This window comes from Pseudomonas sp. MS646 (genome assembly GCF_036693845.1).
In the GTDB taxonomy this organism is placed as follows: domain Bacteria; phylum Pseudomonadota; class Gammaproteobacteria; order Pseudomonadales; family Pseudomonadaceae; genus Aquipseudomonas; species Aquipseudomonas chlororaphis_E.
On sequence record NZ_CP144763.1, the window covers coordinates 3591677 to 3705335 of the forward strand.

Sequence of the window (113659 nt, forward strand, 5' to 3'; positions counted from 1 at the left end):
GCTGGCGGCACCCAGGGCCTGCTGGCTGAGGTGTGAAGTCGCCTGTTCGGTGGCAATCATCGATTCGGCGTTGCTGACGATCCGCGCCGCCGCATCGAGTTGCGACTGGACCTTGCCGGCCAGTTGCTTGACCGAATAGGCGACACCGGCGGCCGACAACGCGTTATGACTGGTGGTGTAGGACAAGTCGCGAGTCAGCTCGGACAGCCGGTCGGTCGCCGGCGCCTGGACCGTGGCCACCCGCGAGCGCAGGCGCGGCAACCAGACGATGAGCATCACCAACGGCAGGCCCAGGTACAGCGACCAGCCGCCCAGGGTCATGCCACACAACAGCAAGGTCAGGGCAAGGCTCTGCAAGGTCGGCGTCAGCCAGCGTGCCAGGCCTTTCGTCACCGGTACCGAGGCCGGCACCGCACCCGCCAGAGATCCTTCTGTCGCCATGTTCGTCACCCACGCTTATCGTTGTTATGAGCGCATTAAACGCCACTATGGGGCCATTATCCATGGTCCATTAGTCGCGGTTCTTGCATCAGGTCAACGGCAGGGAGGGTGAGATATTGAGCGAAGATCGCAACCTGCGGTGCGCGGTTGCGATCTTTCAAGAGGCGGGATCAGGCCTGGCGCTGGTGCTTGTCGATCTGCTCGTGGCGTTCCTGGGCTTCGATGCAGTACTTGGTGGTCGGGCTGATCAGCAGGCGCTTGAGGCCGATAGGCTCGCCGCTGTCGTCGCACCAGCCGAAGCTGTCATCGTTGATGCGGTCCAGGGCCTGCTCCAGTTGCGGCAGCATGCGCTGGTCACGGTCAATGGCGTTGACCAGCCAGGTGCGCTCTTCTTCTACGGAAGCAGCGTCGGCCGGGTCAGCCGGGGTGTCCAGGCTCTCAATGGCGATTCGGTTCTGTTCGATGCGCTCGTGGGTTTCGACTTTCATGTTCTGCAACAGCTTGGTGAAGAAAGCCAGCTGCTCGGCGTTCATGTAGTCATCCGCCGGCATGGCCAGCAACTTTTCCTTTGTCATTGATATCTCTATAAAAAAACGTGCATTAAGGCGAATTATGGAGCGTCCCGCAGCGCAGCTGCCACGCTCGTCAGGAAGGCGCCGTCTATTCCAAGCGCCACCCGGCACTCAATTTACGAGGGGCGGCAGTCTAAGGCCGAGTGGAGGCCTCAGCAACCGAAAACATAGGGAAAATGTCCGACAACCCCTGGAAATGTTCTCTGACACGCTTTCGGCGGTCATCGGAGTGCGTTTATAACAAGAAATTCGCTGCAATGGCTGTATTAAGAAGACAAATGGCAACGCCACGCGGGTCAGGCGTGGCGCTTTGTCGCATTACAAGGCTGTTTAACGCTTGAGTTTGCGTTTGTTGCGGTATTGGTCGATGACCACTGCCACCACAATGATCACCCCCTTGATGATGTCCTGGATGTAGGCGTCGACCCCGACAAAGGTGAACCCACTGGCCATCACCCCGAGAATCAGCGCCCCGATCACCGTCCCGGTGATGCGCCCTACCCCACCCGCCAGGCTGGTGCCACCGATCACTGCCGCCGCGATCGCGTCCAGTTCATAGGACATGCCCATGCCGGCCTGCCCGGTCGCCGCCCGCGCCGAGGCCACCACCCCGGCCAACCCTGCCAGCAGCCCGGCGATGCTGTAGACGATCACCAGGTGGCGCTTGACGTTGATGCCCGAGGTGCGCGCCGCCTGCATGTTGCCGCCGATGGCGTAGGTGTACTTGCCGTACTTGGTGTAACGCAGGGCGATGTGGAAGATCACCGCCACCACCAGGAAAATGATCACCGGCATCGCGCCATGGCCGATGGCCGTGTAGGAGTCCGACAACATGCTCACCGGCTGGCCTTCGGTGTAGTAGCGCGCCAGGCCACGGGCCGAGACCATCATGCCGAGGGTGGCAATGAACGGCGGGATGCCGGTGATGGCGATGATGCTGCCGTTGATTGCCCCGGCCAACAGCCCGACACCGAGCCCGGCCACCACCGGGATCCACGCCGGCAGGTCGGTCAGCGAGGGGAACACCGCCCGGGCGAAGTCCGACGTCTGGGCCAGGCTGGCGGCAATCATTGCCGACAGCGCCAGCACCGAGCCGGACGACAGGTCGATACCGGTGGTGATGATCACCTGGGTCACACCGATGGCCAGCAGGCCGATGATCGACACCTGCAGGATCATCAGCACCAGTCGCTGGGAGTTCATCAAAAAGCTCTGGTCACGCATGATCCAGCCGAACAGCTCGAACACCAGGCCGATGCCGATCAGCACCAGGAAGATGCTCAGTTCCGTCGGCAGGCGTCGGCGCGTCCTGGCCGGTGCGGCGGCGGGTTTGTTTTCCAGTATTGCGTTCATAGCCATTCACCTTTTTTTGTTCTTTGGCGAGGGGGTATTGCTTTTGGGTGTAGCCCCCTGAAAACGGGACCGCTTCGCGGCCCAGCGGGAGCAAGCTCCCTCGCCACAATTGCGCTCGACTTTGTGTTTTGAACGGGCTGCATCAGGACAGGCCCGACGCCAGTTGCATGACCCGTTCCTGACTCGCCTCGCTGCGGTCGAGGGTGCCCATCAGATCGCCTTCGTGCATCACCATGACCCGGTCGCTCATGCCCAGCACTTCCGGCAGCTCGGACGAAATCATGATCACCGCCATGCCTTCGCTGGCCAGATAGGCGATAAGCCGGTAGATCTCTGCCTTGGCGCCGACGTCGATGCCACGGGTCGGTTCGTCGAGAATCAGGATGCGTGGGTTGGTCATCAGCCAGCGGGCCAAGAGCGCCTTTTGCTGGTTGCCACCGGACAAGGTGTCGATGCACTGTTCCAGCGACGGCGTCTTGACCCGCAGCTTCTTGCACATGTCTTCGCACAGGGCGCGCAGGGCCTTCTGCTGGATGAAACCGTTGCCGACGTAATGGGGCAGCACGGCCATCTCCATGTTTTCCAGCACCGACAGGCACGGGAACAGGCCACTGAGCTTGCGATCCTCGGTCAACAGGGCGAAGCCTTTCTCGATGGCCATGTGCGGGTCGCTGATGCGCACCGGCTGGTCGTCCAGCAGGATTTCACCGCCCGTCGCCGGCGTGATGCCGAAAATCGCCTCGGCCACGTTGGTCCTGCCCGACCCCATCAACCCGGCGATGCCGAGGATCTCGCCGGCGTGCAGGTCGAAGGACACGCCCTTGAAAATACCGTCCAGGCTCAGGTCGCGCACCGACAGTACACGCTCGCCGATGGGTTTTTCCCGCACCGGGAACAACTGGCTCAGCTCACGCCCGACCATCATCGAGATCAGGCTGTCGCCGTCCATGCTGTCGGCCCGTTGCAGGCCGATGTAGGCGCCGTCGCGAAACACCGCCACTTCATCGGCGATGGCGAACACTTCATTCATTTTATGGGTGATGTAGATGATGCCCTTACCCTCGGCCTTGAGGTCGGCAATGATCGAGAACAGGTGGGCCACTTCCGTTTCGGTGATGGCCGACGTCGGCTCGTCCATGATCAGAACGTCCGAGTCATAGGACACGGCCTTGGCGATCTCGACCATCTGTCGCTCGGCGATGCTCAGGTTGCCCACTTGTTCCTCGGGGTCGAGGTTGATACGCAGGCGCTCCAGCAACCGGGCGGTGCAGCGATGCATCTCGCCATGGTCGATCATGTGCAGGCCGTTGAGTTGCTCGCGGCCGATCCAGATGTTCTCGGCGATGCTCATGTGCGGCATCAGGTTGAGTTCCTGGTGGATCATCGCGATCCCGGCCTGCAAGGCCGCCAGGGGTGTGTCGAACGTCACCGGCCTGCCCCGCAGGCGCAGTTCACCCGCGTCGGGCTGGTAAATGCCGGCGATGATTTTCATCAGGGTGGATTTGCCGGCGCCGTTCTCGCCCATCAGGGCCAACACGGAGCCTGGACGTACCCGCAGTTGCACATCGGACAGGGCCACCACGCCGGGAAAGCCTTTGCTGACATTGACGACTTCCAGCAGATACGGTTCGTCAGGTATTACGCCCGGCTGGACACTCATCGCCGGGGTGCTCGAAGCAGTCGCTGAAGCGAACATGATCAGGTACTCCCTCGGCAAGGTCGATGACGCGACCCTGCCTGCTTATTATTGTGGTGGAACCGCGGGGACGGCAGGCCTCACTTGAACTGGTCGACGTTTTCCGGGGTGATCAGGCGATAAGGCACCCACACGGCGGGTTCAACCGGCTGCTTCTTGACCATCTTCACCGCCGTGTCGATCGAGCCGTCGGCCTGCCCTTTGGCGTCCTGGAACACCGAGACAGCCATCTCGCCTTTCTTCACGGCGTTCAGGCCGTCCGGCGTGCCGTCGACCCCGGCGATCAGTACGCTGCCCTTCTCCTTGCCCGCACCCTTGAGGGCCATGGCGGCGCCAATGGCCATTTCGTCGTTGTTGGCGACCACCGCCTGGAATTCGCGGCCCTGGGTCAGCCAGTCATTGACCAGCGTCATGCCCTTGTCCCGCAGCCAGGTGCCCGTCTGCTCCTGCTCGATCTTGATGCCGGGGTACTTGGCCAGCACTTCCTTGACGCCCTTGGTGCGGTTGGTGGTGGAGTTGTTGGCGAGGTCACCGAGCAGGATCACGATGTTGCCCTTGCCGCCCATTTTTTCCGCCAGGTACTGCATCTGCATCCGCCCTGCCTCCAGGTCATCCGAAGCGACGGTGACCACGCCCGCCGGCAGCTTCAGATCGTCGGGGCGCCGGTTGACGTAGACCAGCGGAATGCCGGCGGCCACGGCGGCCTTGGTGATGCGCTGGGTCGCGGCGGTGTCCACCGGGTTGACGATGATGGCGTCGACCTTCTGGCTGATGAAGCTTTCCACCTGGCTCAGCTGCTTGACCACGTCACTGCGCGCATCTTCGAACTGCAGGCTGACGCCGTCCGGCAGGGATTTGGCTTTCTTGTCCATGGATTCACGCAGGTAGGTCAGCCAGGTGTCATCGAACTGGGACATGCTGACGCCGATCTTCAGGTCCGCCAGGGCTGCGCCGCTGGTGAGCATCAATGACAGGGCCAGCGAGGCGATACGAGTCTTGGTCTTCATGAACGGTCTTTCTCCACTTTTTTGTTGGTTTTATGGATAAGGCGTAGCGGATCAGGAGCGCGGCAAGCGCACGATGGGCGCGCCGGGGATGCAACAGACCACGGCGCCCTTGCGCTGGATGCACAGGGACCCGAAGAGGGATACGACAGAGGACAGGCTTGGCAAGTGAAACGCAGAGCGGCTGAAGGTTTTCATCGACGGTACCTGGCTGTGCTTCTTGTTTTTGTGAAGTCCCCTACCCGTTTAAGACTTGCTTGCTCGGATGGGAACCGGATGTCGGCAACCTGGAAATGACTTTATTGGAAAATATTTTCCATATCAACTTGTTTTAGAATTTTATTCGTTTTTTATTCCATGGCCCACGGGCGGGGACAGCGTCACCACCTGCCCCTGCTCGGCACTCTGCCGCGCAGCGTCCAGAATGCGCGTGGTCGCCAGGGCATCGCGGGCCTGCACCGGTAACGGCCCGCCCCCTTGCAGGGCACTTTGCAGGCGCTGGTAGAACGTCATCCAGCAACCGCGTTCCGAGGTCACCCGCTCCCGCTCGTTGCCGTGCTCGAACCAGCCCCAGCGCCGATGTTCCTCGGCGCCCCAGCGTTCGCCCGCGCTGGCCGGGCTCAATCCGGCCAGCGCCTGGGCCTCCTGGCCATCCAGGCCGTCGACCGTGTAGCAGCCGTGGGTGCCGCTGACCCGAAAGCGTGGGCGCGGGGCGTTTTGCAGGCAATGGCCGCTCAGGTGTGAAACGACCCCACCGACATGGGTCAGGGACATAAAGAAGCCATTGTCGAAAACCTGGCCGGGCGTTCGGTAATCCAGCTCGGCGTAGACTCGCGCCACCGACCCGAACAGTTGCAGTGCCTGGTCCACCAGATGGCTGCCGAGGTCGCGCAGGAATCCGCCGCCGCTGCCTTTACCCACCGACGAAGGCGAGTAACGCTCGACACTGGACTCGAAGCGCATGACCTGGCCGAGGGCACCGGAGGCCAGCAATTTGCGCAAGGTCAGAAAGTCCGAATCCCAGCGACGGTTCTGGTACACGCTCAACGGCACGTTGCCTCGCTCGGCCGCCACTACCAGCGCCTCGGCCTCGGCCGCGTCACGGGCAAACGGCTTGTCGCTGACCACCGCCACGCCGCGCTCGATGGCTTGCATCACCACCGCCGGACGACTGTCCAACGGCGTGGACACCACCACCGCGTCGACCCCCGCCGCCACCAATTGCTCAAGCGTGTCAAACGCGCGGGCGTTCGGGTAGTCGCCTGCCAGTTGCGCACGCCGCTCAGCCGAGCGCGTGACCACGCCGACAAACGTCGCCCCCGGCAAACTGCTGATCAACGGCGCATGAAAAAACCGCCCTCCCTTGCCGTAGCCGACCAGTCCGATTCGCATGAAACCCCCTTGAAAGTCATTGGATAAACATCGACCCTGTGGGAGCGGGCTTGCTCGCGAAGGCGTAGTGTCAGTCGACATCAATGTTGAATGTGCCGCCGTCTTCGCGAGCAAGCCCGCTCCCACAAGGATTGGGGTTAGCCGTAGAAACGCGGGCGCTCAGGCAATTCGATGGGAACGATCTGGCCGCTCTGCTGCGCCTGGATGCAGGCATCGGCCGCCACCGCCGCCGCGAAGCCGTCCCAGGCCGATGGCCCGCCCACCTGGCCGGCGCGCACGCCGTCGATGAAGGCTTGCAGTTCGACGTCGTAAGCGGCGATGAAGCGGTCCTTCCAGTCCATCAGGATCGCGTTGGACAACTTGGCCTCGCTGCGCAGTTGCACCTGGGACGGTTCCGGCAGCTTGGCGATGCCCGTCTCCCCCACCACTTCGCACTGGATGTCGTAGCCGTACTGGCAGTTGACGAACACTTCCACATCGATGCGGGTGCCCTTGACGGTTTCCAGCAGCACGATCTGCGGGTCACGCAGGTGGGCCAGGGCCTTGCTGGTCTTGCGCGGGAACACCACTTGCACCGAAACGTAGTCATCGGCCAACAGCCAGCGCAGCACATCCAGCTCGTGAATCAGCGTGTCGGTGATTGCCATGTCGGTCTTGTAGTTCTCGCCGACCCTGGGGTTGCGGTGGGCACAGTGGAGCATCAGCGGTTCGCCGATCTGACCGTTGTCGATCACCGCCTTGAGGGCCCGGTAGCCTTCGTCGTACGGCCGCATGAAGCCGACCTGTACCAGGCGTGTGCCGTGGGCCACCTCCGCGTCGACGATCCGGCGGCACCCTTGGGCGGTGACCGCCAGGGGCTTTTCGCAAAACACCGGTTTGCCGGCCGCAATCGCCGCCAGCACGTATTCCTCATGGCTCGGGCCCCAGGAAGTGACCAGGATCGCCTCGACATCCGGCGCCTTGATCAGGGCGTGCCCGTCCGGGTAGACCTCGGCGGTCAGGTTCAAATCCGCCACCACCTTCGCCGCCTGGGCAAGGTTGATGTCGGTCACCGCCACCACCTGGCTATTGAGCAACGTCTGGCTGCACCGCCGGATATGGTCCTGGCCAATGGCCCCAGTGCCAATGACGCCCAGTTTCAAAGACATGTGGAACTCCTTATTCGGTTGAGGCAGTTAATATTGGCGAGCTTCGGCCAATCGTTCATTGAGGGCTTTGGCGGCGGCGTCGGTGCGGGCGCTGGTGGACACTTGCGCCACGCCGACCCGCCACCAGGACAGGTAGCTGTGGATCATGGTCTTGGGCAGGACCTTGATGTCGATCAGGGTGGACACAGTCTGCAACCGTGCATCGGCCAGGGCCGCGTGCAGTTCGTCGAGGGTGCGGACCTTGTAGGTCTTGCAGCCGTAGGCCGCCGCGCTCATGGCGAAGTCCACCGGGACGAAACCGCCATTGAGCTTGCCGGTGTCCGGGTTACGGAAACGGAACTCGGTGGCGAAGCTGTCCATGCCGTTGCCCATCTGCAGGTTGTTGATGCAACCGAAGGTCATGTTGTCCAGCAACACCACGTTGATCTTGCGCCGCTCCTGGATCGAGGTGGCCAGCTCCGAATGCAGCATCATGTAGGAGCCATCGCCCACCAGCGCGTACACCTCTTTATCCGGCTCGGCGAGTTTCACCCCCAGCGCCGCATTCACCTCATAGCCCATGCACGAATAACCGTATTCGAGGTGATAGGTGTTCACCCCCTTGCTGCGCCAACTGCGCTGCAAGTCACCGGGCAAGCTGCCGGCGGCGGCGACGATGATCGCGTCATCGGCGAGGCTTTCGTTGAGGGTGCCCAGCACGCGACTCTGGGTCAGGCAGGAGCCGGTGAGTTCGATGAATTCGCGAAACACCGCCGGGTCCAGGTGATCGCGCACCTCCGGGACGAAATCCTCGACCTGGTAATCGGCCTGGTAGACCCGATCCACCTCGGCGTCCAACCGGGCCTTGGCGTCGGCGACTTGGCCGCCCCATTCGGCGCGATAGTCGCCGAGCACGCCGGCCAACGCCTCCAGGCCCACGCGCGCGTCGGCCAGCAACTGCACGCCGTCGAGCTTCACCGCATCGCACGGGCTGACGTTGAGGTTAAGGAATCGCACGCCCGGCTGGCGGAACAGCCATTTGGAGCCGGTGGTGAAATCGCTGTAGCGCGTGCCGATGCCGATGATCAGGTCCGCCTCCGCGGCCAGCAGGTTCGCCGCCAGGCAACCGGTTTCGCCCACACCTCCGACGTTCAGCGGATGGCTGGAGACCACCGCGCTCTTGCCGGCCTGGGTTTCGGCGAACGGAATCTGGAAGCGTTCGGCAAACGCCTGCAAGGCGGCATTGGCCCCGGAATAGCGCACGCCACCGCCGCAGATGATCAGCGGCCGACGCTTGCCCTTGAACAGCGCCAGGGCGTCGTCGAGCATCGCCTCGGTGGCCGGGCGACGGTCGATCCGGTGTACGCGCTTTTGCAGGAAGTAGTCTGGATAATCGTAGGCCTCGGCCTGCACGTCCTGGGGCAGCGCCAGGGTCACCGCGCCGGTCTCGGCCGGGTCGGTGAGCACGCGCATGGCCTGGATCGCGGCGCTCATCAGCTGCTCGGGGCGGTTGATGCGGTCCCAATATTTGCTCACGGCCTTGAACGCATCGTTGGTGCTGATGCTCAGGTCGTGGAACTGCTCGATCTGTTGCAGCACCGGGTCCGGCTGGCGGCTGGCATAGACGTCACCGGGCAACAGCAGCAATGGAATGCGATTGGCCGTGGCCGTGGCGGCAGCGGTCAGCATGTTCGCCGCGCCGGGGCCGACCGACGAGGTGCAGGCGTAGATCCTGCGCCGCAGGTGCTGCTTGGCGAACCCGATGGCGGCATGGGCCATGCCCTGCTCGTTACGGCCCTGGTGCACCACCAGGTCGCCGGCGTCCTGCTCCAGCGCCTGGCCCAGCCCCAGCACGTTGCCATGGCCGAAAATGGTAAACACTCCGGCGACGAATTTGCTCTGGACACCATCGACCTCGACGTACTGGTTATCGAGGAATTTCACCAGGGCCTGGGCCATGGTCAGTCGTGTTGTGGTCATGCTTGCACCTATCCTGGAATGCAAAAATCTGGCGGCTGGCGCAGAACCTTGTGGGAGCGAGCTTGCTCGCGAAAGCGGTGTACCAGGCGAACTCGAAGTTGAATGTGCCATTGCCTTCGCGAGCAAGCCCGCTCCCACATTTGGCTCTGCGTCAGGCCAACAATCGTGTCAGGCCTGCGGGTTCTGCAAATGGCTCATGCTCGCCCCCAGCGCCTGGCGGATGTCGGCCAATTCATGGATGCTCTCGGCGAAGGGCTCGAAGGACAGGTAGCCGTCATAGCCTCCGGCCCGCAACGCCTGGATCTGCGCGGCGTTGCCGAGAATGTCGGCTTCACCCACCAGCACCCGGTGGCCGTCGCGGATCGTCGCCAGCGGGGCCTGGGCGTCCTCGACGCCGGAGATGTGCACCAGGCCGGTCAGTTCGGGAAAGAACGCCTGCTCGCCCGCCAGGTGATGGTGGAAGGTGTCGTGCACCAGGCGGAACACATCCAGTCCGCCCACCGCCTCGATCGCCGCCACCGCCGTGCCCTTGCGCCGCAACGAACATTCTTCGAAACCCAGCGGCTCGATGAAACCGTAGATGCCGAAGGCCCGCAGGATCGGCGCCAGTTCACCCAACGCGGTGCGCAGGCCGGCCGCGCGTTGCGCTTCGCTGCGCGGATCGGCGCGATCGTTGAGCGGGCACATCACCAGCCCCTCAGCACCGCATTCGCGGGCGTAGTCGGCCAGCCGCACGGCTTGGGCACGGCGTTCGTCGTTCCACACATCGAAGGGGTACAGGGCATTGATCGACAACACCTTGATGCCGCGTGCCTCGCACAGCGCACGCACCTGGGCCGGCGGCATGCCGTCTTCGATCTCGACGCCCTCGAGGTCGTTGCGGATCTCGATGGCATCGGTCTTCAACGCCAGCGCCAGGTCGATGAAGGCCGGCAGCGACAGGCGCGGGGCGACCATTCGGTTCAGGGCAAAACGCAGGGGTTTGTTCATTGTTGTTATCCCTCCGGCATTCGTACGAGCAGGTTATTGGGCAGTCGGCATGCTGAACTCCGGGCCCTTGGCGATGCTGTCGGGCCAGCGTTGCATCACGCTCTTGTAGCGGCTGTAGAAGCGCAGCCCTTCTTCGCCATAGGCGTGGTGGTCGCCGAACAGCGAGCGCTTCCAGCCGCCAAACGAATGCCAGGCCATGGGCACCGGGATCGGCACGTTGATGCCGACCATGCCAACCTTGATGCTGCGGGCAAACGCCCGGGCGATGCCGCCGTCACGGGTGAAGCAGGACACCCCATTGCCGAACTCGTGGGCGTTGATCAGGGCGACCGCCGTGGCGAAATCCGGCACGCGCACGATGCCCAGCACCGGACCAAAGATCTCCTGCCGATAGATGCTCATCTCGGGGGTGACCTGGTCGAACAACGTCGCCCCGACAAAGAACCCCTGCTCGGCGCCGGGCACCTTGAAGCCTCGCCCGTCGACGATCAGGCGCGCGCCTTCGGCCACGCCCGAATCGATGAACCCCTCCACCTTGGCCTTGTGTTCGGCGGTGACCAGCGGCCCCATGTCGGTGCCCGGTTGCTGGCCGTTGCCGACCTTCAGTTGATCGATGCGCGGCAGCAGGCGGGCAATCAGTTCATCGCCCACGTCACCCACCGCCACGGCAATGGAAATGGCCATGCAGCGCTCGCCGGCCGAGCCGTAGGCGGCGCCAATCAGTGCATCGGCCGCCTGGTCGAGGTCAGCGTCGGGCATGACGATCATGTGGTTCTTCGCACCGCCCAGGGCCTGCACGCGCTTGCCGTTCGCCGTGCCCTGCTGGTGGATGTATTCGGCGATGGGCGTGGAGCCGACGAAGGAAACCGCCTCGATGTCCGGGTGCTGCAACAGCGCATCCACCGCCACCTTGTCGCCCTGGACGACGTTGAACACGCCGTCCGGCAAGCCGGCTTGTGTCAACAACCGGGCCATCAGCAGGCTGGCGGATGGGTCGCGTTCCGAGGGTTTGAGGATGAAGCAGTTACCGGCCACCAGCGCCAGCGGGATCATCCACAAGGGCACCATCACCGGGAAGTTGAACGGCGTGATGCCAGCGCAAACGCCCAGGGGCTGGCGCAGGTTCCAGTTATCGATGCCGCCACCGATGTTGTCGCTGAAATCGGTCTTGAGCAGGTTGGGCGCACCACAGGCGTACTCGACGATCTCGATGCCCCGGGTGACTTCGCCGTGGGCGTCGGACAGCACCTTGCCGTGTTCCCGGCTGATGATCGCGGCCAACTCGTCGTGATGGCGGTCGAGCAGTTCCTTGAACTTGAACATCACCCGCGAACGGCGCAGCGAGGACTGTTCGGACCACGCCGGGAACGCCGCCAGTGCCGAGGCCACTGCGGCCTCGACAGTGGCGGGTTCGGCCAGGGCGACCCGTGCCTGGACCGCACCGGTGGCCGGGTTGAAGACCGGGCTGAACCGCGTGGCATCGCGTTCCTGCACCTGTCCGTTGAGGTAATGGCCTACTACCGGGGCGTCGCTCATTGTTCCTGTTCTCCGTGGGGATGGTGCAATTCAGAGGTCCAGCAGCCAACTGTGCTGCGGGTCGTTGTGAAACTGCCAGACGCGCTTGGGCCCGGCCATGACGTTCAGGTAGTACGACTCGTACCCGTAGGGCACGCTGACCGGGTGATAGCCCTTGGGCACCACCACCAGGTCGCTGTTCTCCACGGCCATGGCCTGGTCGATGCTGCGGTCGTCGGTGTAGACCCGCTGGAACACGAAACCCTGGGCCGGATTGACCTGGTGGTAATAGGTTTCCTCCAGAAAGCTTTGATGCGGCAGGTCGTCGGTGTCGTGCTTGTGGGGCGGGTAGCTCGACGAGTGTCCCGATGGCGTGCGCACTTCCACCACCAGCAGCGAATGGGCCGGCTCGCTGTCCGGCAGGATGTCGCAGACGTAGCGGGTGTTGGCACCCTTGCCGCGCACGCTGCGCTTCATGCTGTCGGGGCGGATCAGCCGTGGAGCGTAGCGATCCCCGGCGGCCCCCGGCGCCGCACACACGGCGAGTTGCACGTCACTCAGGGCGGTGACCTGAGCCTGGCTGCCGGGCGGCAGGTACGCGGCGTAGGGTGACTTGTCCTCGAACACCGATTGGCGGTCGCCCAGGTTGTCCCAGTCGAACGCGCCCTGCCCTGGCGCCTCGCCCTTGAGGCTGATGCGACCGCTGAGCAGCACCAGGCACAGTTCCTTGTCATCGGCCGCCACCGCGAGGGTTTCGCCCAGGCTCAGGCGATAGGCGGCGAAGCCGACGTATTCCAGCTCGCCGGCGGGCAGCTCGACCATGGTCCGGCCGCTGGCGTGGCTCTTGATCAACAGGCTCATGACACACTCCTTTCCTGCAACAAGGCGCGCAGGGTCTCGTAGCCTTTTTTGGCGTAGGCGTAACTCGGCGCGACGGCGGGATCCTGCTCGGCTTCCACCACCAGCCAACCCTCGTAACGGGCAGCCAGCAACACGTCCAGCAACGCGGCAAAATCGATGTCGCCATCGCCCGGCACGGTGAAGGTGCCGTTGATGATGCAGTCGGGAAAGCTCCAGAGATGGTTGCGCGCCAACTGCACCACCGGCTTGCGCACGTCCTTGAAATGCACGTGGCAAATACGCTCGATGTGTTTGCGCAGCACCTGCAAGGGTTCGCCGCCGCCCATGTAGCAGTGGCCGGAATCGAACAACAGGCCCACCTCGCTGCCGGTCAGGACCATCAGCTTGTCGATGTCCGAGGGCGACTCGACGTAGGCGCCCATGTGGTGGTGATAGCCCAGGCGCACGCCCCTGGACAGGGTGAAGCGCGCCAGCTCGGTGAGTTTGTCGGCGTAGCGTTGCCAGGCGTCGTCGGTGTGAAAACGCGGCCGTTCGACCAGGGGAATCCGCTGGCCCTGGATCGAATCGGCCACTTCGCCGTACACCAGCACCGTGGCGCCGTTGTGCGCCAGCAACTCGACATGGCTGGCAATGGCGTCGATTTCCTCGGCTGCCGAACGCTGGGCCAGGCGACCGGAATACCAGCCGGAAACCAGGGCCAGGTCATAGGGCCGCAATACATCGCCAACGCCCTTGGCGTCCTTGGGAAACTTGCCGTTGAGCTCGAAGCCTTCGTAGCCGATGGCTTTGCCTTCGCTCAGCGCGGTGCTCAACGGCGTCTCACCGCCCAGGGAAGGCAGGTCGTCGTTGCTCCAGGAAATCGGGTTGATGCCAATTCGAATAGCGGGCATGGCTGCACCTTTTATTGTTTTCAAACTGAATGTCGAAAGCCATTTGTGAATACATAACTGTGGCGAGGGGATTTATCCCCGCTGGGCTGCGAAGCGGCCCCTCGAACGGCTGAATGTGGGCTGCCTGACACACCGAGTTGTAGGGTTTTGGGGCTGCTTCGCAGCCCAGCGGGGATAAATCCCCTCGCCACAAAAAAGCTCTTGCGCCGCTGTCACGCCCGTGCCGCCCGCCACGCCTCGATCAATTCCACGAACCGGTCTTGCACCTGCCGGATCAGCGTTTCATCGTCGATTTCCCCGGCCATCCACGCTCGGCTCGGTTCCTGGAAGATCGTGCGACCTACGGCGAACCCTCGGCAGGTGGTGCTCTGGCTGGCCTGGCGAAAACCATCGGCCAGCGCCGTGGCTGGGGCGTTGAGGCCCAGCAAAACCACGCCGCGGCAATACGGGTCGCGTTGCTGAATCAACTCGTCGAGCTGCTCCCACTCCTGCGCACTCTGGGCCTCGATCTTCCACCACGCCGGGTAGATGCCCAGGTTGTAGAGGCGCTTGAGGGCGCGGTACAGCACGTCGGGGTGCGGCGACGGATGATCCTTGGGCGGAATGACTTCCAGCAGCAATTCATGGCCGCTGACCTGAGAGGCCTTGTACAACCCCATCAACTGCGCTTCCTGTTCGAGGCGCAACAGCGGCTCGTCATCGGGGTGGAATTGCACCAGGCACTTGATGATCTGTTCCTGCGGCCAGGCGATCAGGTTGCTGCCGATGGAACGCCCATGTTCGAACGCCAGCGGGCGCGAACCCTGGACTTCCACCGGCCGCGCGACCCACCAACCGCGCCCGGTGGCCGCATTGAGCGAATCCTGGCCAAATCGCTGGTCAGCCAACAGGCCGACATCGGCCTCGACGCCCTGGCGTTGCAAATCGGCTTCGACCCGCTCCACCGCCTGGATGAACAGTTGCTTGAGCTGGCCGATGCTATTCAGGTCGCGGCCGCCCTTTTGCGCCAGTTCCACTAACTGTCCACGGTGGTCGAACGCGAAAATGAACAGTTGCTTCCAGGCTTTGCGCGGCACGCTGACCTGATGCAGGCGTTGCAGCACGGCGTCCTGGTCCGGCCGGGTGATCGGCACCGGGCTGCTGAACAGGTAGTCGAGCTCCGCCCGGGTCGGCATGGCCGGGGCGCAGGCATGGCGCGACACCACCAGGCCGCCGCAGGCATTGGCCAACTGGCAGCAACGCTCGTCACTGGCGTCCTCCAGCCAACCGGCGAGAAACCCCGATATGAAGGCGTCGCCGGCGCCCAGCACATTCAGGACTTCGACTCGAACGCCCGGGTAAATCGCGCCGTCTTCGAGCCGCGCCGGGATCGCCCCATGGATCACCGTGCAGCCCTGCGGGCCGAGCTTGACCACCAGGGTCGCCGCCGTCAGCGAACGCACGGTGCGCAGGGCCGTGAGCAAGTCTTCGCTGCCGCCAGCGATCAGAAACTCTTCCTCGGTGCCGACGATCAGGTCGAAACGCGGCAGGATGCCTTGCACGTGCCGGCTGACGTTCTGGTCGGCGACAAAACGGGTCTGCCCGTCGGCCTTGCCTGTCAGGCCCCAGAGCACCGGCCGATAGTCGATATCGAGGATGCGCTTGACCTGGTGCTTTTGCGCATAGTCCAGAGCCTGGATGCTGGCCTTATAGACGCCGTCGGTGGAGAAATGCGTGCCGGTGATCAGCAGGGTCTTGCTGGAGGCAATGTAAGACTCGTCGATGTCTTCGGCCCGCAGCGCCATGTCGGCGCAGTTTTCGCGGTAGAACACCAGGGGAAAGGTTTCACGGTCCTTGATCCCCAGCAGGACCATTGCTGTCAGGCGTTGCGGATCGGCCTTGATGCCGCTGACATCGCAGCCTTCGCGCGCCAGCGATTGCACCAGGAAACGACCCATGTGGTCGTCGCCCACCCGGCTCAGCATCGCCGACTTGAGCCCCAGGCGCGCCGTGCCGAACGCGATGTTGGCCGACGAGCCTCCCAGGTACTTGGCGAAACTGCTGACATCTTCCAGGCGTGCGCCGACTTGCTGCGCATAAAGGTCCACGCCCAGGCGTCCCAGGCAGATCACATCCAATTGACGCCCACTGGCAAAACGAGTCTGGCCCATGCTGGCTCCTGTTATTTTTATCAGCCTGCGCATGCCGCCGAAACCGGCGCCAACGCTCTTGGTGGGTGCAGACTAAAACGAGCCGCGGGCAATAATCAATAATTATTCTATATATTTTTTACGTGGAATATTTTTTCCAATACGCTATAGCCGAAGCGGACCAGACGCAGTGCATCGTTTCAGCAGCGGCGCCAACGTTGCCCTACCCATGATTTTCCCAGCGCCTACGCTGTAGACTGCGATCAGCCAACCTATTGTCGAGGGCCGTGTGTGACAGCCGCCCTATAAGAACAAAGCCAGAAGGATTTTCTATGACCCGCCCCGATGATCTGCCGGCACCGTCCGAGCGCGCGTCCGACGCCACGCTCCCGAGCCCTCCGATCAATGCCGAGCGTCTGCTGCAACTGATTACCGAGGAGTACGAAAGCCTGCCTCGCCAGCTCAAGCGCATTGCCAGCTACATGAGCCAGCAGAGCGACCGGATCATGGTCGACCGGATCAGCGACATCGCCCGCGAATGCGAAGTGCACCCCTCGGCCATCGTGCGCTTCTCCCAACGCTTCGGCTTCAGTGGCTTCAGTGAAATGCAGGCGCTGTTTCGCGAGGCGTACACCCACAAGACCACGCCGGTGCAGAACTACCAGCAACGCATCCGCAGCATGATCGCCAACAAGTCGCAGAAAGCCAGTGGCGGCGACCTGGCCCGCGAATGCGTCAACGCCACCCTGTCGGGCATCGAACGCCTGGGGCTGGAGCTCGACGACCAGGCCTTCGAAAAAGCCGTGGACCTGGTGGTCAACGCCGACAACATCTATGTGGTGGGCGTGCGCCGTTCGTTCGCGGTGGCCGACTACCTGGTCTACAACCTGCAACACACCAACAAGCGTATTCACCTGGTGTCCGGCCTGGGCGGCAGCTACCGCGAGCAGATGCGCAGCGTGCGGGCCAACGATCTGGTCATCGCCATCAGCTTCACGCCCTACGGCAAGGAAACCCAGCACTGCCTGCGCATCGCCCAGCACCACCAGGCCAAGACGCTGATCATCACCGACAGCAACCTGTCGCCCCTGGCCAAGCGGGCCAACGCGGTGTTGTTGGTGAACGAAGGCAGCTCGTTCGCCTTCCGCTCGTTGAGCGCCACGCTGTGCCTGTGCCAGGCGTTGTTCATTGCCGTGGCTTACCGGCTGGAGCTCAAGGTCGATGAGATCCATGAACAGGTCGGGTTCGAGGATTGACGTATCACCCACCGATAAATCGCTGAAGGAGAAGCCATGAAACTGATCGGCATGCTGGACTCGCCCTACGTACGCCGCACTGCCCTGTCCGCCAAATGCCTGGGCATTGTCCTGGAGCATGAATCGGTTTCGGTGTTCCGGCATTTCGAGCAGTTCCAGCGCATCAACCCGGTGGTCAAGGCGCCGACCCTGGTGCTGGACGATGGCAGCGTGCTGATGGATTCGACGTTGATCATCGATTACCTGCAAACCCTGGCAGCACCGGGAAAGCGCCTGATGCCAGACGATGCCGGGCAGCGGTTGCGGTCACTGCGCCTGATCGGGTTGGCGCTGGCGGCGTGTGAGAAATCGGTGCAGATCTACTACGAACGCAACCTGCGGCCCACAGACATCCAGCACGCGCCCTGGGTAGAGCGAGTGGAAGGCCAGCTCGCGGCTGCCTATGGGATGCTGGAACAGGAACTGCAGCGAGCGCCGCTGCCCACTGATGGCACGCTGGATCAGGCCGGTATCACGCTGGCAGTGGCCTGGAGCTTCACCAACCTGGTGGTGCCGGACCAGGTGGAGGGCCGGTCGTTTCCATTGATCAGCGCCTATACCGCCTATGCCGAAGGGCTGGAAGTGTTCATCGACACCCCGATGCAGTAGGCATCGGCGCCAGCATACCCGCGGTCATCGCGAGCAAGCTCGCTCCCACAGGGAATGCTTGGTATGTCGCACATTAAGCGTTCACCGCCGTCTCCTGTGTGGGAGCGAGCTTGCTCGCGAAGACGGTGGCACAGCCGGCAGCATCACCCACCGGTACACCGCTTTCGCGGGCAAGCCCGCTCCCACAGGAGATAGTGGATTTCACGCAAATGCTGGACATCCCCCGACGCTTTTGTGGGAGCGAGCTTGCTCGCGAAGACGGTGGCACAGCGAGCAGCATCGCCCACTGGTACACCGCTTTCGCGGGCAAGCCCGCTCCCACAGGAGATAGTGGATTTCACGCAAATGCTGGACATCCCCCGACGCTTGTGTGGGAGCGAGCTTGCTCGCGAAGACGGTGGCACAGCCGGCAGCATCACCCACCGGTACACCGCTTTCGCGGGCAAGCCCGCTCCCACAGGAGATAGTGGATTTCACGCAAATGCTGGACATCCCCCAACGCTTTTGTGGGAGCGAGCTTGCTCGCGAAGGCGGTGGCACAGCCGGCAGCATCACCCACTGGTACACCGCTTTCGCGGGCAAGCCCGCTCTCACAGGGGGCTTCACGCTGGTTCCATTGCCTTCGCCTGTTTGACCGGGGCGACCTCGAAGCGGTCTGCCAGGAACGGCGTGATGTCCAGCGGCAACGGTTCGTGGTTCACCAGTTTATCCAGCAGCACGCCGGTGATGGCCGAGGTGAGAATGCCGGTGCGGAAGTGGCCGCAGGCGTTGAGGTAGCCCTCTACCCCGCGCATCGGCCCCAGGATCGGCAACTCATCGGGCGAGCCTGGGCGCAGGCCGGCCCAGGTTCGCTTCAGGTTGATGTCGGCCAGTTGCGGAATGCAGCGCATCGCGCCTTGCACCAGTCCTTCGATTTCCGGGTAGGTGGTGGTCACGTCGAAGCCTTTGTCTTCGGTGGTGCTGCCGATGAGGATTTCGCCGTTGTCCTTCTGCGCCACATAACAGTCGCTGGTGGTCAGGCAGCCGTTGAGGATCTTCGGCATACGCTCGGTCAGCAGGATCTGCCCCTTGACCGGCTTGACCGGAATGCGCACGCCCGTGGCCTGCTCGCTCAGGTCCGCCGCCCAGGCACCGGCCGCGTTGATCAGGGTCCGGCACTGGAAAGTACCCGCCTCGGCGGTGTTCACCCCGGTGACCCGCGTGCCGCTGCGCAGCACCTCGATCACATTGGTATTGAAGAACAGGTCGACACCGTTCTGCCGCGCGCCTTCGGTGTAGGCGTCGGCCAGGCGGAACGGGCTGACCTGGTGATCGCACAGGAACTCCAGAGCGCCCTGGGCTTCATGGCTGACACTCGGTTCGGCCTCTCGCAGGGCCGCCTGGTCGAGCCAGCGCACCTGGTCCGCCAGGTGCGGGATGCAGGCGACGATGTGCTCGGCGTACGAGCGGTCTTCGTCGTCATAGATCACGAACTTGAGCCCGGTCTCCTCGAACTTGAAGTCCATGCCATGGTTCTCCATCAGCTCGCGGTGCAACTGGGGGTACAGCGCGTTGGACTGCAAGGCGAAATCGAAGAACGACTGCGGCAGGATGTGCGGCGTGCTGGCGTCCACCGCCACCGCGGCGCCCTGGGTCTGGCGCTTGCGGTTGGCCGACATCATCCGAAAGAAAATAACCCCGCAGCCCAGGCCCACCGACTCGCCGATGGCCCACAGGCCGCCCGCCGAGGCGCGGGTGGCGTTGCCGGGTCGCTTGGCATCGATCAGGGCGATCTTCAGGTGCTTGCGCTTGGACAGTTGATAGGCACAGGAGGCCCCGATCACACCGCCGCCGGCGATGACCACGTCATAGTCCTTGAGGTCTGGTTGCTTAGTCATGGTGGCTCTCCGTGCCAACGTCCTTGAACGCGGAAAAGGGAATCGGGTCGATCGGGAATCGCGGTCGCAGCCAACCCACATCGGCCCGCCCGGTGGCTTGACGCAGACGGTCGCTGCAATAGCCCACGCACATGCGCCCCTGGCAATCGCCCATGCTGACGCGGGTACGCATCTTCAGTCCGACCATGTCCTGCACACCCTGCTCCAGGGCGCGATCGATGTCGGCGCGGGTGGCGTGTTCGCAGCGGCAGATCACCGTGTCGGCCGCCGGCAAGGCAATTTGCCCGGCACCCCGCTGGGTGTAGCGATCCACGGCGGCGCGGAAGCGAATGATGCGATCGAGCTGTGCCTGGTAGCGCTCGCGCTGATCGAGGGCCGTGGCCGAATCCAGCACGTTGCGTTGCAGCAGGATCGACAGCGCGGCGATGCGAGCGCTGAGCATGGCGGCTTCACCGCCGCGAATCCCGCCCATGTCGCCGGCCAGATGGATGTGCGCCTCGCTGCTTTGTTGCCAGGCGTCGGCCACCGCCCGCAGGTAACCGTCTTCGCTGAAGCCGTGCTCCAGGCCCATCTGCTGGCTCAGTTGGGTGCGCGGGATGAACCCGTAGCCGACCGCCAGCGTCTGGGCCGGCACCTGTTCGGCGCGCGTCAGGTCCGGTGCCCAGTTGTCGGCATATGGCGCGACGGTCACGCTGCCCAGCTCACCTTCGCCATGGGCCTCCACCACGCCCCAGCCATAGTGCATGGGAATGCGCTTGAGCTTGAGGTAGGCCAGCATGCCCAGGCCATCGAGGAACAGTTGCGGCTTGTTCAACAAGGCCAGGCTTTCTTTGGCAATCCGGCCGAATGCACAGGCCTCATAGACCCCGGCCACGGCCACCCCCGCCGCGTGCAACTGGCAGGCCACTAGCGGCAGCAACGGCCCCGTCCCGGCGATCACCACCGGGCTCGGCGGCTTGACCACCCCGCTCTTGATCTGCAATTGCAGGCCACCCAACAGCATCACCCCCGGCAGGGTCCAGCCCGGGAACGGCACGCTGCGCTCATGGCAACCGGCCGCCAGGACCAGATGCGAATAGGCCACTTCCCGCAGGCGCTCCTCGGCATCGAGGACCATCAGCGCTCGAAAGCCTTCGGCGCCGATGACCCGGCAGTTTACGTGCACCTCGATCAGTTGCGCGTAACGTTGGAATTCCCCATGGAGTTTTTCCAGGGCTTCACTGTAGCGTGCCCCCAGGTAATCCAGCTGCACACCCTCGCGCAGCGGCCCGCGATAGACCACGCCACCGAGGCGCGGCGCCTCTTCGAGCAAGGTGCAGCGCACCCCGTGGCGGGCGAGCTCGATGGCCGCCGCCATACCCGCCGGCCCACCGCCGACAATCACTGGCCCCAGGCTCATGGCGCCTCCGATTCGGTGATGCGGTTGGCCCGGGTTTCGATCTGCATGCCCGGGCGCACCAGGGTCTGGCAGGCGCGCCGCTTGTGGCGCCCGTCGATCTTGACCAGGCAGCACTGGCACACGCCCATGCCACAATAGGCGCCGCTGAGTTGGTCGTGATCGTTGCGGGCCACCTGGCGCTGGCCCAGGGACTGGATGACGGTGAGGACGGTTTCGCCCTCGGCAGCGTTGACGGCCCGACCGTCCAGGCGCACCGTCATGTCGGCCCGGGCCAATGGCTGGATATCAAATTTTCGGCGTAGAAAGTCTTGAGGTTGCATCATGCAGCTCTTCCTTGAAGGTTCAGTGAGGACTAGGCTCCTTGCGGTACATCATCCAACGATTCATGTCCGTCCCCTGCTCGCGACAACGCGCCAAAACAGGGCAACGGACGCATCAGGATAATGCGCGCGAAATTTATGTTAGGGATTATTTGTGACCAAGTGTTGATCCAGGCCAGGGAATCCGGCCGCCGGGCTCATGAACTTTTTTTCAGAAAGCCGACAGGTTTTCTTTGGCAGAATGCTGCGCAATAGCGCGAATTTCTCAACACGGTACCGCCCATGAATCGCATCCTGACCATCGAAGACGACGCCGTGACCGCCCGTGAAATCGTTGCCGAACTGACCCGCAACGGCCTGGACGTCGACTGGGTCGACAATGGCCGCGAAGGCCTGGAACGCGCGGTGAGCGGCGACTATGACCTGATCACCCTCGATCGCATGTTGCCCGAGCTCGACGGCCTGGTGATCGTCACCACCCTGCGCACCATGGGCGTGGCCACGCCGATCCTGATGATCAGCGCCCTCTCCGACGTCGACGAGCGCGTGCGCGGCCTGCGGGCCGGTGGCGACGACTACCTGACCAAGCCCTTCGCCACCGACGAGATGGCCGCCCGGGTCGAGGTGCTGCTGCGGCGCAACAATGGCGCCCGGGAACCGGAAACCGTGCTGCGGGTGGCGGACCTGGAGCTGAACCTGATCAGCCGCGAAGCCAGCCGCAACGGGCAATTGCTCAGCCTGCTGCCCACCGAATACAAGTTGCTGGAGTTCCTGATGCGCAACTGCGGGCAGATCCTGTCGCGCATGATGATTTTCGAGGAAGTGTGGGGCTACCACTTCGACCCTGGCACCAATCTGATCGACGTCCACATCGGGCGCCTGCGCAAGAAAATCGACCCGCCGGGCCTGGAACCGCTGATTCGCACGGTGCGGGGTTCCGGCTATGTCATTGCTGAACCCCGCTAAGGGCTGGCGTTCCTCCAGCAGTCGCCTGCTGGCGCTGTACAGTGCGCTGTTCGTGCTGTGGAGCGCGATCCTGATGGGCGTGATGTATTACGAAGTGTTTGGCTACCTCGACAACCTGGCCAAGCACTCCTTGATGCAGCGCCAGCACCTGTTCGCCCGGATCCACGGCGATCAACTGGAAGACGCGCTGATGGCCAGCCTGACGCTGGACGAGCGTGGCGTCGACGCCTACGGTCTGTTCGACCCGCAACTGCGGCATTTGAGCGGGCCGATCATGCGCGTCCCCGCCGACCTGCCGCTGGACGGCAAAATCCACATGCTCGGCGGCTGCGTCGACTCCGACGATCCCAGCCTTCCTTCCGACAGTTGCGACGCGGTGGCGACCCGCGTGCAGGACGGGCGCTGGCTGATCCTAGCGCGGGACAACGGTTCGCTGTTCGCCGTGACGCGGATCATCCTGCATGCATTGTTCTGGGGCGTCTCGCTGACCATCCTGCCGGGCATTGCCGGCTGGCATTTGCTGCGGCGCCGGCCGCTGCAACGCATCCGCAAGCTGCAAGCCAGCGCCGAGGCCATCGTCGCCGGGGACCTGAAGCATCGCCTGCCGCTGTCGAGCCGGCGCGATGAACTGGACATGCTGGCGGCGATCGTCAACGCCATGCTCGATCGCATCGAACGCTTGATGAACGAGGTCAAGGGCGTGTGCGACAACATCGCCCACGACCTGCGCACACCGCTGACCCGCCTGCGGGCGCAGTTGTATCGCATCCAGCAGCAAGCCGCGGACGGCTCGCCCGAAGCGTTGCAGATGGACCAGGTGATCGCCGAGACCGACACCCTGATGGCGCGGTTTCGCGGCTTGTTGCGGATTTCCGAACTGGAAGACCAGCAGCGGCGTTCAGGCTTCGTGCGCCTCGATCCGTTGCAATTGTTGCAGGAGTTGCACGACTTCTACCTGCCACTGGCCGAGGAAGGCGAGTTGACGTTCACCTTGGAGGTCCCCGACACCCTGCCCCTGCTCACCGGCGACCGGGCCTTGTTGTTCGAGGCGGTGTCGAACCTGCTGAGCAACTCGATCAAGTTCACCCCGGCGGGCGGCACGGTGATCCTGCGTGGGGTCGATCAGGGCGACAGTACCCGCATCGAAGTGCTCGACTCCGGCCCCGGCATCCCTGAAGCCGAGCGCAAGGCGGTGTTCCGGCGCTTCTACCGCGCCGAAGGCAGCAGCCAGCACGGCGGTTTTGGCCTGGGTTTGTCGATTGTCGCGGCGATTGTCAACCTGCACGGGTTCACGCTGGACGTGGGCAGGAGCGAATATGGCGGGGCGCGGTTGCTGCTCGATTGTCGGGCGACGTTGTTGTAGCTGTAGCCGCCGCCTATCACCTGCAAACCGTGGCGAGGGCGCTTGCTCCCTCGCCACGGTGGGTGCAGTCAGAGTTTGTCGTCTCGATGCAACGGCGTGTTCTGCAACTCATAGCGCAGCTCGTCGATCAGCTTCGCCAGGCTTTCTTCGGAACGAACACTGTCCAGGCTCATGCCGCTGACCACGAGGTCTACCTCGCCACTGTCGCGGTGATAGAGGCGTACCGTGAGGGTGCCGTCGCCATTGAGGCTGCATTCGCAAGCGAGCGGCGAGAAGCTTTGTTCGAGGCGGGCGCGCAAAGGGGCCAATTGGGTCATGGGTTGCACCTCGGCATCAAGGTCGCAAGAGCGCGGTGGGAAAGTTCGGGTGGAGGACTTTTGCAGACATCCTGTCGATGGCACGGCTGTATCGTTTACTGCGCATTTAGGCGGTATTCCTTGATTGTTACGTAGGGGACGCGGCTTCACAAACATTGCCGCACTCTCCCAGCCTAGGGAGCCGGCATCCGCAGCAGAACCCGAATTTGCACCAACGCAGCCAGTGCATATGCACTGGCCATCAATGTGCCTTGTTGCGCCATTCGTTGGCGAACAAACCCCGCTCACGCGCCCAGACGATCGCCTCGCTGCGGCTATGGACATCCAGTTTGGAGTACAACGTCGCCACGTGATTGCGCACGGTATTGGGGGCCAGTTTCAGGCGTGCGGCGATTTCCTTGTCCGCCAGCCCCTGGCAGATCAGCCCCAGCACATCACGCTCGCGGGCCGTTAGCTCGGTGAACGACGCCGAGGACAATGGCGCGTTGATGCTCTTCACGTTGGCCAGTTTTTCGATCAGGGTGCGACTGAACCACGAAGCGTCTTTCATCACTTCCTCGATCGCCGCCACCAGTTCCAGCTCCGAGCGCTTGCGTTCGGTGATATTCATCAGCACCAGCAAGTAGCACGGCTTGTCCTGGATGACCACGGTGTCGGCCGCCACTTCACAGTCGATGCGCTCTCCCCCCTTCTTGTGCACCTTGACGTCGACACCGGAGACACTCGCGCTTTTTTCCAGCACGGCGAACAACGACGCACTGGCGTCCTTGTCGAGAAAGCCGATCTCTTCAACGGTCTTGCCCATCAACTCTTCGCTGGCATAACCGGTGGTGTTGACGAAAGCCTCGTTGACCTCCAGCAACAACTGCTCGGCCGTGCACACCAAGGTGGGCACCGGCGACAGGCGGAACGACTTGGCAAAGCGCTCCTCGCTCTGGCGCAGGGCGGTTTCGGCCTTGCGCCGGGGCTCCATGTCCATGAACGAAAACAACATGCAATCTTCGTCGTGCAGGTCCAGAGGCTGGCCGGCGACGATCACTTGCTTGCTGGTGCCATCGGGCAATTTCAACTCTGCCGCCATTTGCGGAATGGTCGCGCCCTGCCCCAGTCGCTCGACGGCCAGCTCACGCCGCTCGGCGGCTTCAAGGACGTCCAGCTCATACACCGAGCGCCCGATCACCTGCTCGCGGCTGTAGCCGGTCATTTCCAGGAAGCCCTGGTTGACCTTGATGTAGCGCAGGTCGCTGAGACGGCAGATCACTGCCGGCGCCGGGTTGGCGGCGAAGGTCCTTTCAAAGCGCTGCTCGGCGCTGGCCCAGTCGGTGGCGTCGCTGAGAATCAGCACCAGATACTCCGGCTCACCGCTGCGATCGGTCAGTACCATGCTGCGGATCCGGTGCACCCAGGTACGGTCTGGATCGGCCTCGGGCGTGACTTCCACCAGCACGTCGCTGAACTCATCGCCACGGGCCACCCGGGCAATGGGGTAGTTGTCTTCGGTGAGCGGGTGGTTGTTGCGGTAACGCAAGTTGAACCGCCGAGCGTACTCGTCGGCATTGGCGCCCAGTTCACTGATGTTCTTCACCCCGTGCATGGTCAATGCCGCGTCATTGGCCCAGGCAATGGTCTGGTCGACTTCGACCAGCATCACCCCGTCCGACAGGCCGGCGATGATCTGCAGCAATTGACGACGATTGGTATCGGTGTTCGGGACGTCTTGGTTCATCGGGTCTCCGTGTGATCAGCTCGCTTGGAAAATACGACCACTCGTCGCGCTGGCACGTTCCCTATCGGCATGGCTGAAATCCACGCCCATTGCCTGCGCGGGGTCGCGACCGGCAGTGCCTGGCCTGCTCGCGAAGAAGCCACCAACCCCACCCAAATCCCGCAAAACCTAACAGTTCTGCTAGTAGACGCCACCCCGCAAATCTCCGAGCCTGAGAGCATCGCCTGCCCCAGGAAGATCGCGCCATGCCCCCGTCATCAATGAAGGTCCTGTGCCGCTACCACTATGACCCTCTGGACCGCCTCAGCGGCCTGACACCGCTGCAAAGCCCAGGCGTGCAACGCTTCTATCAGAACGACGAACTGGTCAACGAAATTGAAAGCGAGGCCCAGCTGACGATTGTGCGCCATGGGGAACAGCCGCTGGCACAGCGGCTGAGTGTCATGGGTGTTAGCGAGACGGCGTTGCTGGCGACGGATCAACAGCGATCGCCGTTGACGGCTTTGACAGACGCGGATTTGCAGCGGATGGCTTATACCGCCTATGGACATCGTGCGGGGGAAAGTGGGCTGAGTTGTTTGTTGGGATTCAATGGTGAGCGGAGTGACTCGGTCACAGGGCATTATTTGTTGGGACAGGGGAATCGGGCTTTTAATCCGGTGTTGATGCGGTTTAACAGTCCGGATGAGTTGAGCCCCTTTGGGGAGGGTGGGATCAATGCGTATGCTTATTGTGGTGGGGATCCGGTTAATCGGTATGATCCGTCAGGGAACATTGCTTTTCATGTAATACAACGACTTAGATCCGCACTTCCACCAGCACAACAAGTCCCCTTGGACCTATCTATGCCTAGCGCGGCACTTGATTTAACTGTTTCTCGACATAATATCGCGCCATTATCCGCCTCGACTGATATTCTCAATCCTTCAGTTGCCCCAAGGACAAGTAGTGTGGCGGCAAATCTAGAGCCCGAAAAGCTGGGTAGACAACCTCTTTACCGAAATCCAAATCCAACTCCAGCTCAGCGACGACAACAGCGTTTTTACGATAGACGCGTACAAGATGCGCGGATGTGGGATCAATTTGTAAGAAACAATCCAGACACACCCATAGACGCTAAACCAAAATATCTAAGACGACTTGAATTCACTAACAAAAACCTGGAATTTTTCCGAAAGGGTGGAACTGTACGAGGTTCAAGAGGCCAAAAAATGACGGACTCAAACCTTACATCAGCAGTTGCGAAAGCTAAACTTGCAGTTAAGAGCGATGCTTTTCGAACAGCCAAACCAGAACTGTTTAGAAAGACTGAGCGGGCCAACAGGACAAACAGGAAAATTCGTCAGCGAACATGAACCGGTACGTTCCTCTATAGGCACTCAGAATTGAGTTCAAGACAGCCCTACAGTAAGTGACCAGGCCAGCGGACGCAGACGCTCTTTTGTGGCGAGGGAGCTTGCTCCCGCTCGGCTGCGCAGCAGTCGTAAAACGGACTGGCACAGCGTTTCAGGTACACCGCGTCAACTCATGTTGGGGCGGCTGCGCCGCCCAGCGGGAGCAAGCTCCCTCGCCACAAGGGGCTGCCAGAGCCCCTTGAAGGGTTTATTCGACTAATGTCTTAGACCAGTCATCGCATGACCACGCCATCTTCGAAGCTCCGCGATAGAGCCGTTGCCAGGCGCCCCTCCTGCACGCCCTTGTGCTGAAACCATTGACCCAGCCGTTCTTGAAGAAAGCGGCAATTGGATAATTCCGATCATGGCCAGTTGACAACGCTTAGCGCCGACCAATAATCTCCTGCATGTTGTACGACGACGTATGACAAATAAAAACAACAAAAAAATAGGGAGCCGTCATAGTGAGCACACGTGTCCGTTTTTCCCCCGACCACCGTTCGACCCGCCGTACCCTCCGCACTACCCGCCCCACCCTGATTTTGCTCGGTTGCAGCAGCCTGGCCGCATTTCTGCCTACCATGGCCAATGCCGAAGGTTTCGTCGACGATGCCAAGGCCACGCTGACCCTGCGCAACGCCTATTTCAACCGCAACTTCACCAACCCGAACAACGCCCAGGGCAAAGCCGAGGAATGGACCCAAAACTTCATCCTCGACGCCAAGTCCGGTTTCACCCAGGGCGTGGTCGGTTTCGGCGTGGACGTGCTGGGCCTGTACTCGGTCAAGCTCGACGGCGGTCGCGGCACGGCGGGTACGCAGTTGCTACCGGTGCATGACGACGGTCGTCCGGCCGATGATTTCGGGCGCCTGGGTGTGGCACTGAAAGCCAAGGTGTCGAAGACCGAATTGAAGGTCGGCGAATGGATGCCGGTGCTGCCGATCCTGCGCTCCGACGATGGCCGTTCCCTGCCGCAGACCTTCCGTGGCGGCCAGGTGACCTCCACCGAAATCAATGGCCTGAGCCTCTACGGGGGTCAGTTCCGCGGCAACAGCCCGCGCAACGACGCGAGCATGGAAGACATGTCGATGAACGGCCGCGGCGCCTTCACCTCCGACCGTTTCAACTTCGGCGGCGGCGAATACGCCTTCAATGAAAAGCGCACCCAGGTCGGGATTTGGTACGCCGAGCTGTCCGACATCTACCAGCAGCAGTATTTCAACCTGACCCACAGCCAGCCCATCGGCGACTGGACCCTGGGCGCCAACCTCGGCTACTTCATCGGCAAGGAAGACGGCAGCGCGCTGGCCGGTGACCTGGACAACAAAACCGCGTTCGCCATGCTCTCGGCCAAGTACGGCGGCAACACCTTTTACGTCGGCCTGCAGAAAGTCGGCGGCGATGACGCGTGGATGCGCGTCAACGGCACCAGCGGCGGCACCCTGGCCAACGACAGCTACAACTCCAGTTATGACAATGCCAAGGAAAAATCCTGGCAACTGCGCCACGACTTCAACTTCGCCGCCGTCGGCGTGCCGGGCCTGACCCTGATGAACCGCTACATCAGCGGCGACAATGTGCACACCGCCACCGTCGACGATGGCAAGGAATGGGGCCGCGAAACCGAACTGGCCTACACCGTGCAGAGCGGCGCGCTGAAAAGCCTCAACGTGAAATGGCGCAACTCGACGATGCGGCGGGATTTCAGCACCAATGAGTTCGATGAGAACCGCATTTTCATCAGCTACCCGATCAGCTTGTTGTAAGGCGGCTGCGGTGGGTCTGCTGATTCAGGTGGTGACGGTGCTACCGTCTTCGCGGGCAAGCCCGCTCCCACAAGGGATTTGTGCTGTACGTAAATTCCTGTGGCCGCTGAAGATCAGCGTGGGAGCGGGCTTGCTCGCGAAGGCATCGTCACATTCAACATCGATGCGGGCTGACCCAACGCTTTCGCGGGCAAGCCCGCTCCCACAGGGGATTTGTGCTGTACGTAAATTCCTGTGGCCGCTGAAGATCCCTGTGGGAGCGAGCTTGCTCGCGAAGGCATCGTCAAATTCAACATCGATGCAAGCTGACCCAACGCTTTCGCGGGCAAGCCCGCTCCCACAGGGGATTTGTGCTGTACGTAAATTCCTGTGGCCGCTGAAGATCAATGTGGGAGCGGGCTTGCTCGCGAAGGCATCGTCACATTCAACATCGATGCGGGCTGACCCAACGCTTTCGCGGGCAAGTTCGCTCCCACAGGGAAATGGCGGCGTAGATGGGTTCGGTCGTTACCACGGCAAGGACTTTTTCCAGCGGTCAAAACGGCAACCTATAACTGATACCTCTCACTGTTCGCTCAGGTAACTCCATGACTACCACACACATTCGTCATCCTTTCAATCGCCTGCTGTTGACCGGGGCCGCCGGCGGCCTGGGCAAGGTTCTGCGCGAACGCCTCAAGCCATTCGCCCGACACATTCGCCTGTCGGATATTGCCAACATGGCCCCGGCCATCGATGAAAGTGAAGAGGTGATGCTGTGCGACCTGTCCGACAAACAGGCCGTGCACCAGTTGGTGGAAGGCGTCGATGCGATCCTGCACTTTGGCGGCGTGTCGGTTGAACGGCCATTCGAAGAAATCCTCGGGGCCAACATCAGCGGTGTGTTCCACCTTTATGAAGCGGCCCGCAAGCACGGGGTCAAGCGGGTGATTTTCGCCAGCTCCAACCACGTGATCGGCTTCTACAAGCAGGACGAAGCCCTCGACGCCCTCTCCCCGCGTCGCCCGGACGGCTACTACGGTCTGTCCAAATCCTACGGCGAGGACATGGCCAGTTTCTACTTCGATCGCTACGGCATCGAGACCGTGAGCATCCGCATCGGCTCCTCGTTCAGCGAACCGCAGAACCGCCGGATGATGAGCACCTGGCTGAGCTTCGACGACCTGACCCAACTGATCGAATGCTCGCTCTACACCCCCGACGTCGGCCACACCGTGGTCTATGGCGTGTCGGCCAACCGCGACGTGTGGTGGGACAACAGCCACGCCGCGCACCTGGGCTACCAGCCCAAGGACAGTTCGGAAATCTTCCGCGCCAAGATCGAGGCACAGCCCATGCCGGCCGACGATGACCCGGCCATGGTCTACCAGGGCGGGGCCTTCGTCGCGGCCGGCCCGTTCGACGACTGATCCGACTGTTTTCATGGGATACGAATGCACAAGGGAAGCACCATGCAAGCCGAATTGATTGTCGATGCACGCAACGCCGTCGGGGAAAGCCCGGTGTGGGTGGCCGAGGAAAACGCCCTGTACTGGGTCGACATTCCCAGCGGCGGCCTGCAATGCTGGAACGCCGGGACCGGCCAGTTCAAGGGCTGGCAGGCCCCGGAAATGCTCGCCTGCCTCGCCCGGCATCAGGACGGTGGTTGGGTCGCGGGCATGGAAAGCGGATTCTTCCGCCTACACCCCCATGACGACGGCAGCCTGGACAGCGAACTGTGCGCCAGCGTCGAGCACAGCCGCCCCGACATGCGCCTGAACGATGGTCGCTGCGATCGCCAGGGACGCTTCTGGGCCGGCAGCATGGTGCTGAACATGGGCGCCAACGCCGAACAGGGCCGGCTGTACCGCTATGAGCGTGGGCAGCGCAGCCCGGTGGAGGCGCAGTTGAGCGGTTTCATCGTGCCCAACGGCCTGGGGTTCAGCCCGGACGGCCGCACGATGTACCTCTCGGATTCACACCCCCTGGTCCAGCGCATCTGGGCCTTCGACTATGACATCGACAGCGGCACGCCCTCCAACCGACGGCTGTTCGTCGACATGCAGCCGTTGCCCGGCCGCCCGGATGGCGCGGCAGTGGATGCAGACGGTTGCTACTGGATCTGCGCCAACGATGCCGGCCTGATCCATCGCTTCACTCCGGACGGCCGGCTCGACCGCTCGCTGTCCGTGCCGGTGAAGAAACCGACGATGTGCGCCTTTGGCGGCAGTCGCCTGGACACCTTGTTCGTCACCTCGATCCGCCCCGGTGACGACACCGACCCACAGTCCCTGGCCGGGGGCGTGTTCGCCCTCAACCCCGGCGTCAAGGGCCTGGCTGAACCGACTTTCGGAGGGTTGAACCACTCCGCGAGCTGACCTGCAGTGCCGCTTCACTGGATGAGCCCATAAAAAAAACAAGACTGGAGATGGACCATGAACTTCAAACGCACGCTTCTGATCGCAGCATTGCCCCTGGCCTTCCTGGCCCAGGCGGCGCACGCCCTGGAAATCAAGTTCGCCGATATCCACCCCGCCGGCTATCCCACCGTGGTCGCCGAGGAAAGCATGGGCAAGACGCTGACCAAGGAAACCAACGGCGAGCTGACCTTCAAGTACTTCCCGGGCGGTGTCCTCGGCTCGGAGAAGGAAGTCGTCGAGCAGGCCCAGGTCGGCGCGGTGCAGATGACCCGTGTCAGCCTCGGCATCGTCGGGCCGGTGGTGCCGGACGTGAACGTATTCAACATGCCGTTCATTTTTCGCGACCATGATCACATGCGCAAAGTGATCGACAGTGAAGTCGGCGACGCGATCCTCGACAAGATCACCCAATCCGAATTCGGCCTGGTGGCCCTGGCCTGGATGGACGGCGGCACGCGCAACCTCTACACCAAGAAGCCAGTGCGCAAGCTCGAAGACCTCAAGGGCATGAAGATTCGTGTGCAAGGCAACCCGATCTTCATCGACACCATCAATGCCATGGGCGGCAACGGCATCGCCATGGACACCGGCGAGATCTTCAGCGCCCTGCAGACCGGCGTCATCGACGGTGCGGAAAACAACCCGCCGACCCTGCTCGAGCACAACCACTACCAGAACGCCAAGTTCTATAGCCTGACCGGCCACCTGATCCTGCCCGAGCCGATCGTGATGTCGAAGATCACCTGGGAAAAACTCACGCCGCAGCAACAGGACCTGGTGAAGAAAGCCGCCAAGGCCGCCCAGGCCGAAGAGCGCGTGCTGTGGGACAAGAAGTCCATCGCCAGCGAGGAAAAACTCAAGGCCGCCGGCGTCGAGTTCATCACCGTCGACAAGAAACCCTTCTACGACGCCACCGCACCGATCCGGGCCAAATACGGCGCGCCGTATGCCGACCTGATCAAGCGTATCGAAGCCGTCCAGTAACGCCTCCCGCTCTGTATCCCTGAAGAAGGCCCGGCGCGCCTGATGTTCGAGGCGCGCCCGGTTACGGTGGAACCCGATGAAGAATTTGCTGCTGCGTATCAACGACAAGATCTACATGACGTGCATCTGGGTGGCCGGCCTTTCCGTTCTGGCGATCTCCCTGATGATCCCCTGGGGTGTATTCGCCCGCTATGTGCTGGGCACCGGTTCAAGCTGGCCGGAGCCGACGGCGATCCTGCTGATGATCGTGTTCACGTTCATCGGTGCCGCCGCCAGCTACCGCGCCGGCGCGCACATGGCCGTGGCCATGCTGACCGACCGCATGCCGCCCCAATGGCGGCGCGCCGCGTCGATTTTCTCGCAACTGCTGATGGCCCTGATCTGCCTGTTCATGACCATCTGGGGGACCAAGCTGTGCATGGCCACCTGGAACCAGTTCATGAGCGCCCTGCCCACCCTGCGGGTCGGCATCACCTACATGCCAGTTCCGGTGGGCGGTTTCCTGACGCTGATTTTCGTCTTGGAAAAACTCCTGCTCGGTGACCAGAGCAAACGGCGGGTCGTGCAGTTCGACCTGGTTGAAGAAAGTGAAGGGGCCGCTTAATGGACGCGCTTATCCTGCTGGGCAGTTTTATTGCATTGATCCTGATCGGCATGCCGGTGGCCTATGCCCTGGGCGCCGCGGCCCTGATCGGGGCGTGGTGGATCGACATTCCTTTCCAGGCCGTCATGATCCAGGTGGTCGGCGGGGTCAACAAATTCTCGCTGCTGGCGATCCCGTTCTTCGTGTTGGCCGGTGCGATCATGGCCGAAGGCGGCATGTCCCGCCGGCTGGTGGCCTGCGCCGGCGTGCTGGTGGGCTTCGTGCGTGGCGGCCTGTCGCTGGTGAACATCGTGGCGTCGACGTTCTTTGGCGCGATCTCCGGTTCGTCGGTGGCCGACACCGCGTCGGTGGGCTCGGTGCTGATTCCGGAAATGGAACGCAAGGGCTACCCGCGGGACTTCTCCACCGCCGTGACCGTCAGCGGTTCGGTCCAGGCCCTGCTGACCCCGCCCAGCCACAACTCGGTGCTCTACTCCCTGGCCGCTGGCGGCACGGTGTCGATCGCTTCGCTGTTCATGGCGGGCATCGTCCCGGGCTTGCTGATGAGCGCGTGCCTGATGGTGCTGTGCCTGATCTTCGCGAAAAAGCGCGATTACCCCAAGGGTGAAGTGATTCCCCTGCGCGAAGCACTGAAGATCGTCGGCGAAGCGCTGTGGGGCCTGATGGCGATGGTGATCATCCTGGGTGGCATCCTGTCGGGGGTCTTCACGGCCACCGAGTCGGCGGCCATTGCGGTGCTGTGGTCGTTCTTCGTCACCATGTTCATCTACCGCGACTACAAGTGGCGTGAACTGCCCAAGCTGATGCACCGCACCGTGCGCACCATTTCCATCGTGATGATCCTGATCGGCTTTGCCGCCAGTTTCGGCTACATCATGACGCTGATGCAGATCCCGGCGAAGATCACCACGATGTTCCTGACCCTGTCGGACAACCGCTACGTGATCCTGATGTGCATCAACGTGATGTTGCTGCTGCTGGGCACCGTGATGGACATGGCGCCGTTGATCCTGATTCTCACGCCCATCCTGATGCCCGTCATCCTGGGCATCGGCGTGGACCCGGTGCAGTTCGGCATGATCATGCTGGTGAACCTGGGCATCGGCCTGATCACCCCGCCGGTGGGGGCGGTGCTGTTCGTGGGCTCGGCGGTGGGCAAGGTCAGTATCGAAAGCACCGTCAAGGCGCTGCTGCCGTTCTATGCGGTGCTGTTCCTGGTGCTGATGCTGGTGACCTACGTGCCTGCGCTGTCGCTGTGGTTGCCGCATCTGGTGTTGTAACCCTCAGTCAATAAACAATCCCCTTGTGGCGAGGGGATAAATCCCCTCGCCACAACAGCGTTCGCATTAGAACTTCTGCTCAGCAGGCAAGATCATCATGACGCCCCCCCTATTGCACCTCAAAGACCAACTCACCCACCTCACCCTGGCCCCGCACCTGGGCGCCAGCCTCGTGGACTGGACCCTGCTCGGCAACGGCGCCCCGCTGCTACGCCCGAGTGCCCCCGACGCCGTGGAGAACGGCCTGCCCGGCAAGCTCGGCGGCTTCCCGCTGATCCCGTGGTCGAACCGTATCGCCCAAGGCGGTTTCGACTGCCCGTCCGGCTGGCTGGCCCTGGACGCCAACAGTGCCAACGACCCGTTTCCGATCCATGGCAGTGCCTGGCAGCAACCCTGGCAAGTGACCGAACACAGCGAACAGGAAGCGTTGCTGCAACTGGACAGCCGCACCCCGTTCGCCTACTGCGCCAGCCTGCGGATTCGCTTGGACGGCGGCCAGTTGCAAATCGCTTTGCACGTCACTCACCTGGCCGAACAGGCGGCGTGGCATGGGTTGGGCCTGCACCCGTACTTTCCGCGCACGACCGGTACACGCCTGCAAACCCGCGCCAGCGAAGTGTGGTTGTGCGACAGCACGAAAATGCCGACCGAACGCACGGACGTGCCGGCCGACTGGAACTTCCAGCAACCCCGCCCGCTGCCGGACACCCTGGTCGACAATGGCTTCGGAGGTTGGAACGGGCACTGCCTGATCCAGCAACCGGACTTGGGCTATGAACTGGAGTGCCGGGCCAGCGGCAGCGATTATTTCCTGCTCTACTGCCCGGTGGACCTGGGGTTCTTTTGCATCGAACCGGTCAGCCACCCGGTCAACGCCCACCACCTGCCAGGACGGCCGGGGTTGCGCTTGCTGGAGCAAGGGCAGTCGGTGGCGCTGGGGTTTTCGATGCAGTGCAGGCCGCTATAACCCCTCCTCGCCTGGACTGGGTTCTCACAAAAAAGCACATGCAGCTACGCCCGAACCCACATGTACACCGCCACCCCCAGGCAGATCGCGGCAAACCCCACTTGCAGCACCCGGGCCGGGACGCGAGCCGCCAGGCGCCGGCCCAGCACCATGCCAACGATGCTGGCCACGATGAACACCGCGCCGACCTGGTCGATACGCACCCCGGCATGAAAGGCCCCTACCACGCCGATCAGCGAAATCAGGCTGATGACCATCAGCGAGGTAGCGACGATCCCGCGCATCTGCACGTCGGTCAGTTGCTTGAACGCCGGCACGATGAGGAAACCGCCGCCCACGCCCAGCAGGCCGGACACCACGCCGGTCACCGCGCCGAGCGTTGCCAGCGTGGCGGTGCAGCGCGGGGTCCAGGCCAGGCGCCCGGTCTGGCGGTCGAGCATGCAATTCTTCTGGCCCCAACTGGCCGTGCCGTGGTCGCTTGGCCCGGACTGCGGGGTTTCCCGGCGCAACATGCGCGCCGCTACCAGCACCATCAGCAGGCTGAACAGGATCATCAGAATCTTTTCCGAGAGCTGATGGGCCAGGAAGATGCCCAGCGGCGAAAACACCGCCCCCAGCAGCGCGATCAGCAACGCCGCGCGATAACGCACCAGGCCATGGCGCAGGCCATCGATGGCGCCCACCGCCGCCGCACTGCCCACGGCGAACAACGCCACGGGCGCGGCTTGGGTCATGGTCAAGCCCAGCCCCAGCACCAACGCCGGAACCGCGAGGATCCCACCGCCCGCCCCCGTCAAACCCAGGACCAGGCCCATGGCCACGCCGAAAAAACTCGCCAGTAACATAAGTCTCTCTCACGCCGCGCGCACCTGTTGGCAGGTGCGATCGCATTTGCAGGACGCCGTGGCCCTCACTAAGCTGCGGACCATATGTTGTAAACCTTACGGGTTGCAACCGGTTCTTCCCCTACAGGTTCGCTGTCATGCCCGCGCAGATCCAAGGCTTTCTCGACCCCGCTTCCAAGACCTACACCTATGTCGTGTATGAGCACGACGGCGGGCAATGCGCAGTGGTCGATCCGGTACTCGACTACGATCCGGCTTCGGGGCGCAGCGCGACGACACAGGCCGACCGTATCGTCGCGTTCGTGGCCGAACACCGCTTGACCGTGCAATGGCTGCTGGAAACCCACGCCCATGCCGATCACCTGTCCGCCGCGCCCTATCTGCGCCGCGTATTGGGTGGCCGGATCGCCATCGGCCACGCCATCGACCGGGTCCAGCGGGTGTTCAAGACGCTGTTCAACCTCGAACCGCAATTTGCCGTGGACGGCTCGCAGTTCGACCACCTGTTCGCCGCCGACGAATCCTTCGCCATCGGCAACCTCAAGGCCACCGCCCTGCATGTGCCCGGCCATACCCCGGCGGACATGGCCTACCTGATCGATGGGGACATGATTCTGGTTGGGGACACGCTGTTCATGCCCGACGTCGGCACCGCTCGCTGCGACTTTCCTGGCGGCGACGCCCACCAACTCTACGCGTCGATCCGCAAGCTCCTGGCATTCCCCACCGGCGTGCGGCTCTACGTGTGCCACGACTACCCGCCAGAGCACCGCGAACCCCAGTGCATGAGCACCGTGGGCGAGCAGCGCCAACACAACATCCACATTCACGACGGCATCGACGAAGCCACGTTCGTGGCCATGCGCACCCAGCGCGACGGCACGCTGGGCATGCCGACGCTGTTGTTGCCTGCGGTGCAGGTGAACGTGCGGGCCGGGCATCTGCCGCCGGCCGAAGACAATGGCGTGACGTACCTGAAGATTCCGATCAATCAGCTGTAGCAGTATGGGGCTGCTGCGCAGCCCAGCGGGAGCAAGCTCCCTCGCCACAGGACGATGTTCGATCCGGTACCGGCCCGCCAGTTACCTTCCCCGTGGCGAGGGAGCTTGCTCCCGCTGGGCTGCGCAGCAGCCCCAATCTTCAGCTACCCAACGTCAACCCATTGGCCGGCAACGGCAACGCCGTCTTGTAGCGCACCTGCTTGAGGGCGAAGCTGGAGCGGATGTTCGCCACGCCCGGGACCTTGGTCAAAAAGTCCATCATGAAACGCTCCAGCGACTGGATCGTCGGCACCAGCACGCGGATCAGGTAGTCCGGGTCGCCCGCCATCAGGTAGCACTCCATCACCTCCGGCCGATCGGAAATCGCCTCCTCGAAGTGCTGCAGCGCCTCTTCCACCTGTTTCTCCAGGCTGACGTGGATGAACACGTTCACGTGCAGGCCCAGCAGGTCGGCGTCCAGCAACGTGACCTGCTCGCGGATCACCCCCAGCTCTTCCATGGCCCGCACCCGGTTGAAGCACGGCGTGGGCGAAAGATTGACCGAGCGGGCGAGATCGGCGTTGGTGATGCGGGCGTTCTCCTGAAGGCTGTTCAGAATGCCGATGTCGGTGCGATCCAATTTACGCATGAGACAAATAATCCTGTTTTTTATCGTTGTGCAGATTTTTTATCTGCAAATGATCTGAACAGCAAGCCAACAGAGAAAAATATTCTTCCTCGTCGAGCCTATGATTGTTGTAGGACAATTTCCCCGTACCACGGGGAATTCGTCAGCTAGCGCGCCCACTACAAGAAATTCACAAGATCGAGCGTAGAAAGCCATGAACCCAGCGTACGAACCGCTACGCCTGCACGTTCCCGAACCCTCGGGCCGTCCCGGCTGCAAGACCGACTTCTCCTACCTGCATCTGAGCGACGCCGGCACGGTGCGCAAACCGCCCATCGACGTGGAGCCGGCCGACACCATCGACCTGGCCCGCAGCCTGATCCGCGTGCTCGACGACCAGGGCAACGCCTTGGGTGAATGGGCCAAGGACATCCCCGTCGACATCCTGCGCAAAGGCATGCGTGCCATGCTCAAGACGCGGATCTACGACAACCGCATGGTGGTCGCCCAGCGTCAGAAAAAGATGTCGTTCTACATGCAGAGCCTTGGCGAGGAAGCCATCGGCAGCGCCCAGGCCCTGGCGTTGAACATCGACGACATGTGCTTCCCCACCTATCGTCAGCAAAGCATCCTGATGGCCCGCGACGTGCCGCTGGTCGACCTGATCTGCCAACTGCTGTCCAACGAGCGCGATCCTCTCAAGGGCCGGCAGTTGCCGATCATGTACTCGGTCAAGGACGCTGGTTTCTTCACCATTTCCGGTAACCTGGCCACGCAATTCATCCAAGGCGTGGGCTGGGGCATGGCCTCGGCGATCAAGGGCGACACCAAGATCGCCTCGGCCTGGATCGGTGACGGCGCCACCGCCGAATCGGACTTCCACACCGCCCTCACCTTCGCCCACGTCTACCGCGCACCGGTGATCCTCAACGTGGTCAACAACCAGTGGGCGATCTCCACCTTCCAGGCCATCGCCGGCGGTGAAGCCACGACCTTCGCCGGACGCGGCGTCGGTTGCGGCATCGCTTCGCTGCGGGTCGATGGCAACGACTTCATGGCCGTCTACGCCGCCTCGCGCTGGGCCGCCGAACGCGCCCGTCGCAACCTCGGCCCGGCGCTGATCGAATGGGTCACCTACCGCGCCGGCCCGCACTCCACCTCCGACGATCCTTCCAAGTACCGCCCCGCCGACGACTGGAGCCACTTCCCGCTGGGCGACCCGATTGCCCGCCTCAAGCAACACATGATCCGCGAGGGCGTCTGGTCGGAAGAGGAACACGCCGCCGTCAGCGCCGAGCTGGAAGCGCAGATCATCGCCGCCCAGAAAGAAGCCGAGCAGTACGGCACGCTCGCCGGCGGCCAGGTGCCGAGCGCCGCGACGATGTTCGAAGACGTCTACAAAGAGATGCCGGAGCACTTGAAGCGCCAGCGTCAGCAGTTTGGGATCTGACATGAACGATCACAACAACACTATTGCGCTGGATACCGCCATGACCACTACCACCATGACCATGATCCAGGCTTTGCGCTCGGCCATGGACGTGATGCTCGAACGCGACGACAACGTCGTGGTGTTCGGCCAGGACGTGGGCTACTTCGGCGGCGTGTTCCGCTGCACCGAAGGCCTGCAGAACAAGTACGGCACCTCACGGGTGTTCGACGCGCCGATTTCCGAAAGCGGCATCGTCGGCGTGGCGGTGGGCATGGGCGCCTACGGCTTGCGGCCCGTGGCTGAAATCCAGTTCGCCGACTACGTCTACCCGGCCTCGGACCAGATCATTTCCGAAGCGGCGCGCCTGCGCTATCGCTCGGCCGGCGAGTTCACCGCGCCGATGACCCTGCGCATGCCTTGCGGCGGTGGCATCTACGGCGGCCAGACCCACAGCCAGAGCATCGAGGCGATGTTCACCCAGGTCTGCGGGTTGCGCACGGTGATGCCATCGAACCCCTACGACGCCAAGGGCCTGCTGATCGCCTCCATTGAAAACGATGACCCGGTGATCTTCCTCGAACCCAAGCGCCTGTATAACGGCCCGTTCGACGGGCACCACGACCGCCCGGTAACGCCGTGGTCGAAACACCCCAGCGCGCAAGTCCCGGACGGTTACTACACCGTGCCGCTGGACGTGGCCGCCATCACCCGCCCCGGCAATGAGGTGACCATCCTCACCTACGGCACCACCGTGTACGTGTCCCAGGTGGCCGCCGAGGAAAGCGGCGTCGACGCCGAGGTCATCGACCTGCGCAGCCTGTGGCCGCTGGACCTGGAAACCATCGTCAAGTCGGTGAAAAAGACCGGCCGCTGCGTGATCGTCCACGAAGCCACCCGCACCTGCGGCTTCGGCGCCGAGCTGGTGTCGTTGGTCCAGGAACATTGCTTCCACTACCTGGAAGCGCCCATCGAGCGCGTCACCGGTTGGGATACGCCCTACCCGCATGCGCAGGAGTGGGCGTATTTCCCAGGGCCGTCCCGTGTGGGTGCGGCGTTGAAACGGGTCATGGAGGTCTGAATGGGCACGCACGTTATCAAGATGCCGGACATTGGCGAAGGCATCGCCGAAGTGGAACTGTCGGTGTGGCACGTCAAGGTCGGCGACCTGGTGGTCGAGGACCAGGTGCTGGCCGATGTCATGACCGACAAGGCCATGGTGGACATCCCCTCGCCGGTACACGGCCGGGTTATTGCCCTGGGCGGCGAGCCGGGCGAGGTCATGGCGGTGGGCAGCGAACTGATCCGCATTGAAGTGGAAGGCGCCGGCAACCTCAAGGAATCGGCACAGCCGGCCGCCGAGGTGCAGGCCGCGAAACCGGCGCCGGCGCCGCCCCCCGAGCCGGTGGCAGCCGCGCAACCGGCGACACAAAAGCCCGCCGCCCCGCGTCCGGCCGCCCAGGCACCGGTGGCCCGTGAACCCAATGAGCGTCCATTGGCATCCCCTGCGGTGCGCAAGCACGCCTTGGATTTGGGCATCCAGTTGCGCCTGGTCCAAGGCAGCGGCCCGGCCGGGCGGGTGCTGCACGAAGACCTGGAAGCGTACCTGGCCCAAGGTCCTTCGACGCAGGCCAAGGGCGGTTCCGGCTACGCCGAACGCCACGACGAGCAGCAGATCCCGGTGATCGGCATGCGTCGCAAGATCGCCCAGCGCATGCAGGAAGCGACCCAGCGCGCCGCCCATTTCAGCTACGTCGAGGAAGTCGACGTCACCGCCCTGGAAGAGCTGCGGGTGCACTTGAATGAAAAACACGGCGCCAGTCGCGGCAAGCTGACCCTGCTGCCATTCCTGTTACGGGCGCTGGTGGTGGCCCTGCGGGACTTCCCGCAGATGAACGCGCGCTACGACGACGAAGCCCAAGTCATCCATCGTTCTGGCGCGGTGCACGTTGGTGTGGCCACCCAGAGCGACGTCGGCCTGATGGTGCCGGTGGTGCGCCATGCCGAGGCCCGCAGCCTGTGGGACAGCGCGGCCGAGATCAGCCGCCTCGCCACGGCCGCCCGCAACGGCAAGGCCAGCCGCGATGAACTGTCTGGCTCGACCATCACCCTGACCAGCCTGGGCGCCCTCGGCGGCATCGTCAGCACGCCGGTGCTGAACCTGCCGGAAGTGGCCATCGTCGGCGTGAACAAGATCGTCGAGCGACCCATGGTCATCAAGGGCCAGATCGTCGTCCGCAAAATGATGAACCTCTCCAGTTCCTTCGATCACCGGGTGGTCGATGGCATGGACGCGGCGCAATTCATTCAGGCCCTGCGCGGCTTGCTCGAACAACCCGCCACCTTGTTCGTCGATTAATCATGGGAGCTGGCATGCAACAGACTTTGAACACCACCTTGCTGATCATCGGCGGCGGCCCTGGCGGTTATGTGGCGGCGATCCGTGCCGGGCAACTGGGCATCCCGACCATCCTGGTGGAAGGCCAGGCGCTGGGCGGAACCTGCCTGAACATCGGCTGCATCCCGTCCAAGGCGCTCATCCATGTGGCCGAGCAGTTTCACCAGACGCGGCACCACAGTCAGGGGTCGGCATTGGGCATCACGGTGTCGACGCCAAGCCTGGACATCGGCAAGAGCGTCGAATGGAAGGACGGCATCGTCGATCGCCTGACCACCGGCGTCGCGACGCTGCTCAAGAAGCACAAGGTCCAGGTCATCCAGGGCTGGGCCAAGGTCGTCGACGGCAAGACCGTCGAAGTCGGCGACACCCGCATCCAGTGCGAACACCTGCTGCTGGCCACCGGTTCGACCAGCGTCAACCTGCCGATGTTGCCGCTGGGCGGGCCGATCGTGTCCTCCACTGAAGCCCTCGCGCCGACCTCGGTGCCCAGGCACCTGGTGGTGGTCGGCGGCGGCTACATCGGCCTGGAGCTGGGCATCGCCTACCGCAAGCTCGGCGCCGAGGTCAGTGTGGTCGAAGCCCAGGAACGGATCCTGCCGGCCTACGACGGCGAACTGACCCAGCCGGTGCACGAGGTGCTCAAGCAACTGGGTGTGAAGCTGTACCTCAAGCACAGCGTCGAAGGGTTCGATGCACAGGCCAGCACGTTGCAAGTCCGTGACCCGGCTGGCGACAGCCTGAACCTTGAGACCGACCGGGTTCTGGTGGCCGTGGGGCGCAGGCCCAACACCCAAGGCTGGAACCTCGAAGCGCTGGATCTGGCGATGAACGGCGCCGCGGTAAAAATCGACCAGCGTTGCCAGACCAGCATGCGCAATGTCTGGGCCATCGGGGACCTGAGCGGTGAACCGATGCTCGCCCACCGGGCCATGGCCCAGGGCGAAATGGTCGCCGAACTGATCGCCGGTCGGCAGCGGGAATTCAACCCGGCGGCCATCGCCGCGGTGTGCTTCACCGACCCGGAGCTGGTGGTGGTGGGCAAAACACCGGACGAGGCCAAGGCGGCCGGGCTGGACTGCATCGTGTCCAGCTTCCCGTTCGCCGCCAACGGCCGGGCGATGACGCTGGAATCGAAAAGCGGTTTCGTGCGGGTCGTGGCGCGCCGGGACAACCACCTGATCGTCGGCTGGCAAGCCGTCGGCGTGGGCGTCTCGGAACTGGCCACCGCGTTCGGCCAGTCACTGGAAATGGGCGCGCGCCTGGAAGACATCGCCGGCACCATCCACGCCCACCCGACGCTGGGCGAGGCGGTGCAGGAAGCGGCGCTGCGGGCGTTGGGGCATGCGTTGCATGTGTGACCCCCCGAGGTTGATGAGCACCTGTGGCGAGGGGATTCATCCCCTCGCCACAGGGTTTGCGGAGCGCCAAACAGTCGGGTTTTCGCCCTTACAGGCTGCGAAACAACACCGGAATGAAGTATTGTTGTCCCCATCCAAAAAACGTCAGAAGCCTTGAACCGTTTCGACGGTTGTTAAGCAATAGAGGGTGTCATGGGTAACGAGAGCATCAATTGGGACAAACTGGGCTTTGACTACATCAAGACCGACAAGCGCTACCTGTCGCACTGGCGCGATGGCGCCTGGGACGCCGGCACCCTGACCGACGATAATGTGCTGCACATCAGCGAAGGCTCCACCGCCCTGCACTACGGCCAGCAATGCTTCGAGGGCCTGAAGGCCTATCGCTGCAAGGACGGCTCGATCAACCTGTTCCGCCCGGACCAGAACGCCGCCCGCATGCAGCGCAGTTGCGCCCGCCTGCTGATGCCGCACGTCGACACCGAACAGTTCGTCGAAGCCTGCAAGCAAGTGGTCCGCGCCAACGAACGCTTCATCCCGCCCTACGGCACCGGCGGCGCGCTGTACCTGCGCCCGTTCGTGATCGGCGTGGGTGACAACATCGGCGTGCGCACCGCGCCCGAGTTCATCTTCTCGATCTTCTGCATCCCGGTCGGCGCCTACTTCAAGGGCGGCCTGACCCCGCACAACTTCCTGATCTCCACCTTCGACCGCGCCGCCCCACAAGGCACCGGCGCGGCCAAGGTCGGTGGCAACTACGCCGCCAGCCTGATGCCGGGTTCCCAGGCCAAGAAGGCCAGCTTCGCCGACTGCATCTACCTCGATCCGCTGACCCACACCAAGATCGAGGAAGTCGGTTCGGCCAACTTCTTCGGCATCACCCACGACGGCAAATTCGTCACCCCCAACTCCCCATCGGTCCTGCCAGGCATCACTCGCCTGTCGCTGATCGAACTGGCCAAATCGCGCTTGGGGCTGGAAGTGATCGAAGGCGACGTGCTGATCGACAAGCTGTCGGACTTCAAGGAAGCCGGTGCCTGCGGTACCGCGGCGGTGATCACGCCGATCGGCGGCATCCACTACAAGGACAAGCTGCACGTGTTCCACAGCGAAACCGAAGTCGGCCCGATCACCCAGAAGCTCTACAAAGAGCTGACCGGCGTGCAGACCGGTGACGTCGAAGCGCCAGCGGGTTGGATCGTCAAGGTCTGATCCACTTGTGGCGAGGGAGCAAGCTCCCTCGCCACATGCCCAAGCCTTGCTTCAGCGCAGTTCCACGGTGGGCGCGAGCCTGCTCGCGACGGCATCGGCCGGTGCAACCGCTTGCTCGACATCCACGCCAAACCGCGCGGCCATTTCCTTGCGCCCGCTGGCGGTCAGCCCCAGTGCCCGGCTGTCCAGGTCCTGGAGCACCCATTTGCGCTTGATCGCCACTTGCAACAACGCCGCTCCCAAGGCGCCGCCCAGGTGCGGACGGCGCATGCTCCAGTCCAGGCAGGGGCAGGCGAACCGACGTCGTTGCGCGGCGAGCACCTGAACATCAATGCCCATCTCCGCGAATATTTGCTCGCCCGACTCGCTCAGCCCATAGCCCTGCCCTGCCTCCACCAGCCACCCGGCCTCAAGCAGGCGATCATGCAGCCGCACCGCCAGGGTGCCGGCCATGTGGTCGTAGCAGGTGCGGGCAAATTGCAGGCGATCCGGGGTGCGCGGGGTAAAGGTCGGCGCGGCGCTCTGGCCGATCACCATCAACGCTTCAAGGGCCTGGGCGACACGCTTGTCCGCCAGGCTGTAGTAACGATGACGCCCCTGCACATGCACGCGCACCAAGGCCAGGTCCTTGAGCTTCGCCAAGTGGGCACTGGCGGTGGAAGCACTGACGTCGGCAATGCTGGCCAGCTCGGTACTGGTCCGGGCGTGGCCGTCCATCAACGCACACAACATGCGGGTCCGGGCCGGCTCGGCAATGGCCGCAGCCACCTGGGAGACTCCCAGGTCATGCAGTTCCGCTTCCATATTTCGCTCCCTGACGAATAAAGCCATGCATCATCTGCAAAGAGTAGCAACACTTTCAACTGGAGGTTGCCGGCCCGCAGTCGACGCCGCTCAATCGTCCCGGGTCAGCACTTCCAGCAGCTCGATCTCGAAAACGAGGTTGGCGTTGGGCTTGATGTGCGCGCCCATGGAGCGCTCACCGTAGGCCAGGTGGGCCGGTACCCACAGCTTGCGCTTGCCGCCCACCTTCATGCCCATCAGCCCCACGTCCCAGCCCTTGATGACGCGACCGGTGCCGATCACGCACTGGAACGGCTTGCCACGGCTGTAGGACGAATCGAATTCAGTGCCGTCTTCGAGCGTACCGCGGTATTGGGTGGTGATCAGCGCGCCTTTGACTACGCTTTTGCCGTCGCCCTGTTGCAGGTCGGTGATGTGCAGTTCTTCGTTCATGGAGTCTGTCCGTGTTGTGTTTTTGTGGCGCAGGGATTATCCCCTGGCCACAGGTCCGTGTCCGTATCCATATGCAACTGTGGCGCATCGAGCGGGTCAGCAGTAGGGAACCGCTCAAGCCACTTCGGTTCACATGGGTATCGCCCTGCATTTCAGATAAGGATTTTCTGATGTTCGACTCTCGCCCGTTCTACGGTTTCATTCCTCCGTACATCCTCAATCGCATCATTGCCCACGGCTCCGAACAGCAACGTTCCAGCGCCCTTGGCACCCTGACCCACGTGCGCAGCCTGCGGCACAACCCCGGCCCGCCGGACCAGCCGCCCGCCGCGGCGAAACTGCCCAGGCCGGGCAAGGCCGGCCACCCGCAGCGCAGCGTGCACGACGCACAGAACACCATGGAACTGCCCGGCCAGCCGGTACGCCTGGAAGGCCAGCCGGCCAGCGGCGACCCGGCCGTGGACGAAGCCTACGATGCCCTCGGCGCCACCTACGATTTTTTCTGGAAAATCCTCGGCCGCGACTCCATCGACAACAAGGGCTTCGCCCTGGTGGGCAGCGTGCATTATGGACAAGGCTACGAAAACGCCTTCTGGAACGGCGCGCAAATGGTGTTCGGCGACGGTGACGGGGAAATTTTCCAGCGCTTCACCCGCTCCCTCGACGTGGTGGCCCACGAGCTGGCCCACGGCGTCACCGAAAGCGAAGCCGGGCTGGTCTACGCCAACCAGTCCGGTGCACTGAACGAGTCCATCTCCGATGTGTTCGGCGTGCTGGTCAAGCAGTACGTGCTGGAACAGACCGCCGACCAGGCCGACTGGTTGATCGGTGCCGACCTGCTCACCGACAAGATCAACGGCGATGGCCTGCGCAGCATGTCCAACCCCGGCACCGCCTACAACGACCCGCTGCTGGGCAAGGACCCACAACCGTCGCACATGCGTGAATTCGTCATTACCCGCGAGGACAACGGCGGCGTGCACATCAACTCCGGCATCCCCAACCGCGCCTTTTATCTGGTGGCGACCACGCTGGGCGGATTTGCCTGGGAAAAAGCCGGCCGGATCTGGTATGACACCTTGTGCGACAGAAAACTGGCCAACGACGCGTCCTTCAGCGACTTCGCCCGCCTGACCGTCGAGCATGCCCGCCAGCGCTTCGGTGCGCGGGAAGTGCAAGCGGTGCAAGACGGCTGGCGCCAGGTCGGCGTCGACCTGACACAGGAGCGTTGATGAAAACCCTTCCAGAGCTCGACGACAACGCCGTGGTACGGCTGTCACGCCAGGGTGGCGTGGCGGCCATCCATGCCCTGACCCGGCCACGGGAAATCGAATTCGCCCAATGCGACATCGACCAGCGCAGCCGCATCTGTTCGGTACTGGAGGGCTGCCTGCCGCTGGCCTCGCCCGCACCCGGGCGCGGCGACCAGCGCTTCTTCCAGATCGAGGTGCGTTACCGCACCAACGACCAGGACGATGAAATGGTGCTCAAGGTGCCCGAGGATCAGGCACCCGGCGAGCTGGTTCATCTGTGGGACAAAGGCGAATTGCTCTGATGGCCTAGCGCGTGGCGGGGGTGATCTTGAGGATCCGGCCAGACGCGATCACCACCATCACGTACTTGTCATTGATCTGCACCCATTGCGAACCCTCGTCGGGGGCTTCGAGGCCCTTCTCTTTCCAGTTCTTGATGGCTTTTTCCGGGCGCTGATACTCCGCCGGCGTCCGGTCGGCCTCCACCAGCCGGCGACCATTGTTGGGCGAGTGCTCCACCGCATCTCCGGTGGCTTGCGCCGCTTGCGCCACGGGGCCGAGGGCTCCGAGACCGGCGATCAGGACCAGGCTGGCGATCAGGGGGGATTTGCGCATAGAAAAGCTCCAGTTATTCGGGGTACTGGAACTGGGACTTCAACGGCGGCGAATCATTCCTTTTACTGTGAAGACAGGTGCCTGCCGCGCGCCCATTGTACAAGCGGGCAACTGTGGGAACGGGCTTGCCCGCGAAAGCGGTGGGCCAGCCAACATGATTGTCGTTTGACACGCCGCCTTCGCGAGCAAGCCGCCCCCACAGGATGACGACCGTGTGTCAGGCCATGGCGGCGCGTTTGACCTGGCGCAGGTCGTGCAAAAAGCGCTCGGCCGGGAGTGGATGGCCCAGCAGGTAACCTTGCAGGGAATCGCAACCCAACCGGGTCAGGAAGTCTTGCTGCAGGTCGGTCTCGACCCCTTCGGCAACGATCCGCAGCCCCAGGGCCTGGCCAAGGGCGACGATGGCGGAGACGATGGCCGCGTCATCGCTGTCGTGCTCCAGGTCGCGCACGAAGCCGCGGTCGATCTTCAGTTCATTGGCCGGCAGGCGCTTGAGGTACATCAGGCTCGAATAGCCGGTGCCGAAGTCATCGATGGACAAATCCACGCCCATGTCGGACAGCTGCTGCAGTACCGTCATGCTCGCATCCGCATCGCTCATGGCGGTGGTTTCAGTGATTTCCAGGGTCAGGCTGTTGGCCGCCAGGCAATGGGTTTCCAAGGCCTTGGCGACACTCTGCACCAACCCGGTGTGGCAGAACTGCAAGGCCGAGAGGTTCACCGCGATGCGCCAGTCGGTGTAGCCGAGCACGTACCATTCGCGCATCTGGCGGCAGGCTTCGTTGAGCACCCATTCGCCGATGGGGATGATCAGCCCGGTCTTTTCCGCCAGGTCGATGAACGTGGCGGGCATCAGCAGGCCCTGGGTCGGATGGGTCCAGCGCAACAACGCCTCGGCCCCCACCGGACGGCCGTTGGCGGCGTCGAACTTGGGTTGGTAATGCAGGCTGAACTGGCGCTGCTCGACGGCAATGCGCAAATCCTGCAACAACTGCAACTGCTTGCGGGCGTTGCTGTTCATCGACGCGTCGAAAAAGCTGTAGCCGTTCTTCCCCGCCCCCTTGGCGTGGTACATCGCCGCGTCGGCATTCATCAACAGCTCTTCGGCGCTGCTGCCGTTGCCGGGGTACACGGAAATGCCGACGCTGGCGGAGATCTGCAAATCGTGCTCGGCCACCCGAAACGTCTGGCCCACCAACCCGACCTGGCGGGCAGCCAGGCGCAAGGCGTCGTCCGGCTCGGCCAGTTGCACCAGCAGCACGAACTCATCACCGCCGATCCGCGCCAGGGTGTCCTGGCTGCGCAGATCCTCGCGCAGGCGCAGGGCCACGTCGCGCAGCAACAGATCGCCCATGTGGTGCCCGAAGGCATCGTTGACCGGCTTGAAGCCATCGAGGTCGATGAACATCAGGGCAAAGCAGCCGCCCTGCTCTTGCACCCGGTGCATGGCCTGGCCGATACGGTCGGCCAGCAACACCCGGTTGGGCAACCCGGTGAGCGGGTCGTGCAGGGCCAGTTGCGTCAGTTCGCGATTGGCCACGGTCAAGGATTGGGCCAGTTCGGCGGTGCGGGCCTCCAGGCGCGCATCGAGAATCGAGGTCAGCAAGGCGATGGCCAGCACCGCCAGGGTGGTGATCAGCACCACGTTGTCCAGGCCCTTGCCGCTCAGGCCGTCCAGGGCGCCGCAAAAGCTGCCGTCGCGAAACTGCGCCCCGGCCATGCCGGTGTAGTGCATGCCGACAATGGCGACGCCCATGATCACCGCGGCGCCGGCCCGGGCCAGGCGCACGTGAGGGGTGTTCTGGCGCAGGCGGAAGGCGATCCACAGGGCCGCCGCAGAAGCACCTACGGCAATCACCAGCGAGGCGCCGAACAGCGTGGGCTCGTAGTCGATGCCCGGCTGCATCCGCAGCGCCGCCATGCCGGTGTAATGCATGGCACTGATGCCGGCCCCCATGACCAGCGCGCCGAACGCCAGTTGACACGCCGGCAGGCGCGGCTGGCTGACCAGCCACAAGGCAAAGCCGCAGGACAAAATGGCGATCAGCAACGACAGCGCGGTGATGGAAGTGTCGTAGCCAAGCCGCACCGGCAAGGAGAACGCCAGCATGCCGATGAAGTGCATGGACCAGACGCCCACGCCCATGGCCAGTGCGCCGCCGGCCATCCACAGCTGCGCGGCGCGGCCCTGGGCGGTGGCGATACGCCCGGTCAGGTCGAGTGCGGTGTAGGAAGCCAGGACAGCAACGAACAGGGAAATGGAAACGAGCGCGGGGGAATACGTACCGATCAACATGGAGTGTTCTCGTAACGAAAGAGCCGGACTGCCTCCATGCCCGATTGTACGCCGCGATTGTACTCAATCGCGACGCAAGCAGGTATCAAAAAGCCATCACTCTTGGAGATTTGCGACGAAAGACATTCTGCTGCCAGACAAGCGGCGGTCAATCTAAATCTTGCCCCGCCAAAAAAGAAATGCGGGCTCGCTCCTACAGGTTGGCTACCTGGGGTCGCCTGAGCATACTAGGCGTCTCTTTTCCGGACAGTGAGCCCCCATGCCCTTCCTCGCCCGTACCCACCCGCGTCTGTCCAGCGCCATGGCCGTCGGCCTGGCAGTGGGCGTCCTGGCGCCTGCGGACAGCCTCATCAGCAAGGTCCTGATCGGCTGGAATGCCGGGGTCTGGACTTACCTGGTGCTGATGTTGTGGCTGACCGTACGTGCCAAGGCCCCCGACGTCAGGCGCATTGCCGAAATCGAAGATGAAAATGCCGGGCTGGTCTTGCTGATGGTCTGCATCGCCGCCTTGGCCAGCCTGGCCACCATCACCGTCGAACTGGCCGGCAGCCGCGACCTGCACGCCGCAGGCAAGCTGCTGCACTACGGCTTCACGGCCATGACGGTGATTGGCTCATGGTTGCTGATCGGCGTGATCTTCAGCGTCCACTATGCGCGGCTCTATTACACCTGGGAGGGCACCGAGCCGGCGCTGCGCTTTGCCGAAGGCCTGACCACGCCCAATTATTGGGATTTCCTGTATTTCTCCTTCACCATCGGGGTCGCGGTGCAGACGTCGGACGTGGGTGTCGCCACTCGCCAGTTGCGCAAGATCGTACTGGCGCAATCACTGATCGGGTTCGTATTCAACACGGCAATCTTGGGGTTTTCGATCAATATCGCGGCGGGGTTGTTCGGCTGAGGCTGAAGGGCCGCTGCGCACCCCAACAGGAGCACGCTCCCTCGCCCAGGGAACCACCTGGATCAGGACGATGGGGCGGGCAACCACAACCTGAACCGAGCCCCGCCCAGCGGTGAAGTCTCGACGGTCAAGGTGCCGCCCTGGGCTTGCAAGGCACGGCGGCTGATGGCCAGGCCTAGGCCGAACCCGCCGGTGGCGCGGTCGCGGCTGCGGTCCAGGCGGTAGAACGGCTCGAACACACGCTCACGCTCGTCATCCGGGATGCCGATGCCGTCATCGTCGACCCAGATCTCACAACCCTGGTCGCCCACCAACACACCGACCTGGATGTGCTTCTCGCAGTAACGCATCGCATTGCGCAGCAGGTTCTGCAAGGCCCTGGCGGTAAGGCGCGGGTCGAGTTCGAAGCGCTCCAGCGCTCCGTGCAGCAACACGTCGATCACCACGTCCGGGGCCGCCAGGTCTTCGTCGACACTGCCCAGGATGCTGTCGATGAATTCGTCCAGCGGCACTTCGACCCGCTCGGGCAAGCGTTCGGGGTTCTGCAGACGGCTGTAGGACAGCAGTTCCAGCACCAGTTCATCCAGCTCGCGAATGTGCGCCACCAACCCTTGCAGGCGCTCGCGACTGGCGGGCGGCAAATCCTCGGACAGCGCCAGGGCCAGGCCGAAGTCGAGCCGGGTCAGCGGCGTACGCAGTTCGTGGGACACCGCGTTGAGCAGGTCGCGCTGCTGGTTGAGCAGCTTCTCGATGTCACCGGCCATGGTGTCGAACACATGGGCCAGGCTGCCGATGTTCGAACTGGAGGCAATCTGCGTGCGCTCGCCCAAGTGGCCTTTGCCGAAACGCTCGGCGGTGCGCCTGAGGCGCTCCAGGTCACGCCAGTGCGGCCGCAGCCAAAGCAACAGGCACGCGAGCATGGTCGCGCCGATCAGCACGTTGATGCTCCAGTACAGCCAGTTGACGTCGGTCGGATCCGGCGGAACGATCATCTTGACCGCCATGCGCTCACCCAGCGGTGCCACCGCCAGGGTGCGCCAGGCCCAGTCACCGAGGCGCACGATGTTTTCGCCACGGCTGAGCTGCGCCCGCTCGGCTTCGCTGAAGCCCGGGTCATCGAGGCTCGCCAGTTCGATGCGCAGCGGCTCGAAGTCTTTGTCCATCTGCGCCGCCAGCGCCGGCCACTGCTCGCGGGGCACGGCGTGGAACTGCTTGACCATCAGGGTCTGCAAGCCTCGGGAATGGTCGAGGTTGTAGCTCACGAAGCGCTCATGGAACAGGCGGACCACCAGTTCCGGCATCAGGTAGATGGCCGCGCTGTAGGAGACGATGGTGACCAGGTACAGGCGAATCAGCAGTTTCCACATCGGCTCAGCATTCCCACTCGGAACGGCTGAACAGGTAGCCTTTGCCCCAGACGGTCTTGATCTTGCGAGCTTCGCCGGCGTTGTCGTCGAATTTGCGCCGCAGCTTGGAAATCGCCACGTCCACCGAGCGGTCGGTGCCGTTGAACTCGATGCCGCGCAGGCGTTGCAGGATCTGGTCGCGGCTCAGCACTTCGCCGGAATGCCGGGCCAGCACCACCAGCAGGTTGTACTCGCCGCTGGACAGCTCCACCGGCTGGCCGCGCCAGGTCACGGTGCGTTCGGACAGGTCGATGCACAGGTTGCCCATCAGAATGCGGTCGTTGGCCGTCTGCGGTTCGGCGAGGCTGCTGCGCCGCAGCAAGGTCCGCACCCGCGCCAGCAAGACCCGCGGCTCGCACGGTTTGGTGACGTAGTCGTCGGCGCCCATTTCCAGGCCCAGGACCTGGTCGTGACTGTCGTCCCGGGCGGTGAGCATCAGGATCGGCAAGGTCGCCGAATCGGCCCGCAGCAGGCGACACACCTGCAAGCCGTCCAGGCCCGGCAGCATCAGGTCGAGGATCACCAGGTCCGGCGGATTGACCCGCGCCCGCTCCCGCACGTGGTCGCCGCGGGCCAGCACGTTGACTTGATAGCCGTTGCGTTCCAGGTAACTGGCGATCAGCTCGGACAACGCGCAGTCGTCTTCGACCAGGAGGATGTTGGGCATGGGGTGTTCCAGAAAGTGCTGGGGTGCCTGGCAGGCCTTTATCTATCGCGAGCAAGCTCGCTTCCACAGGCGTTCGCATAATCATTGTGGGAGCGAGCTTGCTCGCGATGAGGCCCGGCAAGACACCGATGATCTCAAGTTGCCAAGGATATACGCCCTCGCCCAACCCGACGCAAAACCCTTACACAATTTCACACACCCCCAACAAAGCTTTACCAACGCCCAGGCTCGCCCGCCGTAGCATGGCATCGCTCATTATTGGGGATGCACCATGCCAAAGAATTCTTTCGCCACGCTGGGTCTGCTGCTCGGTGCGCTGTCGTTGAGCGCCTGCGACAGCGCCGCGCCGCCCACGGACGAAGCGCCGCTGCCCACCGTGGCCGTCGAAACCATCGAAGCCCGGCCACTGTCCATCAGCAGCGAATTGAGCGGACGCATTGCCGCGCCACGCACCGCCGAAGTGCGCGCACGGGTGCCTGGCGTGGTGTTGCAGCGGGTGTATCGCGAAGGCAGCGATGTGAAAAAAGGCGATGTGCTGTTTCGCATCGACCCGGCGCCGTTCAAGGCCGACCTGGACAGCGCCGAAGCGGCGTTGCGCAAGGCCGAGGCCAACGCCTTCCAGGCACGCCTGCAAGCGCAACGCTACGCGCGCCTGATCGAGGACAACGCCATCAGCGGCCAGGACTACGACAACGCCCGGGCCGCGGATCGCCAGAGCGCCGCCGATGTCGCCGCCAGTAAGGCCGCCCTGGAGCGGGCCCGGTTGAACCTCGGTTATGCCACGGTCACCGCGCCCATCGCCGGACGCATCGGCCGGGCGCTGGTAACCGAGGGTGCGCTGGTCGGCCAGAACGAAACCACGCCGCTGGCCCTCATCCAGCAGTTGGACCCGATCCACGCCGACCTCACCCAATCGACCCGCGAGCTCAATGAACTGCGCCGCGCCCTGCGCGCCGGCCAGTTGCAGCAGGTCGAGCCGGGCCAGGCCAAGGCTACGCTGGTCCAGGACGACGGCAGCCTGTACCCGCTGCCGGGCAAACTGTTGTTCGCCGACATCAGCGTCGACCCGGGCACCGGCCAGATCACCCTGCGCAGCGAATTCCCCAACCCCGACCTGGACCTGTTGCCGGGCAGCTTCGTGCGCGTGCGCCTGGAGCAGGCGGTCGATCGCCAGGGCATCAGCGTGCCGCAGCGGGCCATCCTGCGCGACAGCGCCGGCATCGCCCAGGTATTGCTGGTCGATGCCCAGCAGACCGTCAGCCTGCAACCGGTGACGCTGGGCGCCGTGCAGGATGACCGCTGGATCGTCACCCATGGCTTGAAGCCGGGCGACCGCATTGTCGTCGAAGGCCTGCAACACGCACGCCCCGGTGAAAAAGTCCGGGTCGATGACTCCCCTCTTCCACTTGCCCAGGTCCCTGGCCAGTAAGCAGGACGTTTGCCATGCCGCAGTTCTTTATCGACCGCCCGGTGTTCGCCTGGGTGGTGGCGTTGTTCATTCTGCTGGCCGGTGTGCTGGCAATCCCGCAGTTGCCGGTGGCGCAGTACCCCGACGTCGCGCCGCCGCAAATCGAAATCTACGCGGTGTACCCCGGTGCGTCGGCGCAAACCGTGGACCAGAGCGTGGTCAGCCTGATCGAGGAAGAGCTCAACGGCGCCGATCACCTGCTGTACTTCGGTTCCCAGAGCAGCCTGGGCAGCGCCACCATCACCGCGACGTTCCAGCCGGGCACCAACCCGGAGCTGGCCCAGGTCGATGTGCAGAACCGGCTCAAGACCGTGGAATCGCGCCTGCCCCAGGCCGTCACCCAGCAGGGCTTGCAGGTGGACAAGGTGTCGGCCGGTTTCCTGCTGCTGATCACGCTCACCTCCAACGACGGCAAGCTCGACGATGTGGCGCTCAGCGACTACCTGGCGCGCAACGTGATGAACGAGATCAAGCGTCTGGACGGCGTCGGCAAGGCGCAACTGTACGGCGCCGAGCGGGCGATGCGGATCTGGATCGACCCGCAGAAACTGCTCGCCTTCAACCTGACGCCGGCCGACGTCAATGCCGCCATCGTGGCGCAGAACGCCCAGGTGTCGGCGGGCAGCATCGGCGACCTGCCGGCACGCACCACCCAGGAGATGACCGCGACGGTACTGGTCAAGGGGCAGTTGTCGACGCCCGAAGAGTTCGCCGACATCGTACTCAAGGCCAACCCCGACGGCTCCACCGTGCGCATTGGCGACGTGGCGCGGGTGAAAGTCGGCAGCCAGGAATACCAGTTTTCCACGCGGCTCAATGGCAAGCCTTCCACCGCCGTTGGCGTACAACTGTCGCCGGGGGCCAATGCCCTCAACACCGCGACGCTGGTGCGCACGAAGATGGATGAGCTGTCGCGCTACTTCCCCGCGGGCGTCGAGTACAAGATCCCCTACGACACCTCGCCGTTCGTCAAGGTCTCGATCACCAAGGTGGTGTACACCCTGGGCGAGGCCATGCTGCTGGTGTTCGCCGTGATGTTCCTGTTCCTGCAGAACATCCGCTACACCCTGATCCCGACGCTGGTGGTGCCCGTGGCGCTGATGGGCACGTTCGCGACCATGCTCGCCCTGGGTTTTTCCATCAACGTGTTGACCATGTTCGGTATGGTCCTGGCGATCGGCATCCTGGTGGACGACGCCATCGTCGTGGTGGAGAACGTCGAGCGGATCATGGCCAGCGAAGGGCTGTCGCCCAAGGAAGCGACGCGCAAGGCGATGCGGCAGATCACCGGCGCGATCATCGGCATCACCCTGGTGCTGGTGGCGGTGTTCATTCCCATGGCGTTCATGCCCGGATCGGTGGGCGTGATCTACCGGCAATTCTCGCTGTCCATGGCGACCTCGATCCTGTTCTCGGCGTTCCTGGCCCTGAGCCTCACGCCGGCGCTGTGCGCGACCTTGCTCAAGCCCATCGACCAGGGCGAGCATCACGCCAAGGGCGGTTTCTTCGGCTGGTTCAATCGCCGCTTCGACCAATTGGGCGATCGCTACCAGGGCTGGGTCGCCTACGCACTCAAGCGCACCGGCCGCTACCTGCTGATCTACGGGGTGCTGCTGGTGGGCATGGGCCTGCTGTTCACGCGCCTGCCCTCCTCGTTCCTGCCGGTGGAGGACCAGGGCTACACCATCACCGACATCCAGTTGCCGCCCGGCGCGAGCAAGAACCGCACGGTGCAGGTGGTGGAGCAGATCGAAGCTCACAACGCCGGCGAGCCGGGCGTGAGCGACAGCACGGTGATCCTCGGTTTCAGTTTTTCCGGCAGCGGGCAGAATGCGGCCCTGGCGTTCACCACCCTGAAGGACTGGTCGCAGCGGGCACGCGACGATTCGGCCAGCTCGATTGCCGACCGAGCCAACCAGGCGTTCGGCGCGATCAAGGACGCCATGGCCTTTGCGGTGCTGCCGCCACCGGTGGATGGCCTGGGCACCTCCAGTGGCTTCGAGTTCCGCCTGCAGGATCGCGGCGGCCTCGGCCACGCCACGCTGATGCAGGCCCGCGACGAATTGCTCGCCGCGGCCGAGAAAAGCCCGGTGTTGATGAACGTGCGTGAAAGCGCCCTGGCCGAAGCGCCGCAGGTCCAACTGGAGGTCGACCGCAAGCAGGCCAATGCCCTGGGCGTTTCCTTCGCCGACGTGGGTAACGTGCTGTCCACGGCGGTGGGCTCGGCCTACGTCAATGACTTCCCCAACCAGGGGCGGATGCAGCGGGTGGTGGTCCAGGCACAAGGCGACCAGCGCGGCCAGGTGGCCGACCTGCTGAAGATCCATGTGCGCAACAACGCCGGGAAGATGGTGCCGCTGTCAGCGTTCGTCCAGGCCAGATGGACCCAGGGCCCGACACAATTGACCCGCTACAACGGCTACCCGGCCATCAGCATTTCCGGCGAACCGGCGCCCGGCCACAGCACCGGCGAAGCCATGGCCGAGATCGAGCGGCTGGTGGCCCAGGGGCCGACCGGCCTGGGGCAGGAATGGACCGGGCTGTCCCTGCAGGAACGCTTGTCCGGCAGCCAGGCGCCGCTGTTGCTCGGGCTGTCGTTGCTGGTGGTGTTCCTGTGCCTGGCGGCGCTGTACGAGAGTTGGTCGATCCCGACGTCGGTGCTGCTGGTGGTGCCACTGGGGGTGCTCGGCGCGGTGCTCGCGGTGTCGATGCGCGGCCTGCCCAACGATGTGTTCTTCAAGGTCGGGCTGGTGACCATCATCGGGTTGTCGGCGAAGAATGCGATCCTGATCATCGAGTTCGCCAAGAGCCTGTACGACCAGGGCCATGATCTGATCGACGCCACGCTCCAGGCGGCGCGCCTGCGCCTGCGACCGATCATCATGACCTCCCTGGCCTTCATCCTCGGCGTCGTGCCCCTGGCCATCGCCACCGGCGCCAGCTCGGCGAGCCAACAAGCCATCGGGACCGGGGTGATCGGCGGGATGATCACCGCGACCCTGGCGGTGGTGTTTGTCCCGGTGTTCTTTGTCGGGGTGATGAATCTGGTGCGCAAGCGTCCTGACAGCCACTGATCGGCCGGGGTGCGGCTTGCCTGGGATGGCGAGGCTGGATGGACGGCCGCCTTCGCGAGCAAGCTCGCTCCCACAAAGGGCCCCTCGGACACTTGGGAAACCTGTGGGAGCAAGCTTGCTCGCGAAAACGGTCGCGACGCACGGCGAGTCTCAGGCCCGCCGTGCTAGCAGCAGCCCCGCCGCACAGGCCGCGATGCGCTCGCAGGCCTGGGCCAGTTTCAGCTGGTCGACCACCAGCCCGATGCGGATATGCCCCGCCGCGCTGGGGCCGAAAGCCTCGCCGGCGAGCACCGAGACGCCATAGCCGTCCAGCAGGTGTTCGGCAAAGCCTTGGGCGTCGAGACCGGTCTGGCGGATGTCGACCATGACGAACATGCCGCCATCGGGTCGCACCGGCTTGAGGCCCGGACAGTCGCCAAGCATGGCGCACACCAGGTCGCGGCGCTGGCGATATTCTTCACGCATGTGCGCCACTTCAGGCAAATCTTCTTCGAGGGCCACCTGGGCCGCCCGCTGCACGAAATCCGGCAGGCCGAAGAGCATGCACAACGACAGGTTCGCCAAGTGTTCGGCCAGGGGCTCGGGCCCAAGGACCCAGCCAATGCGCCAACCGGTCATGGCATGGGATTTGGACAGGCTGTTGATGGTCGCCGTGCGTTCGGCCATGCCCGGCAGACTGGCCGGGCTGACGTGCTCACCTTCGTACAACAGGTCGCTGTAGACCTCGTCACTGATCAGCCACAGGTCATGCTCGATGCACAACTGCGCCAGTCCTCGCCAGGTCGCGAGCGGCAGGCTGGCGCCTGATGGGTTGTTGGGGCTGTTGAGCAGCATCGCCCGGGTCCGCCCGGTGATCAGGCCGGCCACATCGGCCGGTTCGACCCTGAACCCGTTCTCCGGGCGCACCGGCACCGGCACCACTGTCGCCCCGCAGGCACCGAACACCGCCTCGTAGGTGACATACATCGGCTCGGCGACGATCACCTCGTCGCCCGGGTCGAGCAGGCACTGCGCGACTGCATACACCGCGCACTGCGCACCGGGCAACACGGTGACATGCCCGGCGTCGACCGGCTGGCCGCAGCGCCGCTGGTGACGCCGGGCAATGCGGCTGCGCAAGGTGTACAGGCCACGGATGTCCGAGTAATGCGTATCCCCGGCCCGCAGGCTGCCCACCGCGGCATCGACGATGGCGCGCGGTGTGTCGAAATCCGGATCGCCCACCGACAACAGCAGCACGTCCATGCCCTGTTCGCGCATGGCCAGCGCCCGATCGTGAATGTGCCAGGCGGCGGCGCCATCGCCGGTGATGCGTTGGGTCAAGGCTGAAAAGCGCATGCATATCTCCTGATTGCGCGGTGTCCAGCCTCAACCCTATCTCAAATCACAAACCGCGCCACCATCGCGTTCAACGTCACCGCCAGGCGCGACAGTTCGTGGGACGCGTCGCTGGTCTGTTTCGCACCGCTGGCCGACTGGGTGGCAAGGTCGCGAATGTTGACCAGGTTGCGGTCCACTTCGCGGGACACCTGGGCCTGTTCCTCCGAAGCGCTGGCGATGACCAGGTTGCGCTCGTTGATCTGGTGGATCGATTGGGTGATCTGTTCCAGGGCCACGCCGGCGGCGCGGGCCATTTCCAGGGTGCTCTGGGTACGCTGGTTGCTTTGCTGCATCGACTGCACGGCCTCACCGGTGCCGTTCTGGATACCGGCGACCATTTTCTCGATTTCCTGGGTCGATTGTGCAGTGCGGTGGGCCAGAGCCCGGACCTCGTCGGCCACCACCGCGAAACCGCGTCCGGCCTCCCCGGCGCGGGCGGCTTCGATGGCGGCGTTGAGGGCCAGCAGGTTGGTCTGTTCGGCGATGGCGCGGATCACGTCCAGGACCTTGCCGATATCGCGCCCCTGCACCGCCAGGCCTTCGATCATCGCCGCGGTGCTTTGCACGTCGTGGGTCATGGTCTGGATCGCCTCGACGGTTTCCACCACCCGCGAGCGACCTTCCCGGGCCGCCTGGGTCGATTGGTTCGACGCCTCGGACGTGGACACCGCATTACGCGCGACCTCTTCCACTGCGGTGGTCATTTCGTTGACCGCCGTGGCGGCCTGTTCGATTTCATTGTGTTGCTGTTGCAGGCCACGGGAAGATTCCTGGGTCACCGCGCTCAACTCTTCGGCGGCGGCGCCCAACTGGGTGGCGGAGCCGGCGATCTGCTCGATGGTCTTGCGCAGGCTGGCTTGCATGTCGGCCAGGGCCTTGAGCAGCCGAGCGGGTTCGTCCTTGCCGTCGTCCGTGATCACCTGCACCAGATTCCCGCCGGCAATGACTCGCGCCGCCTCCAGCGCTCGGTTGAGCGGCAACACAATGCTGCGAGTCAACGCCAGCGCGAGCAGCACGGTGGCCAACGCAGCGACGAGCGACACGATGATGATGCCCGCCAGCGCGTTGTCAAAGTGCGCGCCCGCCTCGGCCGACGCCTCTACAGAGCCGGACACGTTGATCGCGATAAGCTTGTTGAGCTGCTCGCCCATCAGGTCGGTGCCTTCCTTGATTCGGCTATTGATCAGGGCGCGCAGCTCATCGACCTTGTTCTGTCGCGACAGGTCGAGCATTTCTTTCTGGGCTTGCAGGTAGTTGCCAAGGGTCACGGAAAAAGTCTTGTACAGCTCTTTTTCCTCGGCTTCGGCTGGCAACGCCGCGTAACTGGTGTCGGCCTTGTGCAGTTTCTCCACCAGCACACCGATGCGGGTTTCGGCCTCTGCCAGGCTGGCCGGCTCGCGGTTGACCAGGATACGGAACGACAGGATGCGCATGCGCAGCACGTTCTCCAGCACGTTGGCCAGGTACGCGACGCTGGGCACCTGGTTTTGCTCCATGTCCACCGAGGCCTGGCGGATCACCGACATGCGATTGGCGGCGAATAAGCCCAGGCCAATGACAAGCAGAGCAATGAAAGCGAAGCCAAGGAAGGCTCGGGGCGCGATGTTCAGGCTACGAAGGGACATGTAAAGACCTCGGGGCGATGGGGTCGAGCATCCATGCCAGTCAGTGTAGGGTGGGGTGCTGATGGGTACGCTTAACCCCTTTATCGGCTGGGCTGTAGGCTTTTTACAGGGGGATGTAAAAAAATATTTCAGGAACACTTATCGGCTGGCGACCTGCCACAGCCGGGCAATATCCCGGGCCCGCTCGCCCAGCAGGCGCGCCGCATCGGCACAGGCCTCTTGCAGCGTCATCGGGCCGCTGGCCAGGGCGAAGGCGGCATCGACACCGTGCTCATACAGCGCCGGGTAGCCCTCCCCCAACGTACCGGCGATGACCAGCACCGGCACGCCGTGCTGGCGGGCGATGCGGGCCACGCCGAAGGGCGTCTTGCCGCGCAGGGTCTGCGCGTCGAAACGGCCTTCGCCAGTGATCACCAAGTCAGCGCCCTGTACCGCAGCGGCCAGCCCCACCAGTTGGGCGACCACCTCCACGCCCGTGCGAAACCGCGCGCCCAGGAACGCCTTGGCGGCGAACCCGAGGCCGCCGGCGGCACCGCTACCCGGTTCGTCGCGCACATCCTTGTGCAGAGCCTGGGCACAGTGTTCGGCGAAGTGTCCCAGGGCTGCGTCTAGCCACTGCACTTGCTGGGCGGACGCACCTTTTTGCGGGCCGAAAATGGCGGAAGCCCCCTGGGGGCCGCACAGTGGGTTGTCGACGTCGGCGGCAATCTCGAAATCGACTTGGGCCAGGCGCGGGTCCAGTCCGCTGAGGTCGATGCGCGACAGGTTCGCCAGGGCCAGGCCGCCCGGCGCAAGCGCCTGGCCGCGTTCATCCAGCAACGCCACGCCCAGGGCTTGCATCGCACCGGCACCGCCGTCATTGGTAGCACTGCCGCCGATGGCCAGGATCACCCGCCCGGCCCCTTCATCCAGGGCGGCGCGAATCAGTTCGCCAGTGCCATAGGTGCTGCTGGAGCAGGCATCGCGCTGCCCCGGCGCGACCAATTGCAGGCCGCTGGCCTCGGCCATTTCGATGATCGCGGTGCGGCTCTCGGGCAACCAGCCCCAGCTTGCCTCGACCGCGCTACCCAACGGTCCCCGAACCCGGTTGCAGCGCCATTGTCCGTTGCAGGCCGCCAGCACCGACGCCACCGTCCCTTCCCCGCCGTCGGCCATCGGGCACTTGATCAACTGTGCAGCCGGCCAGACCTGGGCCAGCCCGGCGGCGATGGCGTCGGCGACGCCCTGGGCACTGAGGCTGTCCTTGAACGAGTCGGGGGCGATGACTATTTTCATATTATTCTCCGGTTCCGATGCCCAGCATGCTGCCAGCTGACCGCAACCGTGACGCCGGTCTGCCGCACAAAAGACAGGGGGGATTATTGTTCAATTTTACAAAGGGTGGGGTTGGTAAGGGGATGGTTGTTGGATGGGAGGGCCTCTTCGCGGGCAAGCCCGCTCCCACAGTTAATCAGCGTGAATACCGAATCCATGTACACCACAAATCAATTGTGGGAGCGGGCTTGCCCGCGAAGATGGCGGCACAGGCGACATAATTTCCCCAGTACAACCACCCTCGCGAGCACAGGGTTACAGCGGTGGGCTTTCGGTCTGCGGCAACAACTGCACCCCCAGGTACAACGCCAACATGCCATCCAGCCGCAACGGATCGACCCCACTGAGCTCGGCGATGCGTTCCATGCGGTAGCGCAAGCTGTTGCGGTGGATCCCCAGGGCCTCGGCGCAAGCCTGGCTCTGGCCGTCGTGTTCGCACCAGCTGCGCAAGGTCGTGAGCAACTGGCCGTTGCTGTCCTTGGCGATCACCTTGCGCAGCGGTGCCAGCAATTCGTCGAGGGCATCGTCGCTGCGATGACGCCAGAGCATCACCGGCAGGCGATAACGGGCAAGGCTCAGCAGCCGCAATTGCGGCAACACATCGCGACCGTAGGCCAGCAGGTCCGCGACCCGACGGTAGCACCGACGCAGTCCCGCCAGCCCTTCGGCCTGGCCACCCACCGCCACTCGCAAGATGCACCAGCCCAGCCCGTCGAGCTTGCCCAGCAGCCGCTCGTTTTCCACCGACGCGGTGACCGGCCGGCACCAGAGCAACGAGGACTTGGACGAGGTCAGGCACCAACTGTCCGGGTAGCGTGACATCAACCAGGCGCTCAACGTCTCGACGCTCTGCCCTGGCCCATGCTCCGGGCCCAGCTCGAACAGATACGGCACCCGTGACAGTTGCGGCTTGAGGCCCATCTGGCGGGCTTCGTCCAACAACCGCGGCGAATCCCCGGCGTCCCCCAGCAGCAAAGCCAGCAAGTCGTCACACCGTTGCCGGCGCCATTGCTGCTCGGCCTGCTGGTTGCGCTGGCCCACCAGCATCTCGGCGGTCATGCGTACCAGTTCGGCGTAGGTGCGCAACTGCTCGGGCTCGCCGGTGATGCCCAGCACGCCGATCAGGCGCTGATCGAGCATCAGCGGCAGGTTGATGCCTGGCTGCACGCCCTTGAGGTGCCTCGCCGTGTGCGCGTCGATTTCCACCACCCGGCCATTGGCCAGGACCAATTGCGCGCCCTCGTGGCGGGTATTGACGCGCCCGGGCTCACCGCTGCCGAGGATCAGGCCCTGGTTGTCCATGACATTGACGTTGTATGGCAGGATCGCCATCGCCCGGTCGACGATGTCCTGCGCCAGGTCATGATCCAGTTCGAACATGGGACGGTGTTCCTTGCAAGCGGCGTGGGTGAAGGTTTGGAGCGCAGGGCGCCAGGGCGATTGGTCAGGCGCACAGGGTCCTGCTCCAAACCCTGTGCTCAGGCACAAAGACACGGCCCCCGGGCTGGCCGAGACTCAAGGGCAGTCAACGTTACCCCTTGGCTCGTACAAATCATAATAAAGAGAGACCCGCCATGTCCCAGAGCGCAACGGCCCTCCTGGCTACGCACGACGAGAAAAACAGCGTCTACAAGCGCATCACCCTGCGCTTGATCCCCTTCATTTTCATCTGCTACCTGTTCAACTACCTCGACCGGGTCAACGTTGGCTTCGCCAAGTTGCAGATGCTCGATGCGCTGAAGTTCAGCGAAACCGTCTACGGCCTCGGTGCCGGGATCTTCTTCATCGGCTACGTCCTGTGCGGCGTACCCAGCAACCTGGCCCTGAGCAAGTTCGGCCCCCGGCGCTGGATCGCGCTGATGATGATCACCTGGGGCACGTTGTCGACCTGCCTGCTGTTCGTCACCACGCCCACCGGCTTCTACACCTTGCGGCTGTTCACCGGCGCGGCCGAAGCCGGGTTTTTCCCGGGTGTGGTGCTGTACCTCTCGCAGTGGTTCCCGACCTTCCGACGCGGCCGGATCATGGCGTTGTTCATGTCCGCCATTCCGGTGTCGGGCCTGTTGGGCAGCCCGTTTTCCGGCTGGATCCTCAACCACTTCGCCGCCGGCCAAGGTGGCCTGGCCGGCTGGCAGTGGATGTTCCTGCTGCAAGGCATCCCGACCGTGATCCTCGGTGCACTGGCGTTCTTTTTGCTCAGCGACACCTTCGTCAACGCCAAGTGGCTGACCGACCAGGAGCGCGCCGTGCTCACCGCCGACCATGCCCAGGACCTGGCGAACAAACCGAACACCAGCAGCGACTCCTTGCTGGCCGTGTTCAAGAACCCGGCGATCTGGGCCTTTGGCCTGGTGTACTTCTGCATCCAGAGCGGTGTGTATGCGATCAACTTCTGGCTGCCGTCAATCATCAAGAGCCTGGGTTTCAGCGATAACCTGGTGATCGGCTGGTTGAGCGCGATCCCCTATTTGCTGGCCGCGGTGTTCATGCTGCTGGTGGGCCGCTCGGCGGACCTGCGCAAGGAACGTCGCTGGCACCTGGTGGTGCCGATGCTGATGGGCGCGGCCGGGCTGCTGATCGCCGTCAACTTCGCTACCACGCCGGCCCTCGCCATCCTCGGCCTGTCCATCGCCACCATGGGCGCCCTCACCGGCCTGCCGATGTTCTGGCCGGTGCCTACCGCCCTGCTCAGCGCCGGCGCGGCGGCGGGCGGCCTGGCGCTGATCAACTCCATGGGCCAGATGGCCGGTTTCCTGAGCCCTTACCTGGTGGGTTGGGTCAAGGATGCCACCGGCTCCACCGATGCCGCGCTGTACGTGTTGGCCGGGGTGATCGTGGCCGGCAGCCTGCTGGCGTTGCGCATGACGCGTACGCTCAGGGCCTGAGCATTGCCTCTGTGGGAGCCGGCTTGCTCGCGAAAGCGGTGGATCAATGGCAGCTATGTCAACTGACACGCCCTCTTCGCGAACAAGCCTGCTCCCACAGTGAATGGGGGGGTGTTCGATAAATCTGTTTGATCCATGCGCCTGTTCTGGGGTTTGATTGGACCTTTCCCATGGATGAAGGATTTTGTCATGAGCTACCGCACGCTAGGCCATTCCGGGTTGCAGGTGTCCACACTGACCCTGGGCACCATGATGTTCGGCGAACAGACCAGCACCGAAGACTCGCTGCGGATCATCGACAAGGCCTGGGACCAGGGCATCAACTTCATCGACACGGCGGACGTCTACACCAACGGCCGCTCCGAAGAGATCGTCGGCGAGGCGATCGCCCGCCACCGCCACGAGTGGGTGCTCGCCACCAAGGTCGGCTTCGGCCCGGCAGACGGCGTGCCCAATCGCAGCGGCCTGAGCCGCAAGCATCTGTTCAACGGCATCGAGGCCAGCCTGAACCGCCTGGGCACCGACTACCTGGACATCTACTACCTGCACCGTGAAGACCACAACACCCCGCTGCACGTCACCGTCTCGGCCATCGGCGACCTGATTCGCCAGGGCAAGATCCGCTACTGGGGCCTGTCGAACTACCGCGGCTGGCGCATCGCCGAGGTGATCCGGATTGCCGACAGCCTGGGCATCGACCGACCGGTGATCAGCCAACCGCTGTACAACATCGTCAACCGCCAGGCGGAAACCGAGCAGATCACCGCCGCGCAGAACTACGGCCTCGGCGTAGTGCCCTTCAGCCCCCTCGCCCGTGGCGTGCTCAGCGGCAAGTACGCGCCGGACGCCGCGCCAGATGCCAACAGCCGCGCCGGTCGCCAGGACAAACGCATCCTGGAAACCGAGTGGCGGGTCGAGTCCCTGCGCATCGCCCAGCAGATCCAGCAGTACACCCAGGGGCGGGGCGTGGGCATCGTCGAGTTCGCCATCGCCTGGGTGCTGAACAACCGCGCGGTCACCTCGGCCATCGTCGGGCCTCGCACCGAAGCGCAATGGGACGCCTATGCCAAGGCGCAGGCGGTCAGGATCACGGCGGATGACGAAGCCTTCATCGATTCGCTGGTGACGCCGGGGCATGCCTCGACGCCAGGCTTCAACGACGTCGGGCATTTCGTGTCGGGGCGCGTACCGCTGACGTCATAGGCCTGCTACGCAACAAGCCCTTGCGGCGAGGGAGCGTGCTCCCGCTCGGCCGCGCAACGGACCCCACCGCTGCGCGGCCGGGCGGGAGCACGCTCCCTCGCCACAACAAGGGTCCGTCACACACGCCGCCACCCCGCTAACAAGAGGCCTCCGTGTCCAAAGGTATCGCTCTATCGGTCTCGGCGTCCGCGCTGTTCGCCGTCATGTACTACTACACCTCGCTGCTCACGCCACTGACCGGCGTGGAGATTTTTGGTTGGCGCATGTTGCTGACCATGCCCTGCATGACCGTGTTCATGCTGGTGGCACGGGAATGGAAACTGGTCACGGCGCTGCTGCGGCGCCTGGTCGACACCCCACGGCTGTTGATCGGGGCGATCGCGTCGTCGGCCCTGATGGGGGCGCAGTTGTGGCTGTTCATGTGGGCGCCGCTCAACGGCTACAGCCTGGATGTGTCGCTGGGGTACTTCCTGCTGCCGCTGTCGATGGTCCTGACCGGGCGCATCGTCTATGGCGAACGCCTGTCGTACCTGCAGAAAATCGCCGTGTTCTTCGCCACGCTCGGGGTGTTCAACGAGCTGTACCAGGCCGGTGGTTTTTCCTGGGCGACCTTGCTGGTGGTGATCGGCTATCCGATCTACTTCATCCTGCGAAAACGCATCAAGACCGACAACCTGGGTGGGCTCTGGCTGGACATGACGCTGATGCTGCCGGTGGCGCTCTGGTTCGTGCAGAGCGGCGAGCAAGGCTTCAACGTGTTCGACCAACACCCCTGGTTGTCGCTGCTGATCCCGGTGCTTGGGGTGATCAGCGCCTCGGCGCTGGTGTCCTACATCATTGCCAGCCGGCTGCTGCCGTTCAGCCTGTTCGGGCTGTTGAGCTACGTAGAGCCGGTACTGTTGCTGGGCGTCGCGCTGTTGCTGGGCGAGAGCATCAAGGCCGGCGAATGGCTGACCTACCTCTCGATCTGGATGGCCGTGGCAGTGCTGGTGTTCGAAGGCTTCAAGCACCTGACGCGACATCATCGGCGTAAAGCTTGAAGTATAAATAGGACCTCGTGGAAGCGAGCTTGCTCGCGATAGCGGTATGTCAGTCAACAGGCATTGAATGACGGGCCGCCATCGCGAGCAAGCTCGCGCCCACAACCGTGTGGCTCGCGGATTACTCCGTGGCCAACACCCCACGCCGCACCTGGTCACGCTCGATGGACTCGAACAGCGCCTTGAAGTTGCCCTCGCCGAAGCCATCATCGCCCTTGCGCTGGATGAATTCGAAGAACACCGGCCCCATCAGAGTTTCCGAAAAGATCTGCAGCAACAGGCGCTTGTCGCCCTGCTCGGACGCGCCGTCCAGCAGGATGCCCCGCGATTGCAGCGCCTCGACCGGCTCACCGTGGTTGGGCAGGCGGCCTTCGAGCATCTCGTAGTAGGTGTCTGGCGGCGCGGTCATGAAGCGCATGCCGATGGCCTTGAGCCGGTCCCAGGTCTTGACCAGGTCATCGGTCAGAAACGCCACGTGCTGGATGCCTTCGCCGTTGAACTGCATCAGGAACTCTTCGATCTGCCCAGCGCCCTTGGACGACTCTTCGTTCAGCGGGATGCGGATCATGCCGTCCGGGGCCGTCATGGCCTTGGAGGTCAGGCCGGTGTACTCGCCCTTGATGTCGAAGTAGCGGATCTCGCGGAAGTTGAACAGCTTCTCGTAGAAGCCGGCCCAATAAGCCATGCGCCCGCGATACACGTTGTGGGTCAGGTGGTCGATGATCTTCAGGCCGGCGCCCACCGGATTGCGGTCGACGCCTTCGAGGAACACGAAGTCGATGTCATAGATCGAGCTGCCTTCGCCGAAACGGTCGATCAGGTACAGCGGCGCACCGCCAATGCCCTTGATCGCCGGCAGGTTCAACTCCATCGGGCCGGTCTCGATGTGGATCGGCTGGGCGCCGAGCGACAGGGCCCGCTTGTACGCCTGCTGCGAATCCTTGACCCGGAACGCCATGCCGCACACCGACGGGCCATGCTCGGCCGCGAAGTACGACGCCACGCTGTGGGGTTCATTGTTGAGGATCAGGTTGATCGCGCCCTGGCGATACAGGTGCACGTCCTTGGACCGGTGGGTCGCCACCTTGGTGAAGCCCATGATCTCGAAGATCGGCTCCAGGGTGTTGGGGGTCGGTGATGCGAACTCGATGAACTCAAAGCCCATCAGGCCCATTGGGTTTTCGTATAGATCTGCCATGTCGGCGCCTCATCATGCTTATCAATTAACAAACGTTAGTTGCCAGTCATGCGAGGGCACGCGGTGGCGCGCAGGAAATGCCGCGAACGCTGCGGGCGAGGAAATCGCCGTAGATCAGTTGAAACCCAAGTATCTTCATTGTCGACCCAAGGCTTTTGCGGGCGAGGCTTCTGCTGCCAGAAGACGTTATTCTTATATGCGTAAATCGATTCTACACAGCGTAACCAGATTTGTCCGCCTTCCGTATCAAATCGCCTTTTTCCTCGACCGCGCAAGGGGTTTGTTGCACAGGAAAATGCCGCCCAGGATCAACCCGCCGCCCAGGCTCATCATGGCGGTGAACCGTTCGTCCAGCAGCAGTGCTCCGAGCAGCACCGCCGTCAGCGGATTGAGGGCGATGAACACCCCGGAACGGGTCGCACCAATCCGCCGGATGCCGTCGTACCAGGCAATGTAGGCCAGGGCCGAGCCCAACACGCCCAGGTACAACAGGCTCAACCACTGCTTCAGGTCCAGCGCGCGCAGGGTGTCGAGGCGAACCTCCCCGCCGATGGCGCAGGCCAGCCACAGCATCAACGTGCCCAGCAGAATCGACCAGGTCACGGTTTGCAGCGGCCCCAGGCGCTCATTCAGGTCCCTGGAAAACAGCGAATAGATGCCCCACCCCAGCACACAGCCAAAAATCAGCCCGTCGCCCAGCCAGCTTTGCGTCGCCCCCTGTAACAGGGCAGGGTCACGGCTCACAATCACCAGCCCCGCCCCACCGATGCACAGCACGATGCCCGCGACTTTCAGCGCCCCAAGGCGCTCCTTGAACAGGCCCCAGGACGCCAACCCGATCACCGCCGGGTTCAGGGCGACGATCAACGAGGCCCGCGATGCGCTGATGGACTGCAAGCCGTAGAAGAAACACAGGTTGTAGAAGAAGATGCCAAAAAAGCCCAGCGCGGCCAATTGCAGCCCTTGCTTGAAGCTGGGCCTGGCCAGGGGAATCCGCGCCAAGGCGAGAAACGACAGCAGCGCGAGGCTGGCGAGCAGGAAACGCAAGCTGGCCGCGAACAGCGGCGCCAATGCATCAGAGAGGATCCGGCCAGCCACGAACGTGCCGCCCCAGATCATGGTGACCATGGCGAGCTTGAAGTAGACCGGCAGGTCGGAGGGGGTTGAGACGGTTTGTTCCAACGCGTTCATGGTTCACCTGGAGGTCAATCGAACCGTGTCGAGGGGCGCTTGCTTCCTCACCACGGTATCGGACGGGGCTGGGATGCCGTATTGTTTGCCTCATGCCTGATCATCGTAAAATGAGCATTCACTCATGACCCTCACCCAACTGGAAATCTTCTCCGTGGTCGCCGAGCTGAGGGGGTTTACCGCTGCGGCTACCCGCCTGGGCATCAGCCAGTCGGCGGTATCCCACGCCATCAAGGCGCTGGAGCAGGAGTTGGGGGTGGAACTGCTCCGACGTCACCAGGCCCAGGTGGAGCTCAGCGACATCGGCCAGCAGTTACTGGCGCGGGCACGGGCCATGCTCGGGTTGGCCAACACATTGCGCCAGGAAGCCGCCGATGCCCGGGGCATGCGCCGTGGCACGCTGCGCATCGGCTCGTTCGGGCCGACGTCGTCCATGAAACTGCTGCCCGCCCTCCTGCGGCGCTACCGCGCCTTGCATCCGGGGATCGAAGTGCATATCGACGAAGGCCCGGACCGCCAGGTCATTCAATGGCTGGACGAGCGGCGGATCGACGTCGGCTTCGTGGTGCTTCCCGAAGACCGCTTCGACACCGTTCAATTGCTGGAAGACCAGATGGTCGCGCTGCTGCCCACGCAGCATCCCTTGGCCGCCCATGCCAGCCTGAGCCTCAAGGATTTGTGCAACGACCCGTTCGTGCTCACCGAGGCTGGCTCGTCGGAACTGGTCATGCGGCTGTTCAATGCCGCCCGGCTCACGCCGAACGTGCGCTTTCGCTGCTCGCAATTGCTCAGCACCCTGGACGTGGTACGACGGGGCGAAGCGCTGAGCGTGGTGTCCGAAGGCTCGCTGCCGGCGAGCGGAAACCCGGGTTTTGTCGCTCGCCCCCTGGCACCGCCGATCCCCCGCCAGATTGGCCTGGCGGTCCTGGACAGTCGCCAGGCGTCACCGGCCACCCTGGCGTTCATCGAACTGGCGAGGCAATCATTGCGCGGTCCGCGCGGGCAACTTCCACAACCTTAACTACTTGCAATTGATTAGCCATCAAGACTACTTGAAGCACCCGGCATAAGGCTAACTGCCCACCGTCGAGACATTGACGCCAGCGTTTCATTCATAAATACCGGCGCTATTGTTACATGGAGAAAAAGTTACGATTTACACTTTCGGGATTAACTACTACAATTTTTTTACCTGTGCTAGATAGCAGGAGAGTCATTTATCACCGAGTCGCTTCAAGCGCTTGGCTTGTGGCTTTGTTTGCGGTTGATATCAGCCAAACATTCTGATTGGAGTAACGATTTTGTCCAGACTCGCTGAATTTCGTGCAGCCGAAAAGGCCCTTCAAGAACAGCTCAAGCAGCTGGAATCACTGAAGAACGACGCCGGGCTCAAGAAAGAAATCGAATTCGAAGAAAAGCTCCAGGGACTGATGAAAACCTACGGCAAGAGCCTGCGCGACATCGTCGCGATCCTCGACCCGAACCCGTCCAAGGCCAGCCTGCAATCGAACAAACCCACCAAGACCCGCCGTGCGCGAGTGGTGAAGGTCTACCAGAACCCGCACACGGGCGAACTGATCGAGACCAAGGGCGGCAACCACCGCGGCCTGAAAGCCTGGAAAGAACAGTATGGCGCGGCCACTGTCGATTCCTGGTTGCGTGGCTGACAGCAAACGGCCTGCAAAAAAGCCCTGAATCATTCAGGGCTTTTTTATGGAGCACACTTTTGTTTAACACCGGCACATTGCGCTGAACGCCTTATAGTTTCAGGCTGTTTCGTACCGACTGCACTTCATCCTGGCTTTCAACAAATACCTGTGCCTGTCCCGCATAGGACAGCACATAAGCCTTACCCCCATTTAGTGCCGCAACGAGAGCCTGGGACAATACGTGTCGTCCGTTCTGGGTGATGGTGCAAGTGGTTTCCAATGCTGTTACTCCACCCAACATGGCGGCATGGATCTTATTGCAGACACTTTGGTAACCGCCCTGGAAAAAATCCTTCTGGATGGACTTGCGCATTTCCAGCAACACGCCTTGCAAGTTGACCTGATGATCAAGCTCGACGGGGGTCGTGGTCAGTTCCATAACCATCACTGCATTGCCGGCCGAATCGTTTTTAGTGGCTCGCTGGCGCAGGGTGCCCACTGCTGCCGGAGCATCGGTGGCGGCGGGCAGCGGTTCGACGACCCAGCCCTGGGGCCACGCCACCTGCGGCTCGTCCGCCTGGACGCCGGTGCCCGCAACGGTGGCAATGAGCAGGACAAACAGCGAAAGGAACGGTCGAATCATTGCGTTGGCACTCAAGGACGAAGCGTAAAGTCTGAAGCCCGCCGCCGGACCAGGCAATAGCCACGCGCGGTTTGGCGATGCCGCGCCCCTTGCGTATCATGGGCACGCCTGCAAGGAAGCCGTTTTACGCAAGCCCAGGAACCGTCGCGGCCTGCTGCGACGGCGTTTGCCCCACTTATTTTCCGGAGGGCCCATGAGCCTGCACGAACTCGATACTTTCCCTGGCGTCACCGCCCAACCGGACGCCGCCACGGCCCAATTCGTCTTCAACCACACCATGCTGCGAGTCAAGGACATCACCAAGTCCCTGGACTTCTACACCCGTGTGCTGGGTTTTTCCCTGGTGGAAAAACGCGACTTCCCGGAGGCCGAATTCAGCCTGTACTTCCTGGCCCTGGTGGACAAGAAACAGATCCCGGCAGATGCCGCGGCGCGCACCGAATGGATGAAGTCGATCCCTGGCATCCTCGAACTGACCCACAACCATGGCACCGAAAACGACCCGGCGTTCGCCTACCACAATGGCAACACCGACCCTCGCGGGTTCGGCCATATCTGCATCTCGGTGCCGGACGTCGTCGCGGCTTGCGAGCGTTTTGAAGCACTGGGCTGCGACTTCCAGAAGCGCCTGAGCGATGGTCGCATGAAAAGCCTCGCGTTCATCAAGGACCCGGATGGCTACTGGGTCGAAATCATCCAGCCGGCGCCGCTGTGAACCTCACCACCGCTCCCACTGGGTGATGCATGATCCAAAACAAAACCCCATGGGCCAGGCCCATGGGGTTTTGTTTTTTCCAGCGACAACCTACGCCGGCGCAGAGGTACGGATCAGGTGGTCGAAGGCACTCAGCGAGGCCTTGGCGCCCTCGCCCACCGCGATCACGATCTGCTTGTACGGCACGGTGGTCACATCACCGGCGGCGAACACGCCCGGGATCGAGGTTTCCCCTCGGGCATCGACGATGATCTCGCCACGCGGGGACAGCTCCACAGTGCCTTTGAGCCAGTCGGTGTTAGGCAACAGGCCGATCTGCACGAAGATCCCTTCCAGCGCCACGTCCCGCACGTCACCACTTGGACGATCTTTGTAGCGCAGGCCGTTGACCTTCTGGCCGTCGCCCGTCACTTCAGTGGTCTGGGCGTTGGTGATCACGGTCACGTTCGGCAGGCTGTGCAGTTTACGCTGCAACACCGCGTCGGCCCGCAATTGCACATCGAACTCCAGCAAGGTGACGTGGGCGACGATACCGGCCAGGTCGATGGCCGCTTCGACACCGGAGTTACCGCCGCCGATCACCGCCACACGCTTGCCCTTGAACAGCGGACCGTCGCAATGCGGGCAGTACGCCACGCCCTTGTTGCGGTACTGCTGCTCGCCCGGCACGTTCATTTCGCGCCAGCGGGCACCGGTCGCCAGGATCACCGTCTTGGCCTTGAGGCTCGCGCCACTGGCGAACCTGACTTCGTGCAGCGCGCCGTCCTGCCCCGGCACCAGCGCCTCGGCGCGTTGCAGGTTCATGATGTCCACGTCGTATTGCTTGACGTGCTCCTCCAGGGCGACCGCCAGTTTCGGCCCTTCGGTTTCCTGGACCGAGATGAAATTCTCGATCGCCATGGTGTCGAGCACCTGGCCGCCGAAGCGCTCGGCCGCCACACCCGTGCGGATGCCTTTGCGAGCCGCGTAGATCGCCGCCGAAGCGCCAGCCGGCCCACCGCCGACCACCAATACATCGAAAGCGTCCTTGGCGCTGATTTTCTCAGCCTGGCGTTCGATGCCGCTGGTGTCGATCTTGGCCAGGATTTCTTCCAGGCCCATGCGGCCCTGGCCGAAGTTCACGCCGTTGAGGTACACGCTCGGCACGGCCATGATCTGACGCTCATCAACCTCAGCCTGGAACAGCGCACCGTCGATGGCCACGTGGCGGATATTCGGGTTCAGCACCGCCATCAGGTTCAGCGCCTGGACCACGTCCGGGCAGTTCTGGCACGACAGCGAGAAATACGTCTCGAAGTTGAATTCGCCCTTGAGTGCGCGAATCTGTTCGATGACTTCAGCACTGGCCTTCGACGGGTGGCCGCCGACTTGCAGCAAGGCCAGTACCAGCGAAGTGAATTCATGGCCCATGGGGATACCGGCAAAGCGCAGGCTGATCTCGGCTCCCGGGCGATTCAACGAGAACGATGGCTTGCGCGCATCGGTGCCGTTGTCGAGCAAGGTAATCTTGTCGGAAAGACTGGCAACGTCTTTGAGTAAGGCGAGCATTTCCCGGGATTTCGCACCGTCGTCGAGGGATGCGACGATCTCGATCGGCTGGGTGACCCGTTCCAGGTATGACTTCAACTGAGCTTTAAGATTGGCGTCCAACATACGGGCGATTTCCATGTTTTGAATTCAGAAAAAACAACGCCCGAGCGAATCTCGCCCGGGCGTTTTTGGGGGCGAAGCGGCTTACTTAGATCAAGAGCTGGTTCGCCCTCGGATGATGCATGGACTTAGATCTTGCCGACCAGGTCCAGGGACGGAGCCAGGGTGGCCTCGCCTTCTTTCCACTTGGCTGGGCAGACTTCGCCTGGGTGAGCGGCAACGTACTGGGCAGCCTTGATCTTGCGCAGCAGCTCGGAAGCGTCACGGCCTACGCCGCCGTCGTTGATTTCAACGATCTTGATCTGGCCTTCAGGGTTGATCACGAAGGTACCGCGGTCAGCCAGGCCAGCTTCTTCGATCAGCACGTCGAAGTTGCGGGAGATGGCCAGGGTCGGGTCGCCGATCATGGTGTACTGGATCTTGCCGATGGCTGGCGAGGTGTTGTGCCAGGCTGCGTGGGCAAAGTGAGTGTCGGTGGACACGCTGTAGATCTCGACGCCCAGTTTCTGGAACTCGGCGTAGTTGTCGGCCAGGTCTTCCAGTTCGGTTGGGCAAACGAAGGTGAAGTCGGCTGGGTAGAAAAATACGACAGACCACTTGCCTTTCAGGTCAGCGTCCGAGACTTCAACGAATGCGCCGTTTTTGAAGGCGGTAGCTTTGAACGGTTTAACTTGGCTGTTGATGATAGGCATCGATGTTTCTCCGTCAGGGTTGAAAAGTTGATGGAGAGAATCTTACCCACTCATTCCCGGCCTGGCTCATTGGCAAAGCTCATGCGAATGATTGGTTTTGGCTATCAGGAAACGCTATAGATAGAAGAAATCTGTGGGCGACGGCGAAGGCTGCGATCCGACGTGCTTGCACGAAAGATCGCAGCCTTGTTGGCGCATCAGGCGGTGGGCGTACGCAGGGTAACGAACTCTTCGGCGGCCGTCGGATGCACGCCAATGGTTTCGTCAAAATCACGCTTGGTGGCGCCGGCCTTGAGCGCGATGGCCAGGCCCTGGACGATCTCGCCAGCATCCGGGCCGACCATGTGGCAGCCCAGCACCTTGTCGGTGTGGGCATCGACCACCAGTTTCATCAGGGTGCGTTCCTGACAGTCGGTCAGGGTCAGCTTCATCGGCCGGAAACGGCTTTCGAAAATCTGCACCGGGTGGCCTGCCTCTCGGGCCTGTTCCTCGGTCAGGCCCACCGTGCCGATGTTCGGCAGGCTGAACACGGCCGTGGGGATCATCCGGTAGTCCACCCGGCGATACTGCTCAGGCTTGAACAGCCGCCGCGCCACGGCCATGCCCTCGGCCAGGGCGACCGGCGTGAGCTGGACGCGACCGATCACATCGCCAATGGCCAGAATCGAAGGCTCGGCGGTTTCGTACTGTTCGTTCACCTGCACAAAGCCTTTGTCGTCCAGGGTCACGCCGGTGTTTTCCAGGCCGAGGTTGTCGAGCATCGGACGTCGACCGGTGGCGTAGAACACGCAATCGGTGAGCAAGGTACGACCGTCCTTGAGCGTGACCTTGAGGCTGCCGTCATCCAGCTTGTCGATGCGCTCGATATCGGCGTTGAACTGCAGGTCCAGGCCGCGGCGCGTCAGCTCTTCGGCCAGGTGCTTGCGCACCGCGCCGTCAAAGCCGCGCAGGAACAGCTCGCCGCGATAGAGCAGCGACGCTTGCGCGCCCATGCCATGGAAAATCCCGGCGAACTCCACCGCAATGTAGCCACCGCCGACCACGATGACCCGCTTGGGCAGTTCCTTGAGGAAGAAGGCCTCGTTGGAACTGATGGCATGCTCGCGCCCCGGAATGTCCGGGATCATCGGCCAGCCGCCCGTGGCAATCAGGATGTGCCTGGCGGTGTAGCGCTGGCCATTGATCTCGACTTCATTGGGCCCGGTCAGCCGTGCATGGCCTTCGTGCAGCACCACGCCGCTGTTGACCAGCAAATTGCGGTAGATGCCGTTCAGACGGCTGATTTCGCGGTTCTTGTTGGCGATCAACGTGGCCCAATCGAAGTTTGCCTCGCCGGCGGTCCAGCCATAGGCCGAAGCCTGTTCGAAGTCCTCGGCAAAGTGTGCGCCGTAGACCAGCAGCTTCTTCGGCACACAGCCGACGTTCACACAGGTCCCGCCCAGGTAACGGCTTTCCGCCACGGCCACCTTGGCGCCAAAACCGGCGGCGAACCGCGCGGCCCGCACCCCACCGGAACCGGCGCCAATCACGTACAAGTCAAAATCGTAGGCCATTTTCTATCTCCTTCGGCAGGCCATCAGCATACCTGCTGTTTCCAGAGAGGTCAGCGTTGCGTTGGGCATGGGAACGCAAAATGAAAAAGCCCATGTGAACGGCGATTTACCGTGGCGAGGGAGCTTGCTCCCGCTGGGCTGCGTAGCGGCCCTGTCTTTGTGGGCGCTGCGCACCCAAGCGGGAGCAAGCTCCCTCGCCACGGGTTTATCCCAAGGCGAATATCGGCGCAAAAAAAAAACGCCCCGAACCAGTCGGGGCGTTTTTTCAAGGCGTGGCGCAGGCGATCAGTAAGCCTTGCCCGTCTTGTAGAAGTTCTCGAAGCAGAAGTTGGTCGCGTCGATGTAGCCTTCGGCGCCGCCGCAGTCGAAACGCTTGCCCTTGAACTTGTAGGCCATGACGCAGCCGTTCTGGGCCTGCTTCATCAGGGCGTCGGTGATCTGGATTTCGCCGCCCTTGCCTGGCTCGGTCTGTTCGATCAGGTCGAAGATGTCCGGGGTCAGGATGTAGCGGCCGATGATCGCCAGGTTCGACGGGGCGTCTTCTGGCTTTGGTTTTTCAACCATGCTGTGTACGCGGTAGATGTCGTCGCGGATCATTTCGCCGGCGATGACGCCGTACTTGTTGGTTTCCTGCGGGTCGACTTCCTGGATTGCAACGATGGAGCAGCGGAACTGCTTGTACAGCTTGACCATCTGGGTCAGCACGCCGTCGCCTTCGAGGTTGACGCACAAGTCGTCCGCCAGGACCACGGCGAACGGTTCGTCACCGATCAGCGGGCGACCGGTCAGGATCGCGTGGCCCAGGCCTTTCATTTCGGTCTGGCGGGTGTAGGAGAACGAGCACTCGTCCAGCAGTTTGCGGATACCGACCAGGTACTTCTCCTTGTCGGTGCCCTTGATCTGGTTTTCCAGCTCGTAGCTGATGTCGAAATGGTCTTCCAGCGCGCGCTTGCCACGGCCAGTCACGATGGAGATTTCCGTCAGGCCCGCATCGAGGGCCTCTTCGACGCCGTACTGGATCAGTGGCTTGTTCACCACCGGCAGCATTTCTTTAGGCATGGCTTTAGTCGCTGGCAGGAAGCGAGTACCGTAACCGGCTGCTGGGAACAAGCATTTCTTGATCATATAAGTCCTTGAAAAGGCGGTGTGTACGAGTTTCGGCGCAGTCTAATCAGGCGGCGGGAACCTTACAATGCCCACGCTGGCCAACCGATGCCATCATAGAGAAATAAAAAACGGCGGATAGTTCAATCGTCTTTCATTTCGATGGCTGCGGGGCTCCACTCTACGCTCATGAGCCCTGTTTGCGAGCATTTGACGTATCATGGCGACCTTGATCCCGCCAATGAGGCAGCTAGATGTCGGCAACAAGAAACGCAAACGGTTATTCGGTCAGCCAGGGCAAGGACGGCCAATGGTGGATTATCAACTACCACGGTGAACAGGTCGCCGGCCCCTTGCCGACCAAGACGATGGGCGTGGAAGTGGCCGCAGTGTTCCAGGACGAGCGCCCTGCTCCTGCGGCCAAAGAGCGTGAGAGCGCCCCGGCCCGCCCTCGCCGCAAGAAATAAGCAGCCCAGCCTCAAGTAGATGCCTACCGGGCATCGAACGAGGCTGGTTTAGCTGTACCGAAATGGCCATTCGCTATAACCTCGCGACTGCCCTTTCCCTCTCGATGACGATCCCGATGAAAACACTTCTGGCGCTGTTTACAGTCCTGGCCCTGGCGGGCTGTGCCTCGGCGGAAAAAACCTACCTCGCCAACGGCGAGCAAGGCCTTAGCATCGACTGCTCGGGCGAAGCCAATTCCTGGGCCACATGCTATGAAAAAGCCGATGCTTCGTGCGCGGGCACCGGTTACCGCATCGTCGGCACCGATGGCACACCACAGGCAAAGGAAAGCGAAAAGACCCTGGGGGTCGACGTCGGTAACTACACCAGCCGCAGTGTCGTGGTGGTGTGTAAGTAACTCAGCCGGAAATACAGGCGTTGGCCGCGTCCTGCACATCGCCAGGACGCACCGGCACGTTGGACATGCTTTCGTGCAACTTGATGCTGCTGCCGCTGGAACGCTCGTCGATGTCGAACACCGCGGCCGGCAGGGACGACAGCTTGCCAGGAACGATCAGGCGCATGCCGTTCTTGTGCGGTTCCATCTGCAACGGGCCACGGCTGTTGGCCAGGTGGTCGGCAACGCACTTGGCGTATTCGTGGGGTTTCTTGCCGGAGATGACGCTCATGGTGGGCGGCGTCTGGTTGATGTCCGATACGGACGCACATCCACCCAAGGCCAATGCCAACACCCACACGCTGCGCTTCATATGTTTCCTCCGATAAAGATCGTCGGACAGTGCAAACGCTGTTTTTCTCCAGCGCCCACCGTCTTTTTTTGCGCTTCCTGCAATAAATGACCAAAGCCTGGGACGCGGGCCGGATATTACCCCTTGAGGCTGATAAACTGCACACCATTGTCCTTGCTATCGTTTGATTTTGTAGAAAAAGCCCTTCTGGAGGCGCCCATGAAATTCATCCACCAGCGCGAGCACCTGAACGAAGACGACATCGTCGTCATCGAATGCTCCCAAATGTGCAACATCCGGCTGATGAACGACGCCAACTTCCGCAGCTTCAAGAACGGCGGCCGGCACACCTACCACGGCGGTGCGTTCGATACCTTCCCGGCTCGGATTACCGCCCCGAGCACCGGTTTCTGGAACATTACCATCGACACCGTCAGCCGCCGGGCCATCAGCGTCACGCGCAAGCCGACCCTGACCCACAAGATCAAGATCATCCGGCGCTCCAGCTCCAAGCTGAGCTGAGCTGAGCTGAGCTGAAGCATCCTCCACCTTCATGACAGGCAAAACCGTGGCCCAGACGACCAAATACGTCATCAAGTACAAGCTCAACGACGAACGTCGTTTCGAATTCGCGCAACTGGAAACCGGCACCCAAGAAGAAGCCCTGGCCGCTCTGCAGGCGCTGCACGGCAAGACCGACGATGTGATCACCGACGTCAAGGTCAGCAAGGCGCTGTAGGCACCTGTGCAGTTAGTGGTCCAGGAGAGAGGTGTGGCGAGGATTGTCAACGCAAGATCCGGGGTGGCGGGCGATGGAACGCTCGGCAAACTGGCCCATCCTACGCGTTCAGGTTGGTCATCATGCACCCTCTCCCCCCTTCGCTCGCCCACTCCCTCGCCGCAATCGACTGGCCAACCCTGACAGACAGCCTCGATCAGGACGGCAGCGCTGTCGTGCGCAATCTGTTATCCGTAACGCAATGCCGACAACTCAGCGACTTGTACGCGCAGCCCGCGCTGTTCCGCTCCCGGGTGATCATGGCCCGTCACGGGTTCGGCCGCGGCGAATACCAGTATTTCCGTTACCCGCTGCCCGACATCGTCCAGCCACTGCGCGAATCGTTGTACCCGCTGCTGGTGCCGCTGGCGAACCGCTGGAATGAACACATGGGCCTGACGGTGCGCTACCCCACCACCCACGGCGACTTCATCCAGCGCTGCCATGCCGCCGGGCAGCAGCGCCCTACACCGCTGTTATTGCAATACGACCCCCAGGACTACAACTGCCTGCACCAGGATCTGTACGGCGAGCACGTGTTCCCGTTGCAAGTGGCGATCCTGCTGTCGGAGCCGGGCCGCGACTTCACCGGCGGTGAGTTCGTCCTGACCGAACAGCGCCCGCGCCAACAGTCACGGCCCCAGGTCGTCGATCTGAAACAGGGCGATGCACTGGTGTTTGCCGTGCACCAGCGACCGGTCCAGGGCGTTCGCGGGTATTATCGGGTGAACATGCGCCATGGCGTCAGCCGCGTGCACAGCGGCCGCCGCCACACCTTGGGAATCATCTTTCATGATGCGCAGTAACGACACGCCGGTCACCCTGGACCTGTTCGCGGACCAGGCCCCCACCACGTCCGGGCGGACCGAGCCGATCGGCCAGCAATCGTTCGTGTTGCGCGGGTTCGCCCTGCCATGGCTGGAGCGTCTGCTGCCCGCACTGGAAAAGGTATTGCAGGCTGCGCCCTTCCGGCAGATGGTCACTCCCGGTGGCTTTACCATGTCGGTGGCCTTGACCAGTTGCGGTGCCTTGGGTTGGACCACCGACCGCAGGGGCTATCGCTACACCGCCCACGACCCGCAGAGCGGCCAGCCCTGGCCCGAGATGCCGGGGGTGTTCCGCGAGCTGGCCCAAGCGGCCGCCCGCCACGCCCAGTTCGAAGGCTTCGAGCCGGACGCCTGCCTGATCAACCGCTACGTACCCGGCGCGCGGATGTCCTTGCACCAGGACAAGGACGAACGAGCCCTCGATGCACCCATCGTCTCGGTCTCCCTGGGCTTGCCGGCGGTGTTTCAGTTCGGCGGGTTCGAGCGTGGCGACAAGTGCCAGCGCATCGCCCTGCTCCATGGCGACATCGTGGTCTGGGGCGGCGTCGACCGGTTGCGCTATCACGGCGTGCTGGCGCTCAAGGAAGGCCTGCATCCGGCCCTGGGCGCCCAGCGGATCAACCTGACCTTCCGCACCGCCGGTTGAGGGTGCAGAATTCGACCGCAAGACCCGGAGTGCCGTCGCCTCGCAGGCTCGCTACTGTAGGCAAAACGGGCCAATGGACAGAACGACCATGAACAGCACTTCGAAACACCTCGCCGCCGAACAGGATCCACGCTGGGCCGCCGTGCTCGCCCGCGACCCTCGTGCCGATGGGCAATTCGTCTATGGCGTGAAGACCACCGGGATCTATTGCCACCCCAGCAGCCTGTCGCGCCGGCCCAACCCGCGCAACGTCGAGTTCTTCGACACCGCGCAACAGGCCGAGGCCGCGGGCTACCGTCCGAGCAAGCGCACCGCTCGGGACCAGACCCAGGTCGCCGCCCAGCACGCCGCGCGCATCGCCGGCGCGTGCCGGCAGATCGAGACGGCCGAGACGCTGCCGAGCCTGAGCGAACTGGCGCAGCACGCGGGCCTGAGCCCATTTCATTTTCATCGAGTCTTCAAGGCGGTCACCGGCCTGACGCCCAAGGCGTATGCCGCCGCTCACCGCTCACGCAAGCTGCGTGAACGCCTGGCCGACGGCAGCAGCGTCACCGACGCGCTGTACGACGCCGGGTTCAATTCCAACAGCCGCTTCTATGAGGCGGCCGACAAACTCCTCGGCATGAAACCCACCGACTACCGCGCCGCCGGCCAGAACACCGACATTCGCTTTGCCGTCGGCCAATGCTCCCTTGGCGCGATCCTGGTGGCACAGAGCGAGCGTGGCGTGTGCGCGATCCTCCTGGGCGATGACCCGGATGCCCTGGTGCGGGACCTGCAAGACAAATTCCGCCGCGCCAACCTCATCGGCGCCGACCGGGCGTTCGAGCAGTTGATCGCCCAGGTCGTGGGCTTCGTCGAAGCGCCGGCGCTGGGCCTGGACCTGCCCCTGGACCTGCGCGGCACGGCGTTCCAGGAGCGGGTCTGGCAAGCCCTGCGGGACATTCCACCCGGCAGCACCGCCAGCTACGCCGAGATCGCCCAGCGCATCGGCCTGCCCAAGGCCGTGCGGGCGGTGGCCCAGGCCTGCGGTGCCAACAGCCTGGCGGTGGCGATCCCTTGCCACCGGGTGGTGCGCAGCGACGGCAACCTGTCGGGCTATCGCTGGGGCGTGGAGCGCAAGCGTCAGTTGCTGGCGCGCGAACGCTCGTCGGGGGATTGAACGCCGATGTAGATCGCCACCGATTCAGGACCGCTGTAGACCTCGAAATCGGTGGTGAAACGGCGTACCGCTTGCGGGTTGTCGGCGAAATACGCCCAGATCAGGCCCCAGGTCTGGATCACGCAATCGGGCATCGGCCCCTTGGCCGAGAACACCAGGTAATCCCCGCCCTCGATGTCCACGGCGGGGTAGCCGGCGCTCGTCGCATCGACCTGCACGCCCGCCGTCACATCGAAGTGGCCAGTGGCGTCGGACTCATAGTTGGAATACACGCCGTAGACGAACGACTCCGACTGCCTGGCCGGGATCGCGTCGAACAAGCCTTCGGTGAAGAACCGCTGCCACATCGGGCCGATCCTGGCGGTGTCGGGCTGCTGCTCGTCGGCGTTGCGGGTGCGCACCTGCAGGCCGGCGACGCTGAAGGGTTCGACAGTCTTGAGTTTTACGTCCATGCCTCGGGCTCCTTGAAAGTGAACCTGCATGGTAACCCGCTCGCCATCGGGATCAAGCGCCAGGGCCGGATTGAAAAACTCGACTGGCCCTGGCCCGCTCACACCTGTTAAAACCGCTGTTTCCTTCTGCCGTCGGAGACCCGCACCATGAGCCAGTGGCCAGACACTCGCATCCTTGACCTGCTCGGTATCGAGCTGCCGATCATCCAGGGGCCACTGGCCGGGGTTACCGGGCCGGCCATGGTGGTCGCCACTTGCAATGCCGGCGGCCTGGGCTCGATGCCGGCGGCGATGCTCGACGTCGAGCAACTGCGCCAGGCGCTGACGACCATCGGCGAACAGACCGACAAGCCGTTCAACGTGAATTTCTTCTGCCACCAGCCGCCGGCGTTCGATGCACAACGCGCCGAGGCCTGGAAGCAGCGGCTCAAGCCCTACTACCAGGAACTGGGCGCCGATTTCGACGCGCCGACGCCGGTGTCCAACCGCACGCCATTCGACGACGCGGCCTGCCGCGTGCTGGAGCAGATGCGGCCCAAGGTGGTCAGCTTCCACTTCGGCCTGCCGGAAAAATCCCTGTTGGCGCGGGTCAAAGCCACCGGCGCGAAAATCCTCTCTTCGGCCACCACCGTCGAAGAGGCGGTCTGGCTGGAACAGCAAGGTTGCGACGCGATCATCGCCATGGGCTACGAGGCCGGCGGCCATCGCGGCATGTTCCTCAGCGATGACCTCAACACCCAGGTTGGCCTGTTCGCCTTGCTGCCGCAGGTGGTGGACGCGGTCAAGGTGCCGGTGATCGCCACCGGTGGCATTGGCGATGCGCGTGGGATCGTCGCGGCGTTTGCCCTGGGCGCCTCGGCGGTGCAACTGGGCAGCGCCTACCTGTTCACGCCGGAGGCCAAGGTCAGCCCATCCCATCACCGCGCATTGCGTACGGCCAAGGAAAGCCAGACCGCCGTGACCAACCTGTTCACCGGCCGCCCGGCCCGGGGCATCGTCAATCGGGTGATGCGCGAAGTGGGCCCGATGAGCCTGCTGGCCCCGGCCTTCCCCCTCGCTGGTGGCGCACTGATGCCGCTGCGCGCCAAGGATGAGGCCGATTTCAGCAACCTCTGGGCCGGCCAGGCGTTTCCCTTGGGCCGCGAATTGCCAGCGGGCGAACTGACCCGGCGGCTGGCCGACGAGACGCTGGCGCGGCTCCACGGCCCGGGTCGCGTCTTGGGTTGAGCGTCGCCGGGTAGAGCTGCTTCGCGAGCGAGCTCGCTCCCACAAGGGACCGGTTGAATCCAACACCCTCCCTGTGGGAGCGAGCTTGCTCGCGAAAGCTGCGCCGCCGCTTACGAACCTGTCGCAAAAAGTCGCATTCCGTTTGTCGGGCATTCGCTATATATTTCCGTATACAGCGAACTCACCCCACCCCTTGGAGTCTTCAATGCGTCCCACCCCTTTACTGCCGTTGTTGCTGAGCACCTTCCTGGCCGTCGGCACCGTCCAGGCCGATGAAGTACAAGTGGCGGTCGCCGCCAACTTCACCGCGCCGATCCAGGCCATGGCCGCCGACTTCGAAAAAGACACCGGCCACAAACTGGTGGCGGCCTATGGCGCAACCGGCCAGTTCTACACGCAGATCAAGAACGGCGCGCCGTTCGAAGTCTTTCTTGCCGCCGACGACACCACCCCGGCCAAGCTCGAAAGCGAAGGCGATACCGTCAAGGGCTCGCGCTTCACCTACGCCATCGGCACCCTGGCGCTGTGGTCGGCCAAGGACGGCTACGTCGACGCCAAGGGCCAGGTGCTCAAGGACAACGCGTTCCAACACCTGTCGATCGCCAACCCGAAAGCTGCGCCCTACGGGCTGGCTGCCACCCAGGTGCTGGACAAGCTGGGGCTGACCGCCCAGGTCAAGGGCAAGATCGTCGAAGGCCAGAACATCACCCAGGCCTATCAGTTCGTCTCCACCGGCAACGCCGAACTCGGCTTCGTGGCCTTGTCGCAGATCTACAAGGATGGCAAGGTGACCGGCGGTTCGGCGTGGATCGTCCCAGCCGAGTTGCACGACCCGATCAAACAGGACGCCGTAATCCTCAGCAAGGGCCGGGATAACCCCGCCGCCGCCGCGCTGGTGGATTACCTCAAGGGTCCGAAAGCCGCTGCCATCATCCAAGCCTACGGTTACCAACGCTAAATGCCACTGACCACCGCCGACTTCGCCGCCATCTGGTTGACCCTGAAACTGGCGTCGTTGACCACGGTGATCCTGTTGCTCGTCGGTACACCCATTGCCCTGTGGTTGTCACGGACACAGTCCTGGCTGCGCGGGCCGGTGGGTGCGGTGGTGGCACTGCCGTTGGTGCTGCCGCCCACGGTAATCGGCTTCTACCTGCTGCTGGCGCTGGGGCCCAACGGTTGGATCGGCCAGTTCACCCAGGCCCTCGGGCTGGGCACCCTCACCTTCAGTTTCACCGGGCTGGTCATCGGCTCGGTGATCTATTCCATGCCGTTCGTGGTGCAGCCGTTGCAAAACGCCTTTGCCGCCATCGGCAGCCGCCCCCTGGAAGTCGCCGCCACGCTGCGGGCCGGGCCCTGGGACACGTTTTTCAGCGTCATCCTGCCGCTGGCCCGGCCCGGGTTCGTGACCGCCGCGATCCTCGGCTTCGCCCACACCGTCGGCGAGTTCGGCGTGGTGCTGATGATCGGCGGCAACATTCCCGAGAAGACCCGAGTGGTCTCGGTGCAGATCTACGACCATGTCGAGGCCCTGGAATATGCCCAGGCCCACTGGCTGGCCGCGGCCATGCTGGTGTTTTCATTCGTGGTGCTGCTGGCGCTGTACTCCAGCCGCCGCAGCCGTGCCGGTTGGAGCTGATCGATGATCCACGCGCGTTTTCAGCTCGATCGCGGGGACTTTTCCCTCGACCTGGATGTGCAACTGCCAGGCCGTGGCGTGACTGCGCTGTATGGCCAATCCGGCTCCGGCAAGACCACCTGCCTGCGCTGCATCGCCGGTTTGGAGCGACCGGCACAGGGGTTCATCGAGGTCAACGGCGAGGTCTGGCAAGACGCCGCACGCCGGGTGTTCGTGCCGCCTCATCGACGAGCCCTGGGCTACGTGTTCCAGGAAGCCAGCCTGTTCCCCCACCTGTCGGTGCGGCACAACCTGGCGTTCGGCCTCAAGCGCATCGCCCCCGGCCAGCGCCGCGTGGTGATGGAACAGGCAACCGAGCTGCTGGGCATCGGTCACTTGCTCGATCGCCAGCCACACAACCTGTCCGGCGGTGAACGCCAGCGGGTCGGCATTGCCCGCGCCCTGCTGACCAGCCCGCAACTGTTGCTGATGGATGAGCCGCTGGCGTCCCTCGACACCCGCCGCAAGAACGAGATCCTGCCGTACCTGCAACGGCTGCACGATGAGCTGGACATTCCGGTGCTCTACGTCAGCCACTCCCAGGACGAAGTGGCGCGCCTGGCCGACCATATCGTCCTGCTCGAGGCCGGTCGCGCCCTGGCCAGCGGACCGATCGGCGAAACCCTGGCCCGCCTCGACCTGCCGCTGGCCCTGGGCGATGACGCCGGCGTGATGATCCAGGGCAAGGTCAGCGGCTATGACCCGGCTTATCAACTGCTGACGCTGAACCTGCCCGACAGCCAGTTGAACATCCGCGTGACCCACACGCCGCTGGGGCTGGGGCAACCGTTGCGGTTCAAGGTTCAGGCGCGGGACGTCAGCCTCAGTTTGGCGAACGATGCCCAGACCAGCATCCTCAATCGTCTGCCGGTCACGGTGGTCAGTGAGTTGGCCGCTGATAATGCCGCTCATGTGCTGATTCGCGTGGAGGCGGGTGGGACGCCGCTGCTGGCGCGTATCACGCGTTATTCCCGTGATCAGTTGAAGTTGCATCCGGGGCAGGCGCTCTGGGCGCAGATCAAGGCCGTGGCGGTGCTGGCTTAGGTCGCCGATCTACCATGGGAGCCCGCCTGCTGGCGAAGACGGCGGCACATTCAACCTCGATTCCAGCCGCCCCTCCGCTTTCGCGAGCAAGCTCGCTCCCACCAGGGTGACCGGCAGCTTCAGAAACTTGGCACGACCGCTCGGGCCCGCGGTCCATCCTCCATAGGCCACCGGATTTGCTGCCAAGGATTTTTTCATGCCCGACACCCTGTCCCCGGATGCCCTGCCGCCCGACCTGCATTACGTCGACGACACGGCGCCCGGCATCACCCGCAAGATGTTGCGGGGCAAATTCTGTTATTTCGACCCCGCGGGCCAACGCATTACCGACGCGGCCGAGATCCAGCGCATCAATGCCCTCGTGGTGCCGCCGGCCTACACCGATGTGTGGATCTGCACCGACCCGCGCGGACACCTCCAGGCCACCGGCCTCGATGCCCGTGGCCGCAAGCAGTACCGCTACCATCCGCGCTGGCGTGAAGTGCGCGACGCAGACAAATATTCGCGGATGCTGGAGTTCGGGCGTGCCCTGCCCCGCCTGCGCAAGCGCCTGGAGGAAATCCTGGCCCAGCCCGGCTTCAGCCGCGACAAAGTCCTGGCGACGGTGATCACCTTGCTGGACGTGACCTTGATCCGGGTCGGTAATCCCCAGTACGCCCGCGAAAACCGCTCCTACGGCCTGACCACCCTGCGCAACAAGCATGTCGAGGTCAACGGCAGCGCCATCGCTTTCCAGTTCCGAGGCAAGAGCGGCGTCGAGCATCAGATCACCGTGAAAGACCGGCGCCTGGCGCGGATCATCAAGCGCTGCCAGGAAATCCCCGGGCAAAACCTTTTCCAGTACCTCGATGAAGACGGCGAGCGCCACACCGTCAGCTCATCGGACATCAATGCTTACCTCAAATCGCTCACTGGTGCCGATTTCACCGCCAAGGACTACCGCACCTGGGCCGGCAGCGCGGCGGCCCTGGCCGGGCTGCGGGCCTTGCATTGGGAAACCGAGACCGAAGCGAAAAAACACGTTGCCGAAATGGTCAAGCAGGTCGCCCGGCAACTGGGCAACACGCCCAGCGTCTGTCGCAAATGCTACATTCACCCTGCGGTGCTGGAAGGTTTCCTGCTCGGCACACTGAAGGAACTGCCCAAGCCTCGGGTGCGTAAGGGCCTGAGCATAGAAGAAGCCGGGCTGACGATGTTTCTGAAGCGGGTGGCGCAAGCCACGCAAGCCTGCGAGGCGAAGTTCGGGTACTGACGGTCACGAACGACGGCTCGTCCATCAGGAACATCCGGCCGAGGCTGAACTCCCAACACTGTGCGCTCGCGCAACACCACACGCGTGAAATCGACAGGAGTCTCCGATGTCCGAACACATTGTCCATTTTCATTGCCAGATCGATCAGGGGACCACCGAGCGCTTCCGCGACAATTGCCTGGAAGCCATCGAGAAAGGCGCGGACTCGCTGATGCTCAATCTGTCCACGGTGGGCGGCAGCACCAACTTCGGGTTTACCTTGTACACCTTCATCAAGTCCTTGCCGGTGCCGGTGCGTGCGGTGAACGCCGGCAATATCGAGTCGATGGGCATCGTCATGTACCTGGCCGCCAGCGACCGCACCACCACGCCCCATTCACGCTTTCTGATCCATCCCATGAACTGGTATTTCGGGCAGAAATCGGTGGATCACTCGCGCTTGCGCGAATACCTGTCCAGCCTGGACAACGACGTGGCGCGGTACGTGGAAATCTACGTCAAGGAAACCGCCGGGGCCGCCACCCAGTTGGATATCTTCAAGTGCCTGTGCAACGAGGAGCGGGTCATCCCGGCAGAGAACTCCCTGGCTTTCGGCATCGCCCATCGGGTCGAGCAGGTGGTGTTCCCGGCGGACGCCAGGCATTGGAAAGTCAGCGGCGGCGAAGATTAAGCGCGCGGCATCATTCAACATGATAGTGCCGTCGTTACTGATAAAAACCCTCAATCTCCAACAACAACGAAACGAAGCGGAAAAATAACACCTTAATTAAAAAAGTACGACCACTCGTCGCCAGCACAACGCTTTTTTTAAACTTACTCCGCCGCTGGCCTTTCACATTTAATGCGAGGCACGTTGCTCGCTTTAAACCACACTGAGGATTCTCGAAATGGCTAACAGCGGAAACAAAAACCCAGGCAACTTCGCAAATGATCGTGATAAAGCATCTGAAGCCGGTAAGAAAGGCGGACAGGCGTCGGGCGGCAACAACACCAACGACCGTCAGAAAGGCTCTGGCGCCGGCAGCAAAGGCAACGAACGCGGCCAAGGCGGCGGTGGCAGGAAGTCGTAACCCCTGAAGATCCGCTGGGGCGCAGCCTGGCTGCGCCCTGGTGCCGGGCAATCAAACACATGAGCGCTGCGCGGTTTTATCGTCAACTTCAAACAGAACAATACCGCCACCGCGTTTAAACAATGCCGAATAACTATTCTTATGACAAACCGTCCCTTATGACAAACCGTCATAGCGCCCCCGTTATTCATGCGCTGGTACGCCCGCCGGCCCCTTGATTTGAAATACCTGTCCTCTTTGCCAGGCATCCGCGCCCTTATCTATCGCCGGAGTCTTTATACCGGCGCGTGCCGCTTTCCTGGCATCGCTGTCCACGTTCATCCGACTGTCCCGTTCACGCACAAGTTGCGGGTCGATCTGGCCATCGGCGGTAAACCCCATCATCAATTGCGGCACGCCATAAGGCAGGGCCTGGCCCGATTCGGTGTGCCAGGTATGCCAGGTCTTTCCGTAGGTGCCGATCAGGTTTTCCATCAGGCGGGTTTCGGCCACCTGGGGAATCCCGGGCGCGATCAACTGCCCGGACTTCACCTCATGCACGTGGCTATGCCAGAGCTGCTTTTCAGCGGCCGGCAACCCTTCGAACAAACGCTTGCTGATGATGTATTCCACCCCCATCAACTTGGCACCGGACGTATTGCCATCGAAGATCGCACACTGGAACACTTCCTCGTTCAGCGCCGAGCAGTAGTGATGCGCCTCCATTTGCCCGGACATCCGGCCGTTGTAGAAGTGGAAGCCGTCGAGGTAGGTGTCGAGCGCCCGCAGCGCAGGTTTGTCCTGCATCAGCCCCGCCCCCACTTCCAGCGCCGCGGTGGTCGGCGTTTTCGCCACTCCCGGCGCGCTCACTGGCGAGTCGGTGTTACCGCCCGCGCAGCCGGTCAAGCCGACCACTGCTGCGCACAGCACTGCCCACGTTGAATAAACGCTTTTACCTGGCATGTCGTTTCTCCTGTCCATGACAGGACATGAGAATGACGCTCGGTCACGCCGGTTTGATTTTCCTGGCGACCAACCGACGGGCGGGCCCCCTCGACCCAGTGCCTGCCTCCGGTCCGATCAACGCCCGCCCGGCACGCGTTTAACCGCGTCGATCCAGGCCGGATCCAGGCGGGGTTGTTCACCCTCCAGGCCCAGCGCCTGCATCTTCGCCAGGTGGTCATCGGCTTCGCGGGCCAAAGAGCCCTGGTCGCTGGAGTTGGCGTCCAACTGATACATCTGGGCCAGACCCAGGTGGTAGAACCGCAGCAGTTTCATCGCCGCCGGGTCCTCGGCCTGCACGCCGGCCTTCACCTGGTGCATGACATTGGTAACACTCATCAGGCTGCGCTTGAGCTGCCAGCCGTACACCGCCGCAGCCATCCACGGCTGCGACCAGAAGTACCCGCGCAGCAATGCGACCATCGCCAGCACCGCGACAATCACGCCCCCCAGATTGAAGCGCAGGTTGTCGCCTCCGGGCGTACCGAAGAACATCACGGCCAGGCTGGAGAGCAACATCGCCAGCGCCAGGAACGTCACGGCCAGGATGAAGGTGCTGCGTCGGGTCTGCTGCCGGTAGATCCCGGCGTCCCACGGTTTGATCTCGAACATCGCGGGGCAATTTCCTTGTATGGCATGAAAAGAGTCGCGCATTATCGCCTGCCCGGTCGATTTAGCTATGCTGGGGCGCATTGTGTGCGGCAACCGATCCGAAGGATCCGGATCAAAGCCCATGGCGATACCGCAAGGATCGTGCGATCTTTGCCCGTGGACGTATTTTTCAAGATGCCGCCTCTGTGTGCACGGCATCGTTTTCAAGGAACGCTGAATGACTCAAAGACATGTAATCAATGCCTCGGTGAGCCCAAAGGGCAGCCTGGAGACCTTGTCCCAGCGCGAAGTCCAGCAACTGAGTGAAGCCGGTTCCGGCAGTATCTACACCCTCTTCCGCCAGTGCGCCCTGGCTATCCTCAATACCGGCGCCCATGTCGACAACGCCAAGACCATCCTCGAAGCCTACAAGGACTTCGAGATCCGTATTCACCAGCAGGACCGTGGCGTGCGCCTGGAGCTGCTGAACGCACCGGCCGATGCCTTCGTCGACGGTGAAATGATCGCCAGCACCCGGGAAATGCTGTTCAGCGCCCTGCGCGACATCGTCTACACCGAAAACGAACTGGACAGCCAGCGCATCGACCTCAGCTCGTCCCAGGGCATCAGCGACTACGTCTTCCACCTGCTGCGCAACGCCCGCACCTTGCGCCCTGGCGTGGAGCCGAAAATCGTCGTGTGCTGGGGCGGGCACTCGATCAACACCGAAGAGTACAAGTACACCAAGAAAGTCGGCCACGAGTTGGGCCTGCGCAGCCTGGACATCTGCACCGGCTGCGGTCCGGGCGTGATGAAGGGCCCGATGAAAGGCGCCACCATTGCCCACGCCAAGCAGCGCATCCATGGTGGCCGCTACCTGGGCCTGACCGAGCCGGGCATCATCGCCGCCGAGGCGCCGAACCCGATCGTCAATGAGCTGGTGATCCTGCCGGACATCGAGAAGCGCCTGGAAGCCTTCGTGCGCGTCGGCCACGGCATCATCATTTTCCCGGGCGGTGCCGGCACCGCGGAAGAGTTCCTCTACCTGCTGGGCATCCTGATGCACCCGTCCAACCAGGACCTGCCCTTCCCGGTGATCCTCACCGGGCCGAAAAGCGCGGCGCCGTACCTCGACCAGTTGCACGCCTTTGTCGGCGCGACCCTGGGCGAGGCGGCGCAGAAGCATTACCAGATCATCATCGACGACCCGGCCGAAGTGGCGCGGCAGATGACCCAGGGCCTCAAGGAGGTCAAGCAGTTCCGCCGCGAGCGCAACGACGCGTTCCACTTCAATTGGCTGCTGAAGATCGACGAAGGCTTCCAGCGCCCGTTCGACCCGACCCACGCCAACATGGCCAGTCTGGGCCTGAGCCGCGACTTGCCGCCCCACGAACTGGCCGCCAACCTGCGCCGGGCGTTCTCGGGCATCGTGGCGGGTAACGTCAAGGACAAGGGCATTCGCCTGATCGAGGAACACGGGCCGTACGAGATCCACGGCGACCCCGCCATCATGGAACCCCTCGACCGCCTGCTCCAGGCCTTCGTCGCCCAGCACCGCATGAAACTGCCCGGCGGCGCGGCGTATGTCCCGTGCTATCGCGTGGTGACCTGACGGGTTTGCCCTAGGCTATGTACGAAATAGCCTGAAACTTGGTTATGCGGCGTTAAAAACCGGCTCGGAATGCTCATTGACAACCAGTCAAGTCGAGCGCGACCCCGGTCGTTCCTCGCCGGTTTTTGCCTTGCCTAACCTGCGTTTCAAACTGTTTCGTACACAACCTAGGGGGGGTGAGGTTGCTTTCGAAAGCGCTAGCCCCACCCTCCTCTCACTTCACGCTGACGGCGCCACCGTCACGTCAGCCTGCCCACTGGCGGCCAATGCGGCGTGGACAAAGCCTTCGGCTTTCTTACGCTCGATGAAATCCCGGACGTAGGCCGCTGCGGCTTCGCAGCGACGTGGCACGGCCATCGCCTGCCGGATGGACGTGAACGCGCCGTCGAGGACCCGGTACCGTGGGTTGCGCGCCGCGACCTGCTCCAAGGGCTGGCGTACGCCGGCCGCCGCATCCAGGCCCTGTTCAACATACAGATCCACCGCGCCCGCGGATGTCGGTGCGCGCTCAAGCTGCGCATGCTCCAGCGTCCGGGAAAGGAACAGATCGTAGGCCGCGCCCTTGCCGACGGCCAACCGCAGGCCCGGCCGGTCCAGGTCTTCCACCTGCCGGTAAGGCGAGTCCGCAGCCACCAGGTATGTCCCTTCGATGATCACGTAGGGTTCGCTGAACGCAATCTGCTCCTCACGCACCGGCTCGATCGCCAGGAAGGCGACGTTCCATACCCCCTCCTCCAGTGCCGCGAAGACCTTGCCGGCCGCATCGAACGTGATCATCTCCAGGCGTACGCCGAGTTCCTCGGCCAGCGCCCGTGCCAGGGCGACCGACACCCCTTGGGGCGATCCATCCCCAGCCTTTTGCGCCAGCACCGGATTGCCAAAGTTGATGGCTGCCCGCAGCAGGCCTTGCGGCGCCAACTGATCGATTACTGCTTGGCTGATAACACTCATTGCTTGCTCCTGGTTCAGTGAAAGCCTTGCCTGGACAAGGCGTCAGTCTCAATGGGCCTGGCGCCCCAAGGCCGCCCCGGCGTCGGGCGCTGGCCGGTTGGTCACCCGCATGAACAGCGTCATCAGGAAGCCAATAAGCAACAACGCGCTGAGGAACAACAAACCATTGGCGGCGCTGTGGCTGGTGCCCTTGACCAGGCCGATCAGTGACGGCCCGACGAAGCCGCCAAGGTTGCCGATGGAGTTGATCACCGCAATGGACACCGCCGCCGTGGCGCGGTCCAGGAACAGCGTCGGCAAGGCCCAGAACGGCGATTTGAAACTGTAGAGCCCGGACAGCGCAATGCAGATCATCGCCATGGCCAGGAATGGATTGCCCAGCACCGCCGCACCGACCAGGCCCAGCGCGGCCATCAACAATGGAAGGGCCGAATGCAGCTTGCGTTCATTGCGCAGATCCGAATGCCGCGACCAGAGAATCATCGCCGCCGTGGCGACGATGTACGGCAGCATTGCGATCAGGCCAATCTGCGTATGGGTCAGTGACTCGGAAAAGCCCTTGATGATCTGTGGCATCCAGTAGCCGACGCCGAGGCTGCCGCACTGGTAGACAAAATAGATGAACGCCAGGTACAGGACCTTGGGGTGGGTCATGGTCTTGTAGACGCCCAGGCTCTTGACGTCCTTGCGGCTCAGGCGATCGCGCTCCAACTCGGCGATCAACCATTGCTGCTCCTCAGGCTTCAACCATTTGGCCTGTTCGGGGCGGTCCGTCAGGTAGAAGAAGCAGGCAACACCGAGGAACACCGCGGGAATGCCTTCCAGGAACAGCATCCAGCGCCACCCGCTCCAGTCGAACCAGCTGACGTTGTCCATGATCCAAGTGCTCATGGGCGCGCCGATGATGTAGCTCACCGGGATCGCCGCTGTGAACAGCGCCACCGTGGTGGCCAGTTCCTTGGCGCGAAACCAGAAGGTCAGGTAGACGATGATGCCCGGGAAAAAACCGGCCTCGGCCACACCGAGGAAAAAACGCAGGATGTAGAGCTGGTTGGCGGTCTGCGCGAACGCGGTCAGGGCGGCGATGCAACCCCAGGTCACCAGGATGCGGGCGATCCAGACCCTGGCGCCGAACTTGTTCAACATCACGTTGCTCGGCACTTCGAACAGGAAGTAGCCGATGAAGAAGATCCCCGAAATGAAACCGAAGGCCTCGCTGGACAGGGCGAGCTCCTTGTTCATTTGCAGGGCGGCATAGCCGATGTTGGCACGGTCGAGATAGGAGACGATGTAGAGCAGGAAAACGAAAGGGATGATTCGCAGGGTAACCTTGCGAACGATCGCGGCTTCATCAGGATTGTTATTGTTCATGGCGACCTCGTTGAAGCAGGCGGTAACCTGCTGGTGTCATTGCAGGGTGTGGATCAGAACGCTCAGGGCGAGAAGACCATGCAGACAGGGCTGCCCGTCGAAATCGAAAACCCTGTCCTGGCAAGGCCACCCGTGTCCGGGTCCACGGCCATCGAGACAAGGGTGTCGCTGTCTTCGTTGAGTGCGAAAAGAAACTGCCCATTGGGTGTGAGCGCGAAGAAACGGGGCGTCTTGCCGTCGGTGGGCGTGAATTGCACCGGGCTCAACAAACCGCTGTCCGGATCGATGGCAAACACCGCCACGCTGTCGTAACCCCGGTTGGAGGCGTAGAGAAAACGGCCGCTGCGATCCACTTCGACTTCCGACGCCCGGCTGTTGCCGGTGAAGGTCGCAGGCAACGACGGCAGGTTCTGAAGCGCTGCCAGTGCCCCCGTCCGAGCGTCGAAGCGATAGGTGGTGACGGTGCTGTCCAGCTCGTTGATCACGTAGGCAAACGGCGCGTGGGGGTGAAACGCCAGATGCCGCGGCCCGGCCCCCTCGCGAGTCGCCACGAAGGGTTGGGCGGCCGGGTACAACTGGCCCGCGTCGAATCGAAAGCTGAACACCCGATCCAGGCCTTTGTCCGGCACCAGCACGAACTGGCCGGTGTGGTCGAAGACATTGAAATGCGGCTTGGAGAACGGCTGCTCGACCCGATGCGGGCCAATCGGCCCTTCCAGTTCGAGCAGTTGGTTGACCGCCCCGAGCGCCCCGTCCTCTTCCACGTTCAGCACTGCCAGCGAGCCGGTAAGGTGATTCGACACCACCAGGAATCGCTCGCCAGGGTCCAGCGCCAGGTGCACCGGGTTCTGGCCTTCGCAGCCCTGCCGGTTGAGGAAGGTCAGCCTGCCAGTCGTCTTGTCGATGCTGAAGGCGCTCACGCCGCTCTGGTCCCCGTGAACGGTGTAGAGCCGGTCACCGGCCTTGTTCAAGGCCAGGAAAGACGGGTTCACCAGCGCCTTGACCACTTGGACAAGCGCCAGCGTGCCCTGCTCCTGGTCCACTTTGTAGACACTGATGCCCTCGCCGCGAGCGTTGCGCTCGCGCGTGGTTCTTGATCCAACATAGGCAAACATAGGGGGCATTCTCCGGGTATCAGACGACGGGCCGCTGCGTGCGCTGGACCACCTTGCGGATCACGAACGGCAGCACACCGCCGTTGACCAGGTAGCGAATCTCCTGGAGGGAGTCGATACGCACGTTCAGCGACACCTGCAACGACTCGCCGTTGGCCCGCTGCATCACCATGCTCACGGGGTTGTCGCCCACATCGAGGTCATCCAGGCCGAAAAAGTCGAAGCGCTCGTCGCCCTGCAATGCCAGATCGTCGACCGACTGCCCGGGCATGAATTGCAGGGGGATGACCCCCATGCCGATCAGGTTGCTGCGGTGGATACGCTCGATGCTCCGAGCCACGACGGCCTTCACCCCCAGCAGGGCCTGGGCCTTGGCCGCCCAGTCGCGGCTGGAGCCGGCGCCATAGTTGATGCCGGCGAACACCAGCATGGGCGTGTGCTGGCTGGCATAGCTCTGGGCAGCCTCGAACAACGGCAGGCACTGGGTGTGGTCGGCGCTCCAGGCCCAGGCCCCCAGGCCCGGATGGCTGTCGCCCAACAGGCGATTCTTCACGGCCTTGTTGGTGAACGCGCCACGCAGCATCACCTCGTGGTTGCTGCGACGCGTGGAATACTGGTTCAGGTCCTCGGGGTGTTCGCCACGCTCCAGCAACCATTGGCCGGCCAGGCTATCGGCGGGAATCGAGTAGGCCGGCGAAATGTGGTCGGTGGTGACGTTGTCGCCCAACACCAGCAAGGTGCGCGCCGCGCGGATGGCCAGGCTGGACTTCGGCTCGGCGCTGATATCGGCCAGGTATTGCGGGCGGCGCAGGTAAGTCGAATCCGGGCTCCACGGGAACTGCACGCTCCCTTCCGCCGACAACGACTGCCAATGATGCGTGCCGTCCCACACCTTGGCCAGGCGTTGCTGGAAGAACTCAGGCTTGACCACCTTGACCACTTGCGCGGCAATCTCGGCATCCGACGGCATCAGGTCACGCAGGTACACCGGGCTGCCCTCGCGGTCCGTGGCCAGCGCCTGGGATTCCAGGTCGATATCGATGGTGCCGGCGATGGCGTAGGCCACGCACAGGGCCGGGGACGCCAGGTAGCCGGCAGGCACCTTGGGGTTGACCCGACCCTCGAAGTTGCGGTTACCCGACAACACCACGACACCCTTCAGGCCCTGGTCGGCAAACTGCTCGACCTGCGTCTGCAGGGACCCCGAGTTGCCGATGCAGGTCATGCAACCAAAGCCGGCAAGGTCAAAGCCCAGCGCGCGGAAATCTTCCAGCAGATCGGCATCCGCCAGGTAGTCGGCCACCACCCTGGAGCCCGGGGACAGCGACGTCTTGACCCAAGGTTTGCGGTGCAGGCCCAACTGGCGCGCCTTGCGCGCCAACAGACCGGCCTGGATCATCTGCGACGGGTTTGCGGTGTTGGTGCAACTGGTGATCGCGGACATGACCACCGCGCCATGGGTGATCGGCTCCTTGAAGGAAGGCTCGAAGAACGTCTGCTCGACCGGCCCGGCAATCAGGTTGGCGCCCCCCATGACTTCGTTGCGAAACGACGCCGCGGCATCGGACAGTTTTCGCCGCTGGTGCGGCTGGTGAGGTCCGGCCACGCTCGGCTCGATACTGTCGAGGTCCAACTCGATCCATTCATCGAACCGGGGTTCGGGCAACTCGTCGCGGCGCCACAACGGTTGGGCGCGCATGTAGCCCACGACACGGTTGCACAAAGACTCGGAACGACCGCTGAGTTTCAAGTACGCCAGCGTCTCGTCGTCGAACGGGAAGAACACCACCGTGGCGCCGTACTCAGGTGCCATGTTCGAGACCGTGCCGCGAGCGGCCCAACTCAACGAAGACAACCCAGGGCCAGTGAACTCGACGAACTTGCCGACCACCGAGCGCTTGCGCAAGATCTCGGCCACATGCAGCGACAGGTCGGTGGCGGTGACACCGGGGCGCAGGGCGTTGGTCACGCGGATGCCCACCACTTTCGGGAAACTGATCGGCACCGGCTCGCCGACCATCGCGGCCTGCCCTTCCAGGCCGCCCACGCCCCAACCCAGCACGCCAATCGCGTTGATCATCGGCGTATGGCTGTCGGTGGCGACCATGTCGTCCGGGTGCAGCAGACGCTGGCCGTCTTCGCTGCGACTTTCCCAGACCACCTGCGCCAGCGCTTCCATGTTCATCTGATGGATGATGCCGGTGCCAGGGGGAATCACCCCGAAGTTGTCCAGGCTCTTCTGCGCCCACTTGATGAAGCGGTAACGCTCACTGTTGCGTCGGAAGTCGATGTCCAGGTTCTGCTCGACGGCATCGGCCTCGGCGTAATGCTCGACGATCACCGAATGGTCGATCGTCAGGACGGCAGGGATCAACGGGTTCATCGCTTGCGGATCGCCGCCCAGCTCGGCCACCACATCGCGCATCCCGGCGAAATCCGCCAGCGCCGGCAGGCATGTGGTGTCGTGGAACATCAGCCGGTTTGGCTGGAAAGGCACCTCGCAATCAGGGCCCTCGCCAATGGCACGCGCCATGACCGAGGGCAGCGCTTGAGGGGAACAGCGCGCGACGTTCTCCAGCAGGATGCGTATCGAATAAGGCAGCTTCGATAGCTGCTGGGGTGAGAACATCTTGTTCAAATCGATGTAGGCATAGGGTGTGCCATCGATCTGCAGATGATTGATGAAGTCGCGGGCAGTCTCGGTCATGCTCTATCGCTCAGGCTTTTTTATAAGGTCGCGGGGCTCGGGTTAACCAGTCGTTACCGCTGATCAACCGATAGTAGGAGCAACCCCTGCGGGTGAAAATTGATCAATTGCCACGTCAGCGTTCTCTATCGGAGAACGCTCTGGTGTCGTGGCGATGACTCAGGTGTTCGATCAAGGCTTTGAGGGTGGGTGAAGCGGTGTCGTATTTCTTGCAGACCAGCAACAGCGAACGGCGCGCCCAAGGTTCATCCAGGGTCACGGCCTTGAGCCTGTGGCTGCGCAGGTATTGGTTGATCACGCTGCGTGGCAGCACGGCGAGCCCCAGGCCCGTCGACACCATGCGGCACATGCAGTCGAAGCTGCTGATACGGATCCTGAGCTTGAGCGCCCTGCCCAGCTTTTGCGCCTCGTCGGTCAGCAGCGTGTGCATCGAGCTTTCCAGGTGCGGCCCGACAAACTCATGGGCCAGGACCTGCTTGAAACGCACCGACTCGCGGGCCGCCAACGGGTGGCCTCCCGGCACGACCAGGGTCAGTTCATCATCGCGATAAGGCAGGGTTTCCAGGCCCTGGGCCGGCGTCTGGGCCGCGATGATGCCCAGGTCGGCACGACCATCGGCCACGGCCCGGATGACCGCCGACCCCACCCGTTCCTCGATGTCGAACTTGATCTGCGGATAGAGCGCCACGAAACGCGACACGTCGTCCGGCAGGAACTGGGAGAGCGCCGAGGTGATGGCATGGATACGGACATGGCCCTTGACGCCGGTGGCGTAGTCGCCCAGTTCATGGTCCAGTTGCTCAAGGGTCTGCTTGACCTGGCGGGCATAGAACAGCAGCGATTGTCCCGCCGGCGTGAGGTCCACGCCCCGTGCGTTACGTATCAACAGCGAGGAGCCCACCTGAGCTTCGAGCTCGGAAATGCGCTTGCTGATCGCCGACACCGCCAGGTGCCGGCGCCGGGCCGCATGGGTCAGGTTGCGCTCTTCGGCGACGGTGATGAAAAGGTCCAGGCTGGTAATGTCGTATCGCACCCGTTGATTCCTGGTGGAGAGGCTGGCGTGAGTGCCTTGCGGTCGTTGATCCATCGGGCTGGCGAGCCCGCATGCCTACTAGACGTCAGTCTAAATTGCTTTGCAAGGCAACAAAGTACAATTTTATGAAAAATCGGATAACTTAACGCCTGCGATGGCTCCCATCGGCTGAAATCTCCAAGCAGATTTCATATTGGCGTACCAAAATGCAATACTTGCGAAATACCTTTCCGGTCCAGCGAGGCCGAAGCAAGGTCAACCTTCCCTCAATGCCTTGAGTAACGACAGACATGGCTTCAAGCGCCCTGGTGCAACGAATCGCCGCACAGATCCGGCAGAAAATCCAGACCGGAGAATTGGCCACGGGCGATCATCTCAGCGCGCAGAAAGTGGCCGACCAGTTCAACGTCTCGCGTTCGCCTGCCCGCGAGGCCCTGGTGCTGCTGGCGGACCAATCGGCCCTCGAACAACGGCCCAATCGTGGTTTCTTCGTCCTCGACGCCCTCGCCCCCGTGGCAAATATCCACGATGAAGGGGTCCCGTTGGAGGAGCCAGAAGCCTATTACCGCCTCTCCGAGGATTGGCTGAACAACGCCATTCCCGCAGAAGTGACCGAACACATGCTGCGCACGCGCTACGACCTGACAAAAGCCCAGGTCGTCGACGTGCTCAACCGTGCCGCGAACGTCGGCTGGGTGACGCCGAAACCCGGTTACGGCTGGCGCTTGCTGGATGTGGCGAAGACCCCGGAAAGCCTCGAACAGATCTACAAGGTGCGCTCGCTGATCGAACCCGCGGCGCTGCTGGAACAGACTTACCAGCCTGATGCCAGCAAACTTCTGCAATTGAAGAAAGAGCAGCAGAGCCTGCTCGACGGCGGCATCGAGACCCTGCCCGCCGACGTGCTGCTCAAAAGCGGCATTCGCTTCCATGAAGCGTTCATCCAGCTCTCGGGCAACCCGCTCTACCACATGATCCTGGTGCAGATGAACAACATGCGGCGGCTGATCGAATACCGCTCGATGATCGACCGCAACCGCTTCTACAAACAGTGCGCCGAACACATCCAGATGATCGAGCGAGTGGAACAGGGTGACAACGTCGAGGCGGCGCGCCTGATGAGCCAGCACCTGAGCGGCTCGTTGGCGGAAAAATCCCCCATCCTGGCGCGGCGTGCATCATCAACCGACGCCCCAGGCCCACTCGACCCCGAGCACGGCGCTGTCACGGCCACCGAGGAACACCCACGATGAGTCATCACGAGCAACAACTGCGCGAAGAAATCTGCACCGTTGGCGCAAGCCTGTATGCCCGCGGCTATGCCGTTGGCAGCGCCGGCAATATCAGTGCGCGCCTGGAAGATGGCTGGCTGATCACCCCGACGGACGCTTGCCTGGGCCGGCTGGAGCCCGCGCAGATCGCCAAAGTCAGCCGGGTCGGCAGTTGGGTCTCCGGCAGCAAGCCGTCCAAGACCTTGGCGCTGCACCGGCAGGTGTACGACCGCAATCCAACCGTCAACGGCGTCGTGCACACCCATTCGACCGCGCTCGTGGCGCTGACCCTGGCAGGCGTCTGGCACGACGACGACATCCTCCCGCCCTTGACGCCCTATCAAGTGATGAAGGTCGGGCACATTCCCCTGATCGCCTATCAACGGCCGGGCTCGCCCGAGGTCGCCGCGCAAGTGGCGCTATGGGCACAGCGTGTGCGGGGCGTGATGCTGGAGCGCCTTGGCCCGGTGGTGTGGGAAAGTTCGGTATCGAAGGCCAGCTTCGCGCTGGAGGAGCTGGAGGAGACGGCAAAGCTCTGGCTGATGAGCGACCCCAAGCCGGCACCGCTGGACGAGCGCGCGATCGAGGAGTTGCGCAGCGTTTTCGCCGCCAACTGGTGACGCCGGCGCCCTCGCGCCCCGGATGCAACAGTGCCTGCCGGGGCCGCGCCGTGGTTTTCCGGCCTCACATGCGGCGATTGCGCAGATACTTCAGCCATGCGCCATGGATCGGCTCGGCACAGAGCATCACCACGACAAGCCGCATGATCTGCATCGCGGTCACCACCCCCACGGCCAGGTTCAATGCTTCGGCGGTCAGGTACATTTCCGTGCTGCTGCCCGGCATCATCCCGAGGGCCAGCGTCATCAGCGGGACATGAAGCCAAAGCCCGATGAGCGCCGCCAGCCCCACGGTCGACATGATCATGATCACCGTGAACACCGACACCTTGAGCAGGAAGGCCGGAGAGGAGCGGAAGAACTGCCGGTCGAAGTAACCGCCCAGGGCGCAGCCAATCATCAACTGCCCATAGTGACTGAGCTCCACCGGCAATGCGGTTTGCACGTTGCAGGCAGCCGTGACCACGGCACAGCAGGCCATGGGGCCGAACATCCAGGGGTTGGGCAACCGGCAGCGCTTCCAGATGACGGCCGTGAGCGCCCCGCCTGCCAGGAGCGGCAGCAACCAATGCCAGTCACTTGGCAGGCGCGCGGGAACCACCGAGGGTGAGACCTGAGCGGTGAAGAACATCGCCGGCGGCACGCACAGGACGATCAGCACCAGGCGCATGCTGTGCGCAGCGGCGATCTGGCTGACGTTGGCCTTGTGCCGGATGCCGGCCTGGATCATCTCGGAGAAGTTCGCCGGCATGAACGCGAAGAATGCAGTGGTCAGGTCCATGCCCCTGCGCTGCATGAAGGCGATGCCCAGCAGTGCCAGCAGCATCGTCAGGACCGCCGCGGACGCCATCATCACGAAATGCCCGAGGATCTGCTCCAGCACCGCCGGTGTGAAATGCAGGCCGATGGAGGTAGCGATCATCCATTGGCCTGACAGGCGGCCATAGGGTATTTCCCCCAGGGGCCCACCCAGGCAACGCACCAGGATGACCGCCAGCATCGAGCCAATGATCCAGGGCAGCGGCCAATGGAAGACGCTGGCCAGCCAGGCGCCCGCCGCACCGACGACCGGGGTCGCCCACCACCGCCCCAGTGAGGTGAACAACGCCCTAAGGCGCACAGGCCAACGCCTTCTCGAAGAAATCGACCGAGCCGAAATTGCCCGACTTGAGTGCCAGCGCCAGCGGATCGTCTCGCAGGCCGAGGGTCCAGGGCACACCGGGGTCGATCGTGATGCCGATTCTCAGGGCCTTGATCCCGAGCGCCTTGACGACCGCCCCAGACGTTTCGCCACCCGCCACCACCAATTTACGCACGCCCAGGTTGTAGAGCCCCACGGCGATGGCGGACAAGGCCTCTTCCACGAGTTGGCCGGCGGCTTCAACGCCAAGTGCCTGTTGGGCACGGTTCACCGAATCGGCAGCAGCGCTGGCGTAGATCAAGACCGGCCCGGCCGCGAGCAGGCCCTGGGCCCATTCGAGGGCGGCGCGCACCAAGTCCTGCCCATTGGCCAACTGCAACGGATCAATGGCGAAGCTTGGCCTCTCCTTGCGCCAATGCTCGACCTGCCCGTTGGTTGCCAACGAACAACTGCCCGACACCACCGCACCGAACCCTTCGAGCACGGGCAGCACCGAGGCAGCTTGAGCTTCACCGAGTAAACCGGCGCGCCGGAAATTGCCGGGCAAGCCCCGGGCCACGCCGGAGCCCCCCGTGATCAGCGGATGGTGGGCCAGCGCCGTGCCAATCGCATGCAGATGCTCATCTTCGATGGCATCGACGATGGCGTAGCCGAAACCCTGGGCCTGGAGAGACTGCAAGCGAGCTGAGATAGCGTCCGCGCCTTGCCTGACGACCCCGTGCGCAACCAACCCCACCGCCCTGCCCGTCTGCTGTTGCAGCACGCGCACCAGGTTGGCGTCGGTCATGGGCGTCAGCGGATGATTGCGCATGCCTGACTCGCTTAACAGCACATCGCCGACAAACAAGTGCCCTTGGAACAGGGTGCGCTGGTTCTCCGGAAACGCCGGGCACGCCACGACGAACGACACGCCCAGAGCCTGCGCCAAGGCGTCGGCGACAGGGCCGATGTTGCCCTGGGGAGTGGAGTCGAAGGTCGAGCAGTATTTGAAGAAAAACTGCCGACATTGCGCCCCGCGCAGCCACTGCAACGCTTGCAATGACTGGCTGACGGCGGCCTCGCTGGCAATGGTCCGGCTTTTCAGGGCGATCACGACCGCATCGATGTCCGCCGGCAGGGGCCCCTGTGGAATGCCGATCACCAGCAACGTTCGCATCCCGCCGCTCACCAGGGTACTGGCCAGGTCCGTTGCGCCGGTGAAATCATCGGCGATGCAACCCAGTAGTAATTGACTCACTGTTCGCTCCTCGGGCCCGGTCTCGCCTGAAGTGGGTGCGGGACCAGGCCGATGTAGTTATCCGACAGCCGCCGGCCGCCATGGCCGATGCGGCGTCCTCGCCGCTCAGCCCAGGATGAGGTTCGCGACCGCGTTGCCGAAGGCCTGGGTCCCGAAGGCGCCGCCAAGGTCAGGGGTGCGCTGGCGAGGGTCCTCCAGCACGGCATCGACCGCCTTGTCGATTGCCTGCGCGGCGTCGATCAAGGCCGGCCGACCGTGGTGCTCGCCCATCCACGCCAGCAACATGCCGACGGAAAGGATCATCGACACCGGATTGGCCTTGTCCTGGCCGGCGATGTCCGGTGCCGAGCCATGTTGGGCCTGGGCACAGCAATGGTGATCGCTGGCCATCATCGAGCCCGCAAGCCCGAGGCTGCCGGACAACTCGCTGGCCAGGTCGCTGAGGATATCGCCATAGAAATTCGTCGCGACCAGCACGTCGAAACGCTCCGGGTTGCGCACCAGGTGAGCGGTCGAGGCGTCGACCAGCAAGTCGTCGAGGACAACCTGCGGAAATTCCCTGGCCACGTCCCGAACGCACTCCAGGAAGAGGCCGTCGGTCATGTGGAAACTGTTGGCCTTATGGATGGCGGTGACTTTCTTCCCGCGCTTCATGGCCAGTTCGAACGCCCGGCGAGCGATGCGCTCACTGCAGTGGCGGGTGATCTTGCGCGTGGACAGGGCCATGTCCGGCGTCGGCATCACCTCACCCCAGCCACGGCTCATGTTGCGATCCGGGTAGAACCCCTCGGTGGCCTCGCGCATGATCACCAGGTCCATCACCTTGCCTTCCTTCATGTTCGAGGCCAGGAACGGTCGGGTACGGGCTGGCCGGACGTTGGCATAGAGGTCCAGGCCGATCCGGAAGCCGGCCGACACATTCCGCCCGCCCTTTTCAGGCGCCGGGTAATCCGCATGGGATTGGGTGCCGAGGATGATGCCGTCGTAGCCCTTGGCCTTTTCCAGCACTTCTTCGCGCAGGGTGGTGCCGTATTTGCTCAAGCTGGCAAAGCCGACATCGTCATAGTCGAATGTCAGCCCGAGGCCGAGCTTCTGATTGGCTGCTTTGAGAACCGACATCGAAGACTCGATGATTTCCGGACCGATACCATCACCAGGAAGTACCAAAATGCGCATCGCTAACCCCTTACCTTTTTATTGAGCGGATGTGTTTGCCGGGACTGAAACGACCTTTTATGTACATCGTCACTACAACGTACAATTTTGAACGAAGACCGGAGCACTGCTCAAGGGCCCCGCCAAGGCCATGAACCCGGACGCTATCGCCTTCGCAGGTCGACAGATTGCATTTTATTGCATGAATATACAATTTGCGCAATGCTTGAGTCCCACGAGCGTCCGATGTCGCATTGGCAAGCTGGCCGGACGCAAAACGGGGGCGACAGGCGTGCAGAGACGACTTAACGGCGGGCGGAAACCTCAAGGCTGCGCTGGTGCTCCAGCTCGTCCCTGGCTTCTTTTTCAGTTTTTTGCCGGCCGACGACATCGAGGTGGTTGCGCAAAAAATCCGCAGCCGCTTCACGCTGCCCACTTTCGATCAAGTCCAGGAGTTGGATGTGCTCCTTACACTGGTTGATCAACCGAGGCCGATCCACGTTGGCCTTGTAGGCCATGAAGCGACGCAACTGGTTCTGGCGGCGGATGGCTTCAAGAAAGAATGCGTTGCCCGAACAACGGACGATCAGCTCGTGCAACTGTGCACCGATCTGGAACAACTGCGAGCGCGACAGCTTGAAGATGTCGCCGTCGAGCAATTGCTGCTGCGCCGTGCGCGCCTTGGCGAAGGCCACCTTGTCTACCACGTAGCCGGGTTCGAGCAAGGCCGCAGGCTCGATGGCCATGCGAAAGCGGTAGCTCTGGATATGGGCCTTGGAGTCGTGCAGGAAACTATTGATCTCCCAGCCCTGCCCGGGCTTGCGCTCGACCATGGCTTCGTTGGCCAGGCGACTGAGCACCTTCAGCAGTTGCCCACGAGGCACTGCGTACTTGCGCATCAGCTCGGCTTCGAAAAACGTCGTGGGAATATCGCCACGGAGCACGTCGTCGACCACCCGCAGGTAGAAGTCTTCGAACGGATCGACCTCCAACGGCAACTTGCCGCTGTCGATACCCCGCGCGTCAGCGGTCAGGAAGTACCCGCGGTTGGGCTCCTTGACGGCCAGGCCAAGCTCGGCGAGCAAGGCGAATCCACGGCGTATCGGCGAGCGGGAAACCCCCAGCTCCTTGGCGAAAGATTCTTCGCGCAGGGGGTCACCGGCACGCATCGACCGGGCGCGGGCCATGTCGATGATCTTGGGCGCCAGTTGCTCCGCCAGGTCTTTCTTTATCTTGACCTTGACCCTGGACAGATCGCCCGCGGGTGGTTCAAGAGTCGGTTCTGCTGAATTCATGGCTATCAGTGATCAAAGAAGGTTAGGGTCGATACGCAGAGTGGACGCTGTCGCCACAGGCCAGGCCTTGCGAAAAAATAACACACAATCACACCACTACGACCCGGGGAACACATGACTGCACCGCTGATTTTTCTGATCCACGCCACTGCCGTCTCCATTGCGCCGATCAGTGACGCCTTCGCGCGCCTGTGGCCTGAAGCCAGGCTGGCCAACCTGCTGGAGGACTCGTTGTCCCGCGATCTGGCTGCTGCGGGCGAACTCACGCCGGCCTTGACCGAGCGCTTCGTGAAGCTGGCGAGCTACGCTTCGGCGTCGGGCGCCGACGGCATCCTGTTCACGTGTTCGGCGTTTGGTGATGCCATCGACCAGTGCAAACGTGCGCTGAGTATCCCGGTGCTCAAGCCGAACGAAGCCATGATCGAAGAAGCGCTGCGCAGGACCGGCAAGCTGGCCTTGTTGGCGACGTTTCCCCAGGCCATCACGTCGATGGTCGAGGAATTCGAACAGCATGCAAGCCAGCAGGGTCGGGAGCTGGCGTTGGCCACCTACGTCTGCGACAACGCCTTCGATGAGCTGCGTCGCGGCAATCAGGCGTGCCATGACCAACTGATCAGCGAACGGGCCAGCGACATCACAGGCAGCGACCTGCTGTGCTTTGCGCAGTTTTCCATGACCAGCGCTGCGGTGGCCGCCAGCAAGGCCAGCGGGCTCGAAGTGCTGACCACGCCTGACAGCGCGGTACTGAAGCTTCGGCACCTGCTGCACGCCTGAGGCCGGGACGAATAAACGGCAGGAAAATCAACAGGATCAGGTCGACTGCCGCCCTCGGCTACCCCTCGCACGGATAGCCGAGCACCCACCGTTCGTAAAAAAAGACGCCTGTTTTTTGGCAAATTGTACTGCGTTAGCTTGCAAAACAATTTGCAGTGGAGTCTATTAGCGGCCAGTGGCCCTTCATCGCCACCGGCACTACTCCCCACAAGAAAACACAACAGGAGTTAACGCATGAGCAAAAAAATCGCCTTTGTCACCGCTGGCATGGGAACACTGGGCACCGCTGTCTGCCAGCGATTGGCAAAAGACGGGTTTACCGTCGTCGCGGGATGCGGCCCGAACTCTCCGTTGAAAAATGCCTGGCTGGCCCAGCAGAAAGCGCTGGGGTTTTCCTTCATCGCCTCCGAAGGCAACGTGGCCGACTGGGATTCCTGCCGCCGGGCCTTCGAGGAGATCAAGCGCCAATACGGCCCGGTCGAAGTTCTGGTCAACAATGCCGGCACCGCTCGAAACGTGGTGTTCCACGACATGCAGCCCAACGATTGGGCCGCCGTGATCGATACCAATCTCAATTCGCTCTTCAACGTGACCAAGCAGGTCATCGATGCAATGGTCGAGCGAGGCTGGGGACGGGTGATCAACATTTCCTCGGTCAACGCCCAGTTGGGCCAGGTCGGCCAGGTCAACTACTCCACCGCCAAATCGGCGATCCGCGGGTTCACCCGGGCCTTGGCGCGGGAAGTCGGGCCGCGCGGGGTGACGGTGAACACCGTGTCTCCGGGATACATTGCCACCGACAAGCTCAAGTCCATCACCACCGCCGAGGTCATGGACCGGATCATCCAGGACATCCCTTCCCGTCGCCTCGGCACCGCCCAGGAGATCGCCTCCATGTGCGCCTGGCTCGCGTCCGATGAATCCGGCTACGCCAACGGCGCCGATTTCTCCCTGAACGGCGGCCTGCATATGAGTTGAGCCATCCTGGGCCCTCGACGAGCCATGCCCGCTTGGCAGATTCCAATCCTTCGGGAACCTTGATGCGCACCACGCGCAGATCCCATAAAAATAATTGTACTTTACGTCAAGGTGATACAAATGCTCTCACTACTCGGCTACGGCATGATCGTGACCTTCATGGCCCTGATCATGACCAAGCGGTTGTCACCCTTGGTTGCCATGACCACAGTGCCGATCGTATTCGCGCTGATCGCCGGTTTCGGCCCGGAGATGGGCGACATGATGATCGAGGGGCTGCGCAAGGTCGCACCGACGGCGATCATGGTGATGTTCGCGATCCTCTATTTCGGGGTCATGTTCGATACCGGTCTGTTCGATCCCATCATTCGCAAGTTCATTACGCTGATCAACGGCGACCCGATGAAGGCGGTCCTGTTCGCCACCTTGCTCGCGGGCATGGTGTCGCTGGACGGCGATGGCTCAACGACGTACATGATCACCATCACCGCGATGCTGCCGTTGTTCAAGCGCCTGCGCATGGACCCCTTGTGCCTGACGTGCGTGGTCATCCTGGCGGCGAGCGTGACCAACCTCCTGCCTTGGGGCGGCCCGTTGGCACGGGCGGCCGCGTCCCTGCAGGTCGACACCTCGGACCTGTTCCTGCCGCTGATCCCGGTGATGGTCGTGGCCTTCCTGGGCGTCATGGCACTGGCCTGTTTCATCGGCATTCGCGAACGCCAACGCCTGGGCAAGCTGCGGCTTTCGGCCGGCGCGGCGGCCACCCTTTTCGAGGATGATGGCGATGAAGGCTTGCCTTCGATGTCCGAGGAGAACGCCGAACTGCGCCGGCCAAAGTTGTTCTGGCTGAACGCCGGGCTGACCATCGCCTTGATGACGGGCCTGGTCACGGAAGTGCTGCCGCTGTCCATCCTGTTCATGGTCGCGTTCTCGATAGCCCTGGTGATCAACTACCCGCACATGCATGACCAGCGCCGACGAATTTCCGCCCACGCGCCAACGGCCTTGAACCAGATCGCGATCTTCCTCGCCGCCGGCATCCTGGCCGGCATCCTGTCGGGCACGGGCATGGTCAACGCAATGTCGGCCAGCTTCCTGGCGATGCTGCCAGAGACCTGGGGCCCGTACATGGCGCCGATCACCGCGCTGGCGAGTATCCCGGGCACGTTCTTCATGTCCAACGACGCGTTCTACTACGGCGTGCTTCCGGTGCTGGCCAAGGCGGCCGCGGTGTACGGCATCTCCCCCGCGGAAATCGGCCGCGCATCGCTGGTAGGTCAACCGGTGCACCTGCTCAGCCCGCTGGTCGCCTCCACCTACCTGTTGTGCGGGCTGGCGGGCGTGGAGTTCAGCGACCACCAGAAGTACACCCTCAAATGGGCGTTCGCGCTGAGCTTCCTGCTTCTAGGCGTGTGCCTGGTCATGGGGCTGTTCCCGCTCCAGGCAGGTGCTTGAGCCCCCCTCAAGCCGCCGATCCGTTGCACGTTCCAGTGACGGGCATTGCGGGGCATTCGTGCCTCGGGATGCCCGTCACGTTTATCCGCGCAGGCCCCAGGCTGGCGCATCAAGACCTCGTCGAACGCATCCGGCGGTGCCCGGATCCATCACTTGCGAAAGGGACATTTCTCATGCGCTTACGCCACCTCTCCATTGCCACTCGTGAACGCTCCCTCGACATGGCGGTTGCCCGCCCACGCCACTGCAACGCAGTTCAACACGCTGCTCGGCCAACTGGGCGACGCAAGCTGTATCGACGCCAGTGCCCTGGAGCGCTTCGACACGTCAACCCTGGCCCTGCTGCTGGAGGCGCGCCGACGTGCCAGGCATCGCGCCGAGCCCTTCAGGGTGACGAATGCGCCGCCGCGGCTGCTGGCCTTGGCACGGCTGCACGGCGTCGAAGCCCTACTGTTTGCCGAGCCCCCGATCTAGCTCATCGCAACGAAACGTTTCGGCACTCAACCCATACCGACTCATCTTGTTGTACAGCCCGCCCCGGGACACATTCAGTTGCCGGGCGGCGAGGCGGATGTTGCCTCGGGTTTCCTTGAGGGCCGCGACGATCGCGTTCATTTCGTGGGCGTCGAGCCCCATCGCCGGCGAGCGCTCAGTCGCGCTGCCGGGCAGTGACGGCCGGCCACGCTGCTGGAGTTCCAAGGGCAGGTCATCCGCCTGGATCAACTCGCCGACCGCCAGGTTGGTGGCTCGCTCGATGATGTTTTCCAGCTCCCGCACATTGCCTGGCCAGTGATAGGCAGACAGCACATCCAGCGCCTGCGGCGAGATGCCTCGCACCGCCTTGCGCAGTGAACGGGCGCAGCGGCCGAGGAAATGCTGCGCCAGCAACGGCACATCCTCGCGACGCATGCGCAGCGGCGGCACCGTCAGGTTCAGCACATTGAGCCGGTAGTAAAGGTCTTCGCGAAACGCGCCATCGGCCACGGCTTGGCTGAGGTTGCGGTGGGTGGCGGCGATGATGCGTACGTTCACCCGCTGGGATTTCTTCGCCCCCACCCGGGTGACCTCGCCTTCCTGCAAGACCCGCAACAGGCTGACCTGGGCACCGAATGACATGTCACCGATTTCGTCGAGAAAGATCGTGCCGCCATCGGCCAACTCGAACTTGCCGGCCGAGCCGCCGCGCGCCGAACCGGTGAAGGCGCCTTCGACATGCCCGAACAACTCGCTCTGCACCAGGTCCCGCGGGATCGCCCCGCAGTTGACCGCCACGAACGGGCCGCCGCGCCGCTCGCTGGCGTTGTGGATCGCCTGGGCGAACAGTTCCTTGCCGGTGCCGCTTTCACCAAGGATCAACGTGGTCGAGTCGCTGCGACTGGCGATGCGCCCCAGGTGCAGCGCGTCCTGGATCGCCCGGGAACTGCCCTGGATGGTGTCGAAGGTGTAGCTGGCCTGGGTGCCGATGAGCCGTCGCGTGATGTCCCGGATGCGCCGGTTCTCGCGCAGCGAAACGATGCGGCCGCCCTGCTCCAGCGCACACACCGACACCAGGCACGCCAGGTGACTGCGGTCATGCAGTTCGAACGTGCAATCCAGGTCTCGCAGCCCTTCTCCGCCACGCAGCAACATTTTGTCGCTCAGCTCGCTCTGGCCCAGGCGTTGGAACGGCTGGCCCAGCAGGTCGCGTCCGACGCCAAACAGCTGTCGCGCGTAGCCGTTGATGGCCCTGATGCAGCCGCGCTCGTCCAGCACGACCAAGCCTTCGTTGAGCACTTCAAGCACCGTCTGTTGCTCCTCCAGCAACGCCTGGAGTGCCATCTGTCGCGAGACGGCTTCAGCGGCGGCCTGGACGGTGCCCAGCGTATGGAAGTGAAACCAGCCCGGCTCTGCCGTCAGGGTCAGGATGGCCAGTGTCCGGCCCTGCGGGTCACGGATCGGGGCGGCGGCACAATGCATGCGCCGTCGACGCAGGCCAGTGCCGAAGTTCTCTTCGGCCAGCACGTAGACCAGGCGGTCTTCCGCCAGCGCCAGGCCGGTGCAATTGGTGCCTTGCACCGATTCCAGCAGGCGGCTGCCCACCGGCGTGAGGTCGAGGCCGCAGAAGTACAGCGTGGTCCCTTGGGCATCGGTCAGGTTGATGTGCCCCCTGGGGTTGTAGGCCAGCAATCCGCCCATGACCTCGGCGGCCACCGCAATCATCGCCCGGTGGGCGGCCAGCGTCGCGGTCAGCACGGCCGGCTCGACGAAGCGGTACACGCCATCCTCGGGATCGAGACCGGCCTCGACGCTGCGCAGCCAGGAGTTCCAGATCACCTGCCGGACCCCGGCGGGGCGCTCGACGCGTCCCGCCAGGCACGCCAGCCAGGCCCGTTCCAACTCGGGGATCGGCCCGTCACTCAACGACGCCGGACCGAGGGAAGTGATGTAGTCGAGGTCTTGCTCGCTGACAGCGATGGGCGCCGGTAGCACAGGCTTCTCCAATGTTCATTTTTTAGACATGTCCAGTATAGGCATGTCATTAGATTTAACACTTTTTCCATCAACTCAAAAATAAATCGTTATTTATCAATTGCTTATTAACTGGCACAGGGCTTGCTCTTTCTCAGCACAGTGCAACCACTGGCTCATAACAACAAGGAAGCCCGTTTCATGAACACATCCAAGATCATTCGCCTCGGCCTCATCGGTGCCGGTCGCATGGGCAGCTTTCACGGCCTGACGGCCGCCCGCCACATTCCCGGTGCCTGCCTGGCGGCCATCGCCGACCCGACGCCTGGCCAAGCCGCCCGCCTGGCTGCACAACTGGACGTGACGCGGGTCTATACCGACCCCCAGCAGTTGCTTGACGACCCCGAGATCGACGGCGTGTTGATCGCCGCTCCGGCCCGCAGCCACGCCGAGCTGGTCATCAACGCCGCCCGTGCCGGTAAGCATGTGTTCTGCGAAAAACCCATGGCCATCACCCTTGACGAAGCCGACCGCGCCATCGCCGTCGCAGCCAATGCCCGGGTCACCCTGCAAGTGGGTTTCAACCGCCGCTTCGCCAAGAGCTTTCGCACCGCCCACCTGGACGTGGCCGCCGGCCGCATCGGCACCCCACAACTGCTGCGCTCGCTGACTCGCGACCCGGCGTTGAACAACCCGGCCAACTCGCCACAGTGGGTCATCTTCCTGGAAACCCTGATCCACGATTTCGACACCTTGCGCTACCTCAATCCCGGCGCCGAAGTGGTCGAGGTCTTCGTGATGGCCGATGCCCTGATCGCCCCGGCATTCAAAAGCAAGGGGTTGCTCGACACCGCCACGGTGACCCTGCGTTTCGACAATGGCGCCATCGCCACCGCCGAGGCGAACTTCCAGGCCGTGTATGGCTACGATGTCCGGGGCGAGGTGTTCGGCAGCGCCGGCATGTTGACCATGGGTGGCGTGCACGATGGCGACCTGGTGCGCTACCTGGCCGATGGCATCCAGGCCGACACACAGCGCCTGGACACCGACCTGCTGCGCGATGCCTACGTGGCCGAGCTCAACCACTTCGTCGACTGCCTGCGCAGCGGTGCCAAACCGCTGGCCAGCGGCGAAGACGCCCGGGCCGCGCTGGCCATTGCCCGTGCGTGCATCGAGTCGTTCCAGCAAGGCCAGCCGGTGCGCGTGCAAGGAGGCCGGCCATGAGCTTTACCCCCTTCAAGCTGGCGGTCAGCGCCGAAATGGTCTTCCTCGACCGGCCCTTCATCGAACGGGTCGAACGGATTCATGCGCTGGGCTTCAGTGCTGAAATCTGGGACTGGACCCAAAAGGACATCGCCGCCCTGGTTGCCACCGGCGCCGACTTCACGTCGATGACCGGCTACATCGAGGGCAACCTGACCGATCCGCAGGGCATCCAGCAATTGCTCGACAGCGCGCGCGAATCCCTGGCCGTCGCCGCCCGATTGAACTGCCCAAGCCTGAACCTGCACGGCACGGGCCTGGGCGACCAAGGCCTGCCCGTCAAACCGGTGGCCCTCACCACCGGTCGCATGTGGCTGAGCGCTTGCAAGACCCTGGAAAAAATCGCCCGCCTGGGCGAAGACGCCGGCCGGGTCTTCCTGCTGGAAAACCTCAACACCGAGGTGGACCACCCCGGCACGCCGTTCGCACGCGCCGACGATACCCTGGCGTTGATCGAGGCCGTGGGCAGCCCTCACCTCAAGATGAACCTGGACCTCTATCATGCGCAGATCGGCGAAGGAAACCTGATCGAGCTGATCCAGCGCGCCGGCAGCGCCATCGGTGAAATCCAGGTCGCGGATGTGCCGGGGCGCAGGGAACCGGGCACGGGTGAAATCCACTACCCGGCCATTGCCAAGGCCTTGTTCGGCATCGGCTATACCGGTGTCGTCGGCCTGGAGGGCTGGGCCAGCGGTGACAGCGACATGGCCCTTGAACGCTTCCGACAAGCCTTCACACTGGACTGAGGACGACGCGGCGCCTCTGGGCCACGGGTCCAAGCGCCGCCGACCGCCACGCCTGATCGACTCATAACAACAAAAGGAACACCCTCATGCGTCGCTGCACTTTGTTTTTTGCCACGCTGCTACTCGTCTTCAGCCAATGGGCCAACGCCAGCTATCGCATCGGCGTCAGCATCGCCCGGGTTGACGATAACTTCATGACCTATGTGCGCAGCGGCCTGGAAGACGCCGCCCGGAAAGACAATGTCCAGGTCCAGTTCGAGGACGCCCAGGGCGATGTCGTGCGCCAGCTCAATCAGGTCCAGGGCTTCATCAACCAGAAGGTCGATGCGGTCATCGTCCTGCCCGTGGACACCGCCGCCACCACCAACATGACCCGCGCCGCCGTCGAGGCGAAGGTGCCGCTGGTCTACGTCAACCGGCACCCGGACGAGCGCTCCCTGCCCAAGGGCGTGGTCACCGTGGCCTCGAACGACATCGAGGCCGGCCAGTTGCAAATGCGCTATCTGGCGGAAAAACTCAAAGGCAAAGGCACCCTCGCGATCATCATGGGCGACCTCGCGCAGAACGCCACGCACGACCGCACCGAAGGGGTCAAGCAGGTGCTCAAGGACTATCCCGCAATTACCATCGTCGAACAGCAAAGTGCCGAGTGGCAGCGGGCCAAGGGCATGGACCTGACCAGCAACTGGCTGCTGGCCGGTGCCTCTTTCGACGCCATCGTCGCCAACAACGACGAAATGGCCATCGGCGCGGCCA

Annotated in this window: 104 protein-coding genes (2 of these 104 cut by a window edge); 53 read left to right on the forward strand and 51 right to left on the reverse strand. The window is 63.2% G+C overall.

The window, feature by feature from the left end; genetic code table 11:
* From V3H56_RS15665 to iolC, 13 genes are all read right to left on the reverse strand, one after another.
* A protein-coding gene (locus V3H56_RS15665; RefSeq protein ID WP_047738869.1) for a methyl-accepting chemotaxis protein crosses the window boundary here: on the reverse strand, nucleotides 1-441 show its 5' end (the start). Its footprint begins 1164 nt before the window's first position; only the first 441 of its 1605 coding nucleotides appear in the window; its start codon is at nucleotides 439-441; its stop codon lies off the left edge, out of view.
* Between the two features lie 170 nt (nucleotides 442-611).
* Nucleotides 612-1016 (reverse strand): TraR/DksA C4-type zinc finger protein, encoded by a 405-nt coding sequence (locus tag V3H56_RS15670; RefSeq protein WP_003202859.1) that lies wholly within the window; start codon nucleotides 1014-1016, stop codon nucleotides 612-614.
* Nucleotides 1017-1343: 327 nt separating this feature from the next.
* A complete protein-coding gene (locus V3H56_RS15675; RefSeq protein WP_072396170.1) occupies nucleotides 1344-2366 on the reverse strand; it encodes an ABC transporter permease in 1023 nt (340 codons plus the stop codon).
* Nucleotides 2367-2508: 142 nt separating this feature from the next.
* Nucleotides 2509-4062: a sugar ABC transporter ATP-binding protein gene (locus V3H56_RS15680; RefSeq protein WP_042731370.1), complete on the reverse strand. Its 1554-nt coding sequence runs from the start codon at nucleotides 4060-4062 to the stop codon at nucleotides 2509-2511.
* An 80-nt stretch (nucleotides 4063-4142) separates the two neighbouring features.
* Nucleotides 4143-5069 (reverse strand): sugar ABC transporter substrate-binding protein, encoded by a 927-nt coding sequence (locus tag V3H56_RS15685; RefSeq protein WP_042731371.1) that lies wholly within the window; start codon nucleotides 5067-5069, stop codon nucleotides 4143-4145.
* Between the two features lie 336 nt (nucleotides 5070-5405).
* Nucleotides 5406-6458 carry a Gfo/Idh/MocA family oxidoreductase gene (locus tag V3H56_RS15690; protein ID WP_338473574.1) on the reverse strand — a complete coding sequence of 351 codons (1053 nt, stop codon included), beginning with the start codon at nucleotides 6456-6458 and terminating at the stop codon, nucleotides 5406-5408.
* A gap of 137 nt (nucleotides 6459-6595) precedes the next feature.
* On the reverse strand, nucleotides 6596-7606 hold the full coding sequence (locus V3H56_RS15695) for a Gfo/Idh/MocA family oxidoreductase (RefSeq protein ID WP_047738874.1): 1011 nt from the start codon (nucleotides 7604-7606) through the stop codon (nucleotides 6596-6598).
* Between the two features lie 27 nt (nucleotides 7607-7633).
* Nucleotides 7634-9565, reverse strand: a complete 1932-nt coding sequence (gene iolD, locus V3H56_RS15700; protein ID WP_212802671.1) for a 3D-(3,5/4)-trihydroxycyclohexane-1,2-dione acylhydrolase (decyclizing) — start codon at nucleotides 9563-9565, stop codon at nucleotides 7634-7636.
* 168 nt (nucleotides 9566-9733) lie between these two features.
* Nucleotides 9734-10555: a TIM barrel protein gene (locus V3H56_RS15705; protein WP_338473575.1), complete on the reverse strand. Its 822-nt coding sequence runs from the start codon at nucleotides 10553-10555 to the stop codon at nucleotides 9734-9736.
* Nucleotides 10556-10588: 33 nt separating this feature from the next.
* A complete protein-coding gene (locus tag V3H56_RS15710; RefSeq protein ID WP_047738879.1) occupies nucleotides 10589-12091 on the reverse strand; it encodes a CoA-acylating methylmalonate-semialdehyde dehydrogenase in 1503 nt (500 codons plus the stop codon).
* 30 nt (nucleotides 12092-12121) lie between these two features.
* Nucleotides 12122-12931 carry a 5-deoxy-glucuronate isomerase gene (iolB, locus tag V3H56_RS15715; protein WP_042732354.1) on the reverse strand — a complete coding sequence of 270 codons (810 nt, stop codon included), beginning with the start codon at nucleotides 12929-12931 and terminating at the stop codon, nucleotides 12122-12124.
* Complete coding sequence (gene iolE, locus V3H56_RS15720; protein WP_338473576.1) at nucleotides 12928-13821, reverse strand: myo-inosose-2 dehydratase; 894 nt, start codon at nucleotides 13819-13821, stop codon at nucleotides 12928-12930. Before iolE ends, iolB begins: the two co-directional genes overlap by 4 nt.
* 212 nt (nucleotides 13822-14033) lie before the next feature.
* On the reverse strand, nucleotides 14034-15971 hold the full coding sequence (gene iolC, locus V3H56_RS15725; protein WP_338473577.1) for a 5-dehydro-2-deoxygluconokinase: 1938 nt from the start codon (nucleotides 15969-15971) through the stop codon (nucleotides 14034-14036).
* A 311-nt stretch (nucleotides 15972-16282) separates the two neighbouring features.
* On the opposite strand from iolC, the gene V3H56_RS15730 reads away from it, so the two are divergent.
* On the forward strand, nucleotides 16283-17206 hold the full coding sequence (locus V3H56_RS15730) for a MurR/RpiR family transcriptional regulator (protein WP_042732351.1): 924 nt from the start codon (nucleotides 16283-16285) through the stop codon (nucleotides 17204-17206).
* Nucleotides 17207-17242: 36 nt separating this feature from the next.
* A complete protein-coding gene (locus tag V3H56_RS15735) occupies nucleotides 17243-17854 on the forward strand; it encodes a glutathione S-transferase (RefSeq protein WP_338473578.1) in 612 nt (203 codons plus the stop codon).
* Nucleotides 17855-18456: 602 nt separating this feature from the next.
* Here the strand turns inward: V3H56_RS15735 and hcnC are convergent.
* Genes hcnC through hcnA form a run of 3 tightly spaced genes read right to left on the reverse strand, consistent with a single transcriptional unit; the run spans nucleotide 18457 to nucleotide 21450 of the window.
* Nucleotides 18457-19731: a cyanide-forming glycine dehydrogenase subunit HcnC gene (gene hcnC / locus V3H56_RS15740; protein ID WP_338473579.1), complete on the reverse strand. Its 1275-nt coding sequence runs from the start codon at nucleotides 19729-19731 to the stop codon at nucleotides 18457-18459.
* Nucleotides 19724-21130 (reverse strand): cyanide-forming glycine dehydrogenase subunit HcnB, encoded by a 1407-nt coding sequence (hcnB, locus tag V3H56_RS15745; RefSeq protein WP_338473580.1) that lies wholly within the window; start codon nucleotides 21128-21130, stop codon nucleotides 19724-19726. The genes hcnC and hcnB overlap by 8 nt, the downstream gene beginning before the upstream one ends.
* Nucleotides 21127-21450, reverse strand: a complete 324-nt coding sequence (gene hcnA / locus V3H56_RS15750) for a cyanide-forming glycine dehydrogenase subunit HcnA (RefSeq protein ID WP_042732931.1) — start codon at nucleotides 21448-21450, stop codon at nucleotides 21127-21129. The genes hcnB and hcnA overlap by 4 nt, the downstream gene beginning before the upstream one ends.
* A 282-nt stretch (nucleotides 21451-21732) precedes the next feature.
* Here hcnA and V3H56_RS15755 point away from each other — a divergent pair, with 282 nt between their 5' ends.
* Nucleotides 21733-22416: a response regulator transcription factor gene (locus V3H56_RS15755; RefSeq protein WP_042732930.1), complete on the forward strand. Its 684-nt coding sequence runs from the start codon at nucleotides 21733-21735 to the stop codon at nucleotides 22414-22416.
* Entirely contained in the window at nucleotides 22394-23779 is a 1386-nt protein-coding gene (locus V3H56_RS15760) for a HAMP domain-containing sensor histidine kinase (RefSeq protein WP_047738884.1), read from the forward strand. Before V3H56_RS15755 ends, V3H56_RS15760 begins: the two co-directional genes overlap by 23 nt.
* 68 nt (nucleotides 23780-23847) lie before the next feature.
* On the opposite strand, the gene V3H56_RS15765 is transcribed toward V3H56_RS15760, so the two are convergent.
* Together V3H56_RS15765 and V3H56_RS15770 are read right to left on the reverse strand one after the other, a co-directional pair.
* On the reverse strand, nucleotides 23848-24096 hold the full coding sequence (locus tag V3H56_RS15765) for a DUF1652 domain-containing protein (RefSeq protein ID WP_042732515.1): 249 nt from the start codon (nucleotides 24094-24096) through the stop codon (nucleotides 23848-23850).
* Nucleotides 24097-24337: 241 nt separating this feature from the next.
* The gene (locus V3H56_RS15770) at nucleotides 24338-25822 is read right to left on the reverse strand and encodes a helix-turn-helix transcriptional regulator (protein WP_053145451.1); all 1485 of its coding nucleotides are present in this window, start codon (nucleotides 25820-25822) and stop codon (nucleotides 24338-24340) included.
* A gap of 245 nt (nucleotides 25823-26067) precedes the next feature.
* On the opposite strand from V3H56_RS15770, the gene V3H56_RS15775 reads away from it, so the two are divergent.
* The 8 genes from V3H56_RS15775 (at nucleotide 26068) to V3H56_RS15810 (ending at nucleotide 35216) form a co-directional block, all read left to right on the forward strand.
* The gene (locus V3H56_RS15775; protein WP_338473581.1) at nucleotides 26068-27177 is read left to right on the forward strand and encodes an RHS repeat-associated core domain-containing protein; all 1110 of its coding nucleotides are present in this window, start codon (nucleotides 26068-26070) and stop codon (nucleotides 27175-27177) included.
* Between the two features lie 575 nt (nucleotides 27178-27752).
* Nucleotides 27753-28982, forward strand: coding sequence for an OprD family porin (locus tag V3H56_RS15780; protein ID WP_338474786.1), 1230 nt, complete (start codon nucleotides 27753-27755; stop codon nucleotides 28980-28982).
* Nucleotides 28983-29569: 587 nt separating this feature from the next.
* On the forward strand, nucleotides 29570-30391 hold the full coding sequence (locus tag V3H56_RS15785; protein WP_338473582.1) for an NAD(P)-dependent oxidoreductase: 822 nt from the start codon (nucleotides 29570-29572) through the stop codon (nucleotides 30389-30391).
* Nucleotides 30392-30433: 42 nt separating this feature from the next.
* Nucleotides 30434-31339, forward strand: a complete 906-nt coding sequence (locus V3H56_RS15790; protein ID WP_338473583.1) for an SMP-30/gluconolactonase/LRE family protein — start codon at nucleotides 30434-30436, stop codon at nucleotides 31337-31339.
* A gap of 57 nt (nucleotides 31340-31396) precedes the next feature.
* The gene (locus V3H56_RS15795; RefSeq protein ID WP_338473584.1) at nucleotides 31397-32365 is read left to right on the forward strand and encodes a TRAP transporter substrate-binding protein; all 969 of its coding nucleotides are present in this window, start codon (nucleotides 31397-31399) and stop codon (nucleotides 32363-32365) included.
* Nucleotides 32366-32441: 76 nt separating this feature from the next.
* Nucleotides 32442-32969 (forward strand): TRAP transporter small permease, encoded by a 528-nt coding sequence (locus V3H56_RS15800; RefSeq protein ID WP_338473585.1) that lies wholly within the window; start codon nucleotides 32442-32444, stop codon nucleotides 32967-32969.
* On the forward strand, nucleotides 32969-34249 hold the full coding sequence (locus V3H56_RS15805) for a TRAP transporter large permease (protein WP_338473586.1): 1281 nt from the start codon (nucleotides 32969-32971) through the stop codon (nucleotides 34247-34249). The genes V3H56_RS15800 and V3H56_RS15805 overlap by 1 nt, the downstream gene beginning before the upstream one ends.
* 97 nt (nucleotides 34250-34346) lie before the next feature.
* Nucleotides 34347-35216 carry an aldose 1-epimerase gene (locus tag V3H56_RS15810; protein ID WP_338473587.1) on the forward strand — a complete coding sequence of 290 codons (870 nt, stop codon included), beginning with the start codon at nucleotides 34347-34349 and terminating at the stop codon, nucleotides 35214-35216.
* A gap of 44 nt (nucleotides 35217-35260) precedes the next feature.
* Here the strand turns inward: V3H56_RS15810 and V3H56_RS15815 are convergent, their stop codons facing one another.
* Nucleotides 35261-36061, reverse strand: a complete 801-nt coding sequence (locus V3H56_RS15815; protein WP_338473588.1) for a sulfite exporter TauE/SafE family protein — start codon at nucleotides 36059-36061, stop codon at nucleotides 35261-35263.
* Between the two features lie 137 nt (nucleotides 36062-36198).
* Here V3H56_RS15815 and V3H56_RS15820 point away from each other — a divergent pair, with 137 nt between their 5' ends.
* The gene (locus V3H56_RS15820) at nucleotides 36199-37062 is read left to right on the forward strand and encodes an MBL fold metallo-hydrolase (RefSeq protein ID WP_338473589.1); all 864 of its coding nucleotides are present in this window, start codon (nucleotides 36199-36201) and stop codon (nucleotides 37060-37062) included.
* A 139-nt stretch (nucleotides 37063-37201) separates the two neighbouring features.
* Here the strand turns inward: V3H56_RS15820 and bkdR are convergent, their stop codons facing one another.
* Entirely contained in the window at nucleotides 37202-37690 is a 489-nt protein-coding gene (gene bkdR, locus V3H56_RS15825; RefSeq protein ID WP_042730813.1) for a Bkd operon transcriptional regulator BkdR, read from the reverse strand.
* 193 nt (nucleotides 37691-37883) lie between these two features.
* On the opposite strand from bkdR, the gene V3H56_RS15830 reads away from it, so the two are divergent.
* From V3H56_RS15830 to V3H56_RS15850, 5 genes are all read left to right on the forward strand, one after another.
* Nucleotides 37884-39119 (forward strand): 3-methyl-2-oxobutanoate dehydrogenase (2-methylpropanoyl-transferring) subunit alpha, encoded by a 1236-nt coding sequence (locus tag V3H56_RS15830; protein WP_338473590.1) that lies wholly within the window; start codon nucleotides 37884-37886, stop codon nucleotides 39117-39119.
* Between the two features lies 1 nt (nucleotide 39120).
* Nucleotides 39121-40179: an alpha-ketoacid dehydrogenase subunit beta gene (locus tag V3H56_RS15835; RefSeq protein ID WP_042730815.1), complete on the forward strand. Its 1059-nt coding sequence runs from the start codon at nucleotides 39121-39123 to the stop codon at nucleotides 40177-40179.
* Entirely contained in the window at nucleotides 40180-41457 is a 1278-nt protein-coding gene (locus V3H56_RS15840) for a dihydrolipoamide acetyltransferase family protein (RefSeq protein ID WP_338473591.1), read from the forward strand.
* 14 nt (nucleotides 41458-41471) lie between these two features.
* Nucleotides 41472-42857, forward strand: a complete 1386-nt coding sequence (gene lpdA, locus V3H56_RS15845) for a dihydrolipoyl dehydrogenase (protein ID WP_338473592.1) — start codon at nucleotides 41472-41474, stop codon at nucleotides 42855-42857.
* A 192-nt stretch (nucleotides 42858-43049) separates the two neighbouring features.
* The gene (locus V3H56_RS15850; protein WP_047738892.1) at nucleotides 43050-44069 is read left to right on the forward strand and encodes a branched-chain amino acid aminotransferase; all 1020 of its coding nucleotides are present in this window, start codon (nucleotides 43050-43052) and stop codon (nucleotides 44067-44069) included.
* 51 nt (nucleotides 44070-44120) lie between these two features.
* Here the strand turns inward: V3H56_RS15850 and V3H56_RS15855 are convergent, their stop codons facing one another.
* Both V3H56_RS15855 and V3H56_RS15860 read right to left on the reverse strand, forming a co-directional pair.
* Nucleotides 44121-44873, reverse strand: coding sequence for a metalloregulator ArsR/SmtB family transcription factor (locus V3H56_RS15855; protein ID WP_053143648.1), 753 nt, complete (start codon nucleotides 44871-44873; stop codon nucleotides 44121-44123).
* Nucleotides 44874-44963: 90 nt separating this feature from the next.
* The gene (locus V3H56_RS15860; RefSeq protein WP_042729414.1) at nucleotides 44964-45305 is read right to left on the reverse strand and encodes an FKBP-type peptidyl-prolyl cis-trans isomerase; all 342 of its coding nucleotides are present in this window, start codon (nucleotides 45303-45305) and stop codon (nucleotides 44964-44966) included.
* A 170-nt stretch (nucleotides 45306-45475) separates the two neighbouring features.
* Between V3H56_RS15860 and V3H56_RS15865 the strand changes: the two genes are divergently transcribed.
* Together V3H56_RS15865 and V3H56_RS15870 are read left to right on the forward strand one after the other, a co-directional pair.
* Nucleotides 45476-46537 carry a M4 family metallopeptidase gene (locus V3H56_RS15865; RefSeq protein ID WP_338473593.1) on the forward strand — a complete coding sequence of 354 codons (1062 nt, stop codon included), beginning with the start codon at nucleotides 45476-45478 and terminating at the stop codon, nucleotides 46535-46537.
* The gene (locus V3H56_RS15870) at nucleotides 46537-46860 is read left to right on the forward strand and encodes a protealysin inhibitor emfourin (RefSeq protein WP_047738894.1); all 324 of its coding nucleotides are present in this window, start codon (nucleotides 46537-46539) and stop codon (nucleotides 46858-46860) included. Before V3H56_RS15865 ends, V3H56_RS15870 begins: the two co-directional genes overlap by 1 nt.
* 4 nt (nucleotides 46861-46864) lie before the next feature.
* Here the strand turns inward: V3H56_RS15870 and V3H56_RS15875 are convergent, their stop codons facing one another.
* Nucleotides 46865-47173, reverse strand: coding sequence for an RcnB family protein (locus V3H56_RS15875; protein ID WP_042729411.1), 309 nt, complete (start codon nucleotides 47171-47173; stop codon nucleotides 46865-46867).
* 217 nt (nucleotides 47174-47390) lie between these two features.
* On the reverse strand, nucleotides 47391-49469 hold the full coding sequence (locus tag V3H56_RS15880; RefSeq protein WP_042729410.1) for an EAL domain-containing protein: 2079 nt from the start codon (nucleotides 49467-49469) through the stop codon (nucleotides 47391-47393).
* 259 nt (nucleotides 49470-49728) lie between these two features.
* Here V3H56_RS15880 and V3H56_RS15885 point away from each other — a divergent pair, with 259 nt between their 5' ends.
* Complete coding sequence (locus V3H56_RS15885; protein WP_042729409.1) at nucleotides 49729-50370, forward strand: DUF1345 domain-containing protein; 642 nt, start codon at nucleotides 49729-49731, stop codon at nucleotides 50368-50370.
* Nucleotides 50371-50432: 62 nt separating this feature from the next.
* Here V3H56_RS15885 and V3H56_RS15890 read toward each other — a convergent pair whose 3' ends face one another.
* Together V3H56_RS15890 and V3H56_RS15895 are read right to left on the reverse strand one after the other, a co-directional pair.
* The gene (locus tag V3H56_RS15890) at nucleotides 50433-51737 is read right to left on the reverse strand and encodes an ATP-binding protein (protein WP_042729408.1); all 1305 of its coding nucleotides are present in this window, start codon (nucleotides 51735-51737) and stop codon (nucleotides 50433-50435) included.
* Between the two features lie 4 nt (nucleotides 51738-51741).
* A complete protein-coding gene (locus V3H56_RS15895; protein WP_042729407.1) occupies nucleotides 51742-52443 on the reverse strand; it encodes a response regulator transcription factor in 702 nt (233 codons plus the stop codon).
* A 271-nt stretch (nucleotides 52444-52714) separates the two neighbouring features.
* Between V3H56_RS15895 and V3H56_RS15900 the strand changes: the two genes are divergently transcribed.
* Together V3H56_RS15900 and V3H56_RS15905 are read left to right on the forward strand one after the other, a co-directional pair.
* The gene (locus V3H56_RS15900) at nucleotides 52715-53872 is read left to right on the forward strand and encodes an efflux RND transporter periplasmic adaptor subunit (RefSeq protein ID WP_338473594.1); all 1158 of its coding nucleotides are present in this window, start codon (nucleotides 52715-52717) and stop codon (nucleotides 53870-53872) included.
* 14 nt (nucleotides 53873-53886) lie between these two features.
* Entirely contained in the window at nucleotides 53887-56985 is a 3099-nt protein-coding gene (locus V3H56_RS15905; protein ID WP_338473595.1) for an efflux RND transporter permease subunit, read from the forward strand.
* A gap of 150 nt (nucleotides 56986-57135) precedes the next feature.
* Here V3H56_RS15905 and V3H56_RS15910 read toward each other — a convergent pair whose 3' ends face one another.
* The 4 genes from V3H56_RS15910 to V3H56_RS15925 all read right to left on the reverse strand — a co-directional run bounded on the left by V3H56_RS15910 (nucleotide 57136) and on the right by V3H56_RS15925 (nucleotide 62684).
* Nucleotides 57136-58323, reverse strand: a complete 1188-nt coding sequence (locus V3H56_RS15910; RefSeq protein WP_338473596.1) for an aminotransferase class I/II-fold pyridoxal phosphate-dependent enzyme — start codon at nucleotides 58321-58323, stop codon at nucleotides 57136-57138.
* A 41-nt stretch (nucleotides 58324-58364) separates the two neighbouring features.
* Nucleotides 58365-59990, reverse strand: a complete 1626-nt coding sequence (locus V3H56_RS15915) for a methyl-accepting chemotaxis protein (protein WP_042729403.1) — start codon at nucleotides 59988-59990, stop codon at nucleotides 58365-58367.
* Between the two features lie 138 nt (nucleotides 59991-60128).
* Nucleotides 60129-61265, reverse strand: a complete 1137-nt coding sequence (locus V3H56_RS15920) for a glycerate kinase (RefSeq protein WP_338473597.1) — start codon at nucleotides 61263-61265, stop codon at nucleotides 60129-60131.
* 294 nt (nucleotides 61266-61559) lie between these two features.
* A complete protein-coding gene (locus V3H56_RS15925) occupies nucleotides 61560-62684 on the reverse strand; it encodes a sugar diacid recognition domain-containing protein (RefSeq protein ID WP_212802686.1) in 1125 nt (374 codons plus the stop codon).
* A 194-nt stretch (nucleotides 62685-62878) separates the two neighbouring features.
* Here V3H56_RS15925 and V3H56_RS15930 point away from each other — a divergent pair, with 194 nt between their 5' ends.
* From V3H56_RS15930 to rarD, 3 genes are all read left to right on the forward strand, one after another.
* Nucleotides 62879-64189 (forward strand): MFS transporter, encoded by a 1311-nt coding sequence (locus V3H56_RS15930; RefSeq protein WP_338473598.1) that lies wholly within the window; start codon nucleotides 62879-62881, stop codon nucleotides 64187-64189.
* 189 nt (nucleotides 64190-64378) lie between these two features.
* Nucleotides 64379-65392, forward strand: coding sequence for an aldo/keto reductase (locus V3H56_RS15935; protein WP_042729399.1), 1014 nt, complete (start codon nucleotides 64379-64381; stop codon nucleotides 65390-65392).
* 152 nt (nucleotides 65393-65544) lie between these two features.
* A complete protein-coding gene (rarD, locus tag V3H56_RS15940; RefSeq protein ID WP_042729398.1) occupies nucleotides 65545-66432 on the forward strand; it encodes an EamA family transporter RarD in 888 nt (295 codons plus the stop codon).
* Between the two features lie 121 nt (nucleotides 66433-66553).
* Here rarD and hppD read toward each other — a convergent pair whose 3' ends face one another.
* Both hppD and V3H56_RS15950 read right to left on the reverse strand, forming a co-directional pair.
* Entirely contained in the window at nucleotides 66554-67630 is a 1077-nt protein-coding gene (gene hppD / locus V3H56_RS15945; RefSeq protein ID WP_042729397.1) for a 4-hydroxyphenylpyruvate dioxygenase, read from the reverse strand.
* A 246-nt stretch (nucleotides 67631-67876) separates the two neighbouring features.
* Nucleotides 67877-68821, reverse strand: coding sequence for a DMT family transporter (locus V3H56_RS15950; RefSeq protein WP_047738898.1), 945 nt, complete (start codon nucleotides 68819-68821; stop codon nucleotides 67877-67879).
* 124 nt (nucleotides 68822-68945) lie between these two features.
* Here V3H56_RS15950 and V3H56_RS15955 point away from each other — a divergent pair, with 124 nt between their 5' ends.
* On the forward strand, nucleotides 68946-69842 hold the full coding sequence (locus tag V3H56_RS15955; RefSeq protein ID WP_338473599.1) for a LysR family transcriptional regulator: 897 nt from the start codon (nucleotides 68946-68948) through the stop codon (nucleotides 69840-69842).
* Nucleotides 69843-70122: 280 nt separating this feature from the next.
* On the forward strand, nucleotides 70123-70488 hold the full coding sequence (locus V3H56_RS15960; RefSeq protein ID WP_042731978.1) for a histone-like nucleoid-structuring protein, MvaT/MvaU family: 366 nt from the start codon (nucleotides 70123-70125) through the stop codon (nucleotides 70486-70488).
* Between the two features lie 91 nt (nucleotides 70489-70579).
* Here V3H56_RS15960 and V3H56_RS15965 read toward each other — a convergent pair whose 3' ends face one another.
* Entirely contained in the window at nucleotides 70580-71113 is a 534-nt protein-coding gene (locus V3H56_RS15965) for a DUF4946 domain-containing protein (RefSeq protein WP_123578936.1), read from the reverse strand.
* Nucleotides 71114-71306: 193 nt separating this feature from the next.
* Here V3H56_RS15965 and gloA point away from each other — a divergent pair, with 193 nt between their 5' ends.
* Entirely contained in the window at nucleotides 71307-71828 is a 522-nt protein-coding gene (gene gloA / locus V3H56_RS15970) for a lactoylglutathione lyase (RefSeq protein WP_123578935.1), read from the forward strand.
* Nucleotides 71829-71918: 90 nt separating this feature from the next.
* On the opposite strand, the gene ahpF is transcribed toward gloA, so the two are convergent.
* The 4 genes from ahpF to galU all read right to left on the reverse strand — a co-directional run bounded on the left by ahpF (nucleotide 71919) and on the right by galU (nucleotide 76848).
* Nucleotides 71919-73481: an alkyl hydroperoxide reductase subunit F gene (gene ahpF / locus V3H56_RS15975; protein ID WP_338473600.1), complete on the reverse strand. Its 1563-nt coding sequence runs from the start codon at nucleotides 73479-73481 to the stop codon at nucleotides 71919-71921.
* Between the two features lie 125 nt (nucleotides 73482-73606).
* Nucleotides 73607-74170 (reverse strand): alkyl hydroperoxide reductase subunit C, encoded by a 564-nt coding sequence (gene ahpC, locus V3H56_RS15980; RefSeq protein WP_011061677.1) that lies wholly within the window; start codon nucleotides 74168-74170, stop codon nucleotides 73607-73609.
* A gap of 197 nt (nucleotides 74171-74367) precedes the next feature.
* Nucleotides 74368-75723: a glutathione-disulfide reductase gene (gene gorA / locus V3H56_RS15985; protein ID WP_123578934.1), complete on the reverse strand. Its 1356-nt coding sequence runs from the start codon at nucleotides 75721-75723 to the stop codon at nucleotides 74368-74370.
* Between the two features lie 285 nt (nucleotides 75724-76008).
* Nucleotides 76009-76848, reverse strand: a complete 840-nt coding sequence (gene galU, locus V3H56_RS15990; RefSeq protein ID WP_003182953.1) for a UTP--glucose-1-phosphate uridylyltransferase GalU — start codon at nucleotides 76846-76848, stop codon at nucleotides 76009-76011.
* Nucleotides 76849-77081: 233 nt separating this feature from the next.
* On the opposite strand from galU, the gene V3H56_RS15995 reads away from it, so the two are divergent.
* Nucleotides 77082-77294, forward strand: a complete 213-nt coding sequence (locus V3H56_RS15995) for a hypothetical protein (RefSeq protein ID WP_338473601.1) — start codon at nucleotides 77082-77084, stop codon at nucleotides 77292-77294.
* Between the two features lie 116 nt (nucleotides 77295-77410).
* Entirely contained in the window at nucleotides 77411-77692 is a 282-nt protein-coding gene (locus V3H56_RS16000) for a hypothetical protein (protein ID WP_042732071.1), read from the forward strand.
* Nucleotide 77693: 1 nt separating this feature from the next.
* On the opposite strand, the gene V3H56_RS16005 is transcribed toward V3H56_RS16000, so the two are convergent.
* Nucleotides 77694-78044, reverse strand: coding sequence for a hypothetical protein (locus V3H56_RS16005; protein WP_047738900.1), 351 nt, complete (start codon nucleotides 78042-78044; stop codon nucleotides 77694-77696).
* Between the two features lie 198 nt (nucleotides 78045-78242).
* On the opposite strand from V3H56_RS16005, the gene V3H56_RS16010 reads away from it, so the two are divergent.
* The 5 genes from V3H56_RS16010 to ada all read left to right on the forward strand — a co-directional run bounded on the left by V3H56_RS16010 (nucleotide 78243) and on the right by ada (nucleotide 81436).
* Nucleotides 78243-78545 (forward strand): DUF1883 domain-containing protein, encoded by a 303-nt coding sequence (locus tag V3H56_RS16010; protein WP_030142225.1) that lies wholly within the window; start codon nucleotides 78243-78245, stop codon nucleotides 78543-78545.
* A 31-nt stretch (nucleotides 78546-78576) separates the two neighbouring features.
* Nucleotides 78577-78762, forward strand: coding sequence for a hypothetical protein (locus V3H56_RS16015; RefSeq protein WP_042732066.1), 186 nt, complete (start codon nucleotides 78577-78579; stop codon nucleotides 78760-78762).
* A gap of 122 nt (nucleotides 78763-78884) precedes the next feature.
* Nucleotides 78885-79607, forward strand: coding sequence for a 2OG-Fe(II) oxygenase (locus V3H56_RS16020; protein ID WP_338473602.1), 723 nt, complete (start codon nucleotides 78885-78887; stop codon nucleotides 79605-79607).
* A complete protein-coding gene (gene alkB, locus V3H56_RS16025; RefSeq protein ID WP_338473603.1) occupies nucleotides 79594-80274 on the forward strand; it encodes a DNA oxidative demethylase AlkB in 681 nt (226 codons plus the stop codon). The genes V3H56_RS16020 and alkB overlap by 14 nt, the downstream gene beginning before the upstream one ends.
* Before the next feature lie 88 nt (nucleotides 80275-80362).
* The gene (gene ada / locus V3H56_RS16030) at nucleotides 80363-81436 is read left to right on the forward strand and encodes a bifunctional DNA-binding transcriptional regulator/O6-methylguanine-DNA methyltransferase Ada (RefSeq protein WP_042732068.1); all 1074 of its coding nucleotides are present in this window, start codon (nucleotides 80363-80365) and stop codon (nucleotides 81434-81436) included.
* Here the strand turns inward: ada and V3H56_RS16035 are convergent.
* Nucleotides 81400-81888: a GyrI-like domain-containing protein gene (locus V3H56_RS16035; RefSeq protein WP_042732069.1), complete on the reverse strand. Its 489-nt coding sequence runs from the start codon at nucleotides 81886-81888 to the stop codon at nucleotides 81400-81402. The two genes, ada and V3H56_RS16035, sit on opposite strands and share 37 nt — an antisense overlap.
* A 147-nt stretch (nucleotides 81889-82035) precedes the next feature.
* Here V3H56_RS16035 and V3H56_RS16040 point away from each other — a divergent pair, with 147 nt between their 5' ends.
* The 7 genes from V3H56_RS16040 to V3H56_RS16070 all read left to right on the forward strand — a co-directional run bounded on the left by V3H56_RS16040 (nucleotide 82036) and on the right by V3H56_RS16070 (nucleotide 88159).
* Nucleotides 82036-83115 carry a nitronate monooxygenase family protein gene (locus tag V3H56_RS16040; RefSeq protein WP_338473604.1) on the forward strand — a complete coding sequence of 360 codons (1080 nt, stop codon included), beginning with the start codon at nucleotides 82036-82038 and terminating at the stop codon, nucleotides 83113-83115.
* A gap of 205 nt (nucleotides 83116-83320) precedes the next feature.
* Entirely contained in the window at nucleotides 83321-84073 is a 753-nt protein-coding gene (modA, locus tag V3H56_RS16045) for a molybdate ABC transporter substrate-binding protein (RefSeq protein ID WP_047738903.1), read from the forward strand.
* Nucleotides 84074-84754 (forward strand): molybdate ABC transporter permease subunit, encoded by a 681-nt coding sequence (gene modB, locus V3H56_RS16050; protein ID WP_042730357.1) that lies wholly within the window; start codon nucleotides 84074-84076, stop codon nucleotides 84752-84754.
* 3 nt (nucleotides 84755-84757) lie between these two features.
* The gene (gene modC / locus V3H56_RS16055; RefSeq protein WP_042730356.1) at nucleotides 84758-85837 is read left to right on the forward strand and encodes a molybdenum ABC transporter ATP-binding protein; all 1080 of its coding nucleotides are present in this window, start codon (nucleotides 84758-84760) and stop codon (nucleotides 85835-85837) included.
* 196 nt (nucleotides 85838-86033) lie between these two features.
* A complete protein-coding gene (locus V3H56_RS16060; protein ID WP_338473605.1) occupies nucleotides 86034-87089 on the forward strand; it encodes a DNA topoisomerase IB in 1056 nt (351 codons plus the stop codon).
* A 106-nt stretch (nucleotides 87090-87195) separates the two neighbouring features.
* Complete coding sequence (locus tag V3H56_RS16065; protein ID WP_042730354.1) at nucleotides 87196-87759, forward strand: ATP-dependent Clp protease proteolytic subunit; 564 nt, start codon at nucleotides 87196-87198, stop codon at nucleotides 87757-87759.
* A 217-nt stretch (nucleotides 87760-87976) separates the two neighbouring features.
* The gene (locus V3H56_RS16070; protein ID WP_042730353.1) at nucleotides 87977-88159 is read left to right on the forward strand and encodes a general stress protein; all 183 of its coding nucleotides are present in this window, start codon (nucleotides 87977-87979) and stop codon (nucleotides 88157-88159) included.
* 183 nt (nucleotides 88160-88342) lie between these two features.
* Here the strand turns inward: V3H56_RS16070 and V3H56_RS16075 are convergent, their stop codons facing one another.
* Nucleotides 88343-89101, reverse strand: a complete 759-nt coding sequence (locus V3H56_RS16075) for an OBAP family protein (protein WP_042730352.1) — start codon at nucleotides 89099-89101, stop codon at nucleotides 88343-88345.
* 117 nt (nucleotides 89102-89218) lie between these two features.
* Complete coding sequence (locus V3H56_RS16080) at nucleotides 89219-89752, reverse strand: DUF3087 family protein (protein WP_053143704.1); 534 nt, start codon at nucleotides 89750-89752, stop codon at nucleotides 89219-89221.
* A 217-nt stretch (nucleotides 89753-89969) separates the two neighbouring features.
* Between V3H56_RS16080 and ppnN the strand changes: the two genes are divergently transcribed.
* Nucleotides 89970-91343 (forward strand): nucleotide 5'-monophosphate nucleosidase PpnN, encoded by a 1374-nt coding sequence (gene ppnN, locus V3H56_RS16085; RefSeq protein ID WP_042730350.1) that lies wholly within the window; start codon nucleotides 89970-89972, stop codon nucleotides 91341-91343.
* Between the two features lie 219 nt (nucleotides 91344-91562).
* Here ppnN and V3H56_RS16090 read toward each other — a convergent pair whose 3' ends face one another.
* From V3H56_RS16090 to V3H56_RS16110, 5 genes are all read right to left on the reverse strand, one after another.
* Nucleotides 91563-92294, reverse strand: coding sequence for a transporter substrate-binding domain-containing protein (locus V3H56_RS16090; protein WP_047738907.1), 732 nt, complete (start codon nucleotides 92292-92294; stop codon nucleotides 91563-91565).
* A 48-nt stretch (nucleotides 92295-92342) separates the two neighbouring features.
* Nucleotides 92343-93665, reverse strand: a complete 1323-nt coding sequence (locus tag V3H56_RS16095) for an MFS transporter (protein WP_123578930.1) — start codon at nucleotides 93663-93665, stop codon at nucleotides 92343-92345.
* A 62-nt stretch (nucleotides 93666-93727) separates the two neighbouring features.
* On the reverse strand, nucleotides 93728-94780 hold the full coding sequence (locus V3H56_RS16100; protein WP_123578929.1) for a lactonase family protein: 1053 nt from the start codon (nucleotides 94778-94780) through the stop codon (nucleotides 93728-93730).
* A 19-nt stretch (nucleotides 94781-94799) separates the two neighbouring features.
* Nucleotides 94800-97487, reverse strand: coding sequence for an aconitate hydratase AcnA (gene acnA, locus V3H56_RS16105; protein ID WP_338473606.1), 2688 nt, complete (start codon nucleotides 97485-97487; stop codon nucleotides 94800-94802).
* 115 nt (nucleotides 97488-97602) lie between these two features.
* Nucleotides 97603-98520 (reverse strand): LysR substrate-binding domain-containing protein, encoded by a 918-nt coding sequence (locus V3H56_RS16110; protein WP_053007406.1) that lies wholly within the window; start codon nucleotides 98518-98520, stop codon nucleotides 97603-97605.
* 290 nt (nucleotides 98521-98810) lie between these two features.
* Between V3H56_RS16110 and V3H56_RS16115 the strand changes: the two genes are divergently transcribed.
* Nucleotides 98811-99773 carry a GntR family transcriptional regulator gene (locus V3H56_RS16115; protein ID WP_338473607.1) on the forward strand — a complete coding sequence of 321 codons (963 nt, stop codon included), beginning with the start codon at nucleotides 98811-98813 and terminating at the stop codon, nucleotides 99771-99773.
* Nucleotides 99770-100411, forward strand: a complete 642-nt coding sequence (locus V3H56_RS16120) for an aldolase (protein WP_047738913.1) — start codon at nucleotides 99770-99772, stop codon at nucleotides 100409-100411. The genes V3H56_RS16115 and V3H56_RS16120 overlap by 4 nt, the downstream gene beginning before the upstream one ends.
* A 64-nt stretch (nucleotides 100412-100475) precedes the next feature.
* Here V3H56_RS16120 and V3H56_RS16125 read toward each other — a convergent pair whose 3' ends face one another.
* From V3H56_RS16125 to V3H56_RS16140, 4 genes are all read right to left on the reverse strand, one after another.
* On the reverse strand, nucleotides 100476-101531 hold the full coding sequence (locus V3H56_RS16125; protein ID WP_053143718.1) for an AbrB family transcriptional regulator: 1056 nt from the start codon (nucleotides 101529-101531) through the stop codon (nucleotides 100476-100478).
* The gene (otnK, locus tag V3H56_RS16130) at nucleotides 101521-102789 is read right to left on the reverse strand and encodes a 3-oxo-tetronate kinase (protein WP_338473608.1); all 1269 of its coding nucleotides are present in this window, start codon (nucleotides 102787-102789) and stop codon (nucleotides 101521-101523) included. The genes V3H56_RS16125 and otnK overlap by 11 nt, the downstream gene beginning before the upstream one ends.
* 105 nt (nucleotides 102790-102894) lie before the next feature.
* A complete protein-coding gene (locus tag V3H56_RS16135; RefSeq protein WP_244868226.1) occupies nucleotides 102895-103908 on the reverse strand; it encodes an isocitrate/isopropylmalate dehydrogenase family protein in 1014 nt (337 codons plus the stop codon).
* A 341-nt stretch (nucleotides 103909-104249) separates the two neighbouring features.
* Nucleotides 104250-105131 (reverse strand): GntR family transcriptional regulator, encoded by an 882-nt coding sequence (locus V3H56_RS16140; protein ID WP_047739572.1) that lies wholly within the window; start codon nucleotides 105129-105131, stop codon nucleotides 104250-104252.
* Between the two features lie 222 nt (nucleotides 105132-105353).
* On the opposite strand from V3H56_RS16140, the gene V3H56_RS16145 reads away from it, so the two are divergent.
* From V3H56_RS16145 to V3H56_RS16160, 4 genes are all read left to right on the forward strand, one after another.
* Nucleotides 105354-106013: an aspartate/glutamate racemase family protein gene (locus V3H56_RS16145; protein WP_047738916.1), complete on the forward strand. Its 660-nt coding sequence runs from the start codon at nucleotides 105354-105356 to the stop codon at nucleotides 106011-106013.
* 234 nt (nucleotides 106014-106247) lie between these two features.
* On the forward strand, nucleotides 106248-106991 hold the full coding sequence (gene phbB / locus V3H56_RS16150; protein WP_047738917.1) for an acetoacetyl-CoA reductase: 744 nt from the start codon (nucleotides 106248-106250) through the stop codon (nucleotides 106989-106991).
* Nucleotides 106992-107111: 120 nt separating this feature from the next.
* Nucleotides 107112-108446, forward strand: coding sequence for a CitMHS family transporter (locus V3H56_RS16155; RefSeq protein WP_047738918.1), 1335 nt, complete (start codon nucleotides 107112-107114; stop codon nucleotides 108444-108446).
* Between the two features lie 228 nt (nucleotides 108447-108674).
* Nucleotides 108675-108920, forward strand: coding sequence for an STAS domain-containing protein (locus V3H56_RS16160; RefSeq protein ID WP_221178966.1), 246 nt, complete (start codon nucleotides 108675-108677; stop codon nucleotides 108918-108920).
* On the opposite strand, the gene V3H56_RS16165 is transcribed toward V3H56_RS16160, so the two are convergent.
* A complete protein-coding gene (locus V3H56_RS16165; RefSeq protein ID WP_338473609.1) occupies nucleotides 108894-110915 on the reverse strand; it encodes a sigma 54-interacting transcriptional regulator in 2022 nt (673 codons plus the stop codon). The two genes, V3H56_RS16160 and V3H56_RS16165, sit on opposite strands and share 27 nt — an antisense overlap.
* Before the next feature lie 180 nt (nucleotides 110916-111095).
* On the opposite strand from V3H56_RS16165, the gene V3H56_RS16170 reads away from it, so the two are divergent.
* The 3 genes from V3H56_RS16170 to V3H56_RS16180 form a co-directional block, all read left to right on the forward strand.
* Entirely contained in the window at nucleotides 111096-112118 is a 1023-nt protein-coding gene (locus tag V3H56_RS16170; RefSeq protein ID WP_047738929.1) for a Gfo/Idh/MocA family oxidoreductase, read from the forward strand.
* Nucleotides 112115-112903, forward strand: a complete 789-nt coding sequence (locus tag V3H56_RS16175; RefSeq protein WP_047738930.1) for a TIM barrel protein — start codon at nucleotides 112115-112117, stop codon at nucleotides 112901-112903. Before V3H56_RS16170 ends, V3H56_RS16175 begins: the two co-directional genes overlap by 4 nt.
* An 86-nt stretch (nucleotides 112904-112989) precedes the next feature.
* A protein-coding gene (locus tag V3H56_RS16180) for a sugar ABC transporter substrate-binding protein (RefSeq protein WP_047738931.1) crosses the window boundary here: on the forward strand, nucleotides 112990-113659 show its 5' portion. It continues 257 nt past the right edge of the window; only the first 670 of its 927 coding nucleotides appear in the window; it begins with the start codon at nucleotides 112990-112992; its stop codon lies off the right edge, out of view.

Excerpts from the sequence above, each read along its gene's own strand:
- V3H56_RS15670 (WP_003202859.1), bottom strand. The coding sequence starts at position 1,016 with ATGACAAAGGAAAAGTTGCTGGCCATGCCGGCGGATGACTACATGAAC.
- V3H56_RS15675 (WP_072396170.1), bottom strand. The coding sequence starts at position 2,366 with ATGAACGCAATACTGGAAAACAAACCCGCCGCCGCACCGGCCAGGACG.
- V3H56_RS15680 (WP_042731370.1), bottom strand. The coding sequence starts at position 4,062 with ATGTTCGCTTCAGCGACTGCTTCGAGCACCCCGGCGATGAGTGTCCAG.
- V3H56_RS15685 (WP_042731371.1), bottom strand. The coding sequence starts at position 5,069 with ATGAAGACCAAGACTCGTATCGCCTCGCTGGCCCTGTCATTGATGCTC.
- V3H56_RS15690 (WP_338473574.1), bottom strand. The coding sequence starts at position 6,458 with ATGCGAATCGGACTGGTCGGCTACGGCAAGGGAGGGCGGTTTTTTCAT.
- V3H56_RS15695 (WP_047738874.1), bottom strand. The coding sequence starts at position 7,606 with ATGTCTTTGAAACTGGGCGTCATTGGCACTGGGGCCATTGGCCAGGAC.
- iolD (WP_212802671.1), bottom strand. The coding sequence starts at position 9,565 with ATGACCACAACACGACTGACCATGGCCCAGGCCCTGGTGAAATTCCTC.
- V3H56_RS15705 (WP_338473575.1), bottom strand. The coding sequence starts at position 10,555 with ATGAACAAACCCCTGCGTTTTGCCCTGAACCGAATGGTCGCCCCGCGC.
- V3H56_RS15710 (WP_047738879.1), bottom strand. The coding sequence starts at position 12,091 with ATGAGCGACGCCCCGGTAGTAGGCCATTACCTCAACGGACAGGTGCAG.
- iolB (WP_042732354.1), bottom strand. The coding sequence starts at position 12,931 with ATGAGCCTGTTGATCAAGAGCCACGCCAGCGGCCGGACCATGGTCGAG.
- iolE (WP_338473576.1), bottom strand. The coding sequence starts at position 13,821 with ATGCCCGCTATTCGAATTGGCATCAACCCGATTTCCTGGAGCAACGAC.
- iolC (WP_338473577.1), bottom strand. The coding sequence starts at position 15,971 with ATGGGCCAGACTCGTTTTGCCAGTGGGCGTCAATTGGATGTGATCTGC.
- V3H56_RS15730 (WP_042732351.1), top strand. The coding sequence starts at position 16,283 with ATGACCCGCCCCGATGATCTGCCGGCACCGTCCGAGCGCGCGTCCGAC.
- V3H56_RS15735 (WP_338473578.1), top strand. The coding sequence starts at position 17,243 with ATGAAACTGATCGGCATGCTGGACTCGCCCTACGTACGCCGCACTGCC.
- hcnC (WP_338473579.1), bottom strand. The coding sequence starts at position 19,731 with ATGACTAAGCAACCAGACCTCAAGGACTATGACGTGGTCATCGCCGGC.
- hcnB (WP_338473580.1), bottom strand. The coding sequence starts at position 21,130 with ATGAGCCTGGGGCCAGTGATTGTCGGCGGTGGGCCGGCGGGTATGGCG.
- hcnA (WP_042732931.1), bottom strand. The coding sequence starts at position 21,450 with ATGCAACCTCAAGACTTTCTACGCCGAAAATTTGATATCCAGCCATTG.
- V3H56_RS15755 (WP_042732930.1), top strand. The coding sequence starts at position 21,733 with ATGAATCGCATCCTGACCATCGAAGACGACGCCGTGACCGCCCGTGAA.
- V3H56_RS15760 (WP_047738884.1), top strand. The coding sequence starts at position 22,394 with ATGTCATTGCTGAACCCCGCTAAGGGCTGGCGTTCCTCCAGCAGTCGC.
- V3H56_RS15765 (WP_042732515.1), bottom strand. The coding sequence starts at position 24,096 with ATGACCCAATTGGCCCCTTTGCGCGCCCGCCTCGAACAAAGCTTCTCG.
- V3H56_RS15770 (WP_053145451.1), bottom strand. The coding sequence starts at position 25,822 with ATGAACCAAGACGTCCCGAACACCGATACCAATCGTCGTCAATTGCTG.
- V3H56_RS15775 (WP_338473581.1), top strand. The coding sequence starts at position 26,068 with ATGCCCCCGTCATCAATGAAGGTCCTGTGCCGCTACCACTATGACCCT.
- V3H56_RS15785 (WP_338473582.1), top strand. The coding sequence starts at position 29,570 with ATGACTACCACACACATTCGTCATCCTTTCAATCGCCTGCTGTTGACC.
- V3H56_RS15790 (WP_338473583.1), top strand. The coding sequence starts at position 30,434 with ATGCAAGCCGAATTGATTGTCGATGCACGCAACGCCGTCGGGGAAAGC.
- V3H56_RS15795 (WP_338473584.1), top strand. The coding sequence starts at position 31,397 with ATGAACTTCAAACGCACGCTTCTGATCGCAGCATTGCCCCTGGCCTTC.
- V3H56_RS15800 (WP_338473585.1), top strand. The coding sequence starts at position 32,442 with ATGAAGAATTTGCTGCTGCGTATCAACGACAAGATCTACATGACGTGC.
- V3H56_RS15805 (WP_338473586.1), top strand. The coding sequence starts at position 32,969 with ATGGACGCGCTTATCCTGCTGGGCAGTTTTATTGCATTGATCCTGATC.
- V3H56_RS15810 (WP_338473587.1), top strand. The coding sequence starts at position 34,347 with ATGACGCCCCCCCTATTGCACCTCAAAGACCAACTCACCCACCTCACC.
- V3H56_RS15815 (WP_338473588.1), bottom strand. The coding sequence starts at position 36,061 with ATGTTACTGGCGAGTTTTTTCGGCGTGGCCATGGGCCTGGTCCTGGGT.
- V3H56_RS15820 (WP_338473589.1), top strand. The coding sequence starts at position 36,199 with ATGCCCGCGCAGATCCAAGGCTTTCTCGACCCCGCTTCCAAGACCTAC.
- bkdR (WP_042730813.1), bottom strand. The coding sequence starts at position 37,690 with ATGCGTAAATTGGATCGCACCGACATCGGCATTCTGAACAGCCTTCAG.
- V3H56_RS15830 (WP_338473590.1), top strand. The coding sequence starts at position 37,884 with ATGAACCCAGCGTACGAACCGCTACGCCTGCACGTTCCCGAACCCTCG.
- V3H56_RS15835 (WP_042730815.1), top strand. The coding sequence starts at position 39,121 with ATGAACGATCACAACAACACTATTGCGCTGGATACCGCCATGACCACT.
- V3H56_RS15840 (WP_338473591.1), top strand. The coding sequence starts at position 40,180 with ATGGGCACGCACGTTATCAAGATGCCGGACATTGGCGAAGGCATCGCC.
- lpdA (WP_338473592.1), top strand. The coding sequence starts at position 41,472 with ATGCAACAGACTTTGAACACCACCTTGCTGATCATCGGCGGCGGCCCT.
- V3H56_RS15850 (WP_047738892.1), top strand. The coding sequence starts at position 43,050 with ATGGGTAACGAGAGCATCAATTGGGACAAACTGGGCTTTGACTACATC.
- V3H56_RS15855 (WP_053143648.1), bottom strand. The coding sequence starts at position 44,873 with ATGGAAGCGGAACTGCATGACCTGGGAGTCTCCCAGGTGGCTGCGGCC.
- V3H56_RS15860 (WP_042729414.1), bottom strand. The coding sequence starts at position 45,305 with ATGAACGAAGAACTGCACATCACCGACCTGCAACAGGGCGACGGCAAA.
- V3H56_RS15865 (WP_338473593.1), top strand. The coding sequence starts at position 45,476 with ATGTTCGACTCTCGCCCGTTCTACGGTTTCATTCCTCCGTACATCCTC.
- V3H56_RS15870 (WP_047738894.1), top strand. The coding sequence starts at position 46,537 with ATGAAAACCCTTCCAGAGCTCGACGACAACGCCGTGGTACGGCTGTCA.
- V3H56_RS15875 (WP_042729411.1), bottom strand. The coding sequence starts at position 47,173 with ATGCGCAAATCCCCCCTGATCGCCAGCCTGGTCCTGATCGCCGGTCTC.
- V3H56_RS15880 (WP_042729410.1), bottom strand. The coding sequence starts at position 49,469 with ATGTTGATCGGTACGTATTCCCCCGCGCTCGTTTCCATTTCCCTGTTC.
- V3H56_RS15885 (WP_042729409.1), top strand. The coding sequence starts at position 49,729 with ATGCCCTTCCTCGCCCGTACCCACCCGCGTCTGTCCAGCGCCATGGCC.
- V3H56_RS15890 (WP_042729408.1), bottom strand. The coding sequence starts at position 51,737 with ATGTGGAAACTGCTGATTCGCCTGTACCTGGTCACCATCGTCTCCTAC.
- V3H56_RS15895 (WP_042729407.1), bottom strand. The coding sequence starts at position 52,443 with ATGCCCAACATCCTCCTGGTCGAAGACGACTGCGCGTTGTCCGAGCTG.
- V3H56_RS15900 (WP_338473594.1), top strand. The coding sequence starts at position 52,715 with ATGCCAAAGAATTCTTTCGCCACGCTGGGTCTGCTGCTCGGTGCGCTG.
- V3H56_RS15905 (WP_338473595.1), top strand. The coding sequence starts at position 53,887 with ATGCCGCAGTTCTTTATCGACCGCCCGGTGTTCGCCTGGGTGGTGGCG.
- V3H56_RS15910 (WP_338473596.1), bottom strand. The coding sequence starts at position 58,323 with ATGCGCTTTTCAGCCTTGACCCAACGCATCACCGGCGATGGCGCCGCC.
- V3H56_RS15915 (WP_042729403.1), bottom strand. The coding sequence starts at position 59,990 with ATGTCCCTTCGTAGCCTGAACATCGCGCCCCGAGCCTTCCTTGGCTTC.
- V3H56_RS15920 (WP_338473597.1), bottom strand. The coding sequence starts at position 61,265 with ATGAAAATAGTCATCGCCCCCGACTCGTTCAAGGACAGCCTCAGTGCC.
- V3H56_RS15925 (WP_212802686.1), bottom strand. The coding sequence starts at position 62,684 with ATGTTCGAACTGGATCATGACCTGGCGCAGGACATCGTCGACCGGGCG.
- V3H56_RS15930 (WP_338473598.1), top strand. The coding sequence starts at position 62,879 with ATGTCCCAGAGCGCAACGGCCCTCCTGGCTACGCACGACGAGAAAAAC.
- V3H56_RS15935 (WP_042729399.1), top strand. The coding sequence starts at position 64,379 with ATGAGCTACCGCACGCTAGGCCATTCCGGGTTGCAGGTGTCCACACTG.
- hppD (WP_042729397.1), bottom strand. The coding sequence starts at position 67,630 with ATGGCAGATCTATACGAAAACCCAATGGGCCTGATGGGCTTTGAGTTC.
- V3H56_RS15950 (WP_047738898.1), bottom strand. The coding sequence starts at position 68,821 with ATGAACGCGTTGGAACAAACCGTCTCAACCCCCTCCGACCTGCCGGTC.
- V3H56_RS15955 (WP_338473599.1), top strand. The coding sequence starts at position 68,946 with ATGACCCTCACCCAACTGGAAATCTTCTCCGTGGTCGCCGAGCTGAGG.
- V3H56_RS15965 (WP_123578936.1), bottom strand. The coding sequence starts at position 71,113 with ATGATTCGACCGTTCCTTTCGCTGTTTGTCCTGCTCATTGCCACCGTT.
- gloA (WP_123578935.1), top strand. The coding sequence starts at position 71,307 with ATGAGCCTGCACGAACTCGATACTTTCCCTGGCGTCACCGCCCAACCG.
- ahpF (WP_338473600.1), bottom strand. The coding sequence starts at position 73,481 with ATGTTGGACGCCAATCTTAAAGCTCAGTTGAAGTCATACCTGGAACGG.
- ahpC (WP_011061677.1), bottom strand. The coding sequence starts at position 74,170 with ATGCCTATCATCAACAGCCAAGTTAAACCGTTCAAAGCTACCGCCTTC.
- gorA (WP_123578934.1), bottom strand. The coding sequence starts at position 75,723 with ATGGCCTACGATTTTGACTTGTACGTGATTGGCGCCGGTTCCGGTGGG.
- galU (WP_003182953.1), bottom strand. The coding sequence starts at position 76,848 with ATGATCAAGAAATGCTTGTTCCCAGCAGCCGGTTACGGTACTCGCTTC.
- V3H56_RS15995 (WP_338473601.1), top strand. The coding sequence starts at position 77,082 with ATGTCGGCAACAAGAAACGCAAACGGTTATTCGGTCAGCCAGGGCAAG.
- V3H56_RS16000 (WP_042732071.1), top strand. The coding sequence starts at position 77,411 with ATGAAAACACTTCTGGCGCTGTTTACAGTCCTGGCCCTGGCGGGCTGT.
- V3H56_RS16005 (WP_047738900.1), bottom strand. The coding sequence starts at position 78,044 with ATGAAGCGCAGCGTGTGGGTGTTGGCATTGGCCTTGGGTGGATGTGCG.
- V3H56_RS16010 (WP_030142225.1), top strand. The coding sequence starts at position 78,243 with ATGAAATTCATCCACCAGCGCGAGCACCTGAACGAAGACGACATCGTC.
- V3H56_RS16015 (WP_042732066.1), top strand. The coding sequence starts at position 78,577 with ATGACAGGCAAAACCGTGGCCCAGACGACCAAATACGTCATCAAGTAC.
- V3H56_RS16020 (WP_338473602.1), top strand. The coding sequence starts at position 78,885 with ATGCACCCTCTCCCCCCTTCGCTCGCCCACTCCCTCGCCGCAATCGAC.
- alkB (WP_338473603.1), top strand. The coding sequence starts at position 79,594 with ATGATGCGCAGTAACGACACGCCGGTCACCCTGGACCTGTTCGCGGAC.
- ada (WP_042732068.1), top strand. The coding sequence starts at position 80,363 with ATGAACAGCACTTCGAAACACCTCGCCGCCGAACAGGATCCACGCTGG.
- V3H56_RS16035 (WP_042732069.1), bottom strand. The coding sequence starts at position 81,888 with ATGGACGTAAAACTCAAGACTGTCGAACCCTTCAGCGTCGCCGGCCTG.
- V3H56_RS16040 (WP_338473604.1), top strand. The coding sequence starts at position 82,036 with ATGAGCCAGTGGCCAGACACTCGCATCCTTGACCTGCTCGGTATCGAG.
- modA (WP_047738903.1), top strand. The coding sequence starts at position 83,321 with ATGCGTCCCACCCCTTTACTGCCGTTGTTGCTGAGCACCTTCCTGGCC.
- modB (WP_042730357.1), top strand. The coding sequence starts at position 84,074 with ATGCCACTGACCACCGCCGACTTCGCCGCCATCTGGTTGACCCTGAAA.
- modC (WP_042730356.1), top strand. The coding sequence starts at position 84,758 with ATGATCCACGCGCGTTTTCAGCTCGATCGCGGGGACTTTTCCCTCGAC.
- V3H56_RS16060 (WP_338473605.1), top strand. The coding sequence starts at position 86,034 with ATGCCCGACACCCTGTCCCCGGATGCCCTGCCGCCCGACCTGCATTAC.
- V3H56_RS16065 (WP_042730354.1), top strand. The coding sequence starts at position 87,196 with ATGTCCGAACACATTGTCCATTTTCATTGCCAGATCGATCAGGGGACC.
- V3H56_RS16070 (WP_042730353.1), top strand. The coding sequence starts at position 87,977 with ATGGCTAACAGCGGAAACAAAAACCCAGGCAACTTCGCAAATGATCGT.
- V3H56_RS16075 (WP_042730352.1), bottom strand. The coding sequence starts at position 89,101 with ATGCCAGGTAAAAGCGTTTATTCAACGTGGGCAGTGCTGTGCGCAGCA.
- V3H56_RS16080 (WP_053143704.1), bottom strand. The coding sequence starts at position 89,752 with ATGTTCGAGATCAAACCGTGGGACGCCGGGATCTACCGGCAGCAGACC.
- ppnN (WP_042730350.1), top strand. The coding sequence starts at position 89,970 with ATGACTCAAAGACATGTAATCAATGCCTCGGTGAGCCCAAAGGGCAGC.
- V3H56_RS16090 (WP_047738907.1), bottom strand. The coding sequence starts at position 92,294 with ATGAGTGTTATCAGCCAAGCAGTAATCGATCAGTTGGCGCCGCAAGGC.
- V3H56_RS16095 (WP_123578930.1), bottom strand. The coding sequence starts at position 93,665 with ATGAACAATAACAATCCTGATGAAGCCGCGATCGTTCGCAAGGTTACC.
- V3H56_RS16100 (WP_123578929.1), bottom strand. The coding sequence starts at position 94,780 with ATGTTTGCCTATGTTGGATCAAGAACCACGCGCGAGCGCAACGCTCGC.
- acnA (WP_338473606.1), bottom strand. The coding sequence starts at position 97,487 with ATGACCGAGACTGCCCGCGACTTCATCAATCATCTGCAGATCGATGGC.
- V3H56_RS16115 (WP_338473607.1), top strand. The coding sequence starts at position 98,811 with ATGGCTTCAAGCGCCCTGGTGCAACGAATCGCCGCACAGATCCGGCAG.
- V3H56_RS16120 (WP_047738913.1), top strand. The coding sequence starts at position 99,770 with ATGAGTCATCACGAGCAACAACTGCGCGAAGAAATCTGCACCGTTGGC.
- V3H56_RS16135 (WP_244868226.1), bottom strand. The coding sequence starts at position 103,908 with ATGTCGGTTCTCAAAGCAGCCAATCAGAAGCTCGGCCTCGGGCTGACA.
- V3H56_RS16140 (WP_047739572.1), bottom strand. The coding sequence starts at position 105,131 with ATGGCCCGCGCCCGGTCGATGCGTGCCGGTGACCCCCTGCGCGAAGAA.
- V3H56_RS16145 (WP_047738916.1), top strand. The coding sequence starts at position 105,354 with ATGACTGCACCGCTGATTTTTCTGATCCACGCCACTGCCGTCTCCATT.
- phbB (WP_047738917.1), top strand. The coding sequence starts at position 106,248 with ATGAGCAAAAAAATCGCCTTTGTCACCGCTGGCATGGGAACACTGGGC.
- V3H56_RS16155 (WP_047738918.1), top strand. The coding sequence starts at position 107,112 with ATGCTCTCACTACTCGGCTACGGCATGATCGTGACCTTCATGGCCCTG.
- V3H56_RS16170 (WP_047738929.1), top strand. The coding sequence starts at position 111,096 with ATGAACACATCCAAGATCATTCGCCTCGGCCTCATCGGTGCCGGTCGC.
- V3H56_RS16175 (WP_047738930.1), top strand. The coding sequence starts at position 112,115 with ATGAGCTTTACCCCCTTCAAGCTGGCGGTCAGCGCCGAAATGGTCTTC.